This window comes from Bacillus sp. BS98 (assembly GCF_008432245.1).
Lineage (GTDB): Bacteria > Bacillota > Bacilli > Bacillales > Bacillaceae_G > Bacillus_A > Bacillus_A toyonensis.
This window is the reverse complement of the sequence record NZ_CP043830.1, coordinates 1043155-1158497: the sequence shown is the minus strand read 5'-3', so window position 1 is coordinate 1158497 and position 115343 is coordinate 1043155. Positions and strand designations below refer to the sequence as shown.

The window sequence follows — 115343 nt, the reverse complement described above, 5'->3', positions numbered from 1 at the left end:
TTGGCGAGCAGAGTCATATTTACGAATACGTGCATTGAAATTATTACGTTTCACCGCTCCGCTTAACGTACTTGCAAATGTGTTCTTAAATTTCCCATACGTTTCAAATACAGCTTTGAATGCATCTTCGCGAACACGACGATCATCACTTTCTAAAAACTGAATGTAACGACCATGCGTAATTTCTATTTCTTCTCCGTCCTCGCCTTTAATAGACGGGAATTTCAAATCCGCATTATTCAACATACCAAATGTATTACTTGATGAACTCATTACTTCAGATGCTTCCGCTAATAAAGCTTCCTCAGCCTCAGATAATACGTGTGGACGTTGACGTGTAATTTCTTCTAATGCATGTTCATATACACTTAAGTCTCTATTTTCTTTTAAAAATGCTTGTAGTGTATCTTCTGAAATAGATAAAATTTCAGGTACGATATACGCTGTGCTACTAGATACTTGTGAATATAAATTCGTCGCACGATCATTTAAAGCTTGATACACAGAGTTTGTTGTATCTTGATCGTAACGCATATGAGCATATGTATATAGCTTACCTAGTCGCATTGAAATTTCATCTTCATATTGCAGTGCCTCAAGTAAGTTGTTCGCAGAGTCACCAAGCTTCCCTTTAAATTCAGTTAACTGCGGTAGTAACTCTTTAATCGCTTGAAATTCTTTTTCCCATTCTGCATCTGTTTGGAAAATATCTTCTAATCGCCACGTACTTGCTTCTTCAATCTCATTGCGATCTGGTAATGTTTTTGCTTTATTTTGTTCAGACATTCTGTAAGCCCTCCTTTAAATATCTCTACTTAAGTACAATTCTGTTTTTCTTATGTAATTCCTTCACGTTCATTCTTTATTATATCCCCTTTTTCTTCTCCCATGTTGAACTTTGTCTCAAATAGAGATAGCGCATAAGTTAGGCAAATCTCATCATATTTCCTAACTTCCTCCTCCGTCTGTAACATAACTATATTCCTCATTTTTCGGTACGTATAAGTTCCTACTTTACGCAACACGCCTACAAAACATAAAAAAGTCATATATTCAGTAACCGCTACTTTCCATATATGTTGTGAAAAGTACGGAAGTAAGCGCCTTTTCGTATATTTTTTTACATAACTACACACATATTGAAGGGAAATACAATTCCCTACCGCAAGCTTTTCTATACACTTCATGTATAGAAAAGCTTGCCATGTAAATGGATTTGTTTGAAAAGCAAATGAAGACGGGAGTGGCACACCAATTTCAGAAGGAAAGCTCGCTGGAGTACATTTAAATTGATATAAGAGGCGTAATAGTGACTTATGATTATAATTCCAAATAGACAGGGCATTTTGCCGAAAGTAGTCCTTTCGCTTCTTCCATTCCTGTCCTAATATTTCTTTCCGGAAAGGAACAGGGGAAAAGAGTAATTCAAAAGTAGTTGTATCGTTTGGTAAATACATAATATGTGAGAAAGAGACGTTTGTAGAAAACGGAGTGATAAAGGCACATTTCATAAATGATTTTTGTTTCGGACAGAAGAAAATGAGAAATGGCTGAGGATAAGATTGTAAGGAGAAAGCCAGAAGTGAGGAAAATTTCATCCAATATGCAGCTTGCTTTTTTAATTGATTTCCACCAATGATCCAGATGACCTGAATGCCCGCTTGCCAATACGAGTATGTTCGTTTAGAAAGTTGTTCTATGGAGAGATTGGCGCATTGATATTCAATCGCAATTTCCCTACCTGCTCTCTCTACGAAAATATCTGGTCTTTGCTGGATTTTTGGAAGGTAACGCTCTATATCCACATGGAAATTTTGACGTTTCAACCATCTATATAGCAATTCTTTACCGTGCATATGATATATAGATTCTGCTTCATAAAAAGCAAGGCATGACTCCACTTTCTTATGAGCAAAATGCCAACTTTTTTGTTTCCCTAATTTCATTTGCACTTCCTTTCCACAAGCTATACAAAAGAAACGCTCCCTTTTACGCATACGTTGTAAAAGCTCTTCATTTCGATTATAGAGTAGATGAATTTTCTCTCCGTTTTCTCTTTTAGCGATAAACATTATAATCACACCCTTTCAGCTCCTTATATTCTACAATTTATTACAAATCCCTTTTAAAAAAGAGATGTCCCAATTTCGGACATCTCTTTTTATAATAAAGGTGATAATAATCGATATGTCGATTCAACAATTCGTCTATGAAGACGTCTTTTATGAAAACGATCGACATGAATTTCACTTGATTCTTCTAAATCATCTTTAAAGTCTTGAACGAGTTTTCGAATGCTATCTGTATCATATAAAAAGGCATTCACTTCAAAGTTCAAATGAAAACTTCTCATATCCATATTTGCTGTCCCAATTGAAGCTAAATCAGAATCAACGATGACAACTTTACTATGAAGAAAACCTTTTTCGTATTCATATATCTTTACTCCTGCATCTAAAAGCTCAGGGAAATATGATCTTGATGCATAAAAGACAGTGCGCTTATCAGGCTTACTCGGCATTAATAAACGAACATCAATACCAGCAAGTGCCGCTACCTTTAATGCAGATAAAATATCATCATCCGGAATGAAATACGGTGTTGCAATCCAAATAGATTTCCGAGCAGAAGAGATCATTGCAAAATATAAATGTTTAATCGTTTCCCATTTATTATCTGGTCCACCTGCAATTAGCTGAACTCCGCCCCAATGATCACCTTCAACTGCTTTTGCCTGTAAATATTCTGGAGCCAGCACTGCCTCACCAGTCATATAAAACCAATCTTGAAGGAAAATAAGCTGTAAACTTTGAACAGCCTCACCACGCAAATATAAATGGGTGTCTCGCCAAAAACCGAAATATTTATCCTTCCCTAAATATTCATCTCCAATATTTAACCCACCTACAAACCCTTCATTTCCATCAATAACAACGATTTTCCGGTGGTTTCGATAATTAATCTTATCGTTTAAAATTGGAAAGCGCACAGGAAAGAACGGAATCATTTCGACACCTGCGTCATTTAATTCTTCAATATACGAATTCGATAACCTAAAACTTCCAACCGCATCATATAAAAACCGAACGACTACGCCTTCTTTTGATTTTTGTATTAAAATATCTTTAATTTCTGTTCCAAGCTTATCATCACGCACAATGTAATATTCCATATGAATGTGGTGTTTCGCTCGTTTTAATCCATCTAAAATGGCCTGAAACGTTTCATCCCCATTTGTTAATGTTCTCGTTTCCGTTTGAAATGAAATATTTAAAGCACCTAAGCGGTCCGCTAAACGAAATAACAGCTCTTGATGCTTATGATTACGTAACATCCGTTCTTCATAATCTTCATGCCCCTTATATTGTAAAAACGCCTGTTCATCCAGTAACGCCTTCTTTTGGAACATTCTCTTTCTCCGAAAGTTTTGTCCAAATAATAAATAAGCGAAGAATCCAAATACCGGAAAAATACCTAACACAATGAGCCATGTAAGTGTTTTAGACGGGTGACGGTTTTCTAAGAAAATAACGCAGCCAATTAAAAATGCAGATACCGTAAATAAAATACTAATAATACCTAAAATCGAAACATCTTTTATCCCAATTACATCCGAATAAAATGCTACATCAATAAACATACGTAACGAAACAAATAATGCGAACAATAGTAGAACAAAGAAAATCAACTTTAACGTATTTTTCATCTCTTACCTCCTTACTAAGAAAGCTTTCCTATTCTTCATATAAAAAGCCGATTTCATACTACAGAAATCGGCCTACGTTTTAGCAGGAAAATTATTGCGAATTGTTTCAAGCGCACGCTCTTTCACAATTTGTTTCCCATACTCACTCACACGATGAATTGTTAAAGTTGATTCTTCTCCATATTCTAAAATAATACTTAAAATACGATCAATTTCTTCTTCATCATGTAGCACTTCATCGAATTCCACATATACATAATAGCGGTCATCAAATGAATACAGCTCATCTTTTATATCTTCAAAGATAAGACGATGACTTAATGAAATAACATCTTCAAAATCATTAAACTTAATTAAAAAGCCAAACGTACCATCTTCATTAAAGTTTGTTCCTGTTTGTTCTTCTACCTCTTCCACTAATTCTTGCTGGAATAATGACTCGATACCCTCATCTAAAGGAATGTCTATAATTTTGTCTACACCTATCGGTAGCTCTAGCTTTTGTCCATCCTTTGAGAGCTCGGCTTTCGTGACAAGTACTTCAATCCCTTTATCGACTGCTTGCACTTGAATCCATAACGGTCCATCAATAAAGAAGTCATCATGATCACGAGCTTCGTCCATCATCTCCCAAAAGAGCTCTTCACTACGTTCGCGGTCATACCAAATTTCTTCACGATTAAACCCTCTGTCCTCTATATCAATGTACGTAATAAAAAACTTCATTGTATGATCGTTAATTCTTTCAATTTCCAAAATACAACTCTCCCTTCCTGTTTAGAATTGTTATGAAGGGATCCCCCACTCATATGACAAATCAATAGATTCTTGTACTCTCATTTTATGATAAGATTCTCCAGAAGGGAAATAAAATCGATTTATTTTACAAAAATAGTTATATGCCTATCTTTATTCGATTGTCTACATAAATATATCATTATGACAATTCTTTACACACGAAAAATTTGGACATACATTTCTATATTCCCCCGTACACTGTAATAAAGTGAGACTTCTATTAGAGGAGATTATTTAGTTCCCACTTTCTTCATCACATACATATATTTCGCTTATTAAAACATCATAAATGGAGGCAGACGAATGGACTTAGAGTTTTTAACATCTGTACTAATGATTGTCGGTATTGATGTTGTATTAGGTGGTGACAATGCAATTGTCATTGCATTAGCTAGCCGGAATTTACCTGAAGCAAAACGAAATAAAGCCATTTTGATCGGTACTCTTTTAGCAATTGTGCTACGAATTCTTCTTACAATAATAGCTGTCTACTTACTCGACATTCCATTTTTACAGCTTATCGGCGGCGTTTTACTTACATTCATTGCAGTAAATTTATTAACTGATAATAGCAACGATCTTTCTTCTATTCAAGGGAAAACAACTTTATTCCAAGCTGTGCGTACAATTGTATTCGCGGATCTCGTTATGGGGTTTGACAATGTCATCGCTATTGCAGGTGCGGCTCACGGAAGATTATTACTCGTCATAATCGGGTTACTCATTTCTATTCCGATTATTATTTGGGGCAGCAAACTTATTTTAATCCTTATGGAACGCTTTCCACTTCTCATTTATTGCGGAGCAGCGATACTCGCCTATACAGCTGGAAAGATGATTACACACGAAGACAGACTTGCAACCTTTTTTCATAACAACCCAAGTTTCACTACAAGCATTCCTTTCTTGTTCATTTTCACTGTTCTATGCATCGGTATTATCGTTCAACAAGTTCGCATACGAAATGTGAAACAATAAAAAAAACCTTCTACTATATAATAGGTAGAAGGTTTTCATATTATTATAATTAATTTACAAGACGTTGTGCTTCACGTAATTGGAACGTTCTTACTGTACGTGGTAAGAAACGACGGATTTCATCTTCATTGTAACCTACTTGAAGACGCTTCTCGTCAATCATAATTGGACGACGTAAAATCCCTGGATAGTCACGAATCATCTTATATAAATCTTGAAGTGGTAAAGACTCTAAGTTTACATTTAATTCTTGGAAAACTTTCGAACGAGTAGAAATAATCTCATCTGTTCCGCTTTCTGTCATACGTAAAATCTCTTTAATTTCCTCAATCGTTAATGGATCTGAGAAAATATTACGTTCTGTATAAGGAATATGATTTTCCTCTAGCCATAATTTCGCCTTTCTACAAGACGTACAGCTTGGAGAACTATATAATGTTACCATACAAAGCTCACTCTCCTTAAAGAGTACAAATTCTGTACTAATTACAGTTTAAAATTCTAACTTCAGTAATTTTTCGCGATAACTTGTCTTATAACAAAGTACAAAAATCGCATTTCATGTAAGCAACAACTTATAATAAACAACAATTACTTTTAATAAGTAACTTCTATAATCATTATACAATAGATTTTGCAAGAAATATACAGTAAATTTCCTACTAGTTGAGAAAACTCTTCCGCGTATTCCACTGCTATGTAACATGATTACGCTCAATTTAGCTGTACTTTAACAATGACCTTCAAACCTTTTAATACTCACTTCCCATTGATTTTTCATATAATATATAGTTATTTATCTATAATTTCACCTAAAAAAAAGAGAACGTTTTCTTACTTTTTCTTGATAAATCAATTAAGAAATGTAAGACTATATAAATGAGAATCAAAAGGAACGTTTGTTCTTATTTTAACAAACATTCTCCCTCCTGTCTACACGATTTCTAAAGTAAACCAAATATTTTTCTGACATTTCTTTCTTTTTTATCTTTTATCTCATACAATAAAAATACAGACAGGCAAAGGGGGAATTTGCAAATGATTGCTTTTTTTATTGATTTTGTTACTGTTGCTGCCCTCATCATCGGAATCACAGCATTGATTGGTGTCATTTCAAATAGCATCGGTGAAAAACTCTTTGGCGGAAAAGAAAAAATGAAGTTTGTTAACAAAAGTTTGGATGTACAATCCGGATGGAACCAAGTTGGTGGGAAAGGTATTTATAAGAAACGTACGTATTAAAAAAAAGCAGGTAATCACCTGCTTTTTTCTTATTTCTCTACTGACGCCCATTTAAAGCTTAAATCGCCACCATATTTATGGTTGTACATATTTTTAATTGAATCTCTTTGTAAGTATGCTCTACCACGTTGATATACTGGAACAATCGCAGCATCATCAAGTAACATTTTCTCTGCTTCTAGTAAGTTTTTCCAACGAGCATTTACATCGCTTCCATCTTTCTTCGCTTTCATGATAATCTCATCATATTTCGGATTAGAATATTTCATTTTATTTTGTGATCCGTCCGTTACAAACATATCAAGGTATGTAACTGGATCTGGGAAGTCTGCACTCCATCCAGAGAATGACATGACGTAATCGCCCGCATCTTCTAATTTTAGTTTTTGTGCAAATGGTTGTTGTTTAATTTTCACTGTTAAACCTGGTAAATTCTTTTCTAACTCACCTTTTAAATATTCACCAGTTTTCTTCGATAATTCAACGTCTTCATTTAATAGCTCTAATTCGATTTCATTTTTACCAAGCTCTTTTTTACCAGCTTCCCAATACTTCTTCGCTTCTTTCACGTTTGGTTTTACAATATCTCCATTTACAGCACGGAAGTCCTTTTTATCCGGTCCTTTAATGAAGTTATCAGGAATTAATCCTGTCGCTGGCTTAGAACCGTTATTTAATAGCGTGTCAACAAACGGCTTACGTTCAAAAGCAAGAGAAATTGCTTTACGAATATTTTTATTTGCTAACGCTGGATCTTTTTGATTTAAACGAAGGAAGAATACAGATGTATCTTCTACTGTTTGGAAATCTGGTTTTCCTTTATATTTATCGATGAACTCTGCTAATAACGTCGCTCGATCGACTGCGTTTGTTTCATATAAATTGATTGGCGTAGACGTATCTTTTACAATATTAAAGTTTACTTCCTCAATCTTCACTTCTTTATTTTCCCAATAAGATGGGCTCTTTGTCATTTTAAAGCTACGTTCATGTTGCCAATCACTTAGTGTAAACGGTCCATTATATAGTGTTGTATTTGCTTCTAAACCAAACTTCGTCCCCTGCTCTTTTACAAACTTTTCATTCACAGGATAGAAGATTGGATATACCATTAAATCTACAAGATATGGAATTGAATTGTCTAATTCCACTTCTAATGTATAGTCATCAATTGCTTTTACGCCTAATTGGTCTGGACTCATCTCTTTTTTATTAATTTTCTCTGCATTTTTTATATCATACATAATGTACGCTGATTTCGCAGCTGTGTCTGGGTTAATCGCTCTTTGCCATGCGTACACGAAATCTTTCGCCGTCACAGGCTCACCATTTGACCATTTTGCGTCTTCACGTAATTTAAATGTATATTTTTTACCGTCTTCTGACTTTTTGAATTCCTTCGCTACACCTGGAACTAGCTTATCATCTTTTCCTAAACTGTATAAGCCTTCCATCGTATTAGTCATTACTCTTGAAGAAACTGCATCAGCTGATAATGCTGGATCCATCGTTGGAATTTCTTGCGTTTCAATTAAGTTAATAACTTGCTTCGCACCGCTCTTCCCGCTATCCCCTTTTGCGTTCGCTTGCGATTGTTCATCTTTTTGATAACTACATGCCCCTAAAATCATGCTCATTGCTACCGTTGATAATACAAAAACCGGCATCTTTTTTTTCATATTTCCACCCTCCATAAAAATGTTAGCCCTTTCATTTTCAAACAAAAAGAAATATATATATGTTCTAATAATTCATATTATACACACAAATATATTTTTTGTATATTTATATTTCTATCTTATTAAAATTTCCTGTGAAAAAATAAATCTTTGAAAACGTTTCATATTACCAGTTTACCCGACTGAAGTGTCGGAAATAACAAATTTTAAACTTTTCTAAATTATCAGAGAAAAACAAATTTTATATTTTATAATATTTTTTGTATAATTATCCTTCTCTTTTTAGCATAAAATGAAGGTCTCTTCATATTAAAAATATGTAGGTTAAAATGAGTGCAAAGGATAAGAAAGTATGTTACGATACACTTTGCTAAAAATAGATATCGGTAAAGAGGGGACGGACATGACAGCAATTCACTCAAAAAACGGGCCGACAGAAAAATTAAGTTTATTCTTATTAACATGGCCTATTTTTCTAGAAGTTTTTCTTTTTATGTTGATGGGGATCGCTGATACTTTCATGTTAAGTGCATTATCAGACGATGCTGTATCTGGGGTTGGTGCAGCGAATCAATATCTTCATATCGCTATTTTGGTACTAGAAGTAATCGGGAATGGCGCTGCGATCGTCGTATCTCAATACCTCGGTTCCAAACGTTTTATGGAAGCATCTAAAATATCAGCATTAGCCGTCACATTAAATTTAGTGGTCGGACTCGTTATAAGTGCTGGTTTTCTTTTATTTTCAAAACATATGATGATGGCAATGAATTTACAAGGCGATGTACTAACGTATGCACAAAGCTATTTATCCATCGTCGGAGGAGCCATTTTCCTTCAAGCTATTATTAACTCGTTAGCCGCAATTATTCGCGTTCACGGCTTTACAAAGCAAGCAATGTTTGTTTCGCTTGGAATGAATATTATTCATATCGCCGGAAACTACGTACTTATTTTCGGGAAGTTCGGTTTCCCTGAACTTGGTGTACAAGGGGCCGCGATTTCTTCCGCTGTCAGTCGACTACTGGCACTGATTGTGTTCTTCTGGTTACTATACCGCGTTATGGAATACCGTGTAAAATTACAATATTACTTCACCTTATCAAAAGAATACGTGGGGAAAATTTTAAAAATTGGCATTCCATCTGCTTTTGAACAAGTCATGTATCAAGCTTGCCAAATTGTCTTCCTGTACTACGCAACTTACTTAGGAACAGAATCGTTAGCTGCTAGACAATATGCTACTAACATTTCCATGTTTACTTATTTATTCGCAATTGCAATCGGTATGGGAACAGCTATTATCGTGGGACGCCTAGTTGGCGGAAATGAAAAAGATGAAGCATACACACGTGTATGGAAAAGTGTACAATGGGCAATTGGTGTGACTTTATTTATGGTCGCTCTCGTTATTACATTCCGCACACAATTAATGGGGGTATTTACTGATAATCCTCATATTATCGCTCTAGGGGCAAGCGTTCTTTTACTAAGTGTACTACTCGAAACAGGACGTACGATGAATATCGTCATCATTAATTCCCTTCGTGCAGCCGGTGATGCAAAATATCCAGTTTTAATTGGTGCGTTCTCTATGGTGTTAATGAGTTTGCCACTCGGTTACTTTTTCGCCTTCCATTTAGATATGGGACTCGTTGGTATTTGGCTAGCGATTGCTATCGATGAATGGACGCGGGCAATTATTATGTTCTTCCGCTGGAGAAGTAGAGCATGGGAAAGTTACACACTTGTTAAACCGAATGAGCAAGAAGAGAATGTTTCTGTTCAGGCGCAGTAGCACTTCTTTGATTAAGGTGCATTTATTGATAAATACACTTTATATCGGTGATTCTTTAAATATATCGACTTATCGACAAATATAGTAAAAAAGGTCATTCTTCCGTAACGGAAGAATGACCTTTTTTTTATTGATAAATCTCTTTATATTTCTTGTACTCTGCTTCAGAACATAATACGAAATGTCCTGGGCGAATTTCACGCATTGTTGGTGCTTCATTACCATAATCATGCTGCGATGGATCGTATACGATACGTTTACGATTGCGCTCATAATCTGGATCTGGAAGCGGAATCGCTGATAATAGTGATTTTGTATATGGATGAATTGGATTCGCATATAACTCATCACTTGTTGTTAGTTCAACGATTTGACCACGATACATTACGCCGATGCGGTCACTAATGTATTTTACCATTGATAAATCATGGGCAATGAATAAGTATGTTAAACCTTTTTCTTTTTGTAACTGTTTCAGTAAGTTTACAACTTGCGCCTGGATCGATACGTCAAGTGCTGAGATTGGCTCATCGGCAATGATAAATTCAGGTTCTACAGCAAGCGCACGAGCGATACCGATACGTTGACGTTGTCCACCCGAGAATTCGTGCGGGAAACGGTTTGCGTGTTCTTTATTTAAACCAACTGTGTTTAACAGTTCATGAACACGGTCCATACGTTCTTTTTTACTTTTTGCTAATCCGTGAATATCAATACCTTCTGCAATAATATCCCCTACTGTCATACGAGGGTTTAATGATGCATATGGATCTTGGAAAATCATTTGCATTTTACGGTTGAACTTCTTCAGTTCTGCGCGTGATTTCTTACCATGTACGTTTTCACCATCGAACAACACTTCACCAGCAGTTGCATCATATAAACGAATAATCGTTCTTCCAGTTGTTGATTTACCACAACCAGATTCTCCTACAAGCCCGAATGTTTCTCCGCGGAAAATATCAAATGAAATATCATTAACCGCTTTGACAACACCACCACTCACGTCGAAGTGTTGTTTTACATTTTTTACTTCAATTAATTTCTCACGTTGTTTAGTCATGTTGTTCACCTGCTTTCATTTGAAGAATACGTTTTTCAACAACTGCCGGCGGTTTTACTTCTGGTGCTTGCTCGTGAAGTAACCAAGTTGCCGCATAGTGTGTATCACTTACTTTAAATAAAGGCGGTTCCATTTCAAAATCAATTTTCAGCGCCTGTGGGTTACGTGGTGCAAAAGCATCACCCTTTGGCGGTTTTAATAAGTCAGGAGGCGTTCCTGGAATCGCATATAGCTCTTCCTCTGATCCATCTAAACTTGGCATAGATGCGATTAAGCCCCATGTGTACGGATGTTTTGGGTTGTAGAAAATTTCATCTACAGTTCCAATTTCAACAACTTTACCAGCATACATAACCGCAACTCGGTCAGCAACGTTTGCTACTACACCTAAGTCATGCGTAATGAAAATGATTGCTGCTTCTGTCTTTTGCTGAATGTCTTTCATAAGCTCTAAAATTTGCGCCTGAATCGTAACGTCTAGCGCTGTTGTCGGCTCATCGGCAATTAATAATTTCGGGTTACAAGCTAACGCCATCGCAATAACTACACGCTGTCTCATACCACCTGAGAATTGGTGAGGATATTGTTTTAAACGTGCTTCTGGATTTGGAATACCTACAAGGTCGATTAATTCTAACGCAACTTTACGTGCGTCTCCTCTACTCATCCCTTGGTGTTTAATAAGACCTTCCATAATTTGATTCCCAATTGTCATCGTTGGATTTAATGATGTCATTGGATCTTGGAAAATCATTGCGATATCTTTACCACGAACTTGCTGCATTTCTTTTTCCGTTAATTTCGTTAAATCACGACCGTCAAATATAATCTCTCCATTTTTAATACGGCCTGGAGGATTTGGGATTAACCCCATTAGCGCTTTAGAAGTAACTGATTTCCCAGAACCAGACTCTCCTACAATCGCTAATGTTTCCCCTTTTTTCAAATCAAAAGTAACTCCGCGCACTGCTTGTACTTCACCTGCATGTGTATCAAAGGAGACTTGTAAATCTTTTACCTCTAACAATGTTTTCATTTTTACTTCTCCCTCCTCGTTTACTTACGCATTTTTGGATCTAACGCATCGCGTAATCCATCTGCCATTAAGTTGAATGCTAGAATTAACATACTGATGACAACCGCAGGGATGAACATCATGTGTGGATACGTTTGAATAGATTTATAACCATCATTTACAAGAGAACCAAGTGACGCGAATGGTGGCTGAATTCCTAAACCAATGAAACTTAAGAACGCTTCACCAAACACCGCTGATGGAATTGTAAACATTGTCATTACGATAATAGGTCCCATTACGTTTGGAATTAAGTGTTTTACAATTAATTGCGTGTTCGTTGCACCTAATGTACGAGATGCTAATACATATTCTTGGTTTTTTAACTTTAAGATTTGTCCACGAACAATCCGCGACATCCCTATCCAACCTGTAATCGCCATCGCGAGTGTAATCGACCAAATACCAGATCCCATAATGATTACCATTAAAATAACGATGATTAAGTATGGAATACCGTTAATAATCTCCATAATACGTTGCATAATATTATCTACTCTACCGCCGTAGAATGCTGAAATACCTCCGTATGCAACCCCAATTACTAAGTCAATTGCTGCTGCTAAAAGAGCGATATATAATGATACGCGTGTACCTTCCCATGTTCTTGTCCATAAGTCACGGCCAAGATCATCTGTACCAAACCAGAAGTACTCTTTAATATCACGTTTTTCATATTGGTCAACACCATATTGATCTGTACCGTCAAATGGTAACCAATGAACATTTTCAATAACTGGAATTTTTGGTGGTAATTTCGCACGACCTAAATCTTGCTCTTTATACGAGTGTTTACTTACCATCGGTCCAAAAATCGCCAATAGCGCAATGATTACTAATAATACAAGGCCAAGCATCGCACCTTTATGTTGGAACAAACGTCTTCTTACATCTTGCCAAAACGTTAAGCTTGGACGGGCAATGACTTCATTATCAACATTATTTTGATTGGCTTGTTGAAATAAATCTGGAGATAATTTTTGTACATCTTTCATCATTTTTTCCCTCCCGCTAAACGAATACGAGGATCAATAATTCCGTATAAAATATCGACAATGAAAATAACTAAAATGAAGATTGCACTATAGAAAATCGTAGTTCCCATAATAACTGTATAGTCATTTAAAGTAATCGATTTAACGAATTGTTCCCCAAGTCCTGGTACAGCATAAATTTGCTCGATAACAAGTGTTCCTGTAATTAATGCCGCAACCATTGGTCCTAAAATTGTTACAACTGGAATTAACGCGTTACGAAGTGCGTGTTTTACAATGATAACGCCTTGACTAATTCCTTTTGCTTTCGCTGTTAAAATATAGTCTGACTGCATAACTTCAATTAATTCTGCACGAGAGAAACGTGCGATTGTTGCGATAACTCCCATCGATAATGCAATTGTAGGCATTACAGTAAACTCTGGTCCTTTCCAGAATGCTACCGGGAACCAACCAAGTTTTACCCCTACGAAATATTGTAGTAATGCGGCGAATACGAATGATGGTACCGACATTCCGAGTACCGAAATAACTGTTGCACTATAATCCACCCACGTATTATTACGAAGTGCGGCAACAATACCTAAAATTAAACCGATAAATGTCCCTAATATAATCGCTTGTAAACCTAATTGGGCTGATGGTCCAATACGATCCACAATCATGTCTGTTACTGGGCGGTTATCATATTGGAATGATACCCCTAAATCACCTTTTGCTAAGTTACCTAAGTAACGTGCGTATTGAACTGGTACCGGATCATTTAATCCGTATTTTTCAAGAATGATTTCTTTTTGTGCCGGTGATAGCTTCTCCTGGTTTTTAAGCGGAGAACCCGGAAGTAATTTCATCAAAAAGAAAGTCAGTGTAGTAATTAAAAATAATGTCAAAGCCATGTACACGAAACGTTTTAATACATAACGTCCCATAGTCAAGCACCTCCCCGTTTTTCTCAAAAGCAATAAGATAGTTTAAAATATTCTTACTTTTATTTTTTTAAAATAAGAGCATATGCCCATCATAGGCATATACCCTTGTAAACGATGGAAAAAAAAGATTATTTTTGTTCAACAGATGCCCATTTGTAAGTTAATTTACCACCATAGTTAATTGGGATAATATCTTTTACGGCACCTTTTACTACATACGCTGAACCTTTTTGGAAGATTGGAGTGATAACTGCATCCTCTTTAATTAACATCTTCTCTACTTCTAGAAGGTTGTTCCAGCGAGCTTGTAAATCTTTTGTATCTGTTTTAGCTTTTAGGATTAACTCATCATACTTCTGATTAGAATACCCTGTTTTATTTTGAGAACCATTCGTAACAAACATATCTAAATATGAGATTGGATCTGGAAAATCTGGTCCCCAAATACCAAACGCAATATCATATTGCTGAGAATCTTCTAATTTATTTTTTTGTGCGAATGGTTGCTGTTTAATTTTAATTGATAAACCTGGTAAGTTCTTTTCTATCTCACCTTTTAAGAATTCACCAACTTTTTTAGCATCTTCATTATCAAAGTTTAAGAATTCTAGTTCGATTTTATCAGTTCCAAGCTCTTTCTTCGCTGTTTCCCAAAGCTTTTTCGCTTCTTTTGGATTTGTTTCAACTAGCTTTCCATTTTCAGCTCGGAAATCTTTTTTATTCGGACCTTCAGCGAAATCTTTTCCAACAAATCCGTAAGCTCCAATTGCACCGTTATTTAAAATAACTTTCGCAATGTTATCACGGTCAAAGGACATTGAAATTGCTTTTCTTAAGTTTTTATTACTTAAGTACTGATTACTTTGATTAAATCTTAAGTAAGCAACCCCTGCTTCTTTTCTTGTTTGGAACTCTGGGCTTTGTCTAAACTTATCAACAAATTCAGACGTTAAAGCCGCACGATCAATCGCGTTTGTCTCATATAAATTTACATCAGTTGCTGTATTTTTTACAATATTAAAGTTGATTTCTTCGATTTTAACCGTTTTATTATCCCAATATGAAGGATTCTTCTTGAATTGGAAACTTTGTTCATGTTTCCAATCACTCATAACGAATGGACCGTTATATAATGTTGTATTTGCCTCTAAACCAAACTTATCACCTTGTGCTTTTACAAAGTTTTCATTTAGCGGGTAAAATACTGGATAAACTGTTAAATCGATAAAGTAAGGAACGGGATTGTCTAATTCCACTTCTAATGTATAATCATCAATCGCTTTTACACCTAATTGGTCAGCAGGTAATTCTTTTTTATGAATTTTCTCTGCATTTTTAATATCGAACATAATGTACGAATACGTTGCTTTTGTATCTGGATTTACGGCTCTTTTCCATGAATACACAAAGTCTTTAGCTGTTACAGGTTCCCCATTTGACCATTTCGCATCTTTTCTTAATTTAAATATGTATTTCTTCCCATCATCTAGCTTTTCGACATCTTCTGCAACGCCAGGCATTCTCTTTTGATCTTTGCCAATACGATATAAACCTTCCATCGTATTATTTAATGCTGTAGAAGATGAAGAGTCAGATGCTAATGATGCATCCATTGACGGAATTTCAGATAACTCTGTTAAATTAAGAATCTGTTTTCCGTTACTACTACTCGTAGCGTTCTCTTTCCCTTTTGCTTTTGCGTCATCTTTTTGGTAGCTACACGCGCCAAGCAACATACTTGCAGTTAAAGTTGATGCAAGTAATAACGGTATCTTTTTCTTCATGTTGTGTTGCCTCCCCTAATTGCACTTCCTGTACCCTCACTTGTTAAAAAGTAGAATTGAAAGAATAATCTCCAAGTTTCTACAATTTTCATTATACATATAATACGACGATTGTGAATATAGTTTTTTGTTTTTTTGTTAAAATTTTTAATAAAATGTTTATATTTTTAATTTTTCGTAAAGAGATACGTTAACATTGCTACCATCATCTTAAAATCAGACCTTTAATTGCGTATAATTTTCAAAAAATTATTTCTAGTACTTATTATAGCTTTTATAGTATAATAATTCTAGTAATATTTTGACGGAGGGGAATATTTTGAATAAAGTTTTTTTTCATACTTGTATACTAATTTTTATAGCGATGATTGCTTCTAGTATTGGTGCATTCCTCATTTCATCTCAATTTTTGTTGAACTTTGTCAACATCTCGTTTTATATCGCGCTATTTTTTATTCTGATAGGTGGTTTTTTATTCATATTTCAAAATGGATTTTTCAATGTAACTCTTTACGCTTTCCAGAGAGTATTTGGCACGAACAAAAAAATAGACTCGTTAATTGAAGAATCCGAGGAACCGGTGAATAAGAAAGAACGTATTTATAAAACATATTCATTCAAATGGACATATCCTATTTGTATTACAGGTATCATACTCGGAGCGTTCTCGACTCTCATTAGCTTTACTATTTTGATGTAGTTTGCAAACACTATCCCATATGATATAATTATCAGCAAAACATTTTGTTATAAAACTTTAGTTCTTTCATATTAAAAGAGCTCAGTTAACAATAAATAAATTTATATGTATGCGATGATAAAGAAGAGTACATATTGAAACAATTTCAGAGAGCTTGTGGCTGGTGTGAACAAGTAATTGTACAATGTGGAATGGGCTTTTGAGCACCAAACCGAACCGAAAGTAGTAGGCCTTGGCGTTATATCCAGACGTTACTATGGATTAGAGAGATTTCACAGTAGTGAAATAATTAGGGTGGTACCGCGGTCCATTCGTCCCTATAGTTTTTTGGGATGAATGGGCTTTTTTGTTTGCCTTCTCTTCCCTATCACGCATTCAAATTTAGGAGGAAATAATTATGTCAGTTATCTTTTCTGGTATTCAGCCAAGCGGAACGATTACACTTGGAAACTATTTAGGGGCTATGAAGCAATTTACAGAGCTTCAAAACGAACACGATTGCTATTTCTGTATTGTAAACCAACATGCCATTACAGTACCTCAAGATCCTATACAACTTCGCAAAAACATTCGTAGTCTTGCTGCACTTTATGTAGCATGCGGCATCGATCCTGAAAAAGCTACTTTATTTGTACAATCAGAAGTACCTGCACACGCTCAACTAGGATGGATCATGCAATCTGTTGCTTACGTTGGAGAATTAGAGCGTATGACACAATATAAAGATAAAGCTTCAGGTAGAGATTCAGTTCCAGCTGGATTACTTACGTATCCACCATTAATGGCTGCTGATATTTTACTTTATAACACAGAAATCGTACCTGTTGGTGATGACCAAAAACAACATATGGAATTAACACGTGATCTAGCAGAGCGTTTCAACAAACGCTTCCGTGAAGTGTTCATAGTTCCTGAAATTCGTATTCCAAAAGTAGGAGCTCGCGTTATGTCATTAACAGAACCTACGAAAAAAATGAGTAAATCTGATCCGAATCCAAAATCAATGATCAGTATGCTTGATGAACCAAAAACAATTGAAAAGAAAATTAAAAGTGCTGTAACAGATTCAGAAGGTATCGTGAAATTCGATAAAGAAAATAAACCTGGAATCTCTAACCTATTAACAATTTACTCTTCATTCTCAGGAAAAACAGTTGAAGAAATAGAAGCAATGTACGAAGGAAAAGGATACGGCGACTTCAAAGGCGACCTAGCACAAGTAGTCGTAGAAGCAATTCGCCCAATCCAAGACAAATATAACGAACTAATCAGCTCCCCAGAACTAGACGAAATTCTAGACAAAGGTGCCGAAAAAGCAAACCGCGTTGCATTCAAACAACTACGCAAAGTAGAAAACGCAATGGGACTAAGCAGAAAACGTAGATAATATATAAAGCAGAGGCGGCTCGTTTATAATGTTCGGTGGCTGCTGGAGCTGGATTTCATATAAAGCGGAGGCGACTGTTTAGCCCTGACGGCTAAGGTTCTTTCCCACAGAAGGTGCTTTTTACCTTCTAGTGGGGAAAATTCTTAGACGCGAAGGGCTAGGAGCTGAAGCTGGATTTCTATATAAAGCGGAAGCGGCTCGCTTAGAATGTGAGGGGGATGGAGCTCCTGACGTAGAGGCGCTTTTTGCCTCGCAGGAAGGCACATTCTTGCCGCTGAAGCTAGATTTCACCAAATTAAAAAACCGCCAATTGGCGGTTTTTTAATTTACCTTTTGCTCATTTTCCATTTCCCATAACTTTTCAAAAAACGGCTGTCCTTTTACAAGGCGCTCGCATAATTGTTCGTGCTTCTCAGACCAGCCTGATTTCGCTTCATCATATAGTCTTGCCCAAATATCTTCAAATTCCATATGTTGGACCGTTCCATATGCTGACGGATCCCATTCTGTGTACCAATAGCGAATTTCCGCTGTGTTTTTCGTTGTATGTAATTGATCTAACGCCATAAATAATAATTGTTTTAGCTGTCTCTCTTTACGAGTTAAGCCATTCATAATGAAAGGCGATGGTGATAAAATATGATGTTCCTTTTCTGTTTCCTCTACTTGGAACTCATACTTTTCTGCTTGTACGTTTTCCACCATCTCATATACCATCTGCTCTTGGCGAGGTATAAGTCTACTTTTTCTAATTGGTACATTGTAACCAATTGTATCAATCGCAATAATTCCTTTTCCATCTGTAACAACAAAGCAATACTCTTGCTGCAAACGTTCATGATTTTTACGAATATAAGCCTTATGATGTACGTCTTCCAACAACTTTTGCGGAAGCTCTAACAATTCGTTCTCGATGTAATGATATAATGTGGCATCTACTTTTAATAATGGCACTTGATCTAATAGTTCAATCGTATCATCTTTCCGCCATTCGTAAAAATGACAAACGTTATACCCATTTTCTTCACCTTCAAACCAATTTACCCATACATCATGTAGATATAACATTCTCTATCCCTCACTTCACTACTGTTTGTACCAATCATTATGTTCATTTTCGCTTAACTTTATTCCACTTAAGGAAATATATTCTAATTATTATTTTTCCTTCTATAATATCTAAAAAAACAGGAGATAGACCTCCTGTTTTTCATGGAATACGAAATGTATTTGCTTTACTCAATATTTCTTTCGCATCTATAGGTAATAAAGACAGTGTATCTTCCCCTTCAAACGCTACACAATCTTTTACAATGTGAAATCCAAGCGCATAACCAAGCATTTTCGGATAAGAATGAATTCCGTTTAATAATACGTCATGCTCCCTCGTTCCTCGCTTTATACTTATTCTTTCTTGAACAACGTTTTGCCAATAATAAATCGCCTCTTCTTTTGAAAGATATTTCGTCCACGGTGCATTATTTTTTTCTGTATATCTTTCCGTTACTGCTTGCTCAGCTAACCCTTCCATAATCATCGTATCAAGTAACGTATACTCTGTTTCTTTCGTCTCAATTTGATGTAACCTGCATATGTGGTGATATTCATGTGCCAATAACACTTTTAATTCTTCCACCGAATTCCGTCCACATACGAATAAGAAAATAACGTGACGCATAGATAATCCAGCTTTTCCGTTATACTCTTCTTGTACAGTTCGATTATACGAATCTGATAATAAAATAAAGATAGGGACATCCGGACCTTTTAACCAATTTTTCAATTTATCATACTCCATACGTAACTCTTTCCAAATTTCTTTTTTCTCTAATTCTTTAATTTCACGTTCTCCTCGCATTACTGGGCGATACATACCTTTAGAAATTAAAAAACGATACAACCTTTCTTTTGGTAGTGGAATATACTTCGTAAATTTCTCACAAAGCTTTTCTGGCCGTCCATAATATAGATGTAACCACTCGGCTGTTTCAACAACCCCCATCTTTATCCCCCCTTTTTCTTATGTATATGCAAAAGAAGAAAAAGGCGTAAAAATAAATAAGGTGTTTTTTCGTAGTTTATTACGAAAAAACACCTTATTTCATCTATTATTTATACGATTTAAATACTAATACTGCGTTATGACCACCAAACCCTAGTGAGTTACTTAATACAGCTTTTACTTCTTGCTGTCTCGCTTTATTCGGTACGTAATCTAAGTCACATTCTGGATCTGGTGTTTCATAGTTAATTGTTGGAGGAATTACTCCGTCCGTAATTGATTTAATAGAGAAGATCGCTTCAACAGCACCAGCTGCACCTAGCAAGTGACCTGTCATAGATTTCGTTGAGCTAATGGCTACTTTATATGCATGCTCACCGAAAGTTTCTTTAATTGCCATCGTTTCGTATTTTTCATTTGCATCTGTACTTGTACCATGTGCATTAATGTAATCGATATCTTCTGGCTCTAGACCAGCATCCGCTAAAGCTTGACGCATTGCACGCACTCCGCCTTCACCGCCAGGAGCAGGCATTGTAATATGGAATGCATCTCCAGTTGCGCCATAACCAGCGATTTCCGCATAAATGTGAGCACCACGTGCTAATGCATGCTCTAATTCTTCAAGAATTAGAATCCCTGAACCTTCACCCATTACAAAACCGCTACGATTTTTATCAAATGGGCGGCAAGCAGTTGCTGGATCTTCATTAAATGTTAATGCTTTCGCTGAACTAAATCCTGCAAATGCCATACTTGTTAACGGTGCTTCTGCTCCACCTGTAATCATTGCATCCGCATCACCGCGCTGAATTGCTTTAAATGCATCACCAATTGAGTTTGCACCAGATGCACAAGCCGTTACAGAACAAGTGTTAATTCCTTTCGCTCCAGTCGCAATAGATACTTGACCTGCTGCCATGTCTGGAATCATCATCGGTACGAAGAATGGACTCACGCGGCGTGGACCTTTCTCAGTAAAAATCTTAAATTGTTCTTCGTATGTTTCCATACCACCAATACCAGAACCAATCCATACGCCAATTCGAGGTCCGTTTTCTTCTGTAATTTCAAGCTTTGCATCCGCAACTGCCATTTTCGCTGCTGCTACTGCATATTGTGTAAAGCGATCCATACGGCGCGCTTCTTTTTTATCAATATATTTCTCGACTTCAAAGTCGTTAATTTCTGCTGCTACTTTTGCTGGAAATAGTTCCGGATCAATTCTTGTAAGTCGCCCGATTCCAGATACACCCTTTTTTATGTTTTCCCAAGCTGTTTCAACATCTGTTCCGATCGGTGTAACAGCTCCTAGTCCTGTAATTACGACCCTCTTTTTTTCCATACAAAATACACTCCTTTTTTCTCTCAATCCTTATTTACCCCAACGAAGAGCTACTGCTCCCCATGTTAATCCACCGCCGAAACCAACAAGTATAATTAAATCACCGTCTTGAATACGTCCATTTTGCAATTCCTCTACCATTGCAATTGGAATGGAAGAAGCTGATGTATTACCGAACTTTTCAATTGTCATACTCATTTTTTCTTGTGGTAAATTTAATCTCTCTCTCGCAGATTCCATAATACGAATATTCGCTTGATGTGGTACTAAGAAATCCACATCCTCTTTCGTAAGACCAGCTTTATCTAACACACGAAGACAAGAATCTCCAAGTTGACGAACAGCAAATTTAAAGACTTCTCTGCCATTCATCATAACATACTCGTCTTGATAAAGATGCTTGCCGCCACTTCCGTCTGCTCCTAATTCGAAAGATAAAACGCCTCTTCCTTCTGAAACAGCTCCCATTACGATAGCACCAGCTCCGTCTCCAAATAGTACTGCTGTGTTTCGATCATTCCAGTCTACAATTTTAGATAGTTTATCACTACCAACTACTAATACATTTTTATAAGTTCCAGTTTGAATAAATTGCTGTGCTGTAATCATTCCGTACATAAAACCAGCACACGCTGCACTTAAATCCATTGCCGCTGCGTGTTTCGCTCCAATTGCCTCTTGAATCACACAAGCTACTGCTGGAAAAGCACGATCTGGCGTTACTGTTGCCACTAAAATAAGATCGATATCCTCTCCGCTAATCCCTGCATCTTCAAGTGCTTTTTTAGAAGCCTCTACGGCCATATATGAAGTATCTATTGTCTCATCGGCAATGCGTCTTTCTGCAATTCCCGTTCTCGTACGAATCCATTCATCGGATGTATCCATTACTTTCTCTAAATCGTGATTTGTGACTACTTTTTCTGGCACATATCTTCCGATCCCTAAAATGCCCACGTTCACATCGCAGCCCTCCGTTTTATATCAATTATTATGACTTGGTACTAATTTTAAAACATAAATTTACTTTTGTCTAGAATATATTTCAGCTAAAACAGAAAGCTAGCGTTTTATTCTCTTTATTTTTCAGTAAAAACAACGAAAACATACCTTCCCCTATTCCTCCCCTTACTTCGCTTGAAATATAAAAAGACCCGAACCGCTTCTACTCACGGTTCGAGCCTCTCTCCCCTCAAAAAGAAGGGTTTTATTCTTTGTCTGCTTTCCCAAGCTCATATGCTTCATTCATAACTTTCATTAATAACTCTAACACTGGTTGTGCCTTCTCCATATCAAGCTCAATTCCATTCGAATCTAAAATTGCCTTTGCCTCTGGTAAATGCTTCATTGCGATTTGTAAAAATTGCATGCTTTTTTCGTTCATATTATACTCTTCCTCTCCATTAAAACTTTCAATTCATAATCCATACAATAGTGTAACACGTGCACTATCCTTCGTATAACTCTTTATATTTTTTCATATGTGCCAATTGTTTATTTAAACCGTATTCTAACGGGGTATTTCTTTTTATCGGAATATCCTCGGCCGCTTCATCTCTTTCTTCCTTATTATTTTTATTCACTTTATCATCTGCACGTAAAAGATTCATCCCTTTTTCCCATAACGACCGTTTACCACTAAGTAAATTGTATATACCGAGATGCTCTCCGTTCGTTCCATTTCCCCATAAGTATTCGCATACATCTTCAATGTAAAGTAAATCGCTTCCTTTTTCCTCACTCGTACAACGGCACTCTTTCTCATCCAGTTCTGATAAGATGAGCTGATGATACATCATAAAGGATGGTTGCCACGGACCATATAATGTAGGAACTCGAAATACACTATATTGTAATTCCCCTTTTTTTAACCCTTCTTCTACTTTCGAAAATAGGCGTTTATTTTCGGATTCCCCTGTGCATCCTACCTCAATAGAAGAAATTAGATTTAGCTTTACTTTATTTTCTTCACACATTTTTATAATCCGCTTTAAATATTGTAATATGACTCTTTCATTCCGAAAGCCACTTTGCTGGTTTGGTTCACACAAACAAAAGTAAACTGCATCGAAATTCTCTTCCTCTACTGATTTCCATCCATCTTCATCTCTTATTGGATAGTACGTAAATAAAGCGTTTCGCCCAATTAACAATAACTTCTCTTCATTAATTTTTGTCATACTATCATATTCATCAAAATCAAGACCATACACTTCTACTTCTTCTGCAATCATTTTATTCACAAGGTGATAACCTACAAACGTAAGTGCACCTATAATCAGCACGCGTTCCATACCACCAACCCTTTCCCCTTGAAACAAATAGCTCCTCATTTATGTATATGGGAGCCTCACAATTCTTCTTCATATTTTTTAAAGAAATCCGTTGTTTGTCTAACCATTTTATATTTCACATCTTGGAGATGGAATAAGACAGAAGTATCACATTGATTGAATTGCCTCATTTTCTCGTATTTACGTAACAACTGTTTTCTTCCTCTTTTTTCTTGTGTTGATACGAAAATTTTAACAGGTACACAAGACGGAAGAAGCGTAAAAGATTTCTTATTTATTTTTGATTCTAATTCTTCTTCTTTGGAATCGTACGCCAAACTTAATTCCTTCACTAATCTTTTGTAAAAAAACTTATGCTCTTTTTCGAACTCCACATATTCTGGCAAATCTAAACACGGATTTAACATAATGACAGAACGTATACTTTCAGGGTATTTGTTCATCATTTCAAGCGCTACAAGCGCACCCATACCATCTGCCATAATGTGCATTTTCGTATTTAATGTCTCTTTTCTCAAAACAACATCATATAAACGTTTCGCTAGACGAACAGATTGGTCATTCCCCCAGTGTCTTCCATATAAATTAGAAGAAAAGACCGTGTAGCCTTCCTCAATAAGGCCATGTAAAAAATAAGATCTTCCCGCATGCTGTGTCCATAAACTTGTACCATTCTCAATAAAGTAGTTGTAATCACCGAGGAGCATAACTGAAAACCCATTTGGCTTCTCCGGTAAATAAATGACACATGGTTCTTTTTCTAAGTAAAAAAAACGTTCCGTAATACTCATTTTTCCCCCGCCTTATTTTCTAAACGTATAAAACCACTCTTTTATAATGTATGAACGTAATGCAAATTTGCGTTGAAAAATCTACAAATATTTTTCTATATTCTTTTTTCAATTGTGTTACAATAAGGACAGATTGAACGAATAGAGGTGTAAAATATGCGTTTCATTTGGGCATTAATTTGGTCGTTCGCGCTTGTACATATGATGAGCTACGTAATCGGCTCTATGACTGGCGGTACATACGATTTTAACCAAGCGTCTATTTTCTCAGTTGTTCTTGCGGTATTAGTATTAGCGATTTCAGCTGCAATTCCAAACGAGCCAGTAGAACAACACTAAAAAGAGTCCGGATTTTATCCGAACTCTTTTTTATTTTCATTTCACATGAACAACTAATTCGTTATTTTCTACATCAACAACTACGTGACTATTATCCGTAATTGTGCCTGCAATTAATTCTCTCGCTAATTTCGTTTCCACTTGACGCTGTACGTATCGTTTTAATGGACGAGCTCCGTACATCGGATCAAAGCCAGCTTCTACAACAAATTCTTTTGCAGAATCCGTTAATTCTACCGTAATATGACGGTCAGCTAAACGACCTTGTAATTCTTTTACAATTTTATCAACAATACCTTTAATTTCATTCGTTGTAAGAGGCTTGAATAAAATAATTTCATCGACACGATTTAAAAACTCTGGTCGGAAATGTCCTCTTAATTGTCCCATGACAAGTTCTCTTGATTCCTCTTTAATGGAACCATCTGCTTCTAATCCATCTAATAAATGAGCAGATCCAATATTTGAAGTCATAATAATAACCGTGTTTTTAAAGTCTACTGTACGTCCTTGCGAATCTGTAATGCGTCCATCATCTAACATTTGTAATAAAATGTTGAATACTTCTGGATGCGCTTTTTCGATTTCGTCTAACAAAATAACGGAATACGGTTTACGTCTTACTGCTTCCGTTAATTGACCGCCCTCTTCATATCCAACATATCCAGGAGGTGCACCAATTAAGCGTGACACAGCATGTTTCTCCATGTACTCAGACATGTCGATACGAATCATTTGCTCTTCACTATCGAATAAAGACTGCGCTAACGTTTTTGCAAGTTCTGTTTTACCAACACCTGTCGGTCCTAAGAAAATGAAGGAACCAATTGGACGGTTCGGGTCTTTAATACCAGCGCGTGCACGAAGAACTGCGTCTGATACTAAACTTACCGCTTCCTCTTGTCCGATGACACGCTCTGATAAAATTTGCTCTAAGCGTAGTAATTTCTCACGTTCACCCTCAACGAGTTTTGCGACAGGAATACCAGTCCAGCGTGAAACGATATCAGCAATTTCTTCTTCACTGACTTCCTCGCGTAATAAACGATTTTCTTGTTTATTATGTGCGCTCATTTCTTCCGCTTCTTTTAATTCTTTTTCAATTGCAGGAATTTTTCCGTGACGAAGTTCAGCTGCTTTATTTAAATCGTAATTACCTTCTGCTTCTTCTAATTCACGGCGCAGACGCTCTAAATGTTCACGTAAGTCACGAACTTTGTGAATATCTTCTTTTTCTTTCTCCCATTTCGCTCTCATGCTACTTGCAACTTCTTTTAAATCCGATAATTCACGTTGCAATGTTTTTAGACGTTCTTGGCTACCAAAGTCCTTCTCTTTTCCAAGAGCGGCTTCTTCAATTTCCAGCTGCATAATACGGCGCGTTACTTCATCTAATTCTGTTGGCATAGAATCAATTTCTGTACGAATTGTTGCGCATGCTTCGTCAACAAGGTCAATTGCTTTATCCGGTAAGAAGCGATCTGAAATATATCGATCTGATAAAACAGATGCTGCTACAATCGCGCGGTCATGAATATTTACACCGTGATAAATTTCAAAACGCTCTTTTAAACCACGTAAAATGGAGATTGTATCTTCAACAGTCGGTTCCTCTGCTAATACTTGTTGGAAACGTCTTTCTAACGCTGGGTCTTTCTCAATATATTTACGATATTCATCTAATGTCGTTGCCCCGATACAATGCAGTTCACCACGAGCAAGCATCGGTTTTAACATATTCCCTGCGTCCATCGCACCTTCTGTTTTACCAGCACCGACGATTGTATGAAGTTCATCAATGAATAATAAAATACGGCCTTCACTCTTTTTAATTTCATTTAATACAGCTTGCAGGCGCTCTTCAAATTCACCACGGAATTTTGCTCCGGCTACAAGTGCACTCATATCTAATGCAAAGATTGTTCTATCTTTTAACCCTTCTGGTACATCTTTTTTCACGATACGCTGTGCTAATCCTTCAACAATTGCTGTTTTACCAACACCTGGCTCACCAATTAAAACAGGGTTGTTTTTCGTTTTACGTGAAAGAATGCGAATAACGCGGCGAATTTCACTATCTCGTCCGATAACAGGATCAATTTTCCCTGCTCTCACTTCCGCCACTAAATCACGGCCATATTTTTCTAACGCTTCATAAGTTGCTTCTGGATTTTGACTAGTCACTCTTTGATTCCCCCGAACTGTCATTAAAGACTGTAATAAGTTATCTTTCGTAATATGCAATCTTGTAAATAAATGATTGATATCGCCTTTTTCTTCAGAAAAAGCAAGCAATACATGTTCTACTGAAATGTAATCATCCTGCAGTTTTTCTGCTTCTTTCCCTGCTCTTACAAGCAGTTGCTGCAGATTGCTTGTTATATACAATTTCCCAACTTCTGCTCCGCTTCCCGTTACAGAAGGTTTCTTTTTAATTACATTTTCTACATCTTGCTTCAATGCTTCTATATCAACATTCATTTTTTGAAATATACGTACTGCTAATCCATCTTGCTCCTCTAATAATGCAAGTAATAGATGAACAGTATCCACCTCTTGGTGATGATGAGATACCGCTAAAGATTGGGCCCTCATAATCGCCTCTTGTGTTTTCGTTGTCATTTGATTTAAGTCCATCTTTACAGCCCTCCAAAAGTTTGACTTTCTTTGACCTTTGATTTGATTATACGCCAACTTACTTTTTTATACAATAAATTTGCCTATGTATTTTCAAACTTATTATTGGAAAAAGAAAAAGGGAGCATTCATTATGCTACTTAAAAAAGTACAGTAAATGAAATTATATTATGTAACAAAAAAAAGCCGCAATAAAGATTGCGGCTTCTGTTACGGTTTTCTTTTATATGTCCACTGACGGTTATGATTCGTGTTATCTGGAAACTTTTCACCGGCATTTAATTGTACCATTTGCGGATTTTTTACCATACTTCCCGTTTCACCAATTTCTACGTAAACGCCATCATTTGGCGCTTTTTGTCCAGAACGAAACCTGCGATTTTGTCCCATCTTCATTCTCCTTCCATGACGTCTTGCCTCATTAGTATATCCATTTTAAAAGAAAGCTTTTCTGTCATGTTTAGGAAACAAGTACTACAGTTCACCGATTTACAATATATATAATTACACAAGCTTAAGCAGGGATTACTTCCTTACTTGTAGAAAAAAAAGAAACCAACCTACCTGTAGGCTAGCTTCAAAGGAGAGTCAAACATATACGAGAAGATTACATGTTTATTATAAGCCTCCTCATACGGGCAATGTAACCCTTTTCACAATTTGTACATAATGAAAGAAACATTGTTTGAACTTTCTAAAAAAATATTGACTTTTCTTGATTTCCAACGAGAAATAGTAGACACCACCGTACTTTGCGACGTAAGATGGATATATAGTGAACTTTCCATCTATGGTGGTCTCACCCAGTCTAACCTCTTATTTCTGCATATTAAAAACGGAAATACAGATAGATACAAAAAAATTATTATAAGAGGTGAAATTATGAGTAAACAACATTTAATCGCATTAGACTTAGACGGCACTTTATTAACAGACAACAAAATAATTTCCACTCGAACGAAACAGACAATTACAAAAGCAAAGGAACAAGGGCATATCGTCGTCATTTCAACAGGACGTCCATTCCGTGCTAGTTTTGATTATTATAAAGAACTTAATCTTAATACACCGATTGTAAACTTTAATGGTGCTTACGTGCATCACCCTCTTGATTCAAATTGGGGCACACATCACTCTCCACTTGAGCTAGCAACAGCCCAAGAAATTGTCCGAGCTTGCTTTGATTTCGGCGTAAAAAATATATACGCTGAAGTGATGGATGATGTGTACGTTCGTGAAATTGATGAAGATAAAAAACACATTTTCGAATTTGGTTCTCCAAAGATTTTCACAGGAGATTTATTAAATATTTTAAACGACCATCCGACTTGTTTATTAATTGACGCACACGATGATCATTCCGTTGCAATTCGTCAACATTTAACTGATATGCACGCTGAAGTGATCGATCATAGAAAATGGGGCGCACCTTGGCCAATTATTGAAATTGTAAAAAGTGGATTAAATAAAGCGGTCGGATTGCAAAAAATTTCTAGTCATTACAACATTCCAAAAGAGCGCATTATCGCTTTCGGTGATGAAGATAATGATTTTGAAATGATTGAATTTGCTGGTCACGGTATCGCAATGGGTAATGCAATACCTGAATTAAAATCACTCGCCAATCATACGACATTAACAAATGAAGAAGATGGCATCGCTCTATATTTAGAAGAGGTTCTTGGATTGTAATCTAAAAATTCCCTGCTTATAGTTTCTCGCCAAACGCTCATACTATAATTAGACGCCGAGTTAACGCGTCAATTGTTTTCAGCTAAATAAAGGGGGTTTTTCGAATGGGTAAAAAGAACAAATCAAAACGTTTTATCCAACAAGGAGCCGATGCTGTTATGAAGCATGATGCAAGATTCCCGTACAGAGGTACATTAGCTGAGGCAGAAAAAGCGAGAAGTAACTCTTCTTTTGGAGGGGTTTAAATGGGGAACTTACTATTCCAACAAGCTAGAGATGCTGTTGCAAATGCCGTATCTTGTTCAAGCGGCGCTGAACAACAAGATCTCGTATATACAGCAAAAAACGCTTTGCAATCCGCTTACGCAAACTCTTCAACTGCTGAGAAAGTTCAGCTACGCGAGATGCAGGAGCAGTTGCAAAACATTACGAATTTGCATTAAAAAAGAGGACCAGCTTTGGTCCTCTTTAATCTTTTCGAAACAATCCGAATACCCCGACCGTTTGCAGTATATTTGTGAACGCACCTGGGTCTACTTGTTTAATAACCCTTTCTAATTCGTACAACTCGTAACGAGTAATAACCATCATTAACATTTCCTTATTTTCATTTGTGTAAGCACCTGTTGCAGGTATAGTTGTAATCCCTCTCACTAATCGTGAGTGAATCGCCTTTCGTACGTCTGCACCATTTTTCGTAACGATTAACGCTGTTATTTTCACATGGCGAGTATGGATGGCATCAATAATTCTCGTTGATACATATAAAGTTACTAACGTATATAACGCTTTCTCCCACCCATATACATAACCCGCAGCGATAATAATAATTGCATTAAAAAAGAAAAAGTATGTACCGACAGGTTTATCTTTTATCTTAGATAAAATCATCGCAATGATATCTAAACCACCTGTAGAAGCACCCCATTTTAATGCAACCCCTACCCCAATCGCTGAAATAATGCCGCCAAAAATTGCATTTAGTATAATATCGTTCGAAACCGCTCGAACTGGGATAATTTCTAAAAACAAGGTCATAAATATAACGCATAGAAAACTAAAAAACGTAAAAGCCTTCCCAACCTTTTTCCACGCTAAAATAACGACAGGAATATTAAATAAACTAAACAACACCCCTGTAGATATATGAATAGATAAAAAATCACCTAATATTTGTGATAGTAATTGAGACAATCCAGCAAAGCCACTCGCGTACACTTTCGCTGGTGTTAAAAACAAATTCATTCCAATCGCATTTAATAAACCTGCGATAATTACAACGATTAATTTCTTAATAAGTTCGGTATAATTCAACTTCAAATCCATCTCTAATCCACCTTTACCCTTCATAAATGCACCGCTATACATAGTCTTTACGAAAAAGGAAATGATAAACGTACAACGTTTAGAAATGGAGTTGATACATATGCCACATACGAGTGATAACGACAAAAAAGCTCGCGATAATAATGCAAAACGCACGCAAAAAAATGAGCAAGAGCAAAAAAATATTCAGCAGGGCAAGCGCGCATATTCCAAGAAGACTGATCACCTTTGATCCCATCGTACATCAACATAATTGTTGATGTACTTTTTTTACATTTCACAGGAAAAAACATTAAAAATTCACTTCATGTTCACTTCTATATTCTACAATAGCGATAACATATTCGGATGAGGTGTTAGCATGAGAGGGAAACATATTTTCATTATTACTGCACTAATAAGTATATTAATGCTTTCTGCTTGCGGACAAAAGAATGGATCAGCTACAGTCGCTACAGCAACAGACTCAACCATTACGAAGAGCGACTTCGAAAAACAATTGAAAGATCGTTACGGAAAAGACATGCTATACGAAATGATGGCATACGACGTTATTACAAAAAAATATAAAGTATCTGACGATGATGTAGATAACGAGGTCCAAAAAGTAAAAAATCAATTTGGAGACCAATTCAAAGGATTTTTAGAAAACAATCGTTTAAAAGATGAGGCTGATTTCAAAAATCAAATGAAGTTCAAACTCGCTCTGCATGAAGCCGTTAAGAAAAGCGTTACAGAAAAAGACGTGAAAGACCACTATAAACCAGAAATTAAAGCGAGTCACATTTTAGTAAGCGATGAAAATGCAGCGAAAGAAATAAAGAAAAAACTAGACGCTGGTGCTTCATTTGAAGAATTAGCAAAACAAGAATCACAAGATCTACTATCAAAAGAAAAAGGCGGAGACCTCGGATACTTTAATTCAGGTACAATGGCGCCTGAATTTGAAACAGCTGCCTACAAACTAAAAGTTGGCGAAATTAGCAATCCCGTCAAATCAACGAACGGCTATCACATTATTAAATTAACTGATAAAAAGGATTTAAAGCCTTACGATGAAGTGAAAGACTCCATTCGTAAAAACTTAGAAGAAGAACGTATCGCTGACCCTACATTCAGTCAAAAACTATTACAAGACGAATTAAAAAAGGCAAATATTAAAATAAATGATAGTGAATTAAACGATACATTTTCTCTTATATTTGAGCGGGGAAACTAAAAAAAGCACGGTCTTATTTAAAAAGATAAGACTGTGCTTTTTTTATTTCATGTTTTATTGCTTGTATTCTAGCCTATGATACATTCTTCTGCAAAGCAAACAAATACTTGCTTTTCCGAACGTAAAGATACTATATAATACTCATCTTCAAAATACCCTACTATATAACCCATTCCCCCCGCCAGTTCAATTGTTTCTTTATTGAAATATACTCTTGTCCGATCAAATTTTATATGTTTTATAATACTCTCTAATTCATTTTCGTTTACTTCCTTTTCAGAGAAAAGGAACATGAGGCTTCCCTCCATACATACAGGAGAAATCACATCGAAAATATCAGTTGCAGGATCATTCTGTTTTATTAAAATTGCGCTCTTTACGGTCGACTTTTTCCAGTTTAACTCTTTTAATTCTTTTTCCTAAATATAATTTTGCACCTTTGTTAATTCTTCTTGAACCCCTTCACAATCCACTAAAAGATATAAATGAAATTTCGACATCATTGTTTCCATAAATTGTTCCATGCTTGTATCAACATCAACTATATATCTATTAATCGTTGATAACCAATTCAAAATTATCATGTTCATCTAACACTAGAAAATATTCGTTATTTTCTGTTGCAGGTTTGTGTATTTCAATATATTTATCCATATTTTCTCCTTATATCCGAATGGATTGGCCGCTGCGATTCCTTTCGCTTCGCTCTTTAGGACGTTACCCCATGCATCATATTCATAGCTTGCGACTATTTGTCCGTCCTTGTCGGTCATTACTATTACGTCACCGCGCGGGTTGTAGTGGTAGTATACCGATTGATCTTGGATTTTCATTGCTAGGCGGACACCGTCTTTGTTGTAAACGTATTGACGGAGGACTTTTCCGTTCCCGCCTGTTTCGTATAGCGGGTTAATGCTGTCACCGTCGTAGAAGTAACGGGTTACTTGTCCGTTTACGTTCTTTTCAATACGACGGTTTTCGTTGTCGTATTTATATGTTGCGAACGGTTTGCCTTCCCCTTTTTTCGTTACAGCAACAAGTTGGTCTGCTTCGTTCCATGTGTATGTGTATTTCCCATCAGATGTACGGTTACCATTTGCGTCATACGTTAACGATTCGTTTCCGAATTTTAGAAGTTGATTTCCTTCGTTAAATGTTGCGATTACTGATTTCGTTTCTTTTCCATTTTCTGTTATTTTCACACTCGTACGATTGCCAAATCCATCATACGTGTAGTCTCTAACTGTTCCATTTGGTGTAGATTCTTTTAATAATTGATTAATTGAATCGTATACGTAATTTGTTTCCGTTATTTTCCCATCAGAACTTTCATGTTTAATCTTCGTACGGTTTCCTGTTTTGTCATACTCATATTTCTCTAATAGTAGCATTTGCTGTGGTGTTGCAATAGCTAAATCCGATAGTTTCCCTGTTTGATCATAATTATATGTTACACCAGCATCATTCGGTGCGATATACGTACGTACGTGGCCATTCTCATCTGTTTTCATTCTTACAATTAACAATTTAAAGAATTTTCTGGTGATCTTCAATATAAAAACGACAATATTGTATCTTTTTTCTAAAAATGTATATTTTCCGACAATTTACCATTTTATATTCTTTTTTCCTTATAAATACAGTAAAATATTTGTAGATTAAACGTTTTATTACACCTTATTTACTTTTTATCTACTTTATAATAAAAAAAAGAACTATTTTTTCTCTTAAAAATTTAGAGAAAAAATAGTTCTTTTTCATTCACTTTATTTCTTAAAGTAAGTCCAACCTTCTTCTTGGTAAATCTTTTCTTCTTTCATCATTTTACCAAGCGCACGCTTAAACGCAGCTTTACTCATATTGAAACGTTCTTTAATGTCTTCTGGGTGGCTCTTATCCCAAAACGGCATTGCTCCGCCTCTTTCTTCCATATATTCATAAATTACTGCAGCATCATCTTCCATTCCTTCTTCTTTACGAGGAAGAAGTGAAATGTTGATTGTACCGTCATCTTTCACGTCAATAATACGACCTGTTACACGCTCACCGATGCGGACTTGTTCTTTTCTTTCTGTATGGTGTAAGAAAGCACGGAAATGCTCATCAGTTAGTATGAATGAACCAACTTGAAGTGAACGATACACACGTCCATTGACGTTTTTATTACGCATAGATGGCGTCGCATCTACGATAATTTCTTGCATATCACTGTCTCTTGCTGGAAGAGCGATTAAACGATCACGATTCGTTAATTTTAACGTACAATATAATTCGTCGCCTACTTCTGGCCATACTGGCATATAAATCGGGAACTCATCAAGTGGAATTAGTATATCTTTTGATACACCAATATCAACAAACACACCTAAACTAGGAATAACTTCTACAACCTTTACCCAATTCCAATCATGTGTTGTAATAATTGGCTCCTTCATTGTTGCTGAAATACGATTTTGGTGATCAAGGTATAAGAATACATCAATTGTATCGCCTTCTTCAATTTCTCCAGCTACTTCGTTTTTATGTAGGAAAATTTCTTCCTCTTCATTCCCAACCATATATCCGATTTCCGTTTCGCGTAAAACAGTTACCTGTTCAATCGATCCTAATTGCAAATACATATTTTTTAATTCCCTTCTATATATATAAAGTTATCTTTTTTATCATTCCAAACAAAAGTTAATTATAACACGATTTTTCCTTTATTTGTCCAACTGCCCAAAATTCACTATAATAAAGTGAGGTTACATGAATATCAGTATGAAAACACTTAAGTCTAAGCTCGTTTTCAGCTATACTTTAGTATGTACAGTACATAAAAAGATTAGAAATTTATTTGGAGGTGCTAACTATGGCAAAAGATAGTTCTTTTGACATCGTTTCGAAAGTAGAATTACCTGAAGTAACAAACGCAATTAACATCGCATTAAAGGAAATCCAAAACCGATATGACTTTAAAGGAAGTAAAAGTGATATTAAACTAGAAAAAGAAGTACTTGTTTTAACTTCTGACGACGAGTTCAAATTAGACCAAGTAAAAGACGTTTTAATTTCTAAACTTGTAAAACGTAACGTTCCAATTAAAAACTTGGACTATGGAAAAGTGGAAGCTGCGACTGGTAACACTGTTCGCCAACGCGCAACGTTACAACAAGGTATCGATAAAGATAACGCGAAAAAAATTAACAACATCATTAAAGAAATGAAATTAAAAGTGAAAACACAAGTACAAGATGATCAAGTACGTGTTACAGCGAAAAGCCGTGATGACTTACAAGCAGTAATCGTAGCCGTTCGCAGTGCTGACTTACCGATTGACGTACAATTCATTAACTATCGCTAAAAAGAAAACTCCTCTTAATTAGAGGAGTTTTTGTATTTATTAAGAGCAGCACCATATCGCTTTATCAAATGATTTTTTCGGAATATATACTTTATCATTTTCGATTTTGTATTGAATATTATTTTTCTTAAGAGCTGCTGTGTCAACAGAATGAATACTATCACCCCACCGAACAAATTCCCTATCGTCACCGATGTCCCCAAAATACAAACTTACAAATACGATAAGAAGACATGAACATAGAGCGAGCAACTTCTTTTTCTGCAAATATCTCACCTCATCTACGTTTCCTTTTAACCGCAATTAAAAACGCAATAAATAATACGTTCACACCGACGATTAAGGAGATAAATAACCAATTCACACCTGTTTCTTTACTAACAGTATACACATTCGATTCTTCACGCTTTAAAACGAGATAGAACTTCCCGTTTTCTTCTCTTATAATTTCGTCTTCTAACAATCCTCTTAACTGTTGTTTTTCACCAATTGCACTTGCAGGTAAGGAAACTTTTTGTGTTTCTTTCGTATTATTAATTGCTACTAATGTTACTTCATCTTTGTACTTTCGTTTTAATATACTCATTCCATCTTTATCATATAAAAGTTCAAACGTACCACGTCGTAAAGATGGTCTCATTTGTCTAAGTTCGCCAAGCTTTGTTATGTGCTGCATAAACTTTTCATCTGATTTAAAATCCATTAATCGGCGATTATCCGGTACGCTTCCTCCATCTAATGCGATTTCAGTTCCGTAATAAAAATTCGGAATCCCTGGTGATGTTAATAAATAGGTAAGAGCTAGTTTCAAACGTGATGGCGGATAATACATATTTTCTTTTGCGATACGTGCAAACCTTTTTGTTTCTTGATTATCTAAAAACGTAACAAACTCCTCTTCTTTTTTACTCACATCATATAACGATTTCACCGATACATCCGCTCCGGAAAACGATTCTACTATTTTTTCATTGTATTCACTATCTTCTTTTGTCATAATACGAAAATCTTTCTTTATCACTTGCATATCCTTTTGAACGTCACCCCAGAAAGAACGCGGCTTTTTTTCACTATGTATTACATAACTTCCATCTAAATCGACTTCTTTTACCCACCATTTCATCGAGTCGATTACTTGTTGTTCGTTTTCTCCAAATGGAAATTGAAATACAACTTTCATTCCTTTTTCGTGAGCTTCTTTTACAAGCTCTTTCACATCATTTTCTGTTCCGAAATGTTCATTTACTTTTTGAAAATTTCGCACGTCTAATCCATCATACTGTCCACTTTCAAAAAGCGGCGAAAGCATAACAGTCGTAAAACCCATTTCTTTTATATAATCCAGCCTTTTTATAATCCCTCTTATATCTCCGCCCTGATAACCTTCTAAATTACCAACGTCTAACTGCTTGTCATTTTTCGGTTCTCCATTATTGAAGCGATCAATCATAATCGAATATATGACTTCATCTCGCCACTCTCTTTTTTCATCTGCAAAAGTATGTATTGGTACAAACAAAACGACAGCTAAACAAAAACAAATGAATAGGTTCCTAGTCCATATTTTTTCCACACGCATCCCCCAAGTTTTTTAATTGTAAGAATATTATACCAATTATCCAAGCAAATCGCATACGCTGATTTCATTCCTTCAAAAATACATAATGTTAGACTTTCTTACATGATTAATAAAATTTTCTAAAAATTCAGTTGATTTTCACCTCAATTTCGAATATGATATGAAACATAACAAATAATGTAATATTTTCTAACATTATAGGAGGGGATTGAATGAATACGGGAGATACAGTTTTTATGTTTATAACGACAGTAATGGTCATGTTAATGACACCAGGATTAGCACTTTTTTACGGAGGCATGGTTCGTAGTAAAAATGTATTGAGCACAACGATGCACAGCTACAGCGCAATGGCTATCGTCTCAATTCAGTGGATTGTAATCGGTTATTCTTTATCTTTCGGACCAGATTGGCACGGACTTATAGGCAATCTCGATTGGTTCGGCTTAAACGGAGTTACCTACGCACCAAATCCAGACTACTCATCTACTATTCCTCACAATTTATTTATGATGTTCCAACTCATGTTCGCTATTTTAACTCCAGCTTTAATTTCAGGTGCATTCGCTGAAAGAATGCGTTTTTCTGCCTTTCTTATTTTTATTCTTCTATGGACAACACTCGTTTACAATCCCGTCGCTCATTGGGTATGGGGCGTTGGCGGATGGCTAAGAGAACTTGGCGCGTTAGACTTCGCTGGTGGTAATGTCGTTCATATCACTTCTGGTGTTGCTGGTCTTGTATTAGCGATTTTCCTCGGAAAACGAAAAAACATAAACGGTACCTCTCCTCACCATTTACCATTTACGATGTTAGGTGCAGGTTTACTATGGTTCGGGTGGTTCGGTTTTAACGTCGGGAGTGCATTATCATTAAACGACGTCGCTTTAACTGCATTTATTAATACAAATATAGCCGCCGCTGCCTCTGCTCTAACTTGGATGCTATCTGAATGGTTCTTCCAATCGAAACCGACTGCGATGGGAGCTGCTTGCGGGGTTGTTTCCGGTTTAGTCGCAATTACGCCAGCTTGCGGATTTGTTACACCTTTCTCCGCCCTTCTTATCGGAGCAATCGGGGGCGTATTATGTTTCGGTGCTGTCTTCTTCTTGAAAACGAAATTTGGGTACGACGATACACTTGATGCATTCGGATGTCACGGCATCGGAGGAACTTGGGGCGGTATTGCAACTGGACTTTTCGCAACTACTACTGTAAACGGTGATGGCGCTAACGGTCTGTTTTACGGAAACGCAGCTTTACTATTTAAACAACTTGTCGCAATCGGAGCAACATATGCATTCACAATTATAATGACATACGCCATTATTAAAGCGATCAACTACTTCCTCCCTGTTCGGGTAGATGAGCACGAAGAACATATGGGACTTGATATTTCGATGCACGGTGAGAAGGCTTATGAGTATACTGAGCGAGTGAATTAAAAAAGAGATGCAATCTACTACTAGTAGATTGCATCTCTTTTTATTATACTGTCGGTGGTATACCCTAGTTGGTATATTCATGAATATATCAGCGATTATTCGGATATATCGACGATTTTTTAAATATATCAGCGATTCTTTCATTATATCGACGTTTCGACACAAAATATCGATTTACCAACAAATTCCGACATGATGAAAACGAAAAATACCCCGTGTAAAGCTTATTTTACACATAAAAAGACGACCGAAAACCGGTCGTCTTTTTCTATTTATTTCGGAGCATTCCCTACATATTGCGTAATATCAACATTTAACGCTTGAGCTAAACGCATACCGTACTCTTGATCTGCACGGAAGAAGTTACAAACAGCTAATAATTTCGTGCGCTCATTTACGTCTTTTAAGTCGTTTGTTAAGTTTGCAATTAAGTTATCTTGCTCTTCTTTAGAAAATGAACGGTAACGCTCCCCTGCTTGTTTGAAGTCATTTGGTTTCTCAATTTTTTCACGAGATACGTAGCCTTCTACTTTCATAGTTGAATCGCGGTAAGTTGGATCTTCAACCGGATTTTCCGTATGACGGCTCGGTTCGTAGTTTACCGTAGATGGGTTTTGATTTACTTGCATTGCACCATCACGTTGTTGGTTATGAACAGCTGCATATGGGCAGTTTACAGGAATTTGTAAGTAGTTTGCACCAAGGCGATAACGCTGTGTATCTGGGTAAGAGAATAAACGTCCTTGTAATAATTTATCTTCAGATGGTTCAATACCATTTACAGTTGCACTCGGAGAGAACGCCACTTGTTCTACTTCCGCGAAGAAGTTTTTCGGATTACGATTTAACGTCATTGTTCCTACTTCCATTAATGGGAAACGATCTTCGGGCCATACTTTCGTTGGATCTAGTGGATCAAAGTCTAAAGAATCCGTTTCATCTAGTTGCATCACTTGTACGTGTAAATCCCACTTCGGATAATTTCCTTTTTCGATTGCATCGAACAAGTCACGAGTTGCATGGTTGAAGTCTTTCCCTTGCACTTCTTGCACTTCTTTTGCATTTAAGTTACGTACACCTTGCTGTGGTTTCCAGTGATATTTAATATAGACGATTTTACCTTCTGCATTAATCCATTTAAATGAATGGACACCGAAACCTTCCATTTCACGATAACTCGCTGGTGTACCGTAATCAGAAAATACCCACGTCATCATATGTGTAGATTCCGGACTTAACGTCATGAAATCCCAGTAACGATCTGGCGTTTGAATGTTTGTATCAGGTGCTGGTTTTAAAGAATGCACCATATCAGGGAATTTAATTGCATCACGAATGAAGAAGACTGGTAAGTGGTTACCTACGATATCGTAATTTCCTTCTTCTGTATAAAATTTAACAGCGAACCCACGTGGATCACGAGCTGTTTCCGGAGAACCTTGACCATGAATAACCGTTGAGAAACGAACAAATACAGGCGTTTCAGTTCCTTCATTTTGTAAAAATGCGGCTTTCGTATATTGCTTCATGCTGTTTTTCGTTACGAATACACCGTGAGCACCTGCACCACGCGCATGCACAACACGCTCTGGAATACGTTCACGATCAAAATGTGCAAGTTTTTCTACTAAATGATAGTCTTCTAACAATACCGGTCCACGGCGACCAGCTGTACGAGAGTTTTGATTATCTCCAACTGGAGCACCTTGGTTTGTTGTTAAGCGATTATTTGGATTCATCTGGGGATCCTCCTCTTTCTTTCGTAGTAATTATTATTTATTTAAAATTATTATAAACTAATTATTATTCAAAACTAAATCTTTGTCAACTATTCCCTTCATTTTTTTGGAAACAATTTCAGCTAAACAATCAATAAATACAGGTTGTGCATTTGGCATATTCGGTCTAAAATATTGGGCGTTTAATTCATCCGTTACAACCTTACATTCATAGTCGTTGTCATATAAAACTTCTAAATGCTCTGCCACAAATCCAACTGGGCAATATACGAAAGATTCATATCCATGCTCTTCAAATAAATCTCTCGTTAAATCTTGCACATCTGGTCCAATCCATGGGTCTGGTGTATTTCCTGCACTTTGCCAACCAATTGTATAGTGCTTTACACCTGCTTCTGTAGCAATTAAATCTGCTGTTTGCCGTAATTGCTCTACGTATGGGTCACCTGCTGCAATAATCTTCTCTGGTAAACTATGCGCCGAAAAAATTACGACTGCTTTTTCTTTATCTTTAACTTTTGTAAACGTTTCTTTTATTTGATCTGCCCAATAGGAAATAAACTTCGGTTCATCGTACCATTGTTCAATTGGTTCAATAACAGGGCCACCAATGTCTTCTGAAAGACGAATCGCGCGTTCATTATATGCTTTAATGCTGAATGTAGAGTAATGCGGTGCTAATACGATACTAATCGCATGCTCAATCCCATCTTTCTTCATCTCTTCTACTGCGTCTTCTATAACTGGTGCAATATGTTTTAATCCTAAGTAACAAGTAAATTCATACTCTGTAAATATATTATTCATTGAATCCGTTAATTTATGCGCTTGCTCTTTCGTAATTTTCGCAAGCGGTGATATTCCACCAATTGCTTTATAACGCCCGATTAAATCTTGGAGCGCTTCTTCTGTTGGCTTACGCCCATGACGGATATGTGTATAATACGCTTCTACATCATCCAATGACTCCGGCGTTCCATACGCCATTACGAGTAAACCTATTTTTTTCTTTGCCATCTATTTCACACCTCAATTTTTGAAAATGAGAATCTTTTTCAAGAACATTTGTTTCCAATTATAACAAGCAATAATAAGTACGTCAAAATAATAATTCTAAATAAATATTATTTATAAGGTGATTTTTAATTTTATATGACAATTTATTTAATAAAAAAAGCGGCTCACGTACATGTAAGCCGCTTTTTTGCTATTCTTTAATATTTACCCCATACTCTTTAAACCAAACGTGAATTTGTGCTAAATGAGCTAGAAGTTGCGGCCCAGTCATTAATTGACCGAACCAAGGTGTTTGGAATGCACTTCCGCCTGAGTGGATTAATCCATTCAATTGCTCTTTATCAAACAATTCATGCAAAATTGAGCCTTTATCCGTTAATAAATCTTGTAGCCATACTGTTACCGCTTTTGTATAATGCGGGTTATGCGTTTTCGGATAAGGACTCTTCTTTCTATATAAAATGTCATGTGGAAGTATCCCTTCTAAAGCTTTACGCAATAGACCTTTTTCGCGGTTTTCATACATTTTCATTTCCCAAGGAATATTCCACGCATATTCGACAAGTCGGTGGTCCGCAAATGGAACGCGCACTTCTAAGCTTGCTCCCATACTCATGCGGTCTTTTCTGTCTAATAATGTTGTCATAAACCATACCATGTTTAAATAAAATAATTGTCGTCTCTTCGCTTCCAGTGGGCTTTCTCCCTCTAAAATAGGAACTTCTTGAATGGATTCTTCATAGCGCCTTTGTACATATTGTTGTAAATTTAATTTACTTCTCCATTCTTTCTTCAGAAGTTGTTCACGTGCTTCTGTAGAGCGCATCCATGGGAATGCACTTGATTGTAAATCATCTTCTCTATAAAACCATGGATACCCACCGAAGATTTCATCTGCACATTCTCCAGATAAACCGACGACAAAGTCTTGTTTAATTTCGCGGCAAAACCATAATAATGAGGAATCGATATCTGCCATACCAGGCAAATCACGAACGAGCACCGCTTCTGTTAAACACTCTGCTAGCAGTTCATTTGAAATGACGCAACGATGGTGAGTCGTTTGAAACGTTTCAGTCATTAAGTTAATAAACGGCGCATCTGAATTGGGTTGGAATGCATTTGCTTTAAAATATTTTTCATTATCTTCATAGTCAATAGAATACGTGTGTAATGGCCCTTTCCCTGATCTTTCATATTCTTTTGCGGCAATTGCTGTTATAGCACTTGAATCTACACCACCTGATAAAAAAGTGCATAACGGTACATCAGAAACGAGTTGCCTTGTAATAGCATCTTGTAATAAAAAGCGTGTTTTCTCTACTGTCTCTTCAAAGGAATCTTCATGTTTTTTGCTTTCTACATTCCAATATCTCCATATACATAAACCATTTTTTGAAAATGTCATTGCGTGGCCCGGTCGTAATTCTTTTATACCAGCATAAATACCGTGACCAGGCGTTCTAGATGGTCCGAGGCCGAATATTTCTGATAACCCTTCTAACGTTACTTCAGCCTTCACATCAGGATGCGCTAGTATCGCTTTTAACTCTGAGCCAAATAGTAATCGTCCACTATCATATTTATAAAATAGCGGTTTTACACCTAATCGATCTCTTGCAATAAATACTTGTTCTTTCCGTTCGTCCCATACAGCAAACGCATATATACCGTTTAAATGATCGACACATTCTTCTTTCCATTCAATATACGATGCTAATAATACTTCCGTATCAGAATGACCTTTGAACGTATATCCTCTTCTTAAAAGTTCCTTTCGAATGTCTTCCGTGTTATAAAGTTCGCCGTTATAGCAAATTGCATAATTCGCTTCATCCTTTAAACAAGTCATCGGCTGTTTACCACCCTCAGGGTCAACAACGATTAACCGTTTATGCCCAAACGCGACATTACCCTTAATCCAAACTTTATTATCATCTGGGCCACGCTTCGCTAACGTCTCAGCCATCTTCATAACGACGGCCCTTTCTCCTTCTAATGAGCGTTTATAATCCACCCATCCTGTAATCCCGCACATATAAATCATCCTTCCATCTTATTACTTTTCCTGAACGTGCAGTAATCCCCACTCTAAAAGTGCGGATACAAAAAAATGACAAACTTGACGATAACCTACCATCCGTATACGGAATAGTAATTTCACTCAGTAAAACGTGTTTTATTGTATGCCCACCTATGTCCGGATGTGTCTAGTTATAAAGAACGCGCGAACTGTCTATAACAAGAATAACTACTTTTCATAAAGGAGAAATCGTGTATGATACAACGTAAACATATTTTATATAACCAGCCTCGTGCTCATTCAGTCGGTAATGTAGAATATATAAACAATGAATGGGTATTCTTTGATGATGAAAATGACGAAGCATTTTTATTAGAAGATATTGCCGAAGATGGCTTTGAGGTTTTATATAACAACAACTGGCTACCAGCTCGTTTTTATGAACAAAACATATTGCAAATCGCAAATGAACAACACCCCCTCCAAAACGGGGAAATGATACGCATTCGTAAAAAATTACTCCTTAGCTATCATGAATGGCTTGAGGAATTACCCGATTCTGTTTTTGCGTTATTAACAGAATCATTGCAATCACTTCATTACTCTCTATATGATTGCATGTATTGCCATAATTATTTATCCTTCTTACCGAAAGAGGAAGCATGCGAGGGCGTAAATATTCTTTTATTTGATAATGAAGAGATGATCTGTACACTGCAGCACCATTTCGTTCGTCACTCTTCTTCAAATAAAAATATTTTCCGTTTTACGAAAGTAAATGGAGAAGAGTTGCATATCGATGCGACATAAAAATAAAAACCACCGTATCCCCCAAACATTTGAGAGATACGGTGGTTTTATTTTTTATTAGAATACTTGCCAACCAATCGGTAATTTCAGTCCAAGGTAAAATACCGCTACTAGTGCGACAATAAATAATCCCCAAACTGCCCCTGTTGCCTTATTCTTGCTCATTTTCACAAGAACCATTTCCATTCCACCGATAACTAAAATACCAGCTATCATTTTTAAACCGTACCACATGTGCATGTTACTTGTTGCAGTCTTCATAATACCCATGTACAACATGAAACCTGTCACAATAATGATAATGTACATAAGACGAAGCCCCATATGTACACCTTTCCCTTTTCTTCCTGCTGAATAAAGTGAATACGCAACGAAGAATAAAATTAAACCTAACGCCCATGCTGTAATATGCATATGTACCATCGTATCCCCTACCTCCTCTTTTCACACTTTTTCACTCTATATGATAACATGTTCATTTATTTTCAGGAAATGTTTCGCTTTTTTACATTTAAATGATATAATATTTAGAGTATTTACAAACTTCTTGTAATAACAAAAGGGGGAACAATCATGATTCAAACTAAGGATATTATCGAACTTACAGACACATACGGAGCAAATAACTATCACCCACTTCCAATCGTTATTTCTAAAGCAGAAGGCGTTTGGGTAGAAGATCCTGAAGGAAATCGCTATATGGACTTATTAAGTGCATATTCTGCAGTTAACCAAGGTCATCGTCACCCAAAAATTATTAACGCTTTAATTGACCAAGCTAATCGTGTTACGTTAACTTCTCGTGCTTTCCATAGTGATCAATTAGGCCCTTGGTACGAAAAAGTTGCGAAACTAACTAATAAAGAAATGGTACTTCCAATGAATACAGGTGCAGAAGCTGTTGAAACTGCAATTAAAACAGCTCGCCGCTGGGCTTATGATGTGAAAAAAGTAGAAGCAAACCGCGCTGAAATCATCGTTTGTGAAGATAACTTCCACGGACGTACGATGGGTGCTGTTTCTATGTCATCAAACGAAGAGTACAAGCGTGGCTTCGGTCCAATGCTTCCTGGCATTATTGTAATTCCTTACGGTGATTTAGAAGCGTTAAAAGCTGCAATTACACCAAATACAGCAGCATTCATTTTAGAGCCAATTCAAGGTGAAGCAGGAATTAACATTCCACCAGCTGGTTTCTTAAAAGAAGCTCTTGAAGTATGTAAAAAAGAAAACGTTTTATTTGTAGCAGATGAAATCCAAACAGGCTTAGGCCGTACTGGTAAAGTATTTGCTTGCGACTGGGACGATGTAACTCCTGACATGTACATACTTGGTAAAGCACTTGGTGGTGGCGTATTCCCAATCTCTTGCGTTGCAGCAAACCGCGACATTTTAGGTGTATTCGAGCCAGGTTCTCACGGTTCTACATTCGGTGGTAACCCACTTGCATGTGCTGTTTCTATCGCAGCTCTTGAAGTGTTAGAAGAAGAAAAATTAACAGAGCGTTCTCTTCAATTAGGAGAAAAATTAGTTGGGCAATTAAAAGAAATTGATAACCCAATGATTACTGACGTTCGCGGTAAAGGTTTATTCATCGGTATCGAATTAAACGAGCCAGCTCGTCCTTACTGTGAACAACTAAAAGCAGCTGGGCTGTTATGTAAAGAAACACACGAAAATGTAATTCGTATCGCACCACCTCTAGTAATCTCTGAAGAAGATTTAGAGTGGGCATTCCAAAAAATTAAAGCTGTTTTATCGTAATGATAGAGAGGTTGTCCTACACGTTAGGACAACCTCTTTCCTTTTATAGTGATTTATATTAAAGTTCAATTGTAATTTTCTGTTTTTTCATTCATAGAAGGAGGTGCGACATGCTATTAAGATATGGTAAACATATTAACTATTTAGCTACAGCTTTTATTTTAGTTACATTCTTTGGTTTCATCCTTTCCACAACATGGCTTCATTACTCAACTCCTACTACACTCACACTACTGAAAGCATCATTTTGGACTGCTGTTATTCTTACTATTATTGGATTTGGACGAGAAAAAAGCGCACTTGCGGTTATATTATTTGGCATTTGTACACTTGCATTAATTGGTCTTTACACTTTTGCCGTTATCGATTACCTCTATAACCCGAGACCATAGAAAAAAGCTATCTTTATACAAGATAGCTTTTTTCTTCATTTCACTACATTTCGCAAAGTACCAATTCCCTCTACTGTAATGACCACTTCATCACCAGCGTGTAAAAACTTCGGTGGTGTAAAGCCCTTTCCGACACCAGACGGCGTTCCTGTTGCGATAATATCGCCTGGTTCTAATGTCATCCCTTTACTTATCGTTGAAATAATTTCTTCAATTGAAAAAATCATTTTATTTGTGTTTGAAGTTTGTCTTACTTCTCCATTTACTACTGTTTCGATGTGTAATGCGTTCGGCGTTTCAACCATTGATTTATGCATTAAATACGGTCCCATCGGACAAAACGTATCGAAGCTTTTCCCAAGGAAAAACTGTTTATGTTTCCTTTGAATGTCACGAGCGGTTACATCATTTATAACTGTATATCCGAAAACATGGTCAAGCGCTTTTTCTTTTTTTATTTGCTTCCCTCGCTTACCAATAACAATAGCTAGTTCCCCTTCATAATCTAGTTCATTCGTTGCGTGGGAATGCCCATTGATTTTCTCATCAATTCCAATAACTGTTGTTGGTGCTTTCGTAAAAATCATTATATTTTCCGGAATAGACTCTACTCCGCCCATCTCGATTGCATGTTCACGATAGTTTTTCCCAACACAAAGTATATTCTTTCTTGGCCTTGGAATTGGTGCTAATATTTTCACCTCTGTTAACGGATAATACGCTACCCCTTCATTTTCCTTTGCCCAATTTACAATTTCACATATTTTCTCAAGACATTCAGTCCCTCTTTCAATACACTCTAACATTGTAATCGGAATCGTAACCTTTTCCCCTTTTTGTCTTTGCGCTTCTCTTAAGTGCAGTACTTTTTCTTCCTCTTCGTCTACAATACCTAAAAATACCTTTTCCTCTTTCTTCGCCGTTACAAAACGCAATATTTCCACTCTCCATCCTAAAACTCATACCATTTAATTGTATTCGCATCTATAAGAAAAAAACCTTCTCATGCACGCTAATTTTTACAATATTCTTCTCGCACCTTATTCGTTACCATTCGTTATTTGACATAAAATGTAGAAATTTTACTTTTTTTAGCGAAGTTGTTTCTTTTTTATGGGATTTTTGTATAATATGTACTACATATATACTAAAAATTTCATTTAGAGATGGAGCCGATTTCAATGTTTGAGCAAGCTATTGAAAAAAAACGTGAAAAAATGATCTATTTTGCCGAACGCTACGGAATGACTTCTCAAAAAACAGTGGATTGTAGCCAAGAACTGGACAGGCTCTTAAATGTAATTTGGCATGTACATACGGATTTTCAACCTAATCAAACATTCGAAACACACACGTAATAACGTGTGTGTTTCTTTTATTTCAAAAAAAAACACACATTTTATTGAAAACGCCCATACAATAGTAGAAAAGAAAATTTTAAAAACGAAAGGTGTTTTATATGCCAGCTATGGTCGGACATATTCGTATCGTCAATATTGGGTCAAGTGGTATTTTTCACATTGGAGATGTATTTGCGATTAGGCCTATTAGTTATTCACGTGCTTTCGCTGGGGCCGGCTCTTTTAACGTTGGAGATAATGTTTCTGTCTACAATTATCAAAGCGCAACGACTGTCAATGATTCAGATGTAATCGATCAAGCGATAATTGGTTCAACTTAAAGGAGGCAATTGCATTGAATTTTTACGTGAACCAAAGTATTATCATTAACAGTATTAGAATCGATAGCATTACGACTTCTTCTGTATTCCAAATTGGTACGGCCGGAAGTATTAAAGCTCTATCTAAATTTTCAAATACGGGTGGATTTACAGAACCTCTTCGCCCATTACAGGCGAAAGGACAAATTATTTCTATCAAACCATCAAACAGTTCTTCTTAAGGCATCCTTGTCATAAATATATAGCAGGAATATATTTACCCTCCCTATTGAAAAGGAGGTTTCACAAAATGAATCAAGATATATATACTTACTTACACCAACTTCAGCAAGCTCTCCAAATACAACAAGCAACCATCCTTAGCCTAGAAGATCAAGTCCGCCAATTACAAGAAGAGCTTAATGAATTAAAAAGTCGCCCCTCCTCTTCTATAGGAAAAGTGGAATACAAATTCGATCAATTAAAAGTAGAAAATTTAAATGGTACTTTAAATATTGGTTTAAATCCATTTTCAACAAAAGGACAACAAATTGAAGATTTTCAAGTTGATACAGAAACATTGAAGGTCAATCCTGAAACTGACACCAACCCTGACTTTTATCAAGGTATCCTTCAAGAAATGCATCGCTACTTAGATGAAGAAGCATATAATCGAATTCTCCATTTTGAACAAGAAGAGAGAACACCGCTTGATGAAATGTATCGACAAATGATGGTTGATGACATAAAAAAACAGATGGAGCATAGACTTCCTTATTATTTATCACAAGCTCAATCATATGAAGGTATTTCAACAGATCCAGATTATTTACGAGACCTCATTATTCAAGCAATGAAACAAGATATCGACAAAGCCTTTCTATCCTTTATTCAGCACATACCGGGAAATTTCCGAAAGGAGTAAGTATGTATGAATCTTAACGTTGTAAATCGCGAGTTAAAAGTCGGACAGATTAAAATGAACGGTGTATCTTCGTCCGCTCTCTTTTTAATTGGGGATGCAAATTTCCTCATTTTATCTTCTATTCTTGATACACCGTTTGAAACTGTTACAGAGGGTCCATTTGTACCATTAGTAACAGATGTCCCTCCTACTCCAGGTTAAGGAGACTGAGAAATTATGTTACATCATGTGTCTATTGTCCAAAATGTTTCTATTATTTCTTTAGGGATTGCTGCTGTATTTCAAGTTGGAGATGCAAATCAAATGGAATTAAAAAGTAGAGCTCTTGCCGTCCACAGGGAAATCCCTTGTTATATAAAAGGTGAAGGGCGCTTAGATGCATTTGAAATCTTTACAGATGAACACATTACAATCCCAAAGCGAACGACAGATGTCAAATTAAATATTATAAATGAATGCCCTTTTATTGAAGTAAATAACGTTGAATTGCGAACACTTTTAAATTCTGGTTGCTTTCAAATTGGAAATGTTGATTATGTTTTTAATAACTCTCGTATTATGCAAATCCGCCAATATATTACGGATGAACCTTCCGCTCAATAATTCATATAGTAATTAAAAAGCTTAGTAAAGTAGGTGGATGGTATGCCTTCTGTTGTTGGAAATCTCGTCGTTCAAAACAGTAACGGTTCTTTCAATTTAGGAGATTTTTATAACGTGTCTCCGAAAGAAAACACGAAAGCCTATAACGGATCTGGAGCTTCCAATGTTGGGTTTGTCGTGAATACGTTTAACGGTGTTAGTGCAACAAATACGTTTGATTCTGATGTGGCAGATCAAGATCAGATTGGAACAGCGTAAAAAAGAGGTGTCTCCTATAGGTGACACCTCTTTTTTATATGAAATAGTAACGGATCTTTTCTTTGAAAATTATTCATCACATCACCATTTATTTAAATGATAATCCGCCCTCCTCCAAAGCCTTTCTAAGCTTTGGTAAAGATGCGGGGCCCATACCATGCAGTTTTAAAATTTCTTTTTCACTATATTTTGAGAGCTCTTCTACAGTGTGAATACCATGGTGCTCTAATCCCCTTCTTGCTGGTGCTGAAAGAAGAGAGAGAAAACCTTCTTTTGGCTTTCTCTCTTTCTCACAGGTTGGGCAAGTTGGACAATCGCTACTTTTATAGTATTCATGTCCTTTTTCACACGTTCTTAACGTTTTTTCCGTCGCCATTTTCAAGCCCCTCTATTCCTCAATATTCACAACATAATTCCCATCAAAGAAGTATAAACATTTCTCTTTCACAGGATGTTGTAAGCTTTTCTCGAGTGCTTTTGCATATAACGAAAGCTGCACTTTATAGCGATCTTCTAAAATTGGTTTTGCTTGTTCAAATCCGCCTGGGAATTTACCTTCAATCGTATCTGTTTTGAAATCGATTAGCGTAATACCATCTTCTTCTTCAATCATGCAGTCGATAACCCCTTGGACAAGAATCGATTCCCCGCTATTCCCTTGCCAATCTTGATATGCTTCTTCTGCTGATAGCATCATCGTAAATGGAACTTCACGCTCAACACTTTTCGCCGCTAATACCCTTTTACCTAGGTCACTGTCAAAGAATGAAATTATTTTTTCAATCGCTATTTCTTCCGCCTGCTCGAATGTTAACAATTCCTTATTTACCATTCCAGCAATTTGTTCTTGAAGAACTTCAACCGTAATCGGCTTCTTCAAATCTACATGTTGCATAACGGTATGGACTGCCGTCCCACGCTCTGCGTACGTTAATCCTTTTTTCTCCATAAAGCGCGGACGTGTTTTAATTGGTGCACGTAGTTTTTTAATAAAGGCGTTATCGCTGCCTTCTTCAGACTGATAATTTCTCTTTATTTCTGTAACGGATTGCTTCGCACGATGAGAGGTTGCTTCCTCATACCCGTACTTCCACATTAACCTATCGTACACTTCTTCTTTTCGTTCACTTTGTAATGGCACAGCCTTTTTCTCACGAAGTGCTTCTAACAACTCTTGTTTCTCTTCTTGAACTGGCTCTGGTGCAAGTAGCGTGTTACCGTCCACAACTTCTACTTTCCAGCTAGTGTCATACCCGTAAATTTCATCTGGAATACTTCCTTGTCCTAATTCAAGAAGTATTTCACTATCACGATGTCTATATAATGAAGGTGCAATCCAGTCTAAATAGCAAGACGCTCCAGCACGTATGTGATCCGGTAATAACCATTCACTATGTTCCCTCGCATCGAGCCATTTTTCCATTTCCTTATTTGCATCCTTAACTGTTCCGATTAAAATTAACTTCTCTTTTGCACGCGTTAAAGCTACGTATAATACGCGCATTTCTTCCGCAATTAATTCCATTTTCATTTTACGTTTAATTGCAAGTTGCGATAATGTCGTATATTTAATTCGTTTACGCGGATCAATGAACTGTGAACCGAAACCGAAGTCTTTATGCAGTAAGAAACGTTTCATTAAATCTTGTGTATTAAAACGACGACCGAGTCCAGCTACAAATACGACCGGGAACTCAAGTCCCTTACTTTTATGAATCGTCATAATGCGAACAACATCTTCTTGTTCACCAAGAGCTCTCGCCGTCCCCATATCGTCACCGCGTTCTAAAATACGTTCAATAAAACGTAAGAAGCGGAATAATCCTCTAAATGATGTTGCTTCATATTGCCTTGCGCGGTCATATAATACACGCAAGTTTGCCTGCCTTTGCTTTCCAGCTGGTAAACCGCCGACAAAGTCATAATACCCTGTCTCACCGTACACTTTCCAAATTAAATCAGAAAGTGATTGTTGGCGCGCGAATTCACGCCATCCTTGTAGTAAGTTATAAAACCATTCTAGTTTTTCATGAAGTTCTTGTTCTTCTTCAAGCGGTGCACCTTTTAAGAATGAGCTCATTACTTCATAAAATGACCCTTTCTTTCCGTGAGCACGAAGCGTCGCAAGTTCTTCATCATTTAATCCAACGATCGGTGAACGAAGTACTGCTGCAAGTGGAATATCTTGCATCGGATTATCAATAACGCGGAATACGTTCATCATAATATTTACTTCTGTCGCTTCAAAGTAACCAGTCGCAAGGTCTGCATATACTGGAATTCCTTGTAGTTTTAACTCTTCCATAATTTGCGGTGCCCACGGCATAGAGCGAAGTAAAATAACGAAATCACGATATTGCACTGGTCGCATACTATCCGTTTTTCGGTCATACACTTCATAACCTGAATCGACCATCGCTTTAATGCGCTGCGCCATAAGACGAGCTTCCAGTTGCGCCTTTTCGACTTCCGTACCTTCTTCACCCTCTAGTACTTCTTCTTCCGTTTGCTGAATGCATAATAATTCAGCTGCTACATCTTCACCTATTGGATAGCTAGCACCTAGCTTTAATTCAGCGTCAGCATCGTAATCGATTTCCCCAACTTCTTCGCCCATAATTTGTTTGAAAATAAAGTTCGTACCTGCTAGTACTTCATGACGACTACGGAAGTTTTTCGCTAAATCAATCTTCATTCCGCCGCCCGATCCTTCTTGCGTGAAGCGTTTATACTTTCCTAAGAATAAGCCTGGTTCTGCTAGTCGGAAACGGTAGATTGACTGTTTTACGTCACCAACCATGAACAAGTTCCCTTCACTCTCAGAATCTTTCGTTACGAATTTAATAATGGATTCCTGTACGAAGTTCGTATCTTGATATTCATCGACTAGTACTTCTGCAAATTTATTACGATATTGAAGCGCTACTGCTGATGGCTTCACTTCATCATTTTCACTTTGTTCACTTAAAATTTGCAAACAGAAATGCTCTAAATCTGTGAAATCAACCATTCCTTTATCTCGCTTCATCGCTTGGAAACGCTCTGTAAAGACTTTTACGAGCTTCACGAGTTTTTCTAATACAGGATGCATATCTTGAAAATCTCGTAAGAAACTTTCAGGTTTGCGGCTAAATAACTCTTCTTGTAATTTCTTCACTTCATCTTTCGCTTTATTACGAAGAGAGTCTACTTGTTTTACAACATCCTCGTTGTAATCACTTTTCTTAATACGCTTTAACGTTTGCCACGATACGTTTTGCATCGCTTCATACACGCTTGTCCACGATTCACGAGCTGCTGATGATAACATTCCAAGTAAAGCTGCATCCGCTTGCAGGGTTTCAACGCGAGGCGCCGGGCCGTCAGGAAGCATTGCGAGTTCGGTTGCTTTACGAATATGTTGTTCCGCTGTTTCAAGCTGGAATCTCACATCTTCTAATAGGTAAGAAGCATACACTAAATCTTCAATTGTCTTTCCTTCCACGTCGTATGCTTCTACTAATTTATCGAGCCATTTTTCCGGATTTGGATGCGCTCTTGATTCTGTATGAAGCGCTAAAATCATTCTTTGTAAGTCATCATCACTACGGTCACTCGTATAGCGATCAACTAATTCAAAGAAAATACTATTATCTTCGATTCCATACTCTTCTTCTAATATGTCATCTAGCACTTCTTCTTTTAACAACTCATTTTCTGTTTGATTTGCAATACGAAAACGAGGATCAACATCCAGCATGTAGTAATACCCTCTAATTACTTGTAAACAAAATGAATGGATCGTTGAAATAGATGCTTTATTTAATAGGCTCAGCTGTTTTCTTACATGTTGAGATCCTGGCTCATCAATTAGTACTTTTTCTAACGCTTCTCCAATTCGATTTTTCATCTCTTGCGCCGCTGCATTCGTAAATGTTACAACGAGCAGGCGATCGACATCGACTGGATTTTCCTCATTAATAATCTTTTTAATCATACGTTCAACTAATACTGCTGTTTTTCCCGATCCAGCTGCTGCTGCGACTAAAATGTCACGTCCATTCGCTACAACGGCTTTCCACTGGTCATCTGTCCATTGACTACCTTCTGGTTTTTTAGGCCAATTCTCTATCATTCTCCGTCAACCTCCTCTCTAATTTTCTCCATCGCTTCACTATCTTTCATATCTTTTAACGTACGGAATTGATTATCTTCAAGTGATTCATCAAACTGACAGACAGATTTGAAGTTACAGAACGTACATGCCGCTTTATTCCCCTTTTTGTAAGGAGCAATATCAATAACACCTTCTGTAATGTCTTTTCCGATATTTTCAAACGTATGGTGTACATATTTTTGCAGTACGTTAAACTCTTGCTCACTTGCAATGCTAGAACGCGCACTAAAACTACCGTCTTTTTTCAGACCAGCAGAAATAATATCTGAACTTCCTGTTGAAAGTTTGTTATCCATTAAACGAACAACGTCAGCATCTCCTAGTACGAGGCCTTTCATTTTAAATTTCTTTAAAATTTCTTTTTCAATTTCAGCTTCAGATGCGTCACCTTTCATTTCAACAATCGGGTTATGAATATGAAAGTACAGTACACCAGCAGGTGATGCTGCGTGGCCTTTTTTCATCCACGTTTGTGCATTTGTAGTAACGACATCTAAATACGTTAACATTTGAAGTGCCAATCCGTAATACACTTCCGTTAAGTCTAACGCTTTTGAACTTGATTTATAATCAATAATACGAAGGAATGTTCCGTTTTCATCTTCAGCCTTATCCACACGGTCAATACGGCCGATAACTTCCATCTTCACACCATTTGGTAATGAGAATTCCATCGGCGGAAGCGATCCCGTACCGCCCATACCGAATGGCACCTCTAAATCAACTGGTACGAAACCGCTCGACTTCGCGTGTTCACGAAGAATGATTGACGTACGGAAAATGATTTGTTGTAGTTTTTGTTTTAAATAGAAATGACGATTTGAGCTTAATAAAATTTGTCTTTGTAATAACGGTGCGATTTCTTCTATTACTAAAACAGAAAGATGCTCACACTCTTTTATTGATAAATCCGCCCAAGTGCGGTTTTCGCGTAATAGCCTGTCTGCAATTCTCTTCAGTGCTGCATGGAATAGTTCACCGATATCTGGTGCATCTAGTTTAAAAATATCACGCTCTCTTAACGATAAACCGTGCTGCGCGAAATGAGCGTACGCACAACGGTTGAAGAGTTCCATACGAGAAACGCTTCCTTTTATTTTATCTCCGTATAAATCTCTACTTACTACCGTACTTAGTTTCTGCGCACGATTTCGATAGAATAAACTCGATAACACGCGACTACTTTTTTGTTTCCATTCATCCGAAGTGACGTAGAAGTTATAGACGTCCCACCAAAAATCTAGATTCCCTTCAAATCCGTATCGCTTCCACGTTTGTAGTTGCTGCATGACATAAGATAACGTCACTTCTGGCGTTGCTACGTATGAAATTTGTTCCGAACGCGATAAGTCGTTTACGTCATTCGTAATAAACGAGTCTTTCACATTAGGGAACATTCTTTTTATTTTCTTAATAAAGCTAGATGCAAGTAATGTCTTTCCTTCTTCATCTGCAAGTGGGCATGAAATATATAATTTCTCAGACGCTCTCGTTACCATCTGATACATAACGAACTGCTCTTCTAATAAAGTTTGTCTCGTCGTTGGCGCGAGTTCAATTCCTGCCGCACCAAGAACTTCTCTTTCCTCATCAGAAAGCATCCCTTCATCCATCGGTGCTGCTGGAATAACTCCTTCATTTACGCCGATAATAAACGTAGCTTTCACATCTGATAACCTGGAGTGATCAATATTGGCAACTAATACTTGATCTAATGATGGCGGAATGTTAGCGAATTGAAGTGCCTCAAGTCCTGTCGACATAACGTCCGTGAACATAGATAGTGACATTTTCTCCTCACCAAGCATTTCTACAAACGTATCAAGAAGGCTCATTACTTCTTCCCATACTTGTTCATGGTCTGTTGCAAATAAGAAATCTCCGCTCTCTTCTGCACGTATACGTAATTCTTCTAACTTCTTTGGAACGTCAAGTTCTTCTAAAAATAAGTAAACCGCTTCGCACATTTGCATCACTGTTCCCGCACGCTTTAACCTTTTTTGCATGCGAATAACTGGCGTTCTTACAACATCACGCAGCCTGTTTATTTTCTCTTCCATTTCACGTTCAATATCTGTTATCATTCCGTTTGTATCGTCAAGTGAACGGTAACGGCGATACATCCACGGATCCTCAGAAGTCCATCTCTTCCCTTGTACACCGTACGCTAAACAGTAGTTTTCGAACTCATCCATCTCTTCACGCATCATTTCTTTCCTTACGTCTAATGGATATAAAAGCTCTGTTTTCACGCAGCGAAACACCGCGTCATAACGCCAATTTCCGCTAATAATTTCTAAGGCAGAACGAATACACTCTACTAATGGATGATGTGACATCGGGCGTTTTTCATCGATGAAGTGTGGAATATTATAATCTGTAAATAACGTTCGCATCACATCGTAATAACTTTCCCCGTTACGAAGAAGTACTGCAATATCTCGATAACGATACGTTTCATCCGCGACAAGTCTACGAATTTCACGAGCGACCCCTTCTACTTCAGCTCGTAAATTCGCCGCTGTACTAATTGTTACACTTGCTTCATCATAATACTTTTCATTCGGACGCGCTTCATAATGCGTTTCTAAATGAGCTAATGCCGGAGAATGAAAACGCGGTTGTTCCATAAGTGGAATTGTTTTTTCAATTTCTATTTTCTCTTCACGCGCTACTTGTTTTATTTTTTCATATGTTAACGTCGTTTCATAAAATAAATCCAGTTCATTCACTGGCTGCGCTAATGTTTTTTCATCTATCGTTAACGTAATTGTGACTCTCGCTCCACAAATCATGAGCTGTCTTACAATTTCAAGTTCTTGCGGAGAAAATGAATGAAACCCATCTATATAAATTTCAGCACCATTTACATACTCAGACTGCGGAAGCTTTTCCACTAGCAATTGTAAATAGTCTTCTGAATCTAAATATTTCCCGATTAAAGCACGTTCAAAATCATCATATAATAGCTGTAAATCATATACTTTATTCGCTAATAACTTTTGCTCAGCACTGCTACTATGCGCATCTAATTGTTGCCACATTTCATATACGTTAGATGGCGTCACATTGTAACGTTTAAACTCCGCAATCATACTGCCAAGATGCTCAAAGAAACCGTTTTGCTCCGCTGCTTTTTGGAACACCGATAATCCATCTTTACGAGATTCTACAATTTTACGAAGTAACATATGCACACCCGCTTCATCAATATGAAGACGACTCGCTCCGCCAACTTCTTGCAACACCTTCCAAGCTAATCGTGAAAAACTAAAAACTTGTGCCCGAATAGAACCTCTTACATCCTCACTTTCAATTAACGCCTGCTGCGTCTGGAATGTCATCTGTTCTGGCACAAGATATAATATTGTTTTGCCTCTCGGGCGCTGTTTTAACTCTTCTTGCACTTCTCGTAAACAAAGTGTACTCTTTCCACTTCCCGCTCTACCAATCACCAATCGAAGTGACATGTAACCCCACCTTTCACTTACACAACGAACGTTAGTTTGCCACTATAATTGTATTATAGTACACGAAAAAAGACAAACGGAGTTGTTTGTCTTTTCTATACTTCTACTTCATTATATCAACCTTTTGAAAAATTCGTTTGCACCTCTTGAATTGGCCAATATCTTAAATCGACTTTACCGACAACTGTATCAGCCTTCACAAAGCCAAAGTGTCTACTATCCCAGCTCCCAAGGCGGTTATCGCCTATTACAAAAATATGACCAGCTGGCACCACCTTTTCTTTTGTTAACTCTTCTAATGTAAAATCACCTGTTAGTTGCCTTCCATTTATCTCTTTCTTGTACTTCTCTAAATAAGGCTCATCAATAAATTGACCGTTTATATACAACTTATCATGCTTATATTCAATATGGTCTCCAGGTAAACCGATAATTCGCTTTACATAGTCTTCTTTTTTATTCGCATGAAAAACGACGACATCGAACCTGTTCAAGTCCCCCACTTGATAACTCACCTTATTTACAACGAGCATATTGCCATCCTGCAATGTCGGCATCATTGACTTCCCCTCTACAACGTACGTTGAAAAGAAAAACGTTCGAAAAAATACAGCTAATAGTACACCAATTAAAATTGTTCGTATCCACTCTAGGCCTTCTTTTTTCAAAGTTTTCTTCATCCGCTTCTCCCCTTACCCTTTAATAATGAAGCTTGCATTTATAAAGTGAAACTTAATCGGTGGGGATTTTGTTCATCCCGCACCGATCGGGCAATTTGATCCCCACCTAACTTCTCTGCTTCAGCCGAATTTTTTGGAGGGAGTTTCACTGCCCTCAAATAGTGGGACAAAGAAGACTATTCTTAATGTAGTTCTAACTTTACTTCAATTCTTTTACCGACATACCATAAAATAAAAATAACAATCGCTACAATAACTGATTTCACCGGCTTATGAATAAACGACATTAAATCATGACCGATGTACGTTAAAATAAAAATCATCACAAGCTTCCCGAATGCGAGCGCAAGTCCGAACTGTTTTACGCTAATGCGAGATAAACCAGCTACAACGTTTATAAGCGCAGACGGTGTAAACGGAAAACAAAATATAACAAACACTGGCGCGAATCCTTTCCTTTCAATCCACCCCATTGCCTTGCGCACTTTCTCATGCTTATTTACAAAAGAAAAGAAACGGCTTCGTCCAAAATGGCGGATAATGAAAAAAACAAGCATAGCACCGATTACTGATCCAAGCCATGAATAAAGGAAACCCAGCCAAAATCCAAATGCAACAGCATTCGCTAGTACAAACACAATAAGTGGTAATGCTGGAATAAGCGCCTCTATCATCGGCAAACCGATGCCAAGAAGCGGTCCGAACGCCTTATAACTTTCAACAATATGATCCATATTTTCTGGTGAAAAATACTCTTTGATTGACTGAAAATCCATTCTACACTTTACCCCTTTACTCTAATTACTACCTCTACTGTATCATTGCTTTTCTGAAAGAGGAAATGGTAGATACGACATATGGAGATGTAATTATTAAGTTTCCATGTCCTTCATTAGAATTCCTTCATTATTTAGCTATGATAATCTTTCAATATTCGACAGGATATGAAGATAATTTAGACACTATACACAAATTGTAACTTAACGGTTACGTTTGATGAAAAAGCAGAAACTACAGAAAGGAATAATTCGTCTTTTTCAAAAAAATACCCTTACTGCACGTAAGGGTATTTCTACCTATATAGAAAGAAGTATCATGTATGCCACAAATATAAAATGATATATATCCACACTACATTAAATATATATAAGGAAATTACCATTATATTGTTCCATTAAAGAACAATATATTTGTACATCTCACTCGGTTTATTTATGAATCTTACAGCGTAAACTGTATATATAATGAAATAAAAAAAGGATGAGTCTCCTCATCCTTTTCCTCTCACACATCTTCTTCCCTAACAAAATACACTTTCTCATAAGCTGGTCTTAATGTTGATTCATCTCTTTTATCAATTTCTTTAAAACAAGGATTTCCTTGTTTCTTCTTTCGATCTTCATATTCTGTACGCAGTTTCGCTGTACGATTTTGTTGATTTTCAAAACTACTTTTTGATATTTCTAATTTCACAGCAAGGCCATTTATAAATCGAATCATAAGATTTCCATCTTTTAATTCTCGATTACTTTCGATATAAAAATGCGACAGCCACGCGCACTCTTTTCTAGAATAAGAATAAGTAGGGAAAAAATAAAGTTGATCTGTCGGACTGATTGCAATCGGTGCTTTATGTGTAATGTGCGTTAACTCTTTCGTTCCTTCTTTTCTGCCCAAAAAACTAGATCCATGCTTACGACAACTTCTCTCTATAATATCTAGAGGCTTTTGAAATACGAAAAAAGAATCTTCCATTTCAACAACTCGCGTAACAATTTTCTTTTCACTTAGAATAACAGGAAGTAAGGCCATTGTATTTTTAGTTACAACATAATTTTCGACATAGCGTTCTACTTTACTTTCCATATCCTATTATCTCCTTTTTTCATTTTCTATTTATATTAGCAGCTGCATATATAATTTTAGCACCTATGAAAAGGAAATAGGTAACAGGTTCCGCTTTTTTACAATTTTTTATCATTTATCAAACATTTGTCAAACAATAAAATCACGATATATAAATTAAATAGTTTTATAACCATAAAAACAGCATTTATACTACCTATAAATATTTATTATCCCTTCCTCTTTTTACATCATTACAACAATTAACTTTGCTATAATTAAAATATAAATCCAATATATGGAGGGCCCTTATGGAAGAAAAAGAGATCCAACCATCGATTCAAATGAAAAATAGTAGCGTCATTATCGTGAAAAACTCAGCTAGTATTATATTCGGTTTATTTTTCATTCTGCTATTCTTCGCTAAACCATTTCGTAAATCGAAATGTCCTGAATGTAAAAAACGCGAGAAGAAAAAAGCAGGAAAAGAAGAGTAAAAGGCCTTCCTTTTTGGAAAGCCTTTTACTCTTCTTCATTACCTCTATAAACGTCGAGTACAACTTCATTTACATATATCTCAACAACAAAAAAAGGATGGCATGAGCCATCCTTTTTTCCATCATCAACTATAAAATTATAGTTTGATTACGTTTTTAGCTTGAGGTCCACGGTTGCCTTCTTCGATTTCGAAGCTAACTTTTTGACCTTCTTCTAAAGATTTGAAACCTTCAGTTTCGATTGCAGAGAAATGTACGAATACATCGTTTTCGCCTGGAACTTCGATGAAACCGAAGCCTTTTTCGTTGTTAAACCATTTTACTTGTCCTGTTACTGCCATGATTATTTCCTCCTAAGAAAATACAAATTATTTTAGTCTTCCTGTATAAAAAAAGAATCCACACATTATCAAACACGAAACATAAACTAGTTCTCACATACTTTTTCTCGTTCGTTTTCGGCACTTGATAATATATGGATTGCTTAATTTAACTATTCAACTGACATCATCATAGCATACTTAAAATAAAATGTACAATCTTTTTTGAAAATAGAATTTCTAATTTTTAGTATTTCTTATAAAATAAAATTATCTCTATTCTATATAAGGAGGAATTCATGACAACCAAAATTCCTAAAAAAACATTAAAGAGAATTGAAGAGGATATTGAAAATAATAATCTCGGAAAGGCAAGAGAAAGATTACACGGTCTCATCTTTACATACCCAAATGAATTACATCTTCGAAAACAAATCGGAGACATTTATTATAAATTACAATATCCAGAAATGGCTGGACGTTATTGGTATCTAGAGGAGCATAAAACAGATATTATGCATGAATCATGTTTATTATTTGAAAAATCAATGGGAAATGATCCTTATCATATTGCGCGTGCTTTAAAATTCAAAGGCGATTCTAGCAAGATAAAGAAATTGTATAAAGAGCAGCCTTTATCTCCAGTACAAAAAAAAGTAGCAGAGGAATTAGTATATGAATATAAAGAAACATGGGAAGATAAGTTACTCTCTCTTGGGTGTCTAGTATTCCTTGCTTTCCTTCTTTTCTCTGCTATTGTCGGTATATTCACTATTTGGAATTGGATTTTTTAATTATAGGGGGAATTTTCACATGTCAAACTACGAACAAGAAGAAAAGCTAACAGGGGGAAACGTCTCAAACGTATATCGTTCTGAAAATACTGTTCGGCGGGAATTAAAGCCAGACAGTACAAAAATTCATAAGCTATTACGTCATCTAGAAAACAAAGGATTTCATTATGCCCCAAAGTTTTTGGGCATAGATGAAAAAGATAGAGAGATTTTATCATTTATAGAAGGCGACGCAGGCAATTATCCTTTAAAAGAATTCATGTGGTCTAATGATGTGCTGAAAGAAATCGCAAAGATGCTCCGTCTGTACCATGATGCTGTAAGTGACTTTCCGTTATTAGCTGATTGGAAACCGATGGATCATACCCCACATAACATTGAGGTTTTATGCCACAATGATTTTGCTATATATAACATTATTTTCAATAATGAAAAGCCAGTCGGTATTATTGATTTTGACGTCGCTGCTCCTGGTCCAAGAATGTGGGATATCGCTTATACGCTTTATACTTGTGTACCTTTAAGTCGAGTGTATTATACGGAATCAGGTGAGGCAATTCATTACGACTCATCGCAACATGCAGGTCGTATTAAAGAAAGAGTAAAGTTGTTTGCTCAGTCCTACGATAAAGATATGGACGAAAATTACTTCGAAATGGTGTTACTACGTTTAGAAGGGTTATGTACATATGTGAAAAGAAAAGCACAAGAAGGAGACGGAAATTTCCAAAGAATGATTGATGAAGGACATCTAGATCATTATGAAAAAGATATGACGTTTATTCGTAAGCATGGGAAAGAATGGATCTAATATTATTTCTATTTTTGTTAGTAAATATATTTTAAGTTATGTTACATATATCCGAATAATCGTTCATATCGTTTCTTTTCCTACCGGAACTATCAAGCTAAAATCTCGAGATACCCCCTAACGAAATTTTAGCTTTCTATAGTTATGTAAGAGAATTCAGCCCATTTTTTCGTTTCACAAAAATTTTATAATAATTAAAATCACATTATAAAAATATTATATTATAATACAACTAGTTAAAGGGAAACTTTAATCAGTGGGGTTTTGTGCATCTCCCACGTAACTTCTTTGCTCCAGCCAACTTTTGAGGCGGGAGTCTTACTGCCGCAAATAGCGGGATAAAATTACAAGGCCGTTTGCCATGGGGGATTTACATACATGAAAAAGATTTTATTTTTGTTATTGGCTACTATTATTACGTTAACATACCTTCTAGTTTTTAATAAGACTATTGATTCTGAAATTAAAGGATTCCCTATACCTTATGAAGCTAAATTAATTCATACTACTGAGGAGATAGGTGAGTATGTATATAAAGGCGATTGTTTTGAATCAGGTTTATCTATATGGTATCAAATACATATAAAATTAAAGGGATGGGATAAGACTTTTGCAGAGGGTGGAATGAAAGTTTATGAGAAGGATAATAAAAAAGTAACCGTAATATATTTAACGGGAGAAGATGTTATCAGTTTATATAAAGAGTAATAAAAAAGGTGATCACTTAATTGTGATCACCTTCCTTTTATTTCGTAAACTGAGCTTCTTCTGTAGAACCTTTTAACGCTGTCGTTGATGAAGTACCGCCTGTAATGACTTGTGCTACTTCATCAAAATAACCTGTTCCTACTTCGCGTTGATGACGAGTTGCAGAGTAACCGTGTTTCTCTGCTGCGAATTCCGCTTGTTGTAATTCAGAATATGCTGCCATGCCACGCTCTTTATAGCCACGCGCTAATTCAAACATGCCGTAGTTTAATGAGTGGAATCCAGCAAGTGTTACGAACTGGAACTTGTAACCGTAAGATGCGATTTCTTTTTGGAAGCTCGCAATCGTTTTTTCATCTAATTTTTGTTTCCAGTTAAATGACGGTGAACAGTTATAAGCGAGTAATTTCCCTGGATATTTTTTATGGATTGCGTCTGCAAATCGTTTTGCATCTTCTAAATTTGGTTCAGACGTTTCACACCAAACGAGGTCTGCATACGGTGCATACGCTAAACCACGTGCAATTGCTTGATCCAGTCCTGCTTTCGTACGATAAAATCCTTCTGGTGTTCTTTCTCCTGTAATAAACGCTTTATCAACCGGATCGATATCACTCGTAATTAAATCGGCTGCATCTGCATCTGTTCTTGCAACGATAATTGTCGGTACTCCCATTACGTCCGCAGCAAGGCGTGCGGAAATTAAATTACGTACCGCTGTTTGTGTCGGCAGTAATACTTTTCCACCTAAATGTCCGCATTTTTTCTCTGAAGATAATTGATCTTCAAAGTGTACACCTGATGCACCCGCTTCAATCATACCTTTCATAAGCTCGAATACGTTTAATTGTCCGCCAAATCCAGCCTCTGCATCTGCTACAATCGGTACGAAATAATCTGTATCATCGCTTCCTTCCATATGCTGAATTTGATCCGCACGTTGAAGTGTTTGATTAATTCGTTTTACTACAGCTGGTACGCTGTTCGCTGGATATAAGCTTTGGTCTGGATACATATGTCCAGAAAGGTTTGCATCAGCCGCTACTTGCCAACCACTTAAGTAAATTGCTTTTAATCCCGCTTTCACTTGTTGCATCGCTTGGTTTCCTGTTAATGCACCAAGTGCGTTAATATAATCTTCCGTATGAAGCGATGTCCAAAGCTTCTCAGCCCCGCGGCGTGCTATTGTATGTTCAATATCAATCGAACCACGCAAACGAATTACATCTTCAGCTGAATACGGACGTGTTATTCCTTTCCATCTCGTATCTAATTCCCAGTTCTCTTGTAATTTATCGATTCTTTCGTTTTTCATTTATTCCATCCCCTTTTCACTTTATAAAATTTCATAACCCGGTAATGTTAAAAACGGTACGAACTCATCATTCCGAATGAGGTTTGTAAACAATGTTGTCGCCTCTTGGAATCTCCCTTTCTTAAAGGCTTCTTTACCAATCTCTCTTTCTATCTTTACTAATTCTTCTTCTTTCCATTCTTCCATTAATTCGAGCGTAATATTGCGGCCATCATTTAGCTTTCCGCCTTCATGACGAATCCATTGCCATATTTGTGCTCTGGAGATTTCCGCAGTTGCTGCATCTTCCATTAAGTTATAAATTGGCGCTGCTCCCCGTCCACTTAACCAAGATGCAATATATTGAATACCTACACTAATATTCGTGCGAAGACCTTCTTCTGTAATCGTTCCCACTGGTACTTCTAATAAATCTTTTTCTGTAACACGTATTTCTTCACGTTTCCTAAAAATTTGATTCGGCGTTTTCATAATGTGATTAAATACTTCCATCGCAACCGGTACAAGTCCCGGGTGGGCAACCCAAGTCCCATCATGACCGTCTAAAGCTTCACGCTCCTTATCAGCACGCACCTTTTCGAAAGCCGCTTCATTCGCTTCTGGATTATTTTTAATCGGAATTTGTGCTGCCATTCCTCCGATTGCTGGTGCATTACGGCGATGACATGTTTGAATTACTTTTAAAGAATACGCGCGCATAAACGGCGCCGTCATCGTGACTTGCGCTCTATCTGGCAGTAAAAATTCATTATGATTACGGAAACCCTTTAAGAAGCTGAAAATGTAATCCCATCTTCCGCAGTTTAAGCCAGCAGAATGATCTTTTAGCTCATACAAAATTTCATCCATTTCAAACGAAGCGTGAATCGTCTCCAATAGCACAGTCGCTTTAATTGTTCCGTTTGGAATACCGATGTATTTTTGAGCAAATACGAATACATCGTTCCATAATCTCGCTTCTAAATAACTTTCCATTTTCGGTAAGTAAAAGTACGGGCCACTTCCTTTTTCTAAAAGCGCCTTCGCATTATGGAAAAAATACAGACCAAAATCCACTAAGCTGCCGGACATATTTTTCCCATCAACTTGCATATGCTTTTCCTCTAAATGCCATCCTCTTGGACGCACAATGAGTACAGCTGTTTTATCATTTAATCTATATTCTTTTCCTTTATCATTTTTGTGTGAGATCGTTCCCTTTACTGCATCTCGTAAGTTAATTTGGCCTTCAATCGCATTTTCCCAAGTTGGTGAATTCGAATCTTCAAAATCCGCCATAAAAAGATGAGCTCCTGAATTTAAAGCGTTAATGACCATCTTTCTATCTACCGGTCCAGTAATCTCTACGCGGCGATCCTCTAAATCTTTCGGAAGATTGGCGATTGTCCAATCCGCTTCACGTATGTGCTTTGTTTCTTCTAAAAACTTCGGAAACTCCCCTGCATCAATTCTTTTTTGTTTCTCTACACGTTTTTGTAATAGTTCTGTGCGGCGCTCATTGAAATTTTCATGTAGTTCCTTTAAAAAACTAAGCACCTCAGGTGTCAATATTTCGTTGTACGCTGGTAACATTTCTCCGGGCAATGTAACCCGTGAAGTTCGCGTCGACATATTAGCATCCCCTTCTTAAACTGTTTTATAACAGATTTGATTTTATGTTTTATATTATATAACAAATCTTCAGAAAAGGAAGTTTTTTTTGAAAATTCATTTCATTTTTTTTGAAAACGCCGTTCTTTCGTGCTCTATTCCATACAAAAAAGGCCACTGTTATACAACAACGGCCTTTTCGTAACATCTTCCAAAATTAAAAATGAAATTATATCAAATACAACTTTACATTTCAGAGGTAGCACTTCCCTTCACCGATAGCTCCTTTTCTCTTCCTTTACGAAAAGTGAGTGCCATTCCTACAAAAATAAGGACAATCCCTACAACTTGCATACTAGTCGGTCTAAATCCGGTAAAGACCGTATCTAACAAAATTGCTACAGCAGGATCTAAAAACACTAATACAGAAATAAGTCTCGTCGATAAATCTCTTAAACTGTCAAAAAACAAGTAATATACAAACCCAGTATGTATAAGTCCTGTTGCCGTTATCATCATCCAGTTCGTCTCTGTTAAACCTTGAAACTGTCCGAAATCCACAAATGGTAACAATAAAAATATACCTAAAAACGTTTGTACAAATGTCATCGCATATGCACTCGTATGCTTGATTCCTTTTCCTAATAAAGTCGTAAAAGCATAAAATAACGCTGCAAGTAGTGCCCATACCATTCCAGATGACATGAGTTTCTCGAGCGACACACTTCCATCTACTCCAGCTACTAAAACCGTGCCGAGGAAACAAATGACAATGGACATAACGGCAAACGCTGTTAGCCTCTCTTTAAATACGATACTCCCAATCATTAATACGATAATTGGAGCGAGATGATAGACAGAAATTGCAATTGTAATTGACATAACTTCAAACGCTTTAAATAGAAATACCCAGTTAAAAACGAGAAATACGCCGCACGCTAATATTTGCACAATCTCTTTTTTATTCCACTTTTCATTTTTATATTGTCCTGTCACTAACCAACATAACGCTAAAAATATAGTTGCACAAATACAACGAACAAATACTAATTCAAAAGACGGTAAACCTGTTTGGACAGAAAAAAATCCAATTGATCCGAAAATAGACATCGAAAGGATCATTTTTATAGCCGGCATTGATTTTTTATTGTACACCCTTTCTCTCCTCCTACAATCACTCTCTTATAAAACTAAAAATTCTAAAAACATTACTTATTATTATATATTACAATCAAAAAATTGTAAAAAACTAGAATATAACGATTGACATCCACACAAAATTTTCATAATAAAAAATCATCCTTTTGTATTCCACAGGATGATTTTTTATATGTATTGAGAGGTCTATATATTTATGAAGACTTACATATACTCTACTATTTTTGAAGAGTAAATTGGGAAACTATCTGTTTTAGTCCTCCTGCTACGTTGTGCAGATGTTCAATTGAAGTCGAAATCTCTTGAACAGATTTTTCTTGCTGTTGAATAGACTCTTTTACCCTATCAGTTCGATCAGATGATCTTTGAGAAATTTGCGCCATATCTTCTGTAGAAGCAGAAATCTCCTCACTACTCGCTGCAATTTCATCTGTAGACATAGATACCGTTTGAATTTGCTCAGATACTTGCTGCACTTTTTCTGTAATAGTTCCAAATACTTTTTCTGTATGCATTACTACTTGTGTACCTGCCTGTACCTCATTATCTACTTTCCCCATCATATGTACCGTATGATTCGTTGTTCCCATAACTTGAGTAATAAGCTTCTCAATTTGTTTAGCAGAGTCACTAGATTGTTCTGCTAATTTTCGTACTTCATCTGCCACAATTGCAAATCCTCTACCACTTTCTCCAGCACGTGCAGCCTCAATTGCGGCGTTTAATGCTAATAAGTTAATCTGAGAGGTAATACCTTGCATAACATCAATGATTTTAACAATTTCTTCTGATTGTTCTTTCATAGTCTCTACTTGTTTCACACCGCTATGTACTGAATTTTGGATTGTATCCATCTGTTGAATCATTTGTTTCATTAATTTGTTACCACTCTCTGCATCTAGTGCTGATTGAGCAGACAATTCATTTACAGAGGATGATGTATTCACTATACTCTGCATTCCTTGTGTCAACTCTTCCATCGCACCCGCAGTTTGTTCCATTGCTTGCATTTGGCTCTCTGCGCCATTGGCAACTTCTTCAATATCCATAGTGATTTTCTTTGCTGCACCGCTAGATACTTCTGATGCAGATACTACTCCGTCTGCATGTTGGAATAAAAGCTGAATATTATTCTCTACTTCTTGCATATTTGTTCTTAGCCCTGCAATCATCTCGTTAAAATCACTTACTAATACACCTAATTCATCTTTAGCATTATAATCACCATGTACAGTTAAATCTCCCTCTTTTGCTCTTTCCATCATACGACTAACCGTTTGTAAAGGAGCAACTATAAGTTTGCTAATAATATAACTTACTATACATATAATGATTGTAGTAACTACTGCAAGAATGATAAAGGTAATAACAGAGCGATCTATCATTTTTTGAGAATCTTTAAATACTTGGTCAGCTAAGTTTGAAACATAAGTTTCTAAATCTACAGCATAACCAGCTAACTCTACTCCCTTCGGTTTTAAGTCCTTTTGAAATTCGTTTACCATTTGAGATTCATTTGTTCCCTTCGCTTTGTCAAACAACTTCTTATATGTCTCCATATAACTTGGCAAAGATTTCTTCATCTTCTGAAACAGCTCATCCTCTTGCTTACTTAAATTAACGCCATCATCATATTCTTTTAATAAAGAATCATATTTTTTAAGATCCTTTTCAACATTACTAATAATCCCTTCTTTATTTGTCCCCTCATTCTGTGACGTTGTAATTAATTCTAGTAAGTTATATTCTAGTGAATTTTGTGTACGAAGCATACCTTCTAATATAACTGCAGAATTTTGATAATCATCTACTACAATCTCTGTATCACGCTTAATCTTATTAATAGAATTAATTGCTACACAGCTCATAATTGTCATGCCCAAAACTGCTAATGAGATAAGTAAGAATAATTTATGTTTCACTTTTAAATTTTGTAAAAAATACATATTTCCACCTTTATTCCTTTATATATAGATTTTTAGAATTTTATAGCTTATTATTTACAAAATCTCAATAAAAAGCAATGATAAATATTCCCAATACCAAACTTATATTTCTATAAAAAAGAAGTAGCATAATCGCTACTTCTTGTTTTTTTGTTCCTCATATTGTTCAAACGTATGAATTCTTTCGAAAATTGGTGGATGTGTGTATAAGAAAAATTTGACTAACACAGGTGGATTCACTTGGCTTAAGCTTGTTTTTGATAAATATTGAAAAGTTCTCACACCAGATTTCCCATCTTTCGTCATATTTAAAGCATATTGATCTGCCGCTCGTTCTTCTATTCGTGAAACGTAGTTTGTTGCTGGTTGTGATGCAAAAGATAATAAAGAGGAAATTAAGAAAAACAAAGGTAAAATTGAAAAACATGCCATTTTGGAAATTTGCAGCGTATCTCCCCATTTTCGAATACACATATTTAAAATACGACTAATTACATACATACCTATAAACGATATGAAAATATAACTCGCAACGCCCCAATATATATGTTTCATTACGTAATGTCCCATTTCATGGGCCATAATAAATAAAATCTCTTTATCTTTTAATTGCTTAAGCGTTGTATCCCACATTACAATACGCGAGTTAAGGCCAATTCCTGTTACATATGCATTTAACGAATTCGTTTTTTCCGACATATTTACTTCATATACGTGTTTAGCAGGAATGTCAGCTTTGTCTGCCATCGCTAAAATTTTCGTTTCTAACTCTTTATTTTTCAACGTCGAGAAGTCATTGTAAAGTGGATCAATAATAACAGGCTGTACGAACGTTAAAAAGATTGTAAATGGTACAGAGAGTGCCCATCCTGCTAGCCACCATCTCTTCGGGAATTTACGGATAAGCCATAAAAGAACTGTAACAATGAGTAACATCGTCGCATAATTAACCCAAAAATCGATAACGTGATCTTTTATCCAGCTTTGTGTACTTTGCGTGGAAATACCGTAATCAACCGACACTTTACGCCCAATCCATTGCATCGGTAATGCCAGTACCGTTGTGAGTAATGATAAATAAAAGAAATAAATCGCAACTTGTAAGACACTTATTTTAGTCGTTTCCGTTGACCATTTCTCAAACTTTTTTGAAATACCGAGCACGAGTACAAATAATAAAATAATCCATTCAAGAGGCGTCGCTAAAAAGAACAGTAAATTTTTCACGCGCGAATAATCTTGGCTTAGCGTAAGCTCTTTCGCATTCATAAAGGTTTCTGGATCTGCACTCGTTCCTTTATACATGTCCGGAATGAGTTCATGATTCCATCCAAATAAATACCAATATATAAATAACGCAAATCCAACGTACAAAAAAAGCGACCACCCAATAACTTTCCTCACGTTATTCCCTCCTCTATGCTGCCTGTCTATTATTATTGTAAGTTCGTACATGCTAAATTAGAACAAGCTAATTACGAGAATTGCTCGAGAGCCTTCTATTTACATAAAGTGAAACTTTAATCAGTGGGGGTTTTCTTCATCCCCCCACTGATTATTAGCCTTCACCAATCGGGCTTTTACGGGCAGTTGATCCCTCGCCTAACTTCTTTGCTGTCACTGAATTTTGAGGTGGGAGTCTTACTGCCCGTTAATGCGGGATAAAAAAAACTCTTCTACATAAGAAGAGTTTTACCTATTTTTAGACACTTTCCTCGGTTCATAATTCGGAATAAGAAAAGCACTTACAAACCAGCACATTAAACCAGCGCCTTTTACATATTTTACATATTCATAGTCTTGAAAAAATAGCGTCGTTATAATAATCGTAAAAAAACCTACTAAAACAAATATATACCCTATTTGTTTCTTCGATAACATAAATACTTATCCCCCTTAAGGCAGTACATCTATTAACAAACTGAAATCTTGTACCGAAAAAGAACTATATTTCATAATACCTTGTACAGCTAAAAGTAAAACAAGACCGATCACACACATATAGTTAACACTTTCGTCACCCTTTTTTTCAGTAACCATGCCACCACTTATACATAAGACCCCTAATAAATGGAGCGCTAAATACATGAAAAAGTAGGCTTCCTCCCAGCGGAGAATAACATTTACTGTCGTTATTAGCACTATGCTAAGTAAAATCAAATAAAAAAACTTATTTGATGATATTGTTTCATTCATATAATTTTATACATTCCTTTCAAATTTAGAATTAATGATGTCTCAAAGCTATAAAGTAAATGATTGTTTTCATACCATAAAACAAAAGGAAAGCTCCCATTACTTTCGCGAATACTTTATGAACCCGCACATACTTCTCTTCATTTTTTCTGAAGATACGCTTCATCATTACTTCTAACATTAGACCGAATATTATTAAAATCCCTAATACAATAAGAAGAGAAATAATATTTTCTTTTAAATGAGTACTAGAAAATAAGTAATACTCCGGAAACACAATTGTATCTACTACAGGTTAAAAAGCCAATGACAAAAGCCTTTATCACACATATCTGTAATAGACGTAGCATCTATAATGTCTTTCAATATTTTTTCAATCGTTTTCTTCGTCTCATTTATCTCCCACTACATTTGCAAAACTCTCTACCTGCTCTGCGTATATAACTGGCACTTCTTTACTCCAGTATTTGCGGTTAACAAATAAAAAGATGAGTACTAAATTTAATCCTGTTATAAAAATAATCAGTCCTGGAAAGAACGTCGTATAGTTTGAGAAATCTGCAAAACTCATGATCTTTTCTCTACTTACTAGGAACGATGCACAAAGTACAAATGTATTATTTAACATATGTATCGCAATTGGCATGAGTAAGCTTTTCGTACGAATATATACGATTGATAATACGATACTAAATACGGCGGCACCGAGAAAATCGACATGTAATATCGCAAATAAAAGTGCCACTGCAATCATCGCTATACTCGTTCCCCATTTCGCAGCAAAGCGCTGAAGTAAAAATCCACGAAAAACAAATTCTCCAATAATAGGTGCGATAAATACAACCATAATAAATTGATATATATATCCCCCGGCACTATCTACAATCGGTTTGTGTAAAGCATTCATAATAAAATCTGGTGTAATCCATGCAAAGCTGTACATGTATAAAATCAGATACCCGTAACTGAACATGCACAACATAATCGTAATGTATATAACTTGCACCAAGTTAAATGTTTCATTTTTATTAAGAAATAATGAAAATGAAACACGGTGCTTTCTATACTCATAAAAAATCCATGCAATCGGAAGGATATAAAATATAAGTATATTTATAAAAGATGAATTTTGTATATGAAATGTACTTTCTAGCAATTTTTCACTACTTCTCGCTACTAAAATTAATAGTGCAAATACAATTAAAAAATATCTAGCTCGCATCATTTGAAACGGATTCACACTCATCTCCTCCCCTATGTTACTTTTATCATATCATTTGATTCTTAATTTTTTATAAAAGAAAACCTTAAATTTTCCTTAAAAATTCCATATGTTACAAAAAGATGATATGATATTCGAGGAAATTAAGGGGGATTCTTATGTATCAAGCAAATATATTACTCGTCGATGATGAAACAGCAATTTTACAACTACTAACTACCATTCTTGAAAAAGAAGGTTTTTCTCATATTACAACTGCAACATCAGCTGAATTAGCTTTATCTCTCATCGAACAAAACAATTACGATTTAATTATTTTAGATGTCATGCTTCCTGGACAATCTGGTTTTGATATTTGTCCAATTATTCGCCAACAAACAGATTGTCCGATTTTCTTCCTATCAGCGAAGGCATCTGATCTAGATAAAATATCTGGATTTTCATACGGTGCAGATGATTATATTACGAAGCCATTTAATCCATTAGAAGTCGTAGCTCGTATGAAAGCACAACTTCGAAGACATATGAAACAAACCGTACCACACGAACAAAAAGCACACTCCATTTCATTTGGGAGATTTGAAATTGATCAACATTCCGCAGAACTTACAGTAAATGGACACGTTGTCGAATGTTCCGCTCAACTGTTTCAACTACTACTCTTCTTTTGTGAGAATCCGAACTACGTATTTTCGAAAGAAGAAATATACGAAAAAGTTTGGGGAGCACCCGCCTATAATGGCGATGACAATACTGTTATGGTCCACATTCGAAAGCTACGCGAAAAAATTGAACAAGACCCAAGTAAACCAGAATACATAAAAACTGTTCGCGGACTTGGCTATAAGTTCGTTACAAAGTAGGGTGACAATATGAATCTTAATAAACGACTTATCATCCAATTTATACTGCAACACGTTTTTGTTTTAGTTACATTACTTATTGCTGTAGTCGCTGCTTTCACTTATTTAATTTTTCTTGTTACTAGTATTTCATACGAACCTAATATTCCGGATTCTGATAGTTTTACAATTTCAAGATATATCTCTTCAGAAGATGGCGATATTACGTTAAAAACGGAAGTAAAAGATTTAATTAAAGAGAAAAATGATTGGATTCAGATTGTAGAGGAAAACGGGAAAGTCCTCTATCAATTTAATACACCAAGTGATGTCCCAACTTCTTATACGAAAACATCTTTACTCGCACATATACAGAATCATATAGAAAGCCCTTATACATTTACATATTGGGAAATTGAAGTAGAAGAAAAAAACGTACTTGTTATTTACGGCGGTATGTTAAAAAGTAATGCATTACTAAAAACAATTCAAAAAGAACACTCTTCTGTACCTACAGATTCGTTCACATTAACAGAACAAGAAAAACAGTTACTCTCTAAAGAAAAAGCAACAATGCAAATATTTAATCATAATGGCGAAGAGGTTTTTTCCTATCCAACTGGAAAGAAAAAAACACTTTCTACAATACAGACTGCTCTTAACGAAAAAGAACCGTGGAATCATAAAGAAAACACGTCTAGCTTTTACGATGCAAATAGTGGTCAGCTTCTCGTCGTTACAGCAAAAAATGAACGATACTACCCAGATGACGAAATTGAGGATGTATTTACTAAGAAGTTTCTAATCGGATGCGGATTAATCCTTCTTATCGTCTTTGTTTATTTAGTCATTCTATCTATTTGGTACGGAAATAAGTTTGGGAAACCGTTACTACACGCAATGCGTTGGCTTAAAAATATCGCTGGTGGAAAATATGAAGAGCCTGTTAGTAAAAAAGGAAAACCAGTTCGATTCAGGCGATCTGGTAAAGAAAAATGGTCATTTCGCTTATTTAGAGATGTTACTAGCTCACTAGAGCACCTTTCAATTACACTCAAAAAAAATGATGCGATGAGGCAAGTACTGCAGCAAACACGTGAAGAATGGATTACCGGTCTAACGCACGATTTAAAAACACCACTTAGCTCTATATATGGCTACGCATTATTACTAGAATCAAAGCAGTATAACTGGACTGATCGTGACATTCAGCAATTCGGCAGCGTTATGAAAGAGAAATCTCAATATATGACTACACTAATTGACGATTTAAGCTTAACGTATCAATTAAAAAATAACAGCCTTCCTGCCCAGCACGTAAACATTGAAATGAATCAATTCGTCCAAAAAGTATTATTACAATTTATTAATAATCCGACACTGCAAAATCAAAATATTGAATTCGTACCGAGCTCAAATAAAATTCAATATTTCATTGAAGAAAAATGGTTCCAGCGTATTATCGAAAACTTACTAGCAAACGCTGTGAAACATAATAATGAAACGACAAATGTAATCGTAAAGCTTTCGCAGGATGTAAATTCATTTACACTATCTATTTCAGATAACGGAAAAGGAATGGACGATAAAACGAAAGAACTTTTATTCGAGCGATATTACAGAGGGACTAATACAGAAGAAAGCAACATCGGAACTGGACTTGGTCTCGCCATTACGAAACAGCTCGTTCATGCCCATAACGGGACAATTTCTATTGATAGTGAACTCGGGAAAGGAACGACGATTGTTCTTGTATTTCCGTTTCGTTCATAAAAAAGGTGCTTTACAAAAGCACCTTTTCTTTAATACTCTTCTATGATAACAATTAATAACTTCCGGATTTGTTCATATATGCTTAGTTGGCGATTCAATTCCACATATTGTTCCATATACCTATAAATAAATATTCTGGATACGCTTGTAAAAAGCTTTTATACAACAACTCTCTTTGTAATTCCAGAATTTTTTTAGAAAAAAGAACATAACTCAAATTCCCATCTATTAATGACGTATAACTGTAAAAATCCTCCACAAAAGAATCTGTCTTATATTCCTCTTCAATTCTTTCTATATCTTCCGATGGGTATGGTATTTCTAACTCTTCTTTTAAATATTCAAGCTTTTGACGAAGTCCATGTTAATTTTTACTATGTCTTCTCTCCTATTTCCCTACTAACACAAACACATTCTCATCAGGCGCTTCCATTACCGCAACATGTCCTGATTCTGTTGGAAATGGTTCACGAATCCATTTTACATCTTTATTATCTTTTAAACTTCCATACGTTTGTTGTACATCTTCTACTAATACTTCGACTTCCATAAAATTAATATCCGGATGATTACTTATTACTAACTCCGAACTTTTTTCATCTAGAAATTTCAATCCTATTAACGTCCAAATAACCCCTTCTTCTAGTTCTCTTTCTATAATCCAGTTTTGCTTCATTCCCATTTCTTTATAAAAAGAAACCGACTTCTCTATATCCTTCGTATGTATAGATACACATTCTAGTTTTTTGAACATCTTCCCATTTCCCCTTTATTAAAAAGCGAACCATCTCCCAATGATTCGCTTTTACCCTATTATTATTTTTTCTTCACCGGTATCCAAAGCTCTACTTGAGCGAACTCACTCTTATCTTCGTGGCAACGCTCATCATATAGTTCAAACTCTGTAACGCCGCAATGTTCATATCCTGAATGCGGGAACCATTCTGAAAATACTGCATTCCACGTTTGATGAATAGACGACACCATTTCTGCATGAGGAACTTTCGGTGTTGTAAATACGGCATATGTTGCTGCCGGGAAAGTACGCTTTGCAACCTCATTTGGTACATTTTCAAAGTCTGTAACTTCCATTCCGATAATATAAGTGAAGTCCCCTGTTTCTAAATTAAAATCTGTACATAATCCAAGTTCTACCCATTGGCTCGTATCTTTACGATTCGGAATCGTTGTTCCAAGATCTTTTTGTAAATATTCTTGCCAAAATGCTGGAATGTCTTGGTGGTTTTTCCCTTCTTTACTTGTCGTCTTCAGTTCATAACCTGCTATTAAAAATTCTGGTTTATTTACAATACGATATTCCATTTGTATGCCCCCTAAATACGGATTTAATTTTCTTTGTTTTACATTCACACTGTAATACATCGGTGTTTCAATTTCTTGTTTTCGATATTCACTCGGTGTCATTTGAAATAATTTTTTAAAGGCTCTCGTGAACGTTTCATGAGATTGAAAGCCATGCTCAAACGCGATATCAATAACTTTTTCATCCGTATGAGAAAGTTGATAAGCTGCCCGGGCTAACCTCCTCTTTCGAACATACTCCATTACTGTATCACCTACTAACGCCTGAAATACACGATGAAAATGCGACTCAGAAAAACCTGCAATGCGAGCTAAATTACGCAGCGTCTGTTTTTCCATTACATCCTCCTCAATATAATCAATGGACCTTTGAATTTGTGTTTCATAGCTTTCCATCTCTGTTCACCCGCCTTATATGTATTATGATAAAAGAGAATCCTATCCAATTCTTGACGTTTTTTACTATAATTTTAAAAACAAATGTAACTTTTTTATATGTATTTCGTTGTTATGTATGAAGGGAGGGAAATTAGTGAAACGCAAACAATCATTAGAAGACATTTATTCAGATCATATGCATGATTTATTTCGCTATCTTCTCTCCCTAACCGGAGATTCCCACTACGCGGAAGATCTTATGCAAGAAACATTTTACCGAATGCTCGTCCATATTGACTATTATAAAGGAGAAGAAATTAGACCTTGGTTATTTACAATTGCCTACAACGCCTTTATCGATTGGTACCGAAAAGAGAAAAAATATAAAACAACGAAAATTGAAGAATTCCATTTACCACACGTGCCAAGTACAGAGCACTCTTATTTCGTAAAACATGAGATTGCTAGTTGGTTAGAAGGTTTATCTTCTCTTCCGCTCGAAAGACGAAATGTCCTGTTACTACGAGATTACTACGGATTCTCCTATAAGGAAATAGCAGAAATGACTGGTCTCTCATTAGCGAAAGTAAAAATTGAATTACACCGCGGACGAAAAGAAGCAAAAAGCATAAAGGAGTGATACAGATGGGTTGTGCAGAGTTTAAAAAACTTTGGGAGAAATATGAAAAAGGAACGCTCACACGTGATGAGCAAGAACAGTTAGAAAGTCATATAGAAACTTGTGCAGAATGTGAAGCTCATTTAGATGAATTGCTTACGAAGAGTGAACCCGTAAAGAAAAAATTACCGCCAAAAGATCTTAAAGTTCCTTTTTGGAGAATTAAGTGGAAACATCGATTACAAACGTTTGGTTTTATATTATCCATTTGCATCGTTATATATATAATCGGTGGGGTATTATCAGCCTTTTATTTTCAAGCTAATAATGATAAAAGGCTAGAAGAAATTAGAGAGGTTCCTTCACTTGCACTTGAAGCAACGATCCCAAATAGCCGCGTTATGGGGGGCGGAACAAGTGTAGAAGCTTTTTTCCGTACGAACAGCAGCTTTGATTTAGTAAGAACCGTCGGTAAAAAAGAAATGCCACTCGGTACAGTAGAAACAAAAAGCTTCTTATCATCTGTAGATGTCACGAAACAAACTTGGATGAATCCGTTCTATCAACCAAAGCTTTTCTTTGTTCATCCTAAAACAAAGCAGGGTGATTATTTAAAGGATTCCTCAAAAAAAGTATGGGATACACTTGCAAAAGTACATGATGGAACCGTTGCAGAAGTAGCAATTTCTTTTGATAAATCTTACACTTTAAAAGAATTAGAACCGCTTTTATATAGCATATTTGAAGCACAAGAACTCCCTCCAACTCCTGTATGGTACGCTTTAGATACAGGGCAAGACAGAAAAAATGTAGATGACTATATCCTACATGGCGGAGAAGCTATAGGATTTCCAGAACATGTAAGATTCCTCGATAATGATACTGACAAGCAGAAAACGCAAGAAGATCAAGTAATCGAAATGATGCGCGTCCTTTCTATCCATAAAAAAACAGTAAGCAAAATAGCTGCGCTTTCTGAGAAAGAACTAAACTTAGATAAACGTTATCAATATGTAAAAGATAACGGTGTAAAAGTATACGGAATTGTTATTACTGGCCCATCGAAAGAGTTATTAAAATTACAAAACTCCCCGCACGTACGTTATGCGACTCTTGGAGATATTGAGATGTGGAATTGGTTTGATAATTAACAGGAAAGAAGTAGAGCATCCAAAAGTGATGCTCTACTTCTTTTTAATTAGAAATCACTTTCACATACATCCCTCTCACCGATTTTTCATAAGCGATATCGCTCATCTCTCTTATTTTTTCTGATACGACAGATGACTGAATGATTTTCCCTTCACGAAGTAATGGCGGGTCAATAAGACGGACTTTATTTTTCTGATGTAAATCATACTCACTTCTATCTTCTCTTACTTTTACATTTGGATGGACTTTTCTTAATAAAGCATGTACTTCTGAATCGTTACATAGCTGCAATTTTACTATAAGCTCATGATCTTCAAGAAGAAAATCATCTGCATGAATAACTTGTTTATGAAGAGCTAACTTTAACGTCTTAGCTAACATATCATTTCCGTAAATATTAGTTGGTTGCATAAAGAAATCGATTACTTCTTTGTAATACGTTTCTGTAAACCATTCTGCCATTTTGATATTTTGAAGAACCATTTTCCCATCTACTTCGATGACATCCGATAAAAAATTGTGAACTTCTTCTAAAGAAACATATCCGTATGTATACATATCTCGTAATGTGTAATCCACCCGGTCTGCACATAATTCCGGCGCGGATCTTTCCAGTAACGTCCACTTCGAATCATCTAACAAAATATCTTCATAGTTATAACCATACTTTGAAAGAATTGCTGGAATTTCTGAGTTTTTCACAACAGAACTAAATATCTCTTCATGATAACTTTCATTCATATTATCAAAAACGTAATCCATTACATGAGAAAAAGTAGTATGTGATACGTCATGCAGTAAACCAGCAATCTGCTCTTCTACCGAACCACCTAGTTTTTTTATTAACAACATAACACCAACTGAATGATTAAATCGCGTTACATTCCATTTCTCATTCATTAAGTAACTTGCTCCGGCTTGATGAATCCCCTTCAACCTTTGCACTGGTTTACTTAAAATTAATTCTTCTAACACTTGATCTACTTCAAATTCTCCGTATAGTACATCTGATATGATCACTTACAGTCCCCCTTTTCAAGCAGAGTCTTTTTATAGTATCTCTTTTTTAAAGAAGAGTAAATATGCTATTCTGTCATTCCAATATGAACGTTCTGTTTTCAAAAAAGCGATCCTCTATTCTCATCAAGTTAAATCATAAAAATTAAAATATTTCCACAGTTCTTCTTTTTTGTTTTAATAGATTTATAAATGCATATTCATTTAAAAACAGAAATAATTGAAAATCGATTCACCATTATAGTATGAAAGGTCGGATAACTATGGGTAGTTATTTTCCAAAAGCGGGGAAGCTCATTGGTGGAATCATTATACTTCTTATTTTGCTTTCATCTCTTTGGCTTATATGGATCGGAGAAACAAACATTCGTTACAGTGGGGATCATACGGGCACACTGCCTTTTTGGAACAAGTGGATCCCTGTTATTGTCGGTATACTCCTTGTTCGTTTCTTACCATCTCATCATAAAAACTATAATCCCCTTCAACAATTTGAACTAAGGTGCATCATAATTCAAACTGTTATTTTATTCTTGAGTGGCTTCCTCTTCACAATTTGTCTCCTCACCACGAACTTTAAAGGAATGACATTACAATTGTGGTTTATGATATTTAAAATTATTTTATTATTATTCACTCCATTCATGCTTCTTTTGTTTTATAAAAGTAACCCCGAAAAAGAACGACAAAAGCCTGTAAAATCAACGGGAGGTAATAGATGGTATCGGTTTACACCACTTATTGTCATTATAGTCTGGGGTTACTTCAACTTCTTTTCTACATTCTCTACACCATTTGTTTCAGCGAGAATGGAACCCGCGATTTTAATCTTAATTTTACTTGTAGGATTTCTTATAAATAGTGTACTGGAAGAGCTTTTTTATAGAGTTTGGTTGCAAACACGTTTGGAACTATTACTAGGCACTTGGCCGGCTATACTTCTTACATCATTATTATGGGCAAGCTGGCATATTGCATTACACGGCTCTGGTCATTGGGATATTGATACAGCTACGGTTATTGTGAACCATAGTATCGTAGGTCTATTCCTTGGATATTTGTGGGCGCGTTATCGCAAGGTATGGGTAATTATTATTGTTCATGGATTAATTAATGCACATCCACAACAACTAATTGAGATTATATTCAAGTAAAGGTCGCGATTACGAAATAAAAAATAAAAGGGATTACACATATTAATCATGTATAATCCCTTTTATTTAACCTTATTCAAACGTAACTTCTACCTGCACAATCTCCGACCTACTACCAAGTCTAAGCGGCGGTCCCCAAAATCCGAATCCAGAAGAAACAATTGCGTGGAATGCGCCTTTTTGTGCGTATCCCCAGTCTAGCTCGTACATTCTTCTCGTTACAATATGATTTGGCGCCATTTGTCCGCGGTGCGTATGACCGGATAATAATAAGTCTACACCTGCCGCCGCTGCTTGTTTTAACTCGAATGGCTGGTGATCCATTGCGATAACAGGCATCGATTTATCTACCGTACTCATTAATTGTTCAAAGCTTTGGCGATCTCGCTCTGTTTTATCTCTTCTTCCAACGAGATAAAAGTCATCTTCAATTGTGATCACTTCATCTAAAAGAATACGAATATCAATCCTATCCATCTCTTGTAAAAACTCTGGAACCGCTCTGCCGTAGTACTCATGGTTTCCTAAAACACCATATACGCCTAATGGAGCTTTCATTTGTTTCATAATATGACCCATGTTTTTTTGAATGAATACTCCTGGATGATCATCGATAATATCACCTGGCAGTAAAATAATATCAGGTTCCATTTCATTTACATGACGAACAAGTCTTTTCAAATGCGAAACGCCAGACAGTTTACCGAAATGCATATCAGAAGCCATCGCAATACGTAAACTTTTACGCCCCTCTACCTTTTTCGGTATGTGCACTTCGTATTTTCTTACTACTGGACTATACGCATTAAATACTCCATATGCAAAGATAAAGATAAACGCAGCTAACACAGCCGCCCCTGTCCAAATAATTGCTGTTTCTTTCTCAACCGAAAACTGTAAAAGAAAGACTGTTATATCAGCTAACGGCAATAACATAAGGGCGTATTGTATGACTGCAAACCAAATTGAACCAATCGTTCGAAGGAATGGGAGAAACTTAAACACTTGCACGAGAATATACGCATAAGAAATAAATCCGACTACGAAAGCATAATACCCCCAGGACTCCCAGCCAAATACTGCATGAAGCCAAACCCATCCGTTCCAGCCGATGTAAAACATAAGTAGCGTGTATATAATTAACATAGTAAATATATTGAAATAACGAAGATTCTTCACAGCTAGCCTCCTTATTGATTTCTTCTATTATAACTTGTTATGCACGTTTAACGTAAATATTAAGCACAGCAATCTTCACAATAAAAACATTGATAAGCACAGCGTTTTAAAATTTTTAGGAACTGCTGTAATGGGCATTTTAGAATCTTACGTGTTAGGCGAAATTGATAATGATATTGAATATGTTGCGATGCAGGTTGGGTTGGAAACAACGTAAAAGATGTTGATCAAAAAACATTTAATAAATCATTTACACTAGATTGGAAGAATAAAAAATTGGTAGAGAAAAAATAAAGAAAACCGAACCGCCACTTAGATGACGGTTCGGTTTTTATAGTTCGTTACCTTACTTTCAACAATTGAGCTAGCTCTTTAAGACTCCCTCTCAAAGAAAGTTCATTATTTATGTTAAAATATTGCGAGTAAGTTTCTGTCCTTAACGATTTTATCACGTATTAAACAAAATCATTTAAAAACGAAGAAAGGATGGTACTAACATGGAAAACGTATCAGATTTACATAAAGAGGAATCAATAAAATCCTTACAGTCAACAATCCGTAAACTCGAAAGTGCCTTGTCACAAATGACTCAGAAAGGCTCAAATACTACGTTAGTAAAGAAACGCCTCCAGGCAGCTTGTATCGGCTTAGCAATGCTAGATAGTGTTTGGAATCAAAAACCTCATCATTACAACCAGGAAGATTTAGCAGAAGCTCGCAATGTTCTTATCGGTTTGCTTCCATCAATTGAAAAAATTTACGTTAAGTCAAAGGTTGGTAGTCCTCAAAGAACTCTTTTAGAAAGAAGGATTAAATCTTTGGAACTTGCTATTCAAGCGATTAATAACACTTCTAATGAGTAACTTTTCCAACTAAAAAGTGGCAGGTGCTTTCATTCATTAAGAACAAAACAACTGTAAAGAGCCTTACTACAAACGTGTAGCAAGGCTTTTATTTCGAGCTTTATTATTTATAAGTACAATTATAAGCAGATTAATTTATCGTCTTAAACCCATTGTACTCATCCTTTTATTAATAATAATTATCAATAAATATCAAAAATAATAAACACCCCATCAAATGATGAATGTTTATTTATTACACAAATATGCTTTACGATCATTTTTAAATAATAAATAGTGCGCTGTATGAACTTTCCTCTCCAAATAATCAATTGAATACGTACCAGATGGATCTACTAAATCACCAATTGCTCCTGAAAGCTGGTCAATTACTTTCTGCAGTGTTTCTAAGTTTTTCTTCTCATTTTCAGCGTTCATTTCATCCATAATGTCACAAATAAGATATTGCACTCGCCGCAAACGTAATTCCTTCTGCTCCATGTATATCTCCTCCCTACTAGTCATATTACGGTTTAAATATATGGCGTCATAGCTTAACCAATGCAAAAAAATAGAGGCAACCAACTTCATAAAGCTGGTTGCCCCCCATTCTTACACTTGCATCGCTTTTTCTCTCAAAGCTCTTCTTAACAACTTACCCGTCGTATTCTTCGGCAATTCTGTTAAAAACTCTATGCTCATTGGCACTTTATATTTTGCTAAATGTAACGTGCAATAATGCATCAGCTCTTCTTCTGTTACGTTCGTTTGTTTCAGAACGACGAAAGCACGCACTGCTTCTCCTAAGTTTTCGTCTGGTACACCAATTACGACAACTTCAGCTACTGATTCGTGCGTATATAGTACCTCCTCTACTTCACGAGGGTAGACGTTATAACCACCAACTAGGACGATATCTTTTTTACGATCAACGATATAGAAGTAACCTTCTTCATCCATTTTCGCTAAGTCTCCTGTATATAGCCAGCCATCTTTTAATGTCGCAGCTGTATCTTCTGGTGCATTATAGTAACCCTTCATAACATTAGGTCCACGAACAATTAATTCACCGACTGCGCCGACTGGTACGTCTTCCCCAAGTTCATTCACAATTTTATTTTCTACATGCCAAATATTTGTGCCGATTGACCCTGGTTTACGCGGGCGATCTAACGGATTGAAACAAGTAACTGGTGATGCTTCTGATAAACCGTATCCTTCTGAAACAATTACGTCAAAACGTTTTTCAAAGTTTTGCAGAAGAGCAACAGGCATTGACGCACCACCTGAAATACAAAGGCGAAGCGTCTTCACATCTTCTGCGCTTGCTTCTTCAAATAAATATAAATAATTGTACATCGTCGGTACGCCAGCAAAAATCGTTGGTTCATACGTACGACAAATACGGAACACTTCTTTCGGACTAAATTTCGGTAACATTAAAATCGTTGCCCCGTTCACAATCGGTGCATTTACCGCAACTGTTAAACAGAATACATGGAACATAGGCAGTGCCGCAACGACGCGATCATCGGCCGTATATTGTAAATACGACGCCACATCGCTTGCGTTACTATATAAATTTTTATTTGTTAACATAGCACCTTTTGGTTTTCCAGTTGTGCCTGAAGTGTAGAGGATAACCGCTACATCTTCTTCATCTAGTTCCGGACCTTCGTAAGTCGCATCTCCAGTTCCTATAAAACTAGTAAACGTTTTCATTTTTTCGGTTTCTATATGATTAAAATCTGATGAGGTTTCGCATATGATGATGTTCTCTAGTGAAGGAAGTCTTGTTGTAAGAGATTGTATAACAGGTAGAAGGACGTCGAGTACGATGATTGTTTTTACATCTCCATTTTGTAAAATATAATGCATTTCGTCTGCTGTATAAATTGGATTAACTGGTATAACAGTTGCCCCAGCTTTCATTGTTCCGTATAAACCGACTAAAAAATGTGGTGAATTCCCAACAACTAATGCGACATTGTCCCCTTTTCCAATGCCCATTTCTGCTAAATTGCTAGAAAACCTTGTGACCATTTTGTTTAATTGGTCATACGAGACCGACTGATCCATAAAAACATAAGCCGGTTTATCCCCCTTCTGTTTTGCCGTTTCAGCCAAAGATTGAACGAGATTCACACAAACCCCACCTTTATAAAATTTAGAATATTTAAAAATTCTAAATTAATTATATTAAAAGAAAATTAAAGTGGCAAGTAATATCCTATTAACTGCATATACACGGCGTACTTCCTATTGAATAACTTTGGAAAAATATAGTGATTTCACTTACCAGCAAATTATTAAACGAGGACAGAAATCATTTTAGGATAATATGCACCTATCTTTTCTCTAAGCTTTTCAAGTTCTTCTTTATTTAAACTTGTATGCTCTCCATACAAGTTTATCGCGTCCGCTCCATTTTCATGAAAGTACACTGTAACATATACTGTCGGTAACCCTGTATCGTTTTCATCTATAGACAAGACAACATCTGGTATTTTACCAACAGTACTAAACATTTCATTTCTTTTCCATTTCTTACTTTGAAACATAGTTTGTATATCATCTATCTTTCGTTTGTTATCCGTATGCGTATAATATATAACATTATCCTTCGCTGGTTTTCCAATAGATAAAGTTGTACGACTTGAGGAGGTTTCATCGTTACACGCTGTCATCCCGATGAGGAAGCTGAGCAATAATACAACGCACATTATTCTTTTCATTTTGATCCACCTCCTTTTATTATGTATATTCCTTTATAAGGGGCAGATGACTCGTGAGTGGTGTTTTGAGGAAGATATTTGTGATAAGTGAAATTATATTAGCCGCAACTCAAAACCAAAAGTGACAATCCACACAAAAAGAAAGAGGCTGCCCTTTATGACAGCCTCCCCCATTTTTAGAAGAATAAATGTAAGAAATCTTCTGTTGTAATATTACCAAAGTAGCGTGCGATATCTACGCCTTCTAAAGCTGCAGTGAATGCATCTTTATCGAACTGTACGCCTGTTAAGCGTTCTTCAATGTCATGAACATCTAGTGATCCGAAGAAGTCACCGTAAATTTTACATTCTGTTACTGTTCCTTTTTTCACTTCAAGACGAACGTCAACTTGTCCAACTGGGAAGCGGTGTGAATGTTGTAAGTTGAACTTCGGAGATTTTCCGTAGTTCCAATCCCAATTTTGGTAGCGCTCTTCAGAAAGTTTATGTATTTCTTTCCAATCCGCTTCTGTTAATTCGTACGTTGGAATTTCTGTTTCACCTTCGAAAATGGTTTCTAGAAGAAGTTGTCTAAACTCTTCTGTCGTCATTTTTTCGTTTAAGAACTCTGTAATATTCGCAACGCGGCTACGGATTGATTTAATTCCTTTTGATTGAATCTTATCCATTTTTACTTTTAATGCCGATACGACGTGATCGATTTCAGAGTCAAATAGTAACGTACCGTGACTGAACATACGACCTTTCGTTGAGAACTGCGCGTTACCTGAAATTTTTCTACCTTCAGCTAAAATGTCGTTACGACCACTTAGTTCTGCATTTACGCCTAATTTACCAAGCGCTTTCGTTACAGGCTCTGTGAATTTTTTGAAGTTGCTGAAACTGTCTCCATCATCTTTCGTAATAAAGCTGAAGTTTAAGTTTCCTAAATCATGATATACCGCGCCCCCGCCTGATAGACGACGAACGACATGAATACCTTTTTCTTTTACGTAATCTGCATTAATTTCTTCTACTGTGTTTTGGTTTTTACCAATGATAATGGAAGGTTCGTTAATGTAGAACAGTAAATATGTTTCGTTAATATCTAAATTCTTCACACAATATTCTTCAATCGCTAAGTTTATTCTAGGATCTGTAATCCCTTTATTATCAATAAATAACATCGTATCACCTCATGAATTCCATACGTAGCCACTATGAGCTAACGTAATATGGCCACTGAAAATTTGTTTTGCTTCTGTTACTAAATCAGATGGGTTTCCTATATGCGGTAAGTGCGTTAATAAAAGTTCTTTTACATTCGCATCTTTCGCAATACTTGCCACTTCTGTACTATTCATATGCCCTGCTTTTGCAGCCTCTTGATGTGCATACATATTACACTCACAAATGAAAAGATCAGCATCTTTTGTGAATGGAATAAATTCAGGAATATAACTGGAATCTGCGCTATATACTACAGCGTTACTACCAGCTGTAATACGCATCGCAAAGCATGTAACAGGATGAACAGTTTTTAAGAATGAAATAGAAAAAGGTCCAACTTGAAGTGTTTCTTCTGGGTTGTACGCGATTCCTTTCGTATGCGGTGCATGCGTTAAAGAATGGAATCCATTCTCGTCAAACGTATGACCGTATATTGGCAATTCCGGTAGTTGTCCCTTTGTCGCACTTGTAATTAATCTCGCATATTGCAATACCCCAATGTCTGCAACATGATCGTGGTGGTAATGCGAAAGTACAACTGCATCTATATGAGATGGTGTTATATATTTTTGAAGCTGTGCTAGTACACCACTACCACAGTCTACAAGTAAACGAAAACCATCGTGTTCAAACAAATACCCCGACGTTGCTTCTCCCGCTTCTGGAAAGCCGCCCCAAAAGCCGACAACAGTCATTTTCATATGTATCCATCCTTTCTAAAACCGAGTAGGAATGCAGTTTTTCTCCGTACTTGAGAAAGTTTTTTACTTACATCCTACATTGTTAACTATAATCCATTTCCTAAACTTTTTCATTAATTTTCAATTTGTTATAAAACAGTTGTTGACTTTTATTTTTTGTACTAATACAATGATAGTAAGAAATGGAAATGGAGGAATTGACATGATTGATCAACCAATGGAGTTTTTCAGAAATTTACCGACGAAAACTTGTGCGCACTGCGGGAAAGAAATTGATGAGCAGCACGAAGCATACCATAACAAATGTGATGACTGCGTTCACGAAGAGTAGTAGTTTGTGAACAGAAAAAAAACCTAGCAGACATAGTCTACTAGGCTAATAACATCGTATCCTTCATCGTTGAACCTTTCACCAAGAGCTCCAGTTCAAACTCATACAATTCTTTTTTACGATAATTTTTCGTATGGATTTTATCCATCATCAGGTCGACAACTTTTCGAGCCATTTCATCAATTGGCTGTTCAATTGTCGTAATACCTGGCTCAGTAATCTGCGATAAAATTTGATTATCAAAACCGATAACAGCGAGATCCTCTGGAATACTCCAGTTATGGCGCTTCGCCTCTGAGATAATTCCAGCTGCAACCTCGTCGCCTCCTGCCAAAATCGCGGTAGGATTTTTTTTGTCCTTTAATACTTCATGGAATATTCGCTTCCCATCATCCCAAGAGAAAGCGTTTTCAAGAAAATCAATCGCTTCTACTTGGCGGCTCTTCTCAGTTATTGCACGTAAAAAGCCCATTTTCCGCTGTTGGCTAACAACTTTGGTTTCGTTACCACGGCAAAAAATAAGATTACGATATCCTTGTTCTAATACATGATTGGCAGCTATATATGCTCCTTGTGCATGATCAAATTTCACTGTTGGAACATTTGCTTCCTCAATATATTCATTACATAACACGATTGGACCGTGCTGTAAGTACGGCTCTACATCTTCCCATGGATTTTCTAGTGAACATAGAATAATCCCATCTACTTGTTTCGTAGATAATAATTGTAAATACTCCATCTCTTTTTCTGGTAAATATCTTGTTTGACAAATAATCAGTTTATATTTATGCTCAGAAGCAGCAATCTCGATTGCTTCAATAAATCTACTAAAAAAAGGATTTGTAATCCTTGGAACAAGCACCGCAATTGTTTCTGTTTTTTGTTTACGAAGCCTTCTCGCCGCAGAATTAGGAACGAAGCCTAAATGCTTCATTGCTAATTGAACCCTTTTTTTCTTCTCATCTGAAACATATGGATGATTATTGATCACCCTAGAAACCGTTGTCCTTGATAACCCCGCTAATTTCGCCACGTCCTCGATAGTCGACACGAAATTCTCCCCCTTTGCATGAAAACGTTTTCTTATCCTGATTATATAGTATATTATTGGAAACTGCAATATAGGTTGTTATGATTTTACTATATTAATATTATACATAGGAAAAAGTCTGTTAATAGTAGGGGAAAATGTATTACTTTTAGAATTTTACAGTGATCATATTTATAAAAATAAAGGATGATATTTCATGAATCGAACGGATCGTTTATTAGCAATATTAATTGAATTACAAAGAAAACAAACTGTTACAGCACAAAGTTTAGCTGGAAAATTTGAGACAAGTATAAGAACTATTTATCGAGATATGGATGCACTTAGTGAATCTGGTGTCCCAATTTTTGCAATGCCCGGCCACGGCTACTCATTAATGGATGGATATTTCTTACCACCCATTCAGCTTACCCCTGAAGAGGCTGTTACCCTTTTATTAGGCGGTGATTATATCGAGAAAACTTTCACTTCTTCTTTTTCTGCACATGCACAATCGGCAAAAGAGAAACTTGAGGTTATCCTCCCTACTGATCAAAAAAAGAAAGTTGAGGGGTTACGAGGTACTTTCCGTTTCCTTTCTCCTATATTTTCAAACCAGCAAGCCGAGCAAGAAAAACTAGAGAACCAACTTTTCTTGCTACAAGAAGCAATTCAAAACGAGCAAGCTATCTCTTTTTCTTATCGTAAGCCAAGAGAAACCACAAAAATAGAGCGGACTGTTCATCCTTACGGTTTAGTCAATATTTCAGGAATTTGGTACATCGTTGCTCATTGCTTACTTCGGAAACAAATACGTAATTTTCGTTTAGACCGTATGGATACATTACAGCAAAAACAAGAATTTTTTACAAAACCGAAAGACTTTTCTTTACAAGACTATCAACCTGAAAACAATCGTATTGTTACGATTCATTTATTGTTTCCATCTCATATTGCACATAAAATTATTGAATCCCGATACTTTTTTATAGATTCATACGAGCATAAAGATAATGGTTTCCATGTCTTTTTGAAATCAAGAAACATAGACGAAGTGTTTCAATGGGTATTGAGCTGGGGAAGCCAAGTGCAAGTACTTGAGCCAAAAATTCTTTCTGAGAAAATCCGTGATGAAGCAAAAAAAATGTTAAAACTTTAATTTTTATATTTCACTACTGACATAATGTTGTCAGCATTACTTCTTTATAGTAGGTAGTAACAAATACATTTTCATAAAAAGGAGTTAGTGATATGAAGAATTTTGAAGAGTTAGCAACGTACTACATAGGGGAATTAGAAAAGTACTCTATAGAACAATTTAGGATGAAGCCTTCTAGTGAGGAATGGTCTCTCGGTCAAATGTATAATCATCTAATTGCTTCCACATACATGCAATTAGATGCAATCACAAAATGTAAAGGCGAAACACCATCAGTAACTAACAAAAAAACGGATATGGGTGAAAAAGTATATAAACTTGGTGCTTTCCCAGACATACAAATCAAAGTACCAAATCATCCTGGATATACGCCAGAAAATCCAATTAACAAAGAAGAAGTACAAGAGCGTTTTCTGAAATTAATTACAGTTGTTAAAGACATTGAACCAACAATTACTTCTATTCGAAGTGCTTGTAAAGTCGAACACCCTGGGCTTGGTTACTTAAATGCGGCAGAATGGTTTCAGCTCATTTCTATGCATTTTGCACATCATCTTCGTCAGAAAGAAAGATTGGAAACAAAAGTTTTATAATTCTACTTCCCACATATCCTTACAGTTTAGATATTTCCTGCATAAATCCAGCAATGCTCGCTAATAAACTAGTGAAAACGAAAAGTGCAAGAATAAGAGGAATAAGTAATAACTAACTGTAAAGATGAAAAAAACACCTTCACAGGTGTTTTTTTCATCATAGAAATATCTTAAAATAGATATCTATTGTCATTTATTCAATTAAAAATCTTTGTTACATCATAACGCCATCATTTTTGAATGAATACCATTTTCCATTAATGAAATGTTTGCCCACTGCCATTGCACCATTGGATTGTAAATAGTACCATTTTCCATCTTTTTGTAACCAATTTGTTTTCATCGTTCCATCTTCATTCAAGTAGTACCATGTGCCATTCACTTGTACCCAACCAGTTGTCATTGGGCCATCATAAAAGTAATACCACTTGCCATTGTAGTTTAACCAACCTTCATGATTCGCTCCACTTTTCTCATCAAAGTAATACCAGTCACCATCCACTATTTTCCATCCAGTCACCATAGATCCATCTGGATTAAAATACCATGAAGTGCCGCCTTCAGCTAGTTTCCCTGTACGCATAGCACCACTGTCATCGAAAAAGTAGCGCTTTCCTCCTTCATCTAACCAACAGTCTTTCCATCCATTTTCTGAACTTTTCATCGTGCCATTTGAGTTCAGATAATACCATTTTCCATTTTCTTTTACCCAGCCTGTTTTCATTGTGCCGTCTGTATTCATGTAGTACCATTTTCCATTATCTTGTACCCAACCTGTTTGCATCTTACCACCTACAAAATAATACCAGCTTCCGTTATAGCTTAGCCAGTCATTATAACTAAGCCCCTTATCGTTAAAATAGTACCACTTATTATCAATTGAAGTCCAACCTATTGCCATTGATCCATCTTCGAGAAAATAATTGCCTGTATGATATTCCCCAATCCAAGCTTTCGTAAACATCTGCCCATTATCTGGATTTAAAAAATAAGTTTTCCCATTATATTCAAGCAATCCGTAATGTAGCTTTCCACCTTGATGTACATAATACCACTTTCCACCATACTGAATCCAACCTTCATTGGCATACATTGTACCGTCTGCTCCCAGTAAGTAACCCTCATATTGATATACAATATGACCTGTTTGCATTTTTCCATTACCATCAAAATAATACCATTTTCCACCATCTTGTAACCAGCCTGTTTTCTTCATACCTTTTTGGTCATAGAAATACCATGTATCCCCTACTTTTACCCAACCACTTTGCTGAATTGTCTGCTCTGCTTTTGCAGTAGTCTGTTTCACATTATCTTGTTTTTCAGCATGTGATACTGCCGGAACTATAACCATAGCAGACATTAAAACTGGTAAAATAACTTTCTTCATTTTCCATATCCCCCAAATAATGAATAATTTTTGTTTTTATTTCCACAAACAGTATTATATTACGCTATTTAGATATAATCAATAGTTTTTGTAATATAATCGTAATATTTTTAAATGAAAAGAAACAAAAGTATAGTTAAAGTCATTAAATTCACTTATACGTTACAATATAGGTAATATTACACATCTATCAACTTAAAATATTACTTTTTCTAAAACGAAAAGGATGAGCCGAATTTTCAGTACTAACTGTAAAAACGTGAATTTTTCATTATGGAGTGATCTATTTTCTTAGGTTGATGAGTATTTGGCAAGCCCCCATAAATAAATGTTTTTGTGGGATTACGTCTTTTCCATAGTTTTTAGCAAAAGCAAGCAGCTCCAACGATGATTAATAAAATAAACAATATAACTAATAAAGCAAATTCACCGCAACTACCACCAAAGCCCATAATATTTCCTTCTTTAGATAAGAGAGGCAAACTAGGAATTACTCATTACATTTATAACTCCTCCCACTTCGTCCAAACTTCTCTCCCATTTATATGGTACATATTATCCTCTCGATCCATAAACCCATGCACGATAAATTCTCTTCTAATCGTACAAAAATCATCATGATATTGTTTTATGAACACATTTATTTCTTTCTCTGTATATTGATTTTCAACGTTTAACTTGCTAATCAAATGTTCTAATAACACTAACTTTTTCGATAAAGAGAATCGATTTTAAACGATTCTCTTTATCGAAAAAGTTACGAATGTTCGTATCCCTAAATTTCATTTCGCTTTCGTTCATTTTGTTATCCTCCATCAGCTTTTAAATAGTGAAACTTTACTGTTTTTCTTTACCTTTTTTCTTTATTCTTTCACTTAAAAAATCAATAAAGTAATATCCACTAATTAAAATGTAATACGTTACAATCATTCCCAATATATCCTTCATGCTCGTATGTTCTTTTTTGTGAAATAAAATCGGATATAGTGTATAAACCAAGAAGGTGATTAGTGGATATATTATAAAATAGAAGCGAGATTTTTGTTTCATCATATCAACTCCCCTATTCTAGTTTTCTCTGTAAATTGCTGTAAGTCCTTTGCTTTCGTTTAGACTGCAATTAGAAGTTAAAGATTATCCTTGTTCCAAAGAAAATACGGATGAACTGCAACTACAGCAAGATGTACAAGCCATTGAAGAATTGAAAAACCTTCTTAAAAAACCTGAATTAACGGAAGAAAAAAGAGCTCAATATTTATTTTCAATTATCACTTTAACTCCTTATGCACAATTGCATGAAATACTTCCCCTCTTGGACGAATCGGATATGTGGATACAAGAGAGAGCGGCTGAAATTCTAGGTTTCCATAGATATGTGCCAGCTAGCGAAAAACTAAATTGGGTTAAAGAGCACGGACAACATAACGGGAAAATGGCAGCTGAATTAGCATTAAAAAGAAAAAGAATAAAAATGGAATGAAAGAACGAAAAGAAAAATGCTCTAGTAACAAAAATCTTTATGAACAGATCCAATAAAAAGAGCCTGTATCGATAATCACTGAGTAATTATTGATACAGGCTTTTCATTCCAATGTTTCGTTATTATAAATATTTACCTACAAGGTGCTTTTTTTAAACTTCAATCGATTGATTTTCAACAACATTTCTAAATTGTCGTTTGTGCATCCAAGTTAAGGAAGCGATTGTTCCAAGTGATAATACGACGATAAAGATCATGAGTATTCCTATGTTTTGCCACATGAAGTTAAAGTCTCCGCTTGATACGACTGCTTTCAATCCTGATACAGAGTATGTCATCGGTAACCACGTATTAAATGGTTGTAAAAACTTCGGAATCAATTCTAGTGGGAATGTTCCAGCACTTGTTGTAAGCTGAATAATTAATGTGATGATGGCAATAAATCGCCCTGCATCACCGAATGCTGTTACTAAACATTGAATTAATGCGATAAACGCTAAACTTGTAACGATGCTAAAGAGTATGAAGTATGGAATGCTTTGCACTTCTACACCTAATCCGAACAGTAATATGACATCTGCTACTATCGCTTGAATAATACCGACTGATAGTAGTACGCCGAACTTACTAATAAACCAGCTAAATCCTGATTTTGGAACTCCTACTGTATCGCGTAATGGGTATACGATAGATAATAGTAATGCCCCAACGAATAAACCGAGTGATAAGAAATACGGTGTAAATCCAGTTCCGTAGTTTGGAACTTCCGCTAGTTTCTCTGTCTTTACTTTTACAGGGTTTGCAAACATATCAAATGTTTTATTCGTCCCTTTCACTTCACCAGTTTTCTCTGCCCCTTCACCAAGTTTCTCAGCAAGTTCACCTGAACCATCGTTTACTTTGACGAGGCCATCTGTTACTTTTCCTGATCCATCTGCTAGTTTATTTACGCCGTCGATTAGCTGTGTTGAGCCAGTTGACATTTTATTTAGGCCGCCATTTAGAGTGCCTAATCCAGTTGTTACTTGACTTGAACCGTCCGCTAATTGCGTTATGCCACCTGTCATTTGGTTGGCTCCTACAGATAATGTACCTAAACCACCCGTTACTTGGCTTGAGCCATCTGCTAATTTGGATACTCCTACTGATAATGTATCTAAACCGCCTGTTACTTGGCTTGAGCCATCCGCTAATTTTGTTACTCCTACTGATAATGTACCTAAACCACCTGTTATTTTGCTTGAGCCATCTGCTAATTTGGATACTCCTACTGATAATGTATCTAAACCACCTGTTACTTGGCTTGAGCCATCCGCTAATTGATTTATTCCACCTGCCATTTGATTTGCTCTTTCAGATAATGTACCTAAACCGTCTGTTACTTGACCTGAGCCATCTGCTAATTGATTTATTCCATCAATAAATTGGCCGGATTCGTTTTTAAATTTATTTGCGCCTTCTTTTGCTACATTTAAATTCCTTCCAAATCCTTGGAACTTTTCAACAAACCCCTTTTGTGCACTAGCTAATTCATCAATACCACTCGTTAAAGTTTGCAATCCTGCTGTATTCGGTAGTTTGTTTTGTGCATCGCTTGTTCTTTGATCTATTTCACCTTTTAATTGTTTTACTTCTTCATTTAATTTATTTGTTCCACCTGCTACTCCGGCAGCTTTTTGCTGAACTGTCACTGTACTTTTTACAGCAGTTGTTATGAATGGTTGTAACTGCTCTTGATATTCTTTCGGTAAACTTTCAATTTGCTTTTGTAAATTCGCTACATCTTGCGCTGCATTTTTTGCATCTCCTGCTGTTGATTGCGTAAGTTCATTTAATTGATTTACATTTGCCCCAGCTCCATCTATTTTTTCTTTTACTGTATTCAATATAGAAGGGTCTTTCGACTGCATTTCCTCTAAACCGGCAGCAGAACTTTTCACTTTACTATTCAAATCTTGCAAACCCTTTTCAATTTTTTGAGAAGTTTCTTCTAGTTTGCTTTGTCCCCCAACCAGCTGTTCCATACCATTTGATAAATCAGTTGTTCCTGTTTTAAATTCACCAGATTTACTTACTAATTTGTTCAAGCCATCCGTCACTTTCTCAGATCCATCACGTAATTCGCCAATTCCTTTTTGCATTTCACCCGTTTTGCTATTTAACGTATTTAAACCGTCCGTTACTTTTCCGGAGCCATCTACTAATTTCCCTACACCTGCTTTGCTATTTAGTGCATGTAAACCATCTGTTACTTTTCCGGAGCCATCTACTAATTTTCCGATACCAGTATTGCTATTCAATACATGTAAACCACCTGTTACTTTTCCGGAGCCATCTACTAATTTTCCGATACCAGTATTGCTATTTAATACATGTAAACCATCTGTTACTTTTCCTGACCCGTCTACTAATTTCCCTATACCTACCTGCATTTCACCTGTTTTGCTATTTAGCGTATTTAAACCGTTTGTTACTTTTCCTGACCCATCTACTAATTTATTTGATCCATCTGCTAATTTCTGAACTCCATCCTTCATCTCCCCAGACTTCCCTTGAAGTGTATGAAGGCCATCCGTCACTTTACTTGAACCATCATGCAGCTCACTTGATCCGTCATGTAGTTTATTTGCCCCTTCCGCCCCATCTGCTAATCCTTTTGAGACGTCTTGAATGGAATCAAACATTTTCTCTGCATATGTTTTCGTTAACGTACTTGCTACTTCACCTTTAATTTTTTCAATGGCTGTTCCACCAATTTGTGAAGATAAGAAGTTTAAGCTTTCGTTTGGAATGTATTCTAAGTTTAATGGTTTCGGATCATCTTTTAATAACGTTGTAGCGTTACTTGAGAAGTCATCAGGAATGCGTACTAACATGTAATATTTTCTGCCTTCCATTCCTTTTTTCGCTTCTTTTTCACTTACAAATTCCCATTTAAAACTTGTGTTATCTTTTAAATTATCAACGAGCCCTTTTCCGACCTCAATTGGTTTTCCATCAAATACTGCACCTTTATCTAAATTGACTACCGCAACTGGTAAATCATCTAACTGTTTATACGGATCCCAAAAGGCCCATAAAAACATACCTGCATATAAAATTGGTACGAATAATACCGCGATAATTGGAATTAATATTTTTTTACTTTTTATAATTTCAGTAAACTCTTTACGAAGTAACTGATTCCATTTCATCACTTCTCCCCCTTTATCAAAATGACTAAAATGTTCATTTAGTCATTTTCACCCAAACAAAAAGGCTATACTTATTCATACATATGCCTTATCCCCGAATTTATACTATGCAACTGTTCCTTACTATGAAGTGAATATTTATATTATCCCTCCTAAAATAAATATATGACTACTTTGTTCAATTGGTCATTTTTTATAATAATAAAAGGATTATCTTAGTTTGACAATCCTTTTAATAAATAAAGTTCAAATAATTCTGCAATTTTTTCTTTTTCTAGCGGTTCATGATTTTTTTCCCAATCAAAAATGAGCGATACGTATAGGCGAAGCATAATAAATGCTGTAATTTCTGGGTCACATTTGCTAATTTCACCTTTTTCAATCGCAATCTTTAAATACGATTGAATGACAGAAACGATTTCCACATCTACTTGTTGCATCACTTCTTGTACTTCTTTCGTTCCCATATCGCGCTCTTCTTGAATTAACTTAATCATGAGCTGATGTTCTTTTCTAAATTCTAAGATGCTATATAATGCTTTATGTACATTTTCAAAAAATGAAACATCTGAACGAATTGCGTTTTCTGCAACTTGCTTCATTTCTGTAATTAAATTAGAAATAATTTCGCCAAATAGCTCTTCTTTATTTTTGAAAAAAGTATAAATCGTTCCTTTTCCTACATTCGCTAATTTCGCTACTTGATCCATCGTTGTTGCTTTATAACCGAACGCTGAAAAAGACTTTGTTGCAGCTTCAATAATAGAACGTTTTCGATCTATCGCCACATCGTCACCTCCAAAAATGACCAATTGGATAATATAGTCAATCAGTACATCTTTGATATTACCACACGCTTACATTCTATACAAGTTCTCTTTTTTATTATTTCCAGTATAAAAAAATTCCAGTCCATTCATATAATACTGTCATAGTGTATCAGATGGAAAGAGAAAAAGAAAAGGTGTTCTTAAGATGTATAGATAAACCTTACTTAACAACAACAAAATCCCTCTTTTTCAAATAATCAAATAAAAAAACAAGAAAATCTTTACAATTAATAGTAATATAGAAAATAGACAAGTTTATCAAAATAGTGGAGGCTTTTTCAGTCATGATGCGTGCGCTTCGTTTAAGTATAAAGCAAGCTTTTTGTAATCGTGTTTCTTTAATTATTATGTTTAGTGGATTAGCTCTTATCTCTATCTATCATTATTATTATGTAATTCGTTATATTGGAGACGGAACGGATGCGTTTGTAACAACGGCTTTTAAATGGATTGGATTTCGCGACAATGAAATGGATGTTTATTTATTATTAATGCCAGTTATTGCAAGTCTTCCCTTTAGTACAAGTTACAACTCAGATAAATCAGATGGTTTTAAGACATTTATAAGTAAAGAAATTTCGTTACTTCCTTATTCAGTAACGAAATATATCGTTACATTTTTTTGCGGAGGACTTCTTTATACGTTTCCATTTATCTTATCATTATTATTTTGCAAATTAACCATTCCAAACGGAGCACCCGCAGCGGGTTCAGGTATTATAAATGACAACGGGATGTTCGCAAACTTATATTACGGCTCCCCCATCACTTATATTATTGTATATATCGGAATTAATTTTTTATTTGCAGGGTTAATGGCTCTTTTAGGACTTGCTGCATCTGCATGGTCACAAAAGGACTATATGGCGATTCTGTTTCCATTTGCAGTTACCTCCATTCCTTACGTCCTGCTCAATACAATATTCCCTACAATAGGCGGAGCACCTATTCATTTATATGATCCAAAGCAACCGTTACAGGGCATGTCATCGTATATATTAACGATACAATGTGCCTTCTTCTTCTTCTTCAGCCTATGCATGTATATAAAAGGCGTACAGCGTGATAGAAAAAGGTACAAAAGAAGATTGCAAAGAAGGGATCGGTGTAGAAAAGCGTTTCAAGCATAAAAACCTAATTTCCTCATGTCTTCTTGGAAATTAGGTTTTTTATTCATTTACGGCGTACCAGCCAATCCCCATAAAATAACAATAGCTACAAAATAAATCGATTTAATAGCTACTACTAAACATAATAAAATAATTGCATATTTACTCAATTCTCTTCTTGCACCTATTAAAGTAAAAATCACTGCCAAGCTAAATGTTATATATGACGTTGTTGTATTTATTAAGTTATACGTAATATCTAAATTTTGCGTAAATCCTGTTACCTCAGCTATAAACTGAAGCATGGCAATACTACTAAAAAAGATTGCGATTTGATTCATTAATTTTCCATTTAATTGTACCTGCATCGTTGCCCCCCTTTTATAAACCTGAATATTCAATTAATTTTACCATGAATTTTACAAAAAAGAGTTTCTATATATAATCTTTTGCAATTAGTTACACTCTATTTTCCAAATAAAATGACCACCGCTACGGTTTGCTTAAGAAACCCTAAAATTCCCCACAGAAATCAAGCTCTAAATAGCTAGATGCCCACCTCAAAATTCAGTGAATACAAGGAGTCAGGTGGGAAATCAACTGCTCGTAAAAGCCCGATTGGTGAAGACTAATAATCGGAATAAAAGTGCACCTCCAATTGTTAGACCGTGTCTAACAATTGGAGGTGCACTTCATAATAATAGGTTTTTCTATAAAAAAACGAACAATACTTTACGGTGTCCCTGCCAACATCCATAAAACCACAATAACAACTATATAAATTATTTGTATTCCTATCGCCGAACATAAAGAAATAATTGCATATTTACTTAATTCCTTTTTCATACCCAATATAGTAAAAATCACAGCTAAACCAAATGCTGTATAAGTGATGCTCTGTCTTATTGTACCTAAATAATGAATACCTAGTGATTGCGTAAGACCTGTTACATCAGCTACAAACTGAATCAATATAAAAACACTCAAAAAAATCGCTAGTTGATTCATTAATTTCCCATTTAGTTGGGCTACCATATATCTACACCTCCCTTTCTACAAAACAGAATATTCTATTAATTATATCGTCAGATTACAAAAAAAGGAATCTCCTCTTTGTAATTAAATGACGATGCAAAAACAAAAAAAGAACGCTTAGTTACCTAAGCGTTCTCTCACTTTAAGAAGCTTTCTTCAAATCAATTTGAGCAAGTACTGGGTCGTGGTCGCTTACACGTCCATGCTCTTTCATAATGTTTGAGTTTAAGTGTACTGGGTCTACAACTGTGTGCGGTGCGATGTTGTTCGTTACTAAAATATGATCTAACACTTGTGCATTCCCTTCATGAATGTACGTGTAACGATTCTCTTTCGGCACAGTGTTTAGCATATCTTTTAAGATTGTTCCCTCTAATGCTTTTAGTGGTTTCGAGAACTCAAAATCGTTCATATCACCTAATACAACAACAGGTGCATTTGCATTCTTTTTCTGAATACCTTGTACGAAATAATTTACTTCTTGCGCTAATTGAATTCGTTTTTCTTCACTCTTTAATACGAGCGGCTGCACTTTTCCAAATGGCGTTGCATCTCCTAGTTTTGAGTTTAAGTGATTTGCAACGACAACAACGTTTTGTCCTTGGAATGTAAATTCTGCTGCTAACGGTTTTCGTGTACTATCAAATAATGCATTTTCGTCTCCAATACGAACTACATTTTTATCAAGTAACTTCGGTACTGTTGCTAATTTCACACGTGATGGGTTATAGAAGAAACCGACGCGAATGTTAGCTCCAGGCGCTCCCCCGTCTTGATTGTTGCTTGGCGCAATTTCTACATACTCATACTTCGGTCCGCGAATTTCTAGAACTGCATCAATGATACGTTTTGCGCTTAATGAAGCATCTGTTGTCCCATCATTAATTGATCCATTATTATCTTGCATTTCCTCTACACCGATAATATCTGGCATTTTTAAATTGTATTTAATAGAATACGCTAACTCTTTTACTTTTTCGTCCGTCGTTTCTTTTTTATTTGCTGAGAAGTTTTCAATGTTATATGTAGCAACTGTTAATTTATCAAGACGTGGCTGAATATTTGCCCCTACTCGCTTAAACCCACCGTCCACTACAGATGGTAATTCCGTCACTGGCGAAATACGGAACGAACCGTAATCATATCCTACTACCCCTGTTATATCTCCTGTGAAAGTATCTCCTACTTTTGCTACATAATCACGAGGTACTTTTACAGAAAGACGCTCTGGGTTTAATTGATTTTCATCTAAAAGAGGTGTACCATATTTCGTTACTACTTTATCCCCGCTATTTTTTACTGTTACATATAAATTTCCGTTTTTCTGAGGTGCAATAATTTTTGGTGTTGGCATCGTAACGCGCATACCTTCTATACTTTCATAAAAGTCGATTGCATCTTCATTTGGATCAAATAAACCGAATGCATCATTATCGATAATTTGATCAGGAATTTTCACACCGTTTTCTCCGAGTACAATGGGTGCTGGTAAAGGTTGATCTTTTGCGATTACAGCAACGCGACTCGCCTTAATTTCCGTCGTTGTTAAGTCTGTTTCAAACCTTTCTGCATATCCAGGCCCAACATATTCTTCTACTTCTCCATCAACTTGAATAAGGTCTCCAACTGCTACATTTGCATCTTTTTTGTATACGTACATACCTTCTGAAGTAGCTGGATCATTATCCGGCTGATTGTCTTCTATATAAAAACCATTTTTATCAAGCGCTGTTACAACGCCTTCCACATTGTATACGTTCTTCCCTTTGTAAGGAGAAATATGTGATTTCCCTTGAATATCATGAATACGAACTGGTTCATTATTTACAATAATAAATGAAAATGTAGAAATCGCCGAAGAAGTAAGTCCTTCTTTCTCTGCGATTGCTTTCACTACACTATTTTCATTCACTACAATTTGTCCGTTATAGCGAACACTTTTATTTGTAGGATTAGAACCATCTAACGTATAGTAAATTGTTGCTCCTTCTGTATTCGTTGTTAATGTTACCGCTGTTCCTTTCGCAACTTCCCCGCCCCCAGGTGAAGCCACTACATCGCTAACACGGTTTTGTTCTTCCCCTTGAAACTTATGAGCTGTTACTGATTTTAAACCCGGACTACTAAAATATAATTCAAGCGTCCCTGTTAAGCTAACTTTCTTCCCAATATTTTCAGGATGATCTTTCACATTCACTGCCGATCTCACATCGCCTTTTGGCAACTGAACAGGCATGATTTTATCTGGATTTGTTTCGTTTGGTGAATCGGCAATTGCCACATTTGTGTCGTCAAACTTAGCCGGATCCTTCGTGTACTTAGAAGGACTTTGCGTATATCCGACAATATATCCTTCCACTATCCCCTTCGTTTTCCCTTGCTGCTTGAATACTTGAATTGCTTTTTCTACCGACATAGAAGTAGTTTCTTCTGCTTGTGCTAAAGTTCCAGTAAATGATAGTAATAGTAATAATGATAAAAAGACACTTAACAATTTCTTCACAGCTATTTTCCTCTCCCTATTTCATATTTTCTCAGCATATCTATCATAACAAATGATTCGTTATATAGAACTATATTTCGACAAGTTTTACAAAAAATTAATCTCAGCTATACGTTTAAAACAAAAATTACTTATGCTAAAAACAGATGGAATATGTAAGGTACAAACTTCTATTTTCCAATAAAAAACTACCACTTCATTAGGAAGTGGTAGTTTTTTATACATTCAAAGCATCTCGTTCACATTCTACTATTTTTTCAATATGTGATAACACACGTTGCGCTGCCAACTCACCTTGCCCAATACAGTCCGGCAAACCAGAACCAGCGTAAGAACTTCCAGCTAAGTACACACCTGGCAATTCTTTCTCCATAAATGTTGTAAGCTTTTTCATTCGCTCGTTATGACCTACTGTATATTGAGGCATCGCTTCTTTCCAGCGGCTTACGATTACAAACTCCGGGTCCTCTATAATATCCATCGTCTTTCGTAAGTCTTCTAGTACGAGCTGAACGAGTTCCTCTTCGGTTTGTTCTACAATCGCTTCATCACCAGGGCGTCCAACGTAACAGCGAAGAAGTACCTTACCTTCTGGCGTTGTATGCGGCCATTTTTTATGTGTCCACGTACATGCTGTAATGGAGAAGTCACTATTTCGTGATACGACAAATCCCGTTCCATCAATATCGCGCTGAATGGCTGATTTCGGAAAAGCAAGTGCTACATTCGCAACTGATGTGGACGGAATGTTGCGGAAGAAACGAAATTGTTTATACTGCGCAAACATAGAAGGCAATACTTTATGTGAGCTTGCCACTACGATGGCGTCCGCTTCTATTTCTTTTCCGTTACTAAGAGTAATCGTGTAACCATCCCCCAGTTTTGCAACTTTTTCAATGCGAGTTCCCTTTATTATCGTACCTTCATGCATCTTCACTTCGAGAGATTCTACTATAGATTCTAAACCTGTTTTCACCGTTTGGAAGATTCCTTTTTTCGGTTCAGCTTTCTCTTCTTTCGGAGCGAGCGTACGCATACCGAGTGAAATACTACGATGTTTCTGCTCAATTTGATACATTTGCGGGAAGGTCGACATTAAGCTCATTTCATCAATATCCCCTGCATAAATACCCGATAGTAATGGTTCTATTAAGTTTTCAACCACTTCGTTTCCGAGGCGATGTCTGAAAAACTGCCCGAGTGATTGGTCAGATACTGGTTTTGATCTAGGCATTAACAGATCAAAACCAGCTCTTAATTTACCAATTGGGGAGAACAACCCGGAAAATAGAAACGGCGTAATTTGCGTTGGAATTCCCATCATTGATCCACTCGGCATTTTATGTAACCGATTGTTTACGAGAATAAATGATTGACCGGCCTTATTATTTACAAGTTCATCGCCAAGACCTAATTCTCTCACCAATCTAGACGCACTTTCTTTTCGTGCTAAAAAAGAATCCGGTCCGCGTTCAATTGTAAATCCATCTTTTCGAACGGTTTGAATTTTCCCGCCAAGTTTACCCGACGCTTCTACAAGTAATGTATCTATCGGCAAGTCCTTCTCACGAATGTCTTTTTGTAAGTGATACATAGCTGTTAATCCTGTGATACCACCGCCGATGATCACAACTTTTTTCCTCAAGCAGGCTCCCCCTTTCTTCTTACAATACAGATTCTTTTTTCTTTAATACAACATCCGTTAAGCAATCAATGAATGCATCCGATGCGTTTGGCATTTCTGGACGATAATATTTCGCGCCAATTTCATCAGTCACCACTTTACACTCAAAGTCATTATCATATAAAACTTCTAAATGTTCCGCAACAAATCCAACTGGTGCATAAACAAATGAAGTATAACCGTACTTTTCATTTAATTCTCTCGTTAAATCTTGTACATCCGGACCGATCCAAGGATCTGGCGTGTTTCCTGCACTTTGCCATCCTACTGCATAGTTTGCTACTTCAGCGCCCCTTGCAATATAATCAGCTGTTTCATTTAATTGATCTGGATATGGATCGCCGAGTGCGATAATTTTCTCTGGTAAGCTGTGAGCAGATACGATTAATACTGCTTTTTCACGTTCTGCTTCTGACATACCGTTATATATACCTTTCACTGCATCGACCCAATACTGGATAAACTTCGGTTCTTTATACCAGCTATCAATGCCATGAATTGTTAAGTTTCCAAGTTTCTCAGCTTCTTCCTGCGCTCGTCCAACATATGATTTCACACTAAATGTAGAATAGTGAGGCGCAAGAACAAGTGCGATTGCATCCTCTATTTCATCGTTATGCATAGCTTGTACCGCATCTTCAATAAACGGTTCAATATGTTTTAAACCAAGATACATGTGGTACTCTACTTCATCTTGTATTTCATTTAAACGCATTTCTAACTTTTTAGCTTGCTCTAATGTAATAGTAGCTAAAGGAGAAATACCACCAATTGCACGGTAACGCTCTGTTAAATCTTCTAGCATTTCAGGACTTGGCTTTCTTCCTCTGCGAATATGTGTATAGTAACGTTCAATGTCTTCTTCTTTATATGGCGTTCCGTATGCCATTACAAGCAAACCAATTTTCTTTTTCATACAGCCAATCTCCTTTACTTCGCTAACTGTTCTTTAGAGTACTCATGAATAAATGTAGTTAAACGTTTTAATGTATCTGGATTTACTTCTGGGAATACACCGTGACCTAAGTTAAAGATATAACCCGGCTGCTTCATCCCTTGATCTAAAATACCTTTTACATGTTCTTCAATAACAGACCATGGTGCAAGTAAGAACGAAGGATCCATATTACCTTGTACCGCCTTATAAACGCCGCGTGCACGCGCTTCTTCAATCGGTAAACGCCAGTCTAAACCGACTACATCAAGAGGCAGATCATGCCATTCGTTCACTAAATGTGCAGCTCCTACGCCGTGCATAATCATCGGTACACCCATCGTACGAACTTCTGCAAAAATACGTTCCATTGCTGGTTTAATAAATACGCGATAATCTACTACATTTACTGTTCCAACCCATGAATCGAAAATTTGAACTGCTTTTGCTCCTGCGTTAATTTGCGCTTTTAAATATGTAATAACCATATCAGCAAGCTTATCCATTAAAGCGAACCAAGCTTTCGGCTCTGCATACATAAACGCTTTCGTATTATGGTAGTTACGAGATGGACCGCCTTCAATCATATAGCTCGCTAGCGTAAATGGAGCTCCTGAAAAACCGATTAACGGTACGTCTAACATTTCTGTCGTTAATAAACGAATCGTATCTAATATGTACGGTACGTCATCTTCTGGATTGATTTCCCCTAGTTTTTCTACGTCTTGTAAAGAACGGATTGGATTATCAATTACTGGTCCAATACCAGATTTAATTTCTACATCCACACCAATTGCAGGTAGTGGTGACATAATATCTTTATAAAGAATTGCTGCGTCTACGTTATATTGATCAACTGGTAACTTTGTAACGTAAGCACATAACTCTGGATTGTGTGTAATTTCAAATAAAGAATATTTTTCTTTTATCTTTCTATATTCCGGCTGCGAACGACCTGCTTGACGCATATACCATGCTGGTACATACTCTGTACGTTCCCCCCTACATGCTTTTAAAAATGTCTCATTTATAGTTCTTACCAAGACCCTTGCTCCCTTCCCTACCAATGCTTTTGCTTTAAATACGTTCTATTCCGATATTTATCTTTTTTTACTATACAGCTTGTAAAAACAAATTGCATAACATTATGTACGTTGTTCATGAAATTGACACAAACATTCGTAAAACCGCTTACTATTTTCACAACATTCTTATTATAACACAGAGAAAATCTATGGTTTAGCTACTTTTGACTTTTCTCCTTCACGGTTCGTTTGTGTGTTAAATGGCACAACGTAAAAACTCGGTTTTGAGAATATGTTAATAAACTTTTCCTCATATTCTCCGACACCTGTTACAGTACTCACATGCGTATGAATTCCGTTTTCCACTCTATAAATTCGATACATAATTCTTTCATCTGGAAGTGGTGTCCAGCTTAATTTTGCTTTAAATAAACCGAAAGGACTAAATGATAGTTTCATTTTTACATCTTCAATCTTGCGCAACCGAATTGGGGCACCAATCGTTTCTACACCTTCTGGCTGCATAAACTTTTCTTTCTGTTCTACATTTGCCTTCGTTAAAATTTTCTTAAATAACTTCGTTGCAGCTGCACTTTCGCCTTGCAATTTGTGCTCTTTATCCGTGTGATCATAGCCGACCCAAACTGCTCCCACTAAATTCGGCGTATATCCAACAAACCACATATCCCTTGCTCCATTATCATCATTAGGAATTGAAGTGGTACCCGTTTTTCCAGCCAACGCACCGTTATAGACACCTACTTTGGCTGTCCCTTCCTTTACAACTCCTTCTAACATTTTCGTCATATACCATGCTGTTTGTTTCGAGAAGACTTTCGTCTCTACTTTTGGCGATTCTCCAATGACTGCGCCGTGTCTATTTAACACTTTATCAATAACATGTGGCTCAATAATATTGCCGTTTGCTAAAAATGCACGATACATTTTTACAAGATCAAATGGTGAAACACCGTTTTTCAGCCCACCAAGCGCTGTACTTAACCCAGTATCTGCAATATGAACATTTCCTTTCTCTAAATATTGCTTTCCTTCTTCGACCCCTAACTCATTTAATAAAGAAACTGCCGGTACGTTTGCTGAATCTAAAATCGCATCATACATCGTCATTTCTTTCGTATATTGACGATTGTAATTTCGAGGTTCATAACCTTCAAAAGAAGCTTTGTCATTTGTTAATAACGAATACGGATTATACTTTTTCGTTTCTAATGCTGGTGCATAAACGATAAGTGGTTTCAGAACAGAGCCCGGTTGCCTTTTTGCAAAAATACGATTAAATCCTCTCGGGACATACTTTCTTCCGCCAATCGCAGCTTTAATCCCGCCCGTACGATTATCCATTAATAAAAATGCACCTTGCGCCCCATTTTCTTTACCAGGGAAATTGCGCGCATCTTGAAACTGGTTATACGCCACCTTTTGAATCTTTTCATCCATCGATACGACAAACGTATATCCTCCGCGAAGTACTTCTTGATGAGACAATCCGTATAAACGAGCCGCTTCATCTATGACCATATCAATATACGGCATATATGCGAGTTCATTCTCATCTAAGTTTTTATATAGAGCAATTGTCTTTCCTTGATAGCGAACGCTTTCTTCAGCAGTCAAATAACCTTGTCTATGCATAAGTGACAATACTAGATCACGGCGTTCTTTACTCTTCTCTGGAGAAAAATACGGTGAATATCCGTTTGGCGACTTCGGAAGACCTGCAAGCATTGCCCCTTCTTCTACTGTTAAATCTTCTACATTTTTATTAAAATACAACTTTGCTGCAGCTTGAATACCGTAAGCTCCATGTCCAAAATAAATATGATTCATATACATTTCAAGAATTTGTTGCTTCGTATATTTTTGCTCTAATTGAAGGGAGATTGCGACTTCCTTCAACTTACGCGTAAATGTTTTTTCACGAGTTAAAAAGACGTTTTTAGCAAGTTGCTGCGTAATCGTACTACCGCCTTCGACCTTCTCTCCAGCTAACGTGTCTTTATAAAGAGCACGGAATATTGACGGATAATCAATTCCTTGATGCTCATAAAAACGAGAATCTTCCACCGCAATAAACGACTGCTGCACGTATTTTGGAATTTGCTCGATTGGTACGAGGTCTCTATTTTCTACGTATAATTTCGTAATTTCTTTCCCTTTCTGGTCAACGATACGTGATGAAGAGTGGAAAACGAGCTGCTTTTCATCCATCATATAGCCACCAGCTAACACAATAAGTTTATAGATTACAATCGCTAATACAAGCGTCGCTAACCCACCTAATAAAGTCCACTTTACTTTCTTCATACATCGGCCTTCTTTCCAAATGATGGTACATTTATTATTTGAAAAAGAAGTATCTTTATGTATATAATCTTCGAAGTTTTTTAAGAGAGTTGATATAATAGAAACAAATAAGTAAGGGGGCACTAAAATGAAGGCTATTATTTCATACGAAACACCTCTAGAACAAGCACATTTCACTGCAAAAAATAATGAAAAAGATATGTTTTATAAAGAAAATACAGAAGAATCTGTAGAAGGATCTCTTCAATATGACGTACTAGATGCTGTTGGCGAATTTAAAGGACAACCTGGCTATATCGTTTGTAACAACATTTCTGTCACAGACGAAGGTCGCCCTGTATTTGAAAACCGTTTTAAAAACCGTGCAGGCCTTATTGAAAACGAACCAGGATTTCAAGCGATCCGCGTTCTACGCCCATTAAGTAACGATACATATGTCATCTTAACGATGTGGGAAACAGAGCAAAACTTTAAAGACTGGACAGAATCACGTTCATTCGAAAACGCTCATAAAAAACGTCCTGCACAAGCAGAGGGACAATCACAGGCTCAGGCGCATCCACATGCAGAACAGCAAAAGAGTATTTTCTCTCGTCCTTCTTTTGTGACTACTTTTGATGTGTTAGTTTAATTAAAAAGTAATACAACACTAGGAGTACGTGAAATTATACCAACGATTTTTCGAATATATCTATCACATCTTGAAATATATCAACGATTCGACTAAAGATATCCATTTAATAACAAAAAGGAAACACCACTACACACCGGTGTTTCCTTTTTCTTTGTACCAATTATATATACGAAGTGTGTCCTCTTTTCGCATGTGCTTCACTTTATAACGATGCCCTGCTACCGATACGGCAGCTGTACATAACTCGTCTTTCTTTTGAAAATATGATTGATTGTACCCCACCGCTTGAATATGCCTTCTACGCATGATTCCTGTATATTTCGCAAGACCTCTGTATACCATCGTTAATTGATTTTCTCTCATCATATAACCGCCGCTAGTATAACGAGCGTATGCGAGTATTGTAAATCCGATACATAGCGGGATAAGAGTGAATAACGCGATATATTGTTTGAAATATATACTCGCACTAACGATCGGCACAGCGAGCACAGCAGTTGTAATCCAGCCCATGATGATGTAACGGCGCAATGCCGCTTTCGGTAAATAAACGATTTCCTCTTCCATTTCATACGGCAACTGTAAATATGCGAGTAACTGCTGCACATCTTTTTTCTTCATAAAAGGATGTAGCATCACTTCATTCCCAGCGGATTCTATACTTTGAATGACTTCTACTTCCACAGAACAATAACCGAAAGGCTGACGGAGAATGCCTTCTTTCACAGTAATTGCTTGAATACGGTGCAATTTTAACACAAACTCTTTCTTATCAAATAACCCTTGTACGATGCGAATTTCATTTCCGTTTCGCTCAATTTTAAAGTTTGCATATTTTAACGCATAGCCTGCTGTTGAAATAACCCAAGAAATTGCCATTAAAATTGCTGCCATAACGATTAATTCATATACACCGTTATCCATCACATACGCTTCCACTTTATTAATGAGCCATTCTGGTAGAAATTGATTAAACTCTGTGTAAAGGATTACTAACATAGAAAACACTAATCCAAATCTACCAGATGTAATAGATGCGAATAAAATTTCTTTCGCTTTTAACTGATAAACTGTCTTACTACCTTCTTCCGCAGGCACCTCTTCAGCCACAACGCTTCTTTCTTTATGCAATAAAGCAATTAGTGCCTTCGCTTCATCTTCTTTAATACCAGCTAACATCACTTCTGGCTCACTACCGCCGCCTGCAACTTCTATATTTAATTTTGTAAGTCCAAGTATTTGATAAATGATGTTAGAAGATGTACTAACATTTTGCACACGTTCTTTATTTAAGTAGCTTTCTTTCTTTACAAACACACCATGCTTTATATGTAAAATATTATTCTCAATCCAGTACACTTTGAAATACCATTTCACAGCGGAGAAAATAGCCATCACGAATAAAAGAAACAACAAAACAAAATAAAATAAATACCAAGGCTCATTTTCATCAGAGCGAAATATTACAAGAAGGATAAAAGGAAATAAACCCGAAATTCGAATACTCAATAATATCGTGATCGGATGCTGCCTCTTATACATCCTTATCACTCACTTTCGCAAGTTCTCCAATTTGTCTTTTCAGCTGTTCTGCTTCTTCTTTCGTTAAACCTGGAATACTATGAGAAGTTGCTGCTGTTGAAATGTGTAATTCTGCTAAATTATACTTTCTCATAATCGGCCCTTGCTCAATCGTTACGTGCTGCACACGGATCATCGGAATAAGTACACGTTTTACAACGAACATTCCCTTTTGAATCTCAATCTCTTCTTCATTTAATCTGTAACTATAATAGCGTTGACGTAAATTTGGAAATACAAAATAATCAAGCGGGATAAATGTAATAGCGCCTGTTACTAACAATCCGAACAGCCAACCCCACCAGTTAAAGTTAATCATAAAAAAGAAATACGCAATTACGACTGCTAGTATAACTGCCGCCCCAATTAAAGCGTGAATTCGCCACACTTTCAGCATATTAGAATGAATCTCCCTTTCTAACGGCTGCATCTCATCACTCCAATTATATGAATGTATTACTTATATATTAGTTGGTATATACATTTTTGTAAAATTATAGTTTTTTTACATCGTATCAAGCATTTCTTTAAAATTCCCTTCATTAATCGAATACACTTGAAACTGGATGTAATCTATCTCATTCGTATCTGGTTTAGCAAATGGCAAAATGTTAAATCTCGCCGCCGATCTTCCTAGCATATCTACAATCATAAGAGAAACGCCAATATATTTGAAGTCTATACGGAATACTACTGCTTCTTTTGTAAACTCATAATCTTTAATCGCATCATAAGACTTATTCGCACTTATGAGCGTCACTTTTAATAATTGATTTAAATTTTCTGGTTTAAAATTAATCATATATACAGCTCCTTTTTTTAACAAAAAACTACTAAAATAGTGTAATCTTTTCCTTTCACGGCTTCACACATCAATTATATAAAAAATAAAGCTAGTTTTTTATAAATTTTTTGATATAATTACATACGGGAAAAGGGAAGAATTTTGTCTTCCCTTGTGTTTTTTATTTGCATCTAGTACTTTTGCTAGATGCCTTTTTTTATACTAAAAAAGCATCCTCAAAGTATGTGAGGATACCTTTTCAACAATTGTACTTACATAATCCAGCTTCATTTTCTAGTTTATATTATTTCTGAGTATACTCTAAAGTTCGTTTTCATTCATTCCCTATAAGCAATTGCATTTGGCAACTGTAAGAATCCGTACTAAAAAACTCATCTAATAATTCCACTTCAATGCAATTTTTAATTGTTACATTATTTTTCTCTATATAATCTTTTAATTTCTCCATACTTTCTTCTTTATTATTCTTTTTATAGGCCAGCGTTAAATAGTTACCTTCTGGTAAGATATCTATATTTTGCTCTTTCTGTGTGTAATCATATTTACATAACACAGAAAAAGCATACTTTGGTTCAAATCTATATTTTGAATGAACCGTATATGCTATACCAATCTCCATCGTTGTTTCTAAATTTCTCTCCTGAATAATTTTATCTACCTCTGAATAATAAAGGAATTCTTTAAAATTACCCACTTCTTTGCATGGAGCAGTGACGATATAACGTTTCTCAAAATACTGTATTGTTATTTGATTATGTACTAGTACCTTTTTAGCGACTTGTACACTATTATCTAGTTTATCAATCGTATGAATGACTGCTTGCATCTCTTTTATCTTTTGCTCAGTTTCTTCTCTTTTTAATGCTAAAAATTTTAATAATTCATCCATATTCTTTTCCGTGAAAATTTTTTGCAGTTCTTTCGTACTCGTTCCTAAAGCTCTACAAACTTTAATTATATCAATATAAACAAATTGATCTACCGAATAGTATCTATAACCCGTTTTTGCATCAATATATACTGGGATAAGAATGCCTGTTTGATGATAATATCTTAAAGCTTTTATTGTAATGCCTTTCATATTAGCAACTTCACCAATAGAAAATAAATTTTCCAATTTATATCGCCCCCTTATTCTTGACTCTCCTCTAAAGGGAGACGTTATTATTTTATCGTTAAAGTTAGTGGAAGGATAATAAAAAATGGGTCGTGTAAAATATGGAAACCTTAAAAGAAAAGATTATAAATAAGTGAGTTTAAAAATCAACTTGGCAGTCTTAGAAAAGTTACTAGGTGCCATTACAATCATCGAATTTATTTAAAAAAGAGGTTAAAATAGATGATACATTTTTTCTAGCTAACTAATTCAATGAAAGAAGGATATAATATGAAAATTGATAGACCAAAAATTTCGCCAGAGTTATCTTTAAAGAATTTTCACGATATTTTTTATGAAGAAGATTCAACATTAGAAATGTGTGAAATCATCGATTCCACTTTTGAAAATGAATCTGTAGATAGAGTGCGTTTATATAATGCAGTGATAAAAAATTGTAAGTTTACCAATACAGACTTTAGCAGTATTGATATTACAGATGTTTGTTTTGAGAACTGCGATTTATCAAATGTTAATTTAAGCAACTCTTCTGTTCACAGAGTCGAATTTAAAAACAGTAAATTAATTGGCGTTAATTTTACAGAATCTAGCTTAGGAAATGTTACATTTGAAAATTCAATTTTGAATTTAGCTTCACTTGGAAATTCTAAACTAGAAAAGATCATATTTAATGCAACTTCATTAAATAATGCAGATTTTTTTGACTGTAAACTAAAAAAAGTTGAATTCAATTCATGTAGCCTTGACGAAGCAAATTTTGATCAAACATCACTGAAGGGAATAGATATTAGTTCTTCTAATTTTGATACACTTACCGTTTCAGTGAACAATCTAAGAGGATGTAAAGTATCATCATATCAAGCTATTCAGTTTGCAACATTACTCGGATTAATAATTAAAGATTAGTCATAAAGAACGATTTAAAATGTAAAAAGGTATCCTCGTACTTGAAGGATACCTTTTTATTATCTCTATTTTTGACAGATTACTGTTTTGTATCATATTCTTTTCATCAATCTAGTGCACTTCAACAATTGTACCATCTTCGAATACTTTGAATACACCAGTAAATCCTGATCCAGCTGCACCTTCTATTTTATATGTCGTACGCACTCTTATTTGATAATATTTCTTTCCATTTTCTACTTGCGTATTCTCTAACGTGTAATCATATTCTTCTTTATATTCATTTTTAATATATTCTTTAGCTTTCTCAAAAGTAAATGCATCTTGATTCTTTCCTGTCTCTACCTCTTGATTCTTCTCTGGATCTGTTTTTTGGTTCTTTTCTGCCTCTACTTTTTGGTTCTTTTCTGTTGCTACCTTTTGATTCTTTTCAGGCTCCACTTTTTGACTCGTTCCTGCATCTGTTTTTTGTGCCTTCGGTGCTGCTGTTTCACTCTTTGCAGTTTTTTCCTCTTCACCAATTTTAGTAACTAATCCTACAGCTTTTTTATTATATTCTTCAAAGTTCTTGTTACCTTTCGTTTCGGAAACTAGCTTATCTAATATCTCTTTCGCTTCTGCATAATTTTTCTTACTTATGAACTCTTCACTTTTCGTCAGTTGCTCGCTATATTTCTTTTTTTGTTCTAAGATGGCTAGTAATGCTGTTCGTTCTTCCTTCGCTTGTTTTAACAGCGTATTACTTCCATTCTTCACGCTCTCTACTTTTTCAAATGACTTGATTGACTCTTCTACCTTTGTTTCCTCTTTTAACTTCACTGCTTCAATCATTGCTTTCGTTTGTTCTACAAGTACTTTTACATCTGAATCATCTTTTTTCTCATCTAGCGCTCGTTCAAATGACGATAAGGCTGTTTTATATTCTTTATTCGTTAGTGCAGTCTTTCCCTCATCCATTGCTTTTTCAAAGTTCCCATTACTACATCCAGCCAACATTAAAAATGTAAGTCCAATTACCGTTAATAACTTTCTCATTTTCTCTCCCCCTATATACTCCTAAAACAATAACATCATATGTATAAAAGTCTGTGTAGTACTTAGACTAACAGTAAAATATGTACTACATTGTGTGCGGGAAAGGAAGTACATTTCATTTACTATCATTACTTAAAACTCTAAATAGTTGGTAGTCTTCTTCTTTTAAGACCGAAAGGAATTTTAATAATGCGGATAAAGCTCCCACTCAAAATCTTTACTACACACTCTCATACACATAGAAAAACCATTTTTAGTTTATAGTTTGTTATTTCTTCAACTTTAAATATTCTCAGTTGATTGGAAATACGAACTACAACTCGTAATCTATCGAAAACATAAGAAAACAAAACGTAACAAAAGTTACGTTTTGTAACTTATCTGTAACACAAATGTAACATAACGTTTTTAAACATACAATAGTTTTTTTTCACATTATTTTCCCTACCTACCGTTGGACTATCCCCCTTCAAACATGTAAGGAAAGAAACTTCTTTCCTTACGCGTTAAAATTAATTACATAGATAGCCCTTTTTTCAACAAAACACTATGAAAACGTGAGGACATTTATCTTCCCTTGTATTTTTATTTGCATCTAGTACTTTTGCTAGATGCTTTTTTTATGCCAAATAAAATAAAAAAGGTATCCTCAAATACTTGAAGGATACCTTTTCACTTTTATTATCTCTGCTGTTTTCTACCTAATACGAGTAATCCAAAACTCATCATTACAAGAAATGCTCCCATATATGGTTCCACAGGCATTTTCTGTCCTGTCTTCGGTAATTCTTTTTCAGGTTTTTCTGGATTTGGTGTTCCAGGCTTCTCTGGATCTGTTGTTTCCGGTTTTTCTGGACCTGGGGGTTCTTCTTCTATTGTTCTACCCCGCTATTTGCCGGCCAGTAAAACTCCCACCTCAAAATTCAGCTAGAACAAAGGGGTTAGGCGGGAGGTCAACTGTCCATAAATGCCCGATTGGTGAGGGCTAATAATCAGTGGGGAATGAACAAAATCCCCACTGATTAAAGTTTCACCTTATACCCACAACACGGACAAGTGTATTTCATGTTCCCACTCCATTACTAACTTGTTTTTTCTCCCATATATCCCGACCCACAAAGAATGTAACAGCACAAATCATAGTTATCCCCATGAAAAAAATATTGGAATCTTCATATGTATTTGGAATCCCTACCGTTATGAAAACAATACTAAAAGCTAAGAGTAAATATAATAATACAGATATAATATAGCTCAATTTAAATCGTAAAATGATACCTCTAAACAATATCTCACCAAGAAGACATCCACCTAAAATAATAGGTACTCCGAAATACAATGTAAGGACTCCCATTTGCGAAATAGATTGAATTATCTTTCCAAGTATGTTCGGCGAAATCATCTCATTATTTTTTCTCATCCTATCATATAAATCAAGTGCCGTTGCTGAAATAAAGAAACTTAATATAGAAAATGAATACGGAATTAAAAATTTGCTCACTCTCATTCACCTCACTTTTTTCCTTTCATATATATTATTCACTATTTTCTATCATTTTCACATAAAAAAATAACCCTCTATGATAAATCATAGAGGGAAGAATTTCTATATAAAAACCTATACCTTATCCTGAAGTGAATCCCAAAACAGAACACATATCAAAACATCTA

Annotated in this window: 115 protein-coding genes, 5 pseudogenes and 1 other annotated feature (1 of these 121 running past the window's edge); of the genes and pseudogenes, 41 read left to right on the top strand and 79 right to left on the bottom strand. The window is 36.0% G+C overall.

Going from position 1 to position 115343, the window contains the following annotated elements:
* The 4 genes from pepF to mecA form a co-directional block, all read right to left on the bottom strand.
* Nucleotides 1–786 carry the 5' portion of an oligoendopeptidase F gene (gene pepF / locus F0362_RS06075; protein ID WP_000003362.1) on the bottom strand. The gene continues 1041 nt to the left of window position 1, outside the view, so only the first 786 of its 1827 coding nucleotides appear in the window; the start codon lies at nt 784–786; its stop codon lies beyond the left edge, outside the window.
* 50 nt (nt 787–836) lie between these two features.
* Complete coding sequence (locus tag F0362_RS06070; protein ID WP_002093814.1) at nt 837–2081, bottom strand: competence protein CoiA; 1245 nt, start codon at nt 2079–2081, stop codon at nt 837–839.
* An 80-nt stretch (nt 2082–2161) separates the two neighbouring features.
* On the bottom strand, nt 2162–3706 hold the full coding sequence (locus F0362_RS06065) for a cardiolipin synthase (protein WP_000799211.1): 1545 nt from the start codon (nt 3704–3706) through the stop codon (nt 2162–2164).
* 72 nt (nt 3707–3778) lie between these two features.
* Nucleotides 3779–4462, bottom strand: a complete 684-nt coding sequence (gene mecA, locus F0362_RS06060; RefSeq protein ID WP_000402125.1) for an adaptor protein MecA — start codon at nt 4460–4462, stop codon at nt 3779–3781.
* A 345-nt stretch (nt 4463–4807) separates the two neighbouring features.
* On the opposite strand from mecA, the gene F0362_RS06055 reads away from it, so the two are divergent.
* A complete protein-coding gene (locus F0362_RS06055; protein WP_000362596.1) occupies nt 4808–5482 on the top strand; it encodes a TerC family protein in 675 nt (224 codons plus the stop codon).
* 49 nt (nt 5483–5531) lie between these two features.
* On the opposite strand, the gene spx is transcribed toward F0362_RS06055, so the two are convergent.
* The gene (gene spx / locus F0362_RS06050) at nt 5532–5927 is read right to left on the bottom strand and encodes a transcriptional regulator Spx (protein ID WP_000258267.1); all 396 of its coding nucleotides are present in this window, start codon (nt 5925–5927) and stop codon (nt 5532–5534) included.
* Between the two features lie 593 nt (nt 5928–6520).
* Here spx and F0362_RS06045 point away from each other — a divergent pair.
* The gene (locus tag F0362_RS06045; RefSeq protein WP_000559975.1) at nt 6521–6724 is read left to right on the top strand and encodes a hypothetical protein; all 204 of its coding nucleotides are present in this window, start codon (nt 6521–6523) and stop codon (nt 6722–6724) included.
* 29 nt (nt 6725–6753) lie between these two features.
* On the opposite strand, the gene F0362_RS06040 is transcribed toward F0362_RS06045, so the two are convergent.
* Entirely contained in the window at nt 6754–8403 is a 1650-nt protein-coding gene (locus F0362_RS06040; RefSeq protein ID WP_000728607.1) for a peptide ABC transporter substrate-binding protein, read from the bottom strand.
* A gap of 352 nt (nt 8404–8755) precedes the next feature.
* On the opposite strand from F0362_RS06040, the gene F0362_RS06035 reads away from it, so the two are divergent.
* Nucleotides 8756–10201: an MATE family efflux transporter gene (locus F0362_RS06035; RefSeq protein WP_002047529.1), complete on the top strand. Its 1446-nt coding sequence runs from the start codon at nt 8756–8758 to the stop codon at nt 10199–10201.
* 127 nt (nt 10202–10328) lie between these two features.
* On the opposite strand, the gene F0362_RS06030 is transcribed toward F0362_RS06035, so the two are convergent.
* The 5 genes from F0362_RS06030 to F0362_RS06010 form a co-directional block, all read right to left on the bottom strand.
* Entirely contained in the window at nt 10329–11264 is a 936-nt protein-coding gene (locus F0362_RS06030) for an ABC transporter ATP-binding protein (RefSeq protein ID WP_000166337.1), read from the bottom strand.
* Entirely contained in the window at nt 11257–12300 is a 1044-nt protein-coding gene (locus F0362_RS06025) for an ABC transporter ATP-binding protein (protein ID WP_000854338.1), read from the bottom strand. Before F0362_RS06025 ends, F0362_RS06030 begins: the two co-directional genes overlap by 8 nt.
* A gap of 20 nt (nt 12301–12320) precedes the next feature.
* Entirely contained in the window at nt 12321–13337 is a 1017-nt protein-coding gene (gene opp3C, locus F0362_RS06020; protein WP_000974107.1) for an oligopeptide ABC transporter permease, read from the bottom strand.
* Nucleotides 13334–14263, bottom strand: coding sequence for an oligopeptide ABC transporter permease (opp3b, locus tag F0362_RS06015; protein ID WP_000534168.1), 930 nt, complete (start codon nt 14261–14263; stop codon nt 13334–13336). The genes opp3C and opp3b overlap by 4 nt, the downstream gene beginning before the upstream one ends.
* 128 nt (nt 14264–14391) lie before the next feature.
* Entirely contained in the window at nt 14392–16047 is a 1656-nt protein-coding gene (locus F0362_RS06010; protein WP_000727209.1) for a peptide ABC transporter substrate-binding protein, read from the bottom strand.
* Nucleotides 16048–16366: 319 nt separating this feature from the next.
* On the opposite strand from F0362_RS06010, the gene F0362_RS06000 reads away from it, so the two are divergent.
* Nucleotides 16367–16747 carry a DUF3899 domain-containing protein gene (locus tag F0362_RS06000; RefSeq protein ID WP_001045000.1) on the top strand — a complete coding sequence of 127 codons (381 nt, stop codon included), beginning with the start codon at nt 16367–16369 and terminating at the stop codon, nt 16745–16747.
* A 105-nt stretch (nt 16748–16852) separates the two neighbouring features.
* Nucleotides 16853–17069, top strand: a binding site (T-box leader).
* 75 nt (nt 17070–17144) lie between these two features.
* A complete protein-coding gene (trpS, locus tag F0362_RS05995) occupies nt 17145–18134 on the top strand; it encodes a tryptophan--tRNA ligase (RefSeq protein ID WP_000110979.1) in 990 nt (329 codons plus the stop codon).
* A 321-nt stretch (nt 18135–18455) separates the two neighbouring features.
* Here trpS and F0362_RS05985 read toward each other — a convergent pair whose 3' ends face one another.
* The 7 genes from F0362_RS05985 to F0362_RS05955 all read right to left on the bottom strand — a co-directional run bounded on the left by F0362_RS05985 (nt 18456) and on the right by F0362_RS05955 (nt 24566).
* Nucleotides 18456–19202: a YjbA family protein gene (locus tag F0362_RS05985; RefSeq protein ID WP_000966122.1), complete on the bottom strand. Its 747-nt coding sequence runs from the start codon at nt 19200–19202 to the stop codon at nt 18456–18458.
* A gap of 142 nt (nt 19203–19344) precedes the next feature.
* A complete protein-coding gene (locus F0362_RS05980; RefSeq protein WP_000539317.1) occupies nt 19345–20136 on the bottom strand; it encodes a DUF2268 domain-containing putative Zn-dependent protease in 792 nt (263 codons plus the stop codon).
* Nucleotides 20137–20242: 106 nt separating this feature from the next.
* Nucleotides 20243–21481: a beta-ketoacyl-ACP synthase II gene (gene fabF / locus F0362_RS05975; protein WP_000412641.1), complete on the bottom strand. Its 1239-nt coding sequence runs from the start codon at nt 21479–21481 to the stop codon at nt 20243–20245.
* Nucleotides 21482–21511: 30 nt separating this feature from the next.
* On the bottom strand, nt 21512–22444 hold the full coding sequence (gene fabH, locus F0362_RS05970) for a beta-ketoacyl-ACP synthase III (protein WP_001100553.1): 933 nt from the start codon (nt 22442–22444) through the stop codon (nt 21512–21514).
* A gap of 244 nt (nt 22445–22688) precedes the next feature.
* Nucleotides 22689–22865 carry a ComZ family protein gene (locus F0362_RS05965; protein ID WP_001003338.1) on the bottom strand — a complete coding sequence of 59 codons (177 nt, stop codon included), beginning with the start codon at nt 22863–22865 and terminating at the stop codon, nt 22689–22691.
* A gap of 64 nt (nt 22866–22929) precedes the next feature.
* Nucleotides 22930–23802, bottom strand: a complete 873-nt coding sequence (locus F0362_RS05960; protein WP_141521077.1) for an NAD-dependent epimerase/dehydratase family protein — start codon at nt 23800–23802, stop codon at nt 22930–22932.
* Between the two features lie 29 nt (nt 23803–23831).
* Entirely contained in the window at nt 23832–24566 is a 735-nt protein-coding gene (locus F0362_RS05955) for a lipase family protein (protein ID WP_000028709.1), read from the bottom strand.
* A 156-nt stretch (nt 24567–24722) separates the two neighbouring features.
* Between F0362_RS05955 and F0362_RS05950 the strand changes: the two genes are divergently transcribed.
* The gene (locus F0362_RS05950) at nt 24723–24905 is read left to right on the top strand and encodes a YjzD family protein (protein ID WP_001211112.1); all 183 of its coding nucleotides are present in this window, start codon (nt 24723–24725) and stop codon (nt 24903–24905) included.
* Nucleotides 24906–24941: 36 nt separating this feature from the next.
* On the opposite strand, the gene clpB is transcribed toward F0362_RS05950, so the two are convergent.
* Both clpB and F0362_RS05940 read right to left on the bottom strand, forming a co-directional pair.
* Nucleotides 24942–27542, bottom strand: coding sequence for an ATP-dependent chaperone ClpB (gene clpB, locus F0362_RS05945; RefSeq protein ID WP_016090927.1), 2601 nt, complete (start codon nt 27540–27542; stop codon nt 24942–24944).
* A gap of 210 nt (nt 27543–27752) precedes the next feature.
* Nucleotides 27753–27932, bottom strand: a complete 180-nt coding sequence (locus tag F0362_RS05940; protein WP_002093816.1) for a YjzC family protein — start codon at nt 27930–27932, stop codon at nt 27753–27755.
* Between the two features lie 492 nt (nt 27933–28424).
* On the opposite strand from F0362_RS05940, the gene F0362_RS05935 reads away from it, so the two are divergent.
* From F0362_RS05935 to F0362_RS05925, 3 genes are all read left to right on the top strand, one after another.
* On the top strand, nt 28425–29234 hold the full coding sequence (locus F0362_RS05935) for a Cof-type HAD-IIB family hydrolase (protein ID WP_000043171.1): 810 nt from the start codon (nt 28425–28427) through the stop codon (nt 29232–29234).
* A 104-nt stretch (nt 29235–29338) separates the two neighbouring features.
* Nucleotides 29339–29479, top strand: coding sequence for a hypothetical protein (locus tag F0362_RS05930; protein ID WP_000516816.1), 141 nt, complete (start codon nt 29339–29341; stop codon nt 29477–29479).
* Complete coding sequence (locus F0362_RS05925) at nt 29480–29677, top strand: DUF3813 domain-containing protein (protein ID WP_000527396.1); 198 nt, start codon at nt 29480–29482, stop codon at nt 29675–29677.
* Between the two features lie 25 nt (nt 29678–29702).
* On the opposite strand, the gene F0362_RS05920 is transcribed toward F0362_RS05925, so the two are convergent.
* Nucleotides 29703–30560 (bottom strand): YitT family protein, encoded by an 858-nt coding sequence (locus tag F0362_RS05920; protein ID WP_000364440.1) that lies wholly within the window; start codon nt 30558–30560, stop codon nt 29703–29705.
* A gap of 100 nt (nt 30561–30660) precedes the next feature.
* Here F0362_RS05920 and F0362_RS05915 point away from each other — a divergent pair, with 100 nt between their 5' ends.
* Together F0362_RS05915 and prsA are read left to right on the top strand one after the other, a co-directional pair.
* Nucleotides 30661–30792, top strand: a complete 132-nt coding sequence (locus F0362_RS05915; protein WP_001120851.1) for a DUF3941 domain-containing protein — start codon at nt 30661–30663, stop codon at nt 30790–30792.
* A gap of 129 nt (nt 30793–30921) precedes the next feature.
* Nucleotides 30922–31779: a peptidylprolyl isomerase PrsA gene (prsA, locus tag F0362_RS05910; RefSeq protein ID WP_001214219.1), complete on the top strand. Its 858-nt coding sequence runs from the start codon at nt 30922–30924 to the stop codon at nt 31777–31779.
* A 68-nt stretch (nt 31780–31847) separates the two neighbouring features.
* Here prsA and F0362_RS31360 read toward each other — a convergent pair.
* From F0362_RS31360 to F0362_RS05895, 3 genes and pseudogenes are all read right to left on the bottom strand, one after another.
* A pseudogene (locus F0362_RS31360) lies at nt 31848–32433 on the bottom strand (hypothetical protein).
* An 11-nt stretch (nt 32434–32444) separates the two neighbouring features.
* A pseudogene (locus F0362_RS05900) lies at nt 32445–33281 on the bottom strand (RHS repeat domain-containing protein); the annotation flags it as partial.
* A gap of 264 nt (nt 33282–33545) precedes the next feature.
* Nucleotides 33546–34400, bottom strand: coding sequence for a CvfB family protein (locus F0362_RS05895; RefSeq protein ID WP_000281281.1), 855 nt, complete (start codon nt 34398–34400; stop codon nt 33546–33548).
* Nucleotides 34401–34630: 230 nt separating this feature from the next.
* On the opposite strand from F0362_RS05895, the gene F0362_RS05890 reads away from it, so the two are divergent.
* Nucleotides 34631–35122: a YajQ family cyclic di-GMP-binding protein gene (locus F0362_RS05890; protein ID WP_001040147.1), complete on the top strand. Its 492-nt coding sequence runs from the start codon at nt 34631–34633 to the stop codon at nt 35120–35122.
* A gap of 39 nt (nt 35123–35161) precedes the next feature.
* Here the strand turns inward: F0362_RS05890 and F0362_RS05885 are convergent, their stop codons facing one another.
* The gene (locus F0362_RS05885) at nt 35162–35389 is read right to left on the bottom strand and encodes a hypothetical protein (RefSeq protein WP_001169968.1); all 228 of its coding nucleotides are present in this window, start codon (nt 35387–35389) and stop codon (nt 35162–35164) included.
* A gap of 10 nt (nt 35390–35399) precedes the next feature.
* On the bottom strand, nt 35400–36695 hold the full coding sequence (locus F0362_RS05880) for an alpha-amylase family glycosyl hydrolase (protein WP_000412002.1): 1296 nt from the start codon (nt 36693–36695) through the stop codon (nt 35400–35402).
* Nucleotides 36696–36913: 218 nt separating this feature from the next.
* On the opposite strand from F0362_RS05880, the gene F0362_RS05870 reads away from it, so the two are divergent.
* Nucleotides 36914–38146, top strand: a complete 1233-nt coding sequence (locus F0362_RS05870; protein WP_001091643.1) for an ammonium transporter — start codon at nt 36914–36916, stop codon at nt 38144–38146.
* Between the two features lie 272 nt (nt 38147–38418).
* On the opposite strand, the gene katB is transcribed toward F0362_RS05870, so the two are convergent.
* From katB to asnB, 3 genes are all read right to left on the bottom strand, one after another.
* Nucleotides 38419–39885 carry a catalase KatB gene (katB, locus tag F0362_RS05865; RefSeq protein WP_001069169.1) on the bottom strand — a complete coding sequence of 489 codons (1467 nt, stop codon included), beginning with the start codon at nt 39883–39885 and terminating at the stop codon, nt 38419–38421.
* A 57-nt stretch (nt 39886–39942) separates the two neighbouring features.
* Complete coding sequence (gene hemH / locus F0362_RS05860; protein WP_001075096.1) at nt 39943–40902, bottom strand: ferrochelatase; 960 nt, start codon at nt 40900–40902, stop codon at nt 39943–39945.
* 190 nt (nt 40903–41092) lie between these two features.
* Nucleotides 41093–42940 carry an asparagine synthase (glutamine-hydrolyzing) gene (gene asnB, locus F0362_RS05855; RefSeq protein WP_000333956.1) on the bottom strand — a complete coding sequence of 616 codons (1848 nt, stop codon included), beginning with the start codon at nt 42938–42940 and terminating at the stop codon, nt 41093–41095.
* Between the two features lie 240 nt (nt 42941–43180).
* Between asnB and F0362_RS05850 the strand changes: the two genes are divergently transcribed.
* A complete protein-coding gene (locus F0362_RS05850) occupies nt 43181–43735 on the top strand; it encodes a DUF2777 domain-containing protein (RefSeq protein ID WP_000616037.1) in 555 nt (184 codons plus the stop codon).
* A 57-nt stretch (nt 43736–43792) separates the two neighbouring features.
* On the opposite strand, the gene F0362_RS05845 is transcribed toward F0362_RS05850, so the two are convergent.
* On the bottom strand, nt 43793–44158 hold the full coding sequence (locus F0362_RS05845) for a YisL family protein (RefSeq protein WP_000233490.1): 366 nt from the start codon (nt 44156–44158) through the stop codon (nt 43793–43795).
* Between the two features lie 150 nt (nt 44159–44308).
* Between F0362_RS05845 and rocD the strand changes: the two genes are divergently transcribed.
* Nucleotides 44309–45499 carry an ornithine aminotransferase gene (gene rocD / locus F0362_RS05840; RefSeq protein ID WP_000616647.1) on the top strand — a complete coding sequence of 397 codons (1191 nt, stop codon included), beginning with the start codon at nt 44309–44311 and terminating at the stop codon, nt 45497–45499.
* 110 nt (nt 45500–45609) lie between these two features.
* Nucleotides 45610–45891 carry a hypothetical protein gene (locus tag F0362_RS05835; RefSeq protein WP_000926856.1) on the top strand — a complete coding sequence of 94 codons (282 nt, stop codon included), beginning with the start codon at nt 45610–45612 and terminating at the stop codon, nt 45889–45891.
* A 35-nt stretch (nt 45892–45926) separates the two neighbouring features.
* Here F0362_RS05835 and F0362_RS05830 read toward each other — a convergent pair whose 3' ends face one another.
* A complete protein-coding gene (locus tag F0362_RS05830; RefSeq protein WP_001213067.1) occupies nt 45927–46826 on the bottom strand; it encodes a fumarylacetoacetate hydrolase family protein in 900 nt (299 codons plus the stop codon).
* Between the two features lie 246 nt (nt 46827–47072).
* Between F0362_RS05830 and F0362_RS05825 the strand changes: the two genes are divergently transcribed.
* From F0362_RS05825 to gerPF, 7 genes are all read left to right on the top strand, one after another.
* Nucleotides 47073–47249: an aspartyl-phosphate phosphatase Spo0E family protein gene (locus F0362_RS05825; RefSeq protein WP_000462849.1), complete on the top strand. Its 177-nt coding sequence runs from the start codon at nt 47073–47075 to the stop codon at nt 47247–47249.
* Nucleotides 47250–47350: 101 nt separating this feature from the next.
* Nucleotides 47351–47572: a spore germination protein GerPA gene (gene gerPA, locus F0362_RS05820; protein WP_001111187.1), complete on the top strand. Its 222-nt coding sequence runs from the start codon at nt 47351–47353 to the stop codon at nt 47570–47572.
* A 14-nt stretch (nt 47573–47586) separates the two neighbouring features.
* Nucleotides 47587–47793, top strand: a complete 207-nt coding sequence (gene gerPB / locus F0362_RS05815) for a spore germination protein GerPB (RefSeq protein ID WP_001012514.1) — start codon at nt 47587–47589, stop codon at nt 47791–47793.
* Nucleotides 47794–47861: 68 nt separating this feature from the next.
* Nucleotides 47862–48476: a spore germination protein GerPC gene (gerPC, locus tag F0362_RS05810; RefSeq protein ID WP_001070753.1), complete on the top strand. Its 615-nt coding sequence runs from the start codon at nt 47862–47864 to the stop codon at nt 48474–48476.
* A 6-nt stretch (nt 48477–48482) separates the two neighbouring features.
* Entirely contained in the window at nt 48483–48677 is a 195-nt protein-coding gene (gene gerPD, locus F0362_RS05805; RefSeq protein WP_001052804.1) for a spore germination protein GerPD, read from the top strand.
* A 15-nt stretch (nt 48678–48692) separates the two neighbouring features.
* Entirely contained in the window at nt 48693–49079 is a 387-nt protein-coding gene (locus tag F0362_RS05800) for a spore germination protein GerPE (protein ID WP_000902321.1), read from the top strand.
* A gap of 42 nt (nt 49080–49121) precedes the next feature.
* The gene (gene gerPF, locus F0362_RS05795; protein WP_001141566.1) at nt 49122–49337 is read left to right on the top strand and encodes a spore germination protein GerPF; all 216 of its coding nucleotides are present in this window, start codon (nt 49122–49124) and stop codon (nt 49335–49337) included.
* Between the two features lie 88 nt (nt 49338–49425).
* Here gerPF and F0362_RS05790 read toward each other — a convergent pair whose 3' ends face one another.
* From F0362_RS05790 to F0362_RS05760, 6 genes are all read right to left on the bottom strand, one after another.
* Complete coding sequence (locus F0362_RS05790; RefSeq protein WP_000179959.1) at nt 49426–49713, bottom strand: RNA polymerase alpha subunit C-terminal domain-containing protein; 288 nt, start codon at nt 49711–49713, stop codon at nt 49426–49428.
* A 12-nt stretch (nt 49714–49725) separates the two neighbouring features.
* Entirely contained in the window at nt 49726–53451 is a 3726-nt protein-coding gene (addA, locus tag F0362_RS05785) for a helicase-exonuclease AddAB subunit AddA (RefSeq protein ID WP_000572318.1), read from the bottom strand.
* Nucleotides 53448–56963, bottom strand: coding sequence for a helicase-exonuclease AddAB subunit AddB (gene addB, locus F0362_RS05780; RefSeq protein WP_061529373.1), 3516 nt, complete (start codon nt 56961–56963; stop codon nt 53448–53450). Before addB ends, addA begins: the two co-directional genes overlap by 4 nt.
* A gap of 116 nt (nt 56964–57079) precedes the next feature.
* Nucleotides 57080–57643 (bottom strand): signal peptidase I, encoded by a 564-nt coding sequence (gene lepB, locus F0362_RS05775; protein WP_000751914.1) that lies wholly within the window; start codon nt 57641–57643, stop codon nt 57080–57082.
* A gap of 182 nt (nt 57644–57825) precedes the next feature.
* Entirely contained in the window at nt 57826–58419 is a 594-nt protein-coding gene (locus F0362_RS05770) for a TVP38/TMEM64 family protein (protein ID WP_000347508.1), read from the bottom strand.
* A gap of 508 nt (nt 58420–58927) precedes the next feature.
* The gene (locus tag F0362_RS05760; RefSeq protein ID WP_000444438.1) at nt 58928–59509 is read right to left on the bottom strand and encodes a competence protein ComK; all 582 of its coding nucleotides are present in this window, start codon (nt 59507–59509) and stop codon (nt 58928–58930) included.
* A 290-nt stretch (nt 59510–59799) separates the two neighbouring features.
* Here F0362_RS05760 and F0362_RS05755 point away from each other — a divergent pair, with 290 nt between their 5' ends.
* Nucleotides 59800–59985: a hypothetical protein gene (locus F0362_RS05755; RefSeq protein ID WP_000391370.1), complete on the top strand. Its 186-nt coding sequence runs from the start codon at nt 59800–59802 to the stop codon at nt 59983–59985.
* A gap of 137 nt (nt 59986–60122) precedes the next feature.
* Here F0362_RS05755 and cspA read toward each other — a convergent pair whose 3' ends face one another.
* Nucleotides 60123–60326, bottom strand: a complete 204-nt coding sequence (gene cspA, locus F0362_RS05750) for an RNA chaperone/antiterminator CspA (protein WP_000301522.1) — start codon at nt 60324–60326, stop codon at nt 60123–60125.
* Between the two features lie 278 nt (nt 60327–60604).
* Between cspA and F0362_RS05745 the strand changes: the two genes are divergently transcribed.
* The 3 genes from F0362_RS05745 (at nt 60605) to F0362_RS05735 (ending at nt 62618) form a co-directional block, all read left to right on the top strand.
* Entirely contained in the window at nt 60605–61099 is a 495-nt protein-coding gene (locus F0362_RS05745) for a DUF6584 family protein (protein ID WP_000208488.1), read from the top strand.
* A 19-nt stretch (nt 61100–61118) separates the two neighbouring features.
* Entirely contained in the window at nt 61119–61910 is a 792-nt protein-coding gene (locus tag F0362_RS05740; RefSeq protein WP_000073821.1) for a phosphotransferase, read from the top strand.
* 378 nt (nt 61911–62288) lie between these two features.
* Nucleotides 62289–62618, top strand: a complete 330-nt coding sequence (locus F0362_RS05735) for a hypothetical protein (RefSeq protein WP_000721808.1) — start codon at nt 62289–62291, stop codon at nt 62616–62618.
* Between the two features lie 37 nt (nt 62619–62655).
* Here F0362_RS05735 and aceA read toward each other — a convergent pair whose 3' ends face one another.
* The 9 genes and pseudogenes from aceA to F0362_RS05690 all read right to left on the bottom strand — a co-directional run bounded on the left by aceA (nt 62656) and on the right by F0362_RS05690 (nt 72063).
* Nucleotides 62656–63933 carry an isocitrate lyase gene (gene aceA / locus F0362_RS05730; RefSeq protein WP_000787333.1) on the bottom strand — a complete coding sequence of 426 codons (1278 nt, stop codon included), beginning with the start codon at nt 63931–63933 and terminating at the stop codon, nt 62656–62658.
* 21 nt (nt 63934–63954) lie between these two features.
* Nucleotides 63955–65544: a malate synthase A gene (gene aceB / locus F0362_RS05725; protein ID WP_000107647.1), complete on the bottom strand. Its 1590-nt coding sequence runs from the start codon at nt 65542–65544 to the stop codon at nt 63955–63957.
* A 225-nt stretch (nt 65545–65769) separates the two neighbouring features.
* Nucleotides 65770–66678, bottom strand: coding sequence for a DMT family transporter (locus F0362_RS05720; protein WP_000282398.1), 909 nt, complete (start codon nt 66676–66678; stop codon nt 65770–65772).
* Nucleotides 66679–66899: 221 nt separating this feature from the next.
* Entirely contained in the window at nt 66900–68627 is a 1728-nt protein-coding gene (locus F0362_RS05715) for a methyl-accepting chemotaxis protein (RefSeq protein ID WP_016090920.1), read from the bottom strand.
* A 135-nt stretch (nt 68628–68762) separates the two neighbouring features.
* A complete protein-coding gene (locus F0362_RS05710; RefSeq protein ID WP_001233277.1) occupies nt 68763–70031 on the bottom strand; it encodes a M48 family metallopeptidase in 1269 nt (422 codons plus the stop codon).
* A gap of 288 nt (nt 70032–70319) precedes the next feature.
* Complete coding sequence (locus tag F0362_RS05705; RefSeq protein ID WP_000949414.1) at nt 70320–70508, bottom strand: hypothetical protein; 189 nt, start codon at nt 70506–70508, stop codon at nt 70320–70322.
* A 15-nt stretch (nt 70509–70523) separates the two neighbouring features.
* Entirely contained in the window at nt 70524–70823 is a 300-nt protein-coding gene (locus tag F0362_RS05700; RefSeq protein ID WP_002105543.1) for a hypothetical protein, read from the bottom strand.
* Nucleotides 70824–70854: 31 nt separating this feature from the next.
* Nucleotides 70855–71153 (bottom strand): annotated as a pseudogene (locus F0362_RS05695) (malate synthase).
* Between the two features lie 61 nt (nt 71154–71214).
* Complete coding sequence (locus F0362_RS05690; RefSeq protein WP_001067943.1) at nt 71215–72063, bottom strand: CPBP family intramembrane glutamic endopeptidase; 849 nt, start codon at nt 72061–72063, stop codon at nt 71215–71217.
* Between the two features lie 140 nt (nt 72064–72203).
* On the opposite strand from F0362_RS05690, the gene F0362_RS05685 reads away from it, so the two are divergent.
* Nucleotides 72204–72908, top strand: coding sequence for a response regulator transcription factor (locus tag F0362_RS05685; protein ID WP_000283866.1), 705 nt, complete (start codon nt 72204–72206; stop codon nt 72906–72908).
* Nucleotides 72909–72917: 9 nt separating this feature from the next.
* Nucleotides 72918–74660, top strand: coding sequence for an ATP-binding response regulator (locus F0362_RS05680; RefSeq protein ID WP_149889691.1), 1743 nt, complete (start codon nt 72918–72920; stop codon nt 74658–74660).
* Between the two features lie 94 nt (nt 74661–74754).
* Here F0362_RS05680 and F0362_RS05675 read toward each other — a convergent pair whose 3' ends face one another.
* The 3 genes from F0362_RS05675 to F0362_RS05665 form a co-directional block, all read right to left on the bottom strand.
* The gene (locus F0362_RS05675) at nt 74755–74958 is read right to left on the bottom strand and encodes a YxiJ-like family protein (RefSeq protein WP_229198782.1); all 204 of its coding nucleotides are present in this window, start codon (nt 74956–74958) and stop codon (nt 74755–74757) included.
* Nucleotides 74959–75048: 90 nt separating this feature from the next.
* Nucleotides 75049–75414, bottom strand: a complete 366-nt coding sequence (locus tag F0362_RS05670; RefSeq protein ID WP_002109566.1) for a VOC family protein — start codon at nt 75412–75414, stop codon at nt 75049–75051.
* 62 nt (nt 75415–75476) lie between these two features.
* A complete protein-coding gene (locus F0362_RS05665; RefSeq protein WP_149889690.1) occupies nt 75477–76379 on the bottom strand; it encodes an AraC family transcriptional regulator in 903 nt (300 codons plus the stop codon).
* Nucleotides 76380–76497: 118 nt separating this feature from the next.
* On the opposite strand from F0362_RS05665, the gene F0362_RS05660 reads away from it, so the two are divergent.
* Both F0362_RS05660 and F0362_RS05655 read left to right on the top strand, forming a co-directional pair.
* Nucleotides 76498–77001, top strand: a complete 504-nt coding sequence (locus F0362_RS05660) for an RNA polymerase sigma factor (protein WP_002038125.1) — start codon at nt 76498–76500, stop codon at nt 76999–77001.
* 5 nt (nt 77002–77006) lie between these two features.
* Entirely contained in the window at nt 77007–78131 is a 1125-nt protein-coding gene (locus tag F0362_RS05655) for an anti-sigma factor (RefSeq protein ID WP_000501642.1), read from the top strand.
* Nucleotides 78132–78174: 43 nt separating this feature from the next.
* Here F0362_RS05655 and F0362_RS05650 read toward each other — a convergent pair whose 3' ends face one another.
* On the bottom strand, nt 78175–79152 hold the full coding sequence (locus tag F0362_RS05650; protein ID WP_000587050.1) for an HD domain-containing protein: 978 nt from the start codon (nt 79150–79152) through the stop codon (nt 78175–78177).
* Nucleotides 79153–79412: 260 nt separating this feature from the next.
* Between F0362_RS05650 and F0362_RS05645 the strand changes: the two genes are divergently transcribed.
* Complete coding sequence (locus tag F0362_RS05645; RefSeq protein WP_149889689.1) at nt 79413–80303, top strand: CPBP family intramembrane glutamic endopeptidase; 891 nt, start codon at nt 79413–79415, stop codon at nt 80301–80303.
* Between the two features lie 72 nt (nt 80304–80375).
* On the opposite strand, the gene F0362_RS05640 is transcribed toward F0362_RS05645, so the two are convergent.
* Nucleotides 80376–81482, bottom strand: a complete 1107-nt coding sequence (locus F0362_RS05640; protein ID WP_061529375.1) for a metallophosphoesterase — start codon at nt 81480–81482, stop codon at nt 80376–80378.
* Nucleotides 81483–81516: 34 nt separating this feature from the next.
* On the opposite strand from F0362_RS05640, the gene F0362_RS05635 reads away from it, so the two are divergent.
* Entirely contained in the window at nt 81517–81699 is a 183-nt protein-coding gene (locus F0362_RS05635; RefSeq protein WP_033658360.1) for a hypothetical protein, read from the top strand.
* Between the two features lie 280 nt (nt 81700–81979).
* The gene (locus F0362_RS05630; protein WP_000432649.1) at nt 81980–82345 is read left to right on the top strand and encodes a hypothetical protein; all 366 of its coding nucleotides are present in this window, start codon (nt 81980–81982) and stop codon (nt 82343–82345) included.
* Between the two features lie 228 nt (nt 82346–82573).
* Here the strand turns inward: F0362_RS05630 and F0362_RS05625 are convergent, their stop codons facing one another.
* From F0362_RS05625 to F0362_RS05605, 5 genes are all read right to left on the bottom strand, one after another.
* The gene (locus F0362_RS05625) at nt 82574–82825 is read right to left on the bottom strand and encodes a hypothetical protein (protein WP_000435466.1); all 252 of its coding nucleotides are present in this window, start codon (nt 82823–82825) and stop codon (nt 82574–82576) included.
* Between the two features lie 111 nt (nt 82826–82936).
* On the bottom strand, nt 82937–84469 hold the full coding sequence (locus tag F0362_RS05620; protein WP_001055206.1) for a fatty acid--CoA ligase family protein: 1533 nt from the start codon (nt 84467–84469) through the stop codon (nt 82937–82939).
* 164 nt (nt 84470–84633) lie between these two features.
* The gene (locus F0362_RS05615; RefSeq protein WP_000822232.1) at nt 84634–85059 is read right to left on the bottom strand and encodes a hypothetical protein; all 426 of its coding nucleotides are present in this window, start codon (nt 85057–85059) and stop codon (nt 84634–84636) included.
* Between the two features lie 176 nt (nt 85060–85235).
* Nucleotides 85236–86225 (bottom strand): lipoate--protein ligase, encoded by a 990-nt coding sequence (locus F0362_RS05610; protein ID WP_000897263.1) that lies wholly within the window; start codon nt 86223–86225, stop codon nt 85236–85238.
* A gap of 9 nt (nt 86226–86234) precedes the next feature.
* Nucleotides 86235–86969, bottom strand: a complete 735-nt coding sequence (locus tag F0362_RS05605; protein ID WP_000784684.1) for an MBL fold metallo-hydrolase — start codon at nt 86967–86969, stop codon at nt 86235–86237.
* Between the two features lie 202 nt (nt 86970–87171).
* Between F0362_RS05605 and yhfH the strand changes: the two genes are divergently transcribed.
* Nucleotides 87172–87300, top strand: a complete 129-nt coding sequence (yhfH, locus tag F0362_RS05600) for a protein YhfH (RefSeq protein ID WP_000567010.1) — start codon at nt 87172–87174, stop codon at nt 87298–87300.
* 40 nt (nt 87301–87340) lie between these two features.
* Here the strand turns inward: yhfH and F0362_RS05595 are convergent, their stop codons facing one another.
* Entirely contained in the window at nt 87341–88354 is a 1014-nt protein-coding gene (locus tag F0362_RS05595; protein WP_000103728.1) for a LacI family DNA-binding transcriptional regulator, read from the bottom strand.
* Nucleotides 88355–88550: 196 nt separating this feature from the next.
* On the opposite strand from F0362_RS05595, the gene F0362_RS05590 reads away from it, so the two are divergent.
* Both F0362_RS05590 and F0362_RS05585 read left to right on the top strand, forming a co-directional pair.
* Nucleotides 88551–89492: a helix-turn-helix transcriptional regulator gene (locus F0362_RS05590; RefSeq protein WP_001082252.1), complete on the top strand. Its 942-nt coding sequence runs from the start codon at nt 88551–88553 to the stop codon at nt 89490–89492.
* Between the two features lie 92 nt (nt 89493–89584).
* Nucleotides 89585–90085 (top strand): DinB family protein, encoded by a 501-nt coding sequence (locus tag F0362_RS05585; RefSeq protein ID WP_000787586.1) that lies wholly within the window; start codon nt 89585–89587, stop codon nt 90083–90085.
* 19 nt (nt 90086–90104) lie between these two features.
* Here F0362_RS05585 and F0362_RS05580 read toward each other — a convergent pair.
* The 5 genes and pseudogenes from F0362_RS05580 to F0362_RS05560 all read right to left on the bottom strand — a co-directional run.
* Nucleotides 90105–90191, bottom strand: a pseudogene (locus F0362_RS05580) (YIP1 family protein); the annotation flags it as partial.
* Nucleotides 90192–90299: 108 nt separating this feature from the next.
* A complete protein-coding gene (locus F0362_RS05575; protein WP_000755824.1) occupies nt 90300–91475 on the bottom strand; it encodes a cell wall-binding repeat-containing protein in 1176 nt (391 codons plus the stop codon).
* 362 nt (nt 91476–91837) lie between these two features.
* Nucleotides 91838–91927 (bottom strand): YjcZ family sporulation protein, encoded by a 90-nt coding sequence (locus F0362_RS05570; RefSeq protein ID WP_000505668.1) that lies wholly within the window; start codon nt 91925–91927, stop codon nt 91838–91840.
* A gap of 51 nt (nt 91928–91978) precedes the next feature.
* Nucleotides 91979–92276: pseudogene (locus F0362_RS05565) on the bottom strand (DUF2087 domain-containing protein).
* Nucleotides 92277–92312: 36 nt separating this feature from the next.
* Nucleotides 92313–92528, bottom strand: a complete 216-nt coding sequence (locus F0362_RS05560) for a hypothetical protein (protein WP_000977615.1) — start codon at nt 92526–92528, stop codon at nt 92313–92315.
* Nucleotides 92529–92574: 46 nt separating this feature from the next.
* Between F0362_RS05560 and F0362_RS30825 the strand changes: the two genes are divergently transcribed.
* Nucleotides 92575–92955, top strand: coding sequence for a hypothetical protein (locus tag F0362_RS30825; protein WP_253265938.1), 381 nt, complete (start codon nt 92575–92577; stop codon nt 92953–92955).
* 152 nt (nt 92956–93107) lie between these two features.
* On the opposite strand, the gene F0362_RS05550 is transcribed toward F0362_RS30825, so the two are convergent.
* Both F0362_RS05550 and F0362_RS05545 read right to left on the bottom strand, forming a co-directional pair.
* Entirely contained in the window at nt 93108–96149 is a 3042-nt protein-coding gene (locus tag F0362_RS05550) for a YhgE/Pip domain-containing protein (protein WP_016090914.1), read from the bottom strand.
* Between the two features lie 215 nt (nt 96150–96364).
* Nucleotides 96365–96937, bottom strand: coding sequence for a TetR/AcrR family transcriptional regulator (locus tag F0362_RS05545; RefSeq protein WP_000963370.1), 573 nt, complete (start codon nt 96935–96937; stop codon nt 96365–96367).
* 326 nt (nt 96938–97263) lie between these two features.
* Here F0362_RS05545 and F0362_RS05540 point away from each other — a divergent pair, with 326 nt between their 5' ends.
* A complete protein-coding gene (locus F0362_RS05540; protein ID WP_000984181.1) occupies nt 97264–98109 on the top strand; it encodes a hypothetical protein in 846 nt (281 codons plus the stop codon).
* A 47-nt stretch (nt 98110–98156) separates the two neighbouring features.
* On the opposite strand, the gene F0362_RS05535 is transcribed toward F0362_RS05540, so the two are convergent.
* The 7 genes from F0362_RS05535 to F0362_RS05500 all read right to left on the bottom strand — a co-directional run bounded on the left by F0362_RS05535 (nt 98157) and on the right by F0362_RS05500 (nt 107594).
* Complete coding sequence (locus tag F0362_RS05535; RefSeq protein WP_001198066.1) at nt 98157–98456, bottom strand: hypothetical protein; 300 nt, start codon at nt 98454–98456, stop codon at nt 98157–98159.
* 364 nt (nt 98457–98820) lie between these two features.
* Nucleotides 98821–99123: a hypothetical protein gene (locus F0362_RS05530; protein WP_000226526.1), complete on the bottom strand. Its 303-nt coding sequence runs from the start codon at nt 99121–99123 to the stop codon at nt 98821–98823.
* 142 nt (nt 99124–99265) lie between these two features.
* The gene (locus F0362_RS05525; RefSeq protein WP_033657321.1) at nt 99266–101632 is read right to left on the bottom strand and encodes a DUF6359 domain-containing protein; all 2367 of its coding nucleotides are present in this window, start codon (nt 101630–101632) and stop codon (nt 99266–99268) included.
* Between the two features lie 211 nt (nt 101633–101843).
* Nucleotides 101844–103271 carry a protoporphyrinogen oxidase gene (gene hemY / locus F0362_RS05515; protein ID WP_001228060.1) on the bottom strand — a complete coding sequence of 476 codons (1428 nt, stop codon included), beginning with the start codon at nt 103269–103271 and terminating at the stop codon, nt 101844–101846.
* Nucleotides 103272–103290: 19 nt separating this feature from the next.
* The gene (gene hemH, locus F0362_RS05510) at nt 103291–104226 is read right to left on the bottom strand and encodes a ferrochelatase (RefSeq protein WP_000726795.1); all 936 of its coding nucleotides are present in this window, start codon (nt 104224–104226) and stop codon (nt 103291–103293) included.
* 14 nt (nt 104227–104240) lie between these two features.
* Entirely contained in the window at nt 104241–105287 is a 1047-nt protein-coding gene (hemE, locus tag F0362_RS05505; protein WP_000252625.1) for a uroporphyrinogen decarboxylase, read from the bottom strand.
* A 189-nt stretch (nt 105288–105476) separates the two neighbouring features.
* Nucleotides 105477–107594, bottom strand: coding sequence for a transglycosylase domain-containing protein (locus F0362_RS05500; protein WP_000756256.1), 2118 nt, complete (start codon nt 107592–107594; stop codon nt 105477–105479).
* Nucleotides 107595–107721: 127 nt separating this feature from the next.
* On the opposite strand from F0362_RS05500, the gene hmoB reads away from it, so the two are divergent.
* Entirely contained in the window at nt 107722–108225 is a 504-nt protein-coding gene (gene hmoB / locus F0362_RS05495) for a heme-degrading monooxygenase HmoB (RefSeq protein WP_000644080.1), read from the top strand.
* Between the two features lie 129 nt (nt 108226–108354).
* Here hmoB and F0362_RS05490 read toward each other — a convergent pair whose 3' ends face one another.
* The 4 genes from F0362_RS05490 to F0362_RS05475 all read right to left on the bottom strand — a co-directional run bounded on the left by F0362_RS05490 (nt 108355) and on the right by F0362_RS05475 (nt 111731).
* Nucleotides 108355–109770, bottom strand: coding sequence for a PH domain-containing protein (locus tag F0362_RS05490; RefSeq protein WP_000278163.1), 1416 nt, complete (start codon nt 109768–109770; stop codon nt 108355–108357).
* Nucleotides 109763–110239: a PH domain-containing protein gene (locus tag F0362_RS05485; RefSeq protein ID WP_001182713.1), complete on the bottom strand. Its 477-nt coding sequence runs from the start codon at nt 110237–110239 to the stop codon at nt 109763–109765. Before F0362_RS05485 ends, F0362_RS05490 begins: the two co-directional genes overlap by 8 nt.
* 75 nt (nt 110240–110314) lie before the next feature.
* The gene (locus tag F0362_RS05480) at nt 110315–110611 is read right to left on the bottom strand and encodes a hypothetical protein (RefSeq protein WP_000606832.1); all 297 of its coding nucleotides are present in this window, start codon (nt 110609–110611) and stop codon (nt 110315–110317) included.
* A gap of 316 nt (nt 110612–110927) precedes the next feature.
* Nucleotides 110928–111731, bottom strand: coding sequence for a MerR family transcriptional regulator (locus F0362_RS05475; RefSeq protein WP_000429188.1), 804 nt, complete (start codon nt 111729–111731; stop codon nt 110928–110930).
* 270 nt (nt 111732–112001) lie between these two features.
* Between F0362_RS05475 and F0362_RS05470 the strand changes: the two genes are divergently transcribed.
* A complete protein-coding gene (locus tag F0362_RS05470) occupies nt 112002–112637 on the top strand; it encodes a pentapeptide repeat-containing protein (RefSeq protein WP_000687253.1) in 636 nt (211 codons plus the stop codon).
* A 111-nt stretch (nt 112638–112748) separates the two neighbouring features.
* Here F0362_RS05470 and F0362_RS05465 read toward each other — a convergent pair whose 3' ends face one another.
* The 3 genes from F0362_RS05465 to F0362_RS05455 form a co-directional block, all read right to left on the bottom strand.
* Nucleotides 112749–113672 carry a hypothetical protein gene (locus F0362_RS05465; protein WP_149889688.1) on the bottom strand — a complete coding sequence of 308 codons (924 nt, stop codon included), beginning with the start codon at nt 113670–113672 and terminating at the stop codon, nt 112749–112751.
* A gap of 681 nt (nt 113673–114353) precedes the next feature.
* Nucleotides 114354–114548: an LPXTG cell wall anchor domain-containing protein gene (locus F0362_RS31225; RefSeq protein WP_225988021.1), complete on the bottom strand. Its 195-nt coding sequence runs from the start codon at nt 114546–114548 to the stop codon at nt 114354–114356.
* A 187-nt stretch (nt 114549–114735) separates the two neighbouring features.
* Nucleotides 114736–115179, bottom strand: coding sequence for a hypothetical protein (locus tag F0362_RS05455; RefSeq protein WP_080326584.1), 444 nt, complete (start codon nt 115177–115179; stop codon nt 114736–114738).
* Between the last annotated feature and the right edge of the window lie 164 nt (nt 115180–115343).

Excerpts from the sequence above, each read along its gene's own strand:
- F0362_RS06065 (WP_000799211.1), bottom strand. The coding sequence starts at position 3,706 with ATGAAAAATACGTTAAAGTTGATTTTCTTTGTTCTACTATTGTTCGCA.
- F0362_RS06055 (WP_000362596.1), top strand. The coding sequence starts at position 4,808 with ATGGACTTAGAGTTTTTAACATCTGTACTAATGATTGTCGGTATTGAT.
- spx (WP_000258267.1), bottom strand. The coding sequence starts at position 5,927 with ATGGTAACATTATATAGTTCTCCAAGCTGTACGTCTTGTAGAAAGGCG.
- F0362_RS06045 (WP_000559975.1), top strand. The coding sequence starts at position 6,521 with ATGATTGCTTTTTTTATTGATTTTGTTACTGTTGCTGCCCTCATCATC.
- F0362_RS06040 (WP_000728607.1), bottom strand. The coding sequence starts at position 8,403 with ATGAAAAAAAAGATGCCGGTTTTTGTATTATCAACGGTAGCAATGAGC.
- F0362_RS06035 (WP_002047529.1), top strand. The coding sequence starts at position 8,756 with ATGTTACGATACACTTTGCTAAAAATAGATATCGGTAAAGAGGGGACG.
- F0362_RS06030 (WP_000166337.1), bottom strand. The coding sequence starts at position 11,264 with ATGACTAAACAACGTGAGAAATTAATTGAAGTAAAAAATGTAAAACAA.
- F0362_RS06025 (WP_000854338.1), bottom strand. The coding sequence starts at position 12,300 with ATGAAAACATTGTTAGAGGTAAAAGATTTACAAGTCTCCTTTGATACA.
- opp3C (WP_000974107.1), bottom strand. The coding sequence starts at position 13,337 with ATGATGAAAGATGTACAAAAATTATCTCCAGATTTATTTCAACAAGCC.
- opp3b (WP_000534168.1), bottom strand. The coding sequence starts at position 14,263 with ATGGGACGTTATGTATTAAAACGTTTCGTGTACATGGCTTTGACATTA.
- F0362_RS06010 (WP_000727209.1), bottom strand. The coding sequence starts at position 16,047 with ATGAAGAAAAAGATACCGTTATTACTTGCATCAACTTTAACTGCAAGT.
- trpS (WP_000110979.1), top strand. The coding sequence starts at position 17,145 with ATGTCAGTTATCTTTTCTGGTATTCAGCCAAGCGGAACGATTACACTT.
- F0362_RS05985 (WP_000966122.1), bottom strand. The coding sequence starts at position 19,202 with ATGTTATATCTACATGATGTATGGGTAAATTGGTTTGAAGGTGAAGAA.
- F0362_RS05980 (WP_000539317.1), bottom strand. The coding sequence starts at position 20,136 with ATGGGGGTTGTTGAAACAGCCGAGTGGTTACATCTATATTATGGACGG.
- fabF (WP_000412641.1), bottom strand. The coding sequence starts at position 21,481 with ATGGAAAAAAAGAGGGTCGTAATTACAGGACTAGGAGCTGTTACACCG.
- F0362_RS05965 (WP_001003338.1), bottom strand. The coding sequence starts at position 22,865 with ATGAACGAAAAAAGCATGCAATTTTTACAAATCGCAATGAAGCATTTA.
- F0362_RS05955 (WP_000028709.1), bottom strand. The coding sequence starts at position 24,566 with ATGAGTATTACGGAACGTTTTTTTTACTTAGAAAAAGAACCATGTGTC.
- F0362_RS05950 (WP_001211112.1), top strand. The coding sequence starts at position 24,723 with ATGCGTTTCATTTGGGCATTAATTTGGTCGTTCGCGCTTGTACATATG.
- clpB (WP_016090927.1), bottom strand. The coding sequence starts at position 27,542 with ATGGACTTAAATCAAATGACAACGAAAACACAAGAGGCGATTATGAGG.
- F0362_RS05940 (WP_002093816.1), bottom strand. The coding sequence starts at position 27,932 with ATGGGACAAAATCGCAGGTTTCGTTCTGGACAAAAAGCGCCAAATGAT.
- F0362_RS05935 (WP_000043171.1), top strand. The coding sequence starts at position 28,425 with ATGAGTAAACAACATTTAATCGCATTAGACTTAGACGGCACTTTATTA.
- F0362_RS05930 (WP_000516816.1), top strand. The coding sequence starts at position 29,339 with ATGGGTAAAAAGAACAAATCAAAACGTTTTATCCAACAAGGAGCCGAT.
- F0362_RS05925 (WP_000527396.1), top strand. The coding sequence starts at position 29,480 with ATGGGGAACTTACTATTCCAACAAGCTAGAGATGCTGTTGCAAATGCC.
- F0362_RS05920 (WP_000364440.1), bottom strand. The coding sequence starts at position 30,560 with ATGGATTTGAAGTTGAATTATACCGAACTTATTAAGAAATTAATCGTT.
- F0362_RS05915 (WP_001120851.1), top strand. The coding sequence starts at position 30,661 with ATGCCACATACGAGTGATAACGACAAAAAAGCTCGCGATAATAATGCA.
- prsA (WP_001214219.1), top strand. The coding sequence starts at position 30,922 with ATGAGAGGGAAACATATTTTCATTATTACTGCACTAATAAGTATATTA.
- F0362_RS05895 (WP_000281281.1), bottom strand. The coding sequence starts at position 34,400 with ATGTATTTGCAATTAGGATCGATTGAACAGGTAACTGTTTTACGCGAA.
- F0362_RS05890 (WP_001040147.1), top strand. The coding sequence starts at position 34,631 with ATGGCAAAAGATAGTTCTTTTGACATCGTTTCGAAAGTAGAATTACCT.
- F0362_RS05870 (WP_001091643.1), top strand. The coding sequence starts at position 36,914 with ATGAATACGGGAGATACAGTTTTTATGTTTATAACGACAGTAATGGTC.
- katB (WP_001069169.1), bottom strand. The coding sequence starts at position 39,885 with ATGAATCCAAATAATCGCTTAACAACAAACCAAGGTGCTCCAGTTGGA.
- hemH (WP_001075096.1), bottom strand. The coding sequence starts at position 40,902 with ATGGCAAAGAAAAAAATAGGTTTACTCGTAATGGCGTATGGAACGCCG.
- asnB (WP_000333956.1), bottom strand. The coding sequence starts at position 42,940 with ATGTGCGGGATTACAGGATGGGTGGATTATAAACGCTCATTAGAAGGA.
- F0362_RS05850 (WP_000616037.1), top strand. The coding sequence starts at position 43,181 with ATGATACAACGTAAACATATTTTATATAACCAGCCTCGTGCTCATTCA.
- F0362_RS05845 (WP_000233490.1), bottom strand. The coding sequence starts at position 44,158 with ATGGTACATATGCATATTACAGCATGGGCGTTAGGTTTAATTTTATTC.
- rocD (WP_000616647.1), top strand. The coding sequence starts at position 44,309 with ATGATTCAAACTAAGGATATTATCGAACTTACAGACACATACGGAGCA.
- F0362_RS05835 (WP_000926856.1), top strand. The coding sequence starts at position 45,610 with ATGCTATTAAGATATGGTAAACATATTAACTATTTAGCTACAGCTTTT.
- F0362_RS05825 (WP_000462849.1), top strand. The coding sequence starts at position 47,073 with ATGTTTGAGCAAGCTATTGAAAAAAAACGTGAAAAAATGATCTATTTT.
- gerPA (WP_001111187.1), top strand. The coding sequence starts at position 47,351 with ATGCCAGCTATGGTCGGACATATTCGTATCGTCAATATTGGGTCAAGT.
- gerPC (WP_001070753.1), top strand. The coding sequence starts at position 47,862 with ATGAATCAAGATATATATACTTACTTACACCAACTTCAGCAAGCTCTC.
- gerPD (WP_001052804.1), top strand. The coding sequence starts at position 48,483 with ATGAATCTTAACGTTGTAAATCGCGAGTTAAAAGTCGGACAGATTAAA.
- F0362_RS05800 (WP_000902321.1), top strand. The coding sequence starts at position 48,693 with ATGTTACATCATGTGTCTATTGTCCAAAATGTTTCTATTATTTCTTTA.
- gerPF (WP_001141566.1), top strand. The coding sequence starts at position 49,122 with ATGCCTTCTGTTGTTGGAAATCTCGTCGTTCAAAACAGTAACGGTTCT.
- F0362_RS05790 (WP_000179959.1), bottom strand. The coding sequence starts at position 49,713 with ATGGCGACGGAAAAAACGTTAAGAACGTGTGAAAAAGGACATGAATAC.
- addA (WP_000572318.1), bottom strand. The coding sequence starts at position 53,451 with ATGATAGAGAATTGGCCTAAAAAACCAGAAGGTAGTCAATGGACAGAT.
- addB (WP_061529373.1), bottom strand. The coding sequence starts at position 56,963 with ATGTCACTTCGATTGGTGATTGGTAGAGCGGGAAGTGGAAAGAGTACA.
- lepB (WP_000751914.1), bottom strand. The coding sequence starts at position 57,643 with ATGAAGAAAACTTTGAAAAAAGAAGGCCTAGAGTGGATACGAACAATT.
- F0362_RS05770 (WP_000347508.1), bottom strand. The coding sequence starts at position 58,419 with ATGGATTTTCAGTCAATCAAAGAGTATTTTTCACCAGAAAATATGGAT.
- F0362_RS05760 (WP_000444438.1), bottom strand. The coding sequence starts at position 59,509 with ATGGAAAGTAAAGTAGAACGCTATGTCGAAAATTATGTTGTAACTAAA.
- F0362_RS05755 (WP_000391370.1), top strand. The coding sequence starts at position 59,800 with ATGGAAGAAAAAGAGATCCAACCATCGATTCAAATGAAAAATAGTAGC.
- cspA (WP_000301522.1), bottom strand. The coding sequence starts at position 60,326 with ATGGCAGTAACAGGACAAGTAAAATGGTTTAACAACGAAAAAGGCTTC.
- F0362_RS05745 (WP_000208488.1), top strand. The coding sequence starts at position 60,605 with ATGACAACCAAAATTCCTAAAAAAACATTAAAGAGAATTGAAGAGGAT.
- F0362_RS05740 (WP_000073821.1), top strand. The coding sequence starts at position 61,119 with ATGTCAAACTACGAACAAGAAGAAAAGCTAACAGGGGGAAACGTCTCA.
- F0362_RS05735 (WP_000721808.1), top strand. The coding sequence starts at position 62,289 with ATGAAAAAGATTTTATTTTTGTTATTGGCTACTATTATTACGTTAACA.
- aceA (WP_000787333.1), bottom strand. The coding sequence starts at position 63,933 with ATGAAAAACGAAAGAATCGATAAATTACAAGAGAACTGGGAATTAGAT.
- aceB (WP_000107647.1), bottom strand. The coding sequence starts at position 65,544 with ATGTCGACGCGAACTTCACGGGTTACATTGCCCGGAGAAATGTTACCA.
- F0362_RS05715 (WP_016090920.1), bottom strand. The coding sequence starts at position 68,627 with ATGTATTTTTTACAAAATTTAAAAGTGAAACATAAATTATTCTTACTT.
- F0362_RS05705 (WP_000949414.1), bottom strand. The coding sequence starts at position 70,508 with ATGTTATCGAAGAAACAAATAGGGTATATATTTGTTTTAGTAGGTTTT.
- F0362_RS05700 (WP_002105543.1), bottom strand. The coding sequence starts at position 70,823 with ATGAATGAAACAATATCATCAAATAAGTTTTTTTATTTGATTTTACTT.
- F0362_RS05685 (WP_000283866.1), top strand. The coding sequence starts at position 72,204 with ATGTATCAAGCAAATATATTACTCGTCGATGATGAAACAGCAATTTTA.
- F0362_RS05680 (WP_149889691.1), top strand. The coding sequence starts at position 72,918 with ATGAATCTTAATAAACGACTTATCATCCAATTTATACTGCAACACGTT.
- F0362_RS05670 (WP_002109566.1), bottom strand. The coding sequence starts at position 75,414 with ATGTTCAAAAAACTAGAATGTGTATCTATACATACGAAGGATATAGAG.
- F0362_RS05665 (WP_149889690.1), bottom strand. The coding sequence starts at position 76,379 with ATGGAAAGCTATGAAACACAAATTCAAAGGTCCATTGATTATATTGAG.
- F0362_RS05660 (WP_002038125.1), top strand. The coding sequence starts at position 76,498 with ATGAAGGGAGGGAAATTAGTGAAACGCAAACAATCATTAGAAGACATT.
- F0362_RS05655 (WP_000501642.1), top strand. The coding sequence starts at position 77,007 with ATGGGTTGTGCAGAGTTTAAAAAACTTTGGGAGAAATATGAAAAAGGA.
- F0362_RS05645 (WP_149889689.1), top strand. The coding sequence starts at position 79,413 with ATGGGTAGTTATTTTCCAAAAGCGGGGAAGCTCATTGGTGGAATCATT.
- F0362_RS05630 (WP_000432649.1), top strand. The coding sequence starts at position 81,980 with ATGGAAAACGTATCAGATTTACATAAAGAGGAATCAATAAAATCCTTA.
- F0362_RS05625 (WP_000435466.1), bottom strand. The coding sequence starts at position 82,825 with ATGGAGCAGAAGGAATTACGTTTGCGGCGAGTGCAATATCTTATTTGT.
- F0362_RS05615 (WP_000822232.1), bottom strand. The coding sequence starts at position 85,059 with ATGAAAAGAATAATGTGCGTTGTATTATTGCTCAGCTTCCTCATCGGG.
- F0362_RS05610 (WP_000897263.1), bottom strand. The coding sequence starts at position 86,225 with ATGTTATTTATTGATAATAAAGGGATTACAGATCCTAGAATAAACTTA.
- F0362_RS05605 (WP_000784684.1), bottom strand. The coding sequence starts at position 86,969 with ATGAAAATGACTGTTGTCGGCTTTTGGGGCGGCTTTCCAGAAGCGGGA.
- yhfH (WP_000567010.1), top strand. The coding sequence starts at position 87,172 with ATGATTGATCAACCAATGGAGTTTTTCAGAAATTTACCGACGAAAACT.
- F0362_RS05590 (WP_001082252.1), top strand. The coding sequence starts at position 88,551 with ATGAATCGAACGGATCGTTTATTAGCAATATTAATTGAATTACAAAGA.
- F0362_RS05585 (WP_000787586.1), top strand. The coding sequence starts at position 89,585 with ATGAAGAATTTTGAAGAGTTAGCAACGTACTACATAGGGGAATTAGAA.
- F0362_RS05575 (WP_000755824.1), bottom strand. The coding sequence starts at position 91,475 with ATGAAGAAAGTTATTTTACCAGTTTTAATGTCTGCTATGGTTATAGTT.
- F0362_RS05570 (WP_000505668.1), bottom strand. The coding sequence starts at position 91,927 with ATGGGCTTTGGTGGTAGTTGCGGTGAATTTGCTTTATTAGTTATATTG.
- F0362_RS05560 (WP_000977615.1), bottom strand. The coding sequence starts at position 92,528 with ATGATGAAACAAAAATCTCGCTTCTATTTTATAATATATCCACTAATC.
- F0362_RS05550 (WP_016090914.1), bottom strand. The coding sequence starts at position 96,149 with ATGAAATGGAATCAGTTACTTCGTAAAGAGTTTACTGAAATTATAAAA.
- F0362_RS05540 (WP_000984181.1), top strand. The coding sequence starts at position 97,264 with ATGATGCGTGCGCTTCGTTTAAGTATAAAGCAAGCTTTTTGTAATCGT.
- F0362_RS05535 (WP_001198066.1), bottom strand. The coding sequence starts at position 98,456 with ATGCAGGTACAATTAAATGGAAAATTAATGAATCAAATCGCAATCTTT.
- F0362_RS05530 (WP_000226526.1), bottom strand. The coding sequence starts at position 99,123 with ATGGTAGCCCAACTAAATGGGAAATTAATGAATCAACTAGCGATTTTT.
- hemH (WP_000726795.1), bottom strand. The coding sequence starts at position 104,226 with ATGAAAAAGAAAATTGGTTTGCTTGTAATGGCATACGGAACGCCATAT.
- F0362_RS05500 (WP_000756256.1), bottom strand. The coding sequence starts at position 107,594 with ATGAAGAAAGTAAAGTGGACTTTATTAGGTGGGTTAGCGACGCTTGTA.
- hmoB (WP_000644080.1), top strand. The coding sequence starts at position 107,722 with ATGAAGGCTATTATTTCATACGAAACACCTCTAGAACAAGCACATTTC.
- F0362_RS05490 (WP_000278163.1), bottom strand. The coding sequence starts at position 109,770 with ATGTATAAGAGGCAGCATCCGATCACGATATTATTGAGTATTCGAATT.
- F0362_RS05485 (WP_001182713.1), bottom strand. The coding sequence starts at position 110,239 with ATGCAGCCGTTAGAAAGGGAGATTCATTCTAATATGCTGAAAGTGTGG.
- F0362_RS05480 (WP_000606832.1), bottom strand. The coding sequence starts at position 110,611 with ATGATTAATTTTAAACCAGAAAATTTAAATCAATTATTAAAAGTGACG.
- F0362_RS05470 (WP_000687253.1), top strand. The coding sequence starts at position 112,002 with ATGAAAATTGATAGACCAAAAATTTCGCCAGAGTTATCTTTAAAGAAT.
- F0362_RS05465 (WP_149889688.1), bottom strand. The coding sequence starts at position 113,672 with ATGAGAAAGTTATTAACGGTAATTGGACTTACATTTTTAATGTTGGCT.
- F0362_RS05455 (WP_080326584.1), bottom strand. The coding sequence starts at position 115,179 with ATGAGAGTGAGCAAATTTTTAATTCCGTATTCATTTTCTATATTAAGT.